Source organism: Pallidibacillus thermolactis (assembly GCF_025660415.1).
Classification (GTDB): domain Bacteria; phylum Bacillota; class Bacilli; order Bacillales; family Caldibacillaceae; genus Pallidibacillus; species Pallidibacillus thermolactis.
Window position 1 is genome coordinate 1 of the sequence record NZ_JAOUSE010000007.1, and the last position, 100,178, is coordinate 100,178.

The 100,178-nt window shown below is 33.2% G+C and carries 104 protein-coding genes, 1 other RNA gene and 1 pseudogene; 13 read left to right on the forward strand and 93 right to left on the reverse strand.

Features of this window, described 5'->3' with window-relative positions; translation table 11 throughout:
* Window positions 1–146: 146 nt before the first annotated feature.
* The 15 genes from OEV82_RS04010 to OEV82_RS04080 all read right to left on the reverse strand — a co-directional run bounded on the left by OEV82_RS04010 (window position 147) and on the right by OEV82_RS04080 (window position 13,798).
* Complete coding sequence (locus OEV82_RS04010) at window positions 147–731, reverse strand: YpmS family protein (protein ID WP_173658034.1); 585 nt, start codon at window positions 729–731, stop codon at window positions 147–149.
* A complete protein-coding gene (locus tag OEV82_RS04015) occupies window positions 718–1,566 on the reverse strand; it encodes a GDSL-type esterase/lipase family protein (RefSeq protein WP_263061115.1) in 849 nt (282 codons plus the stop codon). Before OEV82_RS04015 ends, OEV82_RS04010 begins: the two co-directional genes overlap by 14 nt.
* Before the next feature lie 90 nt (window positions 1,567–1,656).
* Entirely contained in the window at window positions 1,657–2,247 is a 591-nt protein-coding gene (locus OEV82_RS04020; RefSeq protein ID WP_173658036.1) for an SCO family protein, read from the reverse strand.
* A 150-nt stretch (window positions 2,248–2,397) separates the two neighbouring features.
* A complete protein-coding gene (locus OEV82_RS04025; protein ID WP_263061116.1) occupies window positions 2,398–3,237 on the reverse strand; it encodes a DegV family protein in 840 nt (279 codons plus the stop codon).
* A 22-nt stretch (window positions 3,238–3,259) separates the two neighbouring features.
* On the reverse strand, window positions 3,260–3,931 hold the full coding sequence (locus OEV82_RS04030) for an SOS response-associated peptidase (protein ID WP_173658038.1): 672 nt from the start codon (window positions 3,929–3,931) through the stop codon (window positions 3,260–3,262).
* A 27-nt stretch (window positions 3,932–3,958) separates the two neighbouring features.
* Window positions 3,959–4,450 (reverse strand): dihydrofolate reductase, encoded by a 492-nt coding sequence (locus OEV82_RS04035; RefSeq protein ID WP_173658039.1) that lies wholly within the window; start codon window positions 4,448–4,450, stop codon window positions 3,959–3,961.
* Window positions 4,447–5,241: a thymidylate synthase gene (locus tag OEV82_RS04040; protein WP_173658040.1), complete on the reverse strand. Its 795-nt coding sequence runs from the start codon at window positions 5,239–5,241 to the stop codon at window positions 4,447–4,449. The genes OEV82_RS04035 and OEV82_RS04040 overlap by 4 nt, the downstream gene beginning before the upstream one ends.
* Window positions 5,242–5,258: 17 nt before the next feature.
* Complete coding sequence (locus OEV82_RS04045) at window positions 5,259–5,957, reverse strand: anthrax toxin lethal factor-related metalloendopeptidase (protein ID WP_263061117.1); 699 nt, start codon at window positions 5,955–5,957, stop codon at window positions 5,259–5,261.
* 169 nt (window positions 5,958–6,126) lie between these two features.
* Window positions 6,127–6,738: a YpjP family protein gene (locus tag OEV82_RS04050; RefSeq protein ID WP_173658042.1), complete on the reverse strand. Its 612-nt coding sequence runs from the start codon at window positions 6,736–6,738 to the stop codon at window positions 6,127–6,129.
* A gap of 194 nt (window positions 6,739–6,932) precedes the next feature.
* Complete coding sequence (locus OEV82_RS04055) at window positions 6,933–7,367, reverse strand: BrxA/BrxB family bacilliredoxin (protein ID WP_173658043.1); 435 nt, start codon at window positions 7,365–7,367, stop codon at window positions 6,933–6,935.
* 111 nt (window positions 7,368–7,478) lie between these two features.
* Window positions 7,479–8,606, reverse strand: coding sequence for a conserved virulence factor C family protein (locus OEV82_RS04060; protein WP_263061118.1), 1,128 nt, complete (start codon window positions 8,604–8,606; stop codon window positions 7,479–7,481).
* 153 nt (window positions 8,607–8,759) lie between these two features.
* Window positions 8,760–10,652: an ABC-F family ATP-binding cassette domain-containing protein gene (locus tag OEV82_RS04065; protein WP_263061119.1), complete on the reverse strand. Its 1,893-nt coding sequence runs from the start codon at window positions 10,650–10,652 to the stop codon at window positions 8,760–8,762.
* Complete coding sequence (locus OEV82_RS04070; RefSeq protein WP_263061120.1) at window positions 10,649–11,290, reverse strand: HD domain-containing protein; 642 nt, start codon at window positions 11,288–11,290, stop codon at window positions 10,649–10,651. Before OEV82_RS04070 ends, OEV82_RS04065 begins: the two co-directional genes overlap by 4 nt.
* 23 nt (window positions 11,291–11,313) lie before the next feature.
* Entirely contained in the window at window positions 11,314–11,823 is a 510-nt protein-coding gene (locus OEV82_RS04075) for a hypothetical protein (protein WP_263061121.1), read from the reverse strand.
* 286 nt (window positions 11,824–12,109) lie between these two features.
* Window positions 12,110–13,798 (reverse strand): formate--tetrahydrofolate ligase, encoded by a 1,689-nt coding sequence (locus OEV82_RS04080; RefSeq protein WP_263061122.1) that lies wholly within the window; start codon window positions 13,796–13,798, stop codon window positions 12,110–12,112.
* Window positions 13,799–14,020: 222 nt separating this feature from the next.
* Here OEV82_RS04080 and OEV82_RS04085 point away from each other — a divergent pair, with 222 nt between their 5' ends.
* Entirely contained in the window at window positions 14,021–14,242 is a 222-nt protein-coding gene (locus OEV82_RS04085) for a DUF3892 domain-containing protein (protein ID WP_173662495.1), read from the forward strand.
* A 17-nt stretch (window positions 14,243–14,259) separates the two neighbouring features.
* On the opposite strand, the gene mntR is transcribed toward OEV82_RS04085, so the two are convergent.
* Entirely contained in the window at window positions 14,260–14,679 is a 420-nt protein-coding gene (gene mntR / locus OEV82_RS04090) for a transcriptional regulator MntR (RefSeq protein ID WP_173662496.1), read from the reverse strand.
* A 297-nt stretch (window positions 14,680–14,976) separates the two neighbouring features.
* Between mntR and cspD the strand changes: the two genes are divergently transcribed.
* Window positions 14,977–15,177, forward strand: coding sequence for a cold-shock protein CspD (cspD, locus tag OEV82_RS04095; protein WP_161920087.1), 201 nt, complete (start codon window positions 14,977–14,979; stop codon window positions 15,175–15,177).
* A gap of 64 nt (window positions 15,178–15,241) precedes the next feature.
* Here the strand turns inward: cspD and OEV82_RS04100 are convergent, their stop codons facing one another.
* Window positions 15,242–15,451, reverse strand: a complete 210-nt coding sequence (locus OEV82_RS04100; RefSeq protein ID WP_173662497.1) for a zinc-finger domain-containing protein — start codon at window positions 15,449–15,451, stop codon at window positions 15,242–15,244.
* A gap of 33 nt (window positions 15,452–15,484) precedes the next feature.
* On the reverse strand, window positions 15,485–16,156 hold the full coding sequence (locus OEV82_RS04105; protein ID WP_263061123.1) for a reverse transcriptase-like protein: 672 nt from the start codon (window positions 16,154–16,156) through the stop codon (window positions 15,485–15,487).
* 178 nt (window positions 16,157–16,334) lie between these two features.
* Between OEV82_RS04105 and OEV82_RS04110 the strand changes: the two genes are divergently transcribed.
* The 3 genes from OEV82_RS04110 to OEV82_RS04120 all read left to right on the forward strand — a co-directional run bounded on the left by OEV82_RS04110 (window position 16,335) and on the right by OEV82_RS04120 (window position 18,083).
* A complete protein-coding gene (locus OEV82_RS04110) occupies window positions 16,335–16,721 on the forward strand; it encodes a reverse transcriptase-like protein (protein WP_263061124.1) in 387 nt (128 codons plus the stop codon).
* 81 nt (window positions 16,722–16,802) lie between these two features.
* Window positions 16,803–16,934 carry a small, acid-soluble spore protein L gene (gene sspL, locus OEV82_RS04115; RefSeq protein WP_173658331.1) on the forward strand — a complete coding sequence of 44 codons (132 nt, stop codon included), beginning with the start codon at window positions 16,803–16,805 and terminating at the stop codon, window positions 16,932–16,934.
* A 312-nt stretch (window positions 16,935–17,246) separates the two neighbouring features.
* Window positions 17,247–18,083: a YitT family protein gene (locus OEV82_RS04120; RefSeq protein ID WP_173658330.1), complete on the forward strand. Its 837-nt coding sequence runs from the start codon at window positions 17,247–17,249 to the stop codon at window positions 18,081–18,083.
* 141 nt (window positions 18,084–18,224) lie between these two features.
* Here the strand turns inward: OEV82_RS04120 and OEV82_RS04125 are convergent, their stop codons facing one another.
* The 13 genes from OEV82_RS04125 to OEV82_RS04185 form a co-directional block, all read right to left on the reverse strand.
* Window positions 18,225–19,142, reverse strand: coding sequence for a 5'-3' exonuclease (locus tag OEV82_RS04125; RefSeq protein ID WP_407672737.1), 918 nt, complete (start codon window positions 19,140–19,142; stop codon window positions 18,225–18,227).
* A gap of 124 nt (window positions 19,143–19,266) precedes the next feature.
* The gene (locus tag OEV82_RS04130; protein ID WP_263061125.1) at window positions 19,267–22,911 is read right to left on the reverse strand and encodes a dynamin family protein; all 3,645 of its coding nucleotides are present in this window, start codon (window positions 22,909–22,911) and stop codon (window positions 19,267–19,269) included.
* A gap of 178 nt (window positions 22,912–23,089) precedes the next feature.
* A complete protein-coding gene (locus OEV82_RS04135) occupies window positions 23,090–23,287 on the reverse strand; it encodes a hypothetical protein (RefSeq protein WP_173658328.1) in 198 nt (65 codons plus the stop codon).
* A gap of 102 nt (window positions 23,288–23,389) precedes the next feature.
* Window positions 23,390–23,959 (reverse strand): xanthine phosphoribosyltransferase, encoded by a 570-nt coding sequence (locus OEV82_RS04140; RefSeq protein WP_263061126.1) that lies wholly within the window; start codon window positions 23,957–23,959, stop codon window positions 23,390–23,392.
* Window positions 23,960–24,125: 166 nt separating this feature from the next.
* Window positions 24,126–24,260 carry a hypothetical protein gene (locus OEV82_RS04145; RefSeq protein WP_263061127.1) on the reverse strand — a complete coding sequence of 45 codons (135 nt, stop codon included), beginning with the start codon at window positions 24,258–24,260 and terminating at the stop codon, window positions 24,126–24,128.
* 420 nt (window positions 24,261–24,680) lie between these two features.
* Window positions 24,681–26,198: a carboxypeptidase M32 gene (locus tag OEV82_RS04150; protein WP_263061129.1), complete on the reverse strand. Its 1,518-nt coding sequence runs from the start codon at window positions 26,196–26,198 to the stop codon at window positions 24,681–24,683.
* A gap of 357 nt (window positions 26,199–26,555) precedes the next feature.
* Window positions 26,556–26,738, reverse strand: coding sequence for a hypothetical protein (locus tag OEV82_RS04155; protein ID WP_173659527.1), 183 nt, complete (start codon window positions 26,736–26,738; stop codon window positions 26,556–26,558).
* Window positions 26,739–26,938: 200 nt separating this feature from the next.
* On the reverse strand, window positions 26,939–28,084 hold the full coding sequence (locus OEV82_RS04160; RefSeq protein ID WP_173659525.1) for a THUMP domain-containing class I SAM-dependent RNA methyltransferase: 1,146 nt from the start codon (window positions 28,082–28,084) through the stop codon (window positions 26,939–26,941).
* A 117-nt stretch (window positions 28,085–28,201) separates the two neighbouring features.
* An RNA gene (rnpB, locus tag OEV82_RS04165) (RNase P RNA component class B) lies at window positions 28,202–28,591 on the reverse strand.
* Window positions 28,592–28,668: 77 nt separating this feature from the next.
* Entirely contained in the window at window positions 28,669–28,962 is a 294-nt protein-coding gene (gene gpsB, locus OEV82_RS04170; protein ID WP_263061130.1) for a cell division regulator GpsB, read from the reverse strand.
* Between the two features lie 261 nt (window positions 28,963–29,223).
* Complete coding sequence (locus OEV82_RS16135; RefSeq protein WP_377701605.1) at window positions 29,224–29,613, reverse strand: CotD family spore coat protein; 390 nt, start codon at window positions 29,611–29,613, stop codon at window positions 29,224–29,226.
* A gap of 386 nt (window positions 29,614–29,999) precedes the next feature.
* The gene (locus tag OEV82_RS04180; RefSeq protein WP_317634298.1) at window positions 30,000–31,286 is read right to left on the reverse strand and encodes a ribonuclease H-like domain-containing protein; all 1,287 of its coding nucleotides are present in this window, start codon (window positions 31,284–31,286) and stop codon (window positions 30,000–30,002) included.
* A gap of 2 nt (window positions 31,287–31,288) precedes the next feature.
* Entirely contained in the window at window positions 31,289–33,562 is a 2,274-nt protein-coding gene (locus tag OEV82_RS04185) for a DEAD/DEAH box helicase (RefSeq protein WP_263061131.1), read from the reverse strand.
* Between the two features lie 251 nt (window positions 33,563–33,813).
* On the opposite strand from OEV82_RS04185, the gene OEV82_RS04190 reads away from it, so the two are divergent.
* A complete protein-coding gene (locus OEV82_RS04190; RefSeq protein WP_173659165.1) occupies window positions 33,814–34,275 on the forward strand; it encodes an Hsp20/alpha crystallin family protein in 462 nt (153 codons plus the stop codon).
* A 49-nt stretch (window positions 34,276–34,324) separates the two neighbouring features.
* Here the strand turns inward: OEV82_RS04190 and OEV82_RS04195 are convergent, their stop codons facing one another.
* The 4 genes from OEV82_RS04195 to OEV82_RS04210 form a co-directional block, all read right to left on the reverse strand.
* Window positions 34,325–34,807, reverse strand: a complete 483-nt coding sequence (locus OEV82_RS04195) for a YppG family protein (protein ID WP_173659163.1) — start codon at window positions 34,805–34,807, stop codon at window positions 34,325–34,327.
* Between the two features lie 59 nt (window positions 34,808–34,866).
* A complete protein-coding gene (locus tag OEV82_RS04200; RefSeq protein WP_173659161.1) occupies window positions 34,867–35,247 on the reverse strand; it encodes a YppE family protein in 381 nt (126 codons plus the stop codon).
* Window positions 35,248–35,308: 61 nt separating this feature from the next.
* Window positions 35,309–35,557, reverse strand: a complete 249-nt coding sequence (locus OEV82_RS04205) for a hypothetical protein (RefSeq protein ID WP_173659159.1) — start codon at window positions 35,555–35,557, stop codon at window positions 35,309–35,311.
* Window positions 35,558–35,881: 324 nt separating this feature from the next.
* A complete protein-coding gene (locus tag OEV82_RS04210; protein ID WP_263061132.1) occupies window positions 35,882–36,850 on the reverse strand; it encodes a DUF2515 domain-containing protein in 969 nt (322 codons plus the stop codon).
* Between the two features lie 50 nt (window positions 36,851–36,900).
* On the opposite strand from OEV82_RS04210, the gene recU reads away from it, so the two are divergent.
* Together recU and OEV82_RS04220 are read left to right on the forward strand one after the other, a co-directional pair.
* Complete coding sequence (gene recU, locus OEV82_RS04215) at window positions 36,901–37,494, forward strand: Holliday junction resolvase RecU (protein ID WP_263061133.1); 594 nt, start codon at window positions 36,901–36,903, stop codon at window positions 37,492–37,494.
* 136 nt (window positions 37,495–37,630) lie between these two features.
* Window positions 37,631–40,309 carry a transglycosylase domain-containing protein gene (locus tag OEV82_RS04220; protein ID WP_263061134.1) on the forward strand — a complete coding sequence of 893 codons (2,679 nt, stop codon included), beginning with the start codon at window positions 37,631–37,633 and terminating at the stop codon, window positions 40,307–40,309.
* Window positions 40,310–40,357: 48 nt separating this feature from the next.
* Here the strand turns inward: OEV82_RS04220 and OEV82_RS04225 are convergent, their stop codons facing one another.
* The 6 genes from OEV82_RS04225 to OEV82_RS04250 all read right to left on the reverse strand — a co-directional run bounded on the left by OEV82_RS04225 (window position 40,358) and on the right by OEV82_RS04250 (window position 45,527).
* A complete protein-coding gene (locus OEV82_RS04225) occupies window positions 40,358–40,849 on the reverse strand; it encodes a YpoC family protein (protein WP_173661095.1) in 492 nt (163 codons plus the stop codon).
* Complete coding sequence (gene nth, locus OEV82_RS04230) at window positions 40,824–41,492, reverse strand: endonuclease III (RefSeq protein ID WP_263061135.1); 669 nt, start codon at window positions 41,490–41,492, stop codon at window positions 40,824–40,826. Before nth ends, OEV82_RS04225 begins: the two co-directional genes overlap by 26 nt.
* A gap of 14 nt (window positions 41,493–41,506) precedes the next feature.
* Entirely contained in the window at window positions 41,507–42,211 is a 705-nt protein-coding gene (locus OEV82_RS04235; protein WP_173661099.1) for a DnaD domain-containing protein, read from the reverse strand.
* A gap of 181 nt (window positions 42,212–42,392) precedes the next feature.
* On the reverse strand, window positions 42,393–43,421 hold the full coding sequence (locus OEV82_RS04240; protein WP_407672738.1) for an ABC transporter permease: 1,029 nt from the start codon (window positions 43,419–43,421) through the stop codon (window positions 42,393–42,395).
* Window positions 43,402–44,361, reverse strand: coding sequence for an ABC transporter ATP-binding protein (locus OEV82_RS04245; protein WP_263061137.1), 960 nt, complete (start codon window positions 44,359–44,361; stop codon window positions 43,402–43,404). The genes OEV82_RS04240 and OEV82_RS04245 overlap by 20 nt, the downstream gene beginning before the upstream one ends.
* A 2-nt stretch (window positions 44,362–44,363) precedes the next feature.
* Window positions 44,364–45,527 (reverse strand): COG1470 family protein, encoded by a 1,164-nt coding sequence (locus tag OEV82_RS04250; RefSeq protein WP_263061138.1) that lies wholly within the window; start codon window positions 45,525–45,527, stop codon window positions 44,364–44,366.
* 183 nt (window positions 45,528–45,710) lie between these two features.
* On the opposite strand from OEV82_RS04250, the gene OEV82_RS04255 reads away from it, so the two are divergent.
* A complete protein-coding gene (locus tag OEV82_RS04255) occupies window positions 45,711–46,298 on the forward strand; it encodes an RNA polymerase sigma factor (RefSeq protein WP_263061139.1) in 588 nt (195 codons plus the stop codon).
* Window positions 46,288–47,004 (forward strand): hypothetical protein, encoded by a 717-nt coding sequence (locus OEV82_RS04260; protein ID WP_173661109.1) that lies wholly within the window; start codon window positions 46,288–46,290, stop codon window positions 47,002–47,004. The genes OEV82_RS04255 and OEV82_RS04260 overlap by 11 nt, the downstream gene beginning before the upstream one ends.
* 72 nt (window positions 47,005–47,076) lie before the next feature.
* On the opposite strand, the gene asnS is transcribed toward OEV82_RS04260, so the two are convergent.
* The 13 genes from asnS to OEV82_RS04325 all read right to left on the reverse strand — a co-directional run bounded on the left by asnS (window position 47,077) and on the right by OEV82_RS04325 (window position 61,168).
* A complete protein-coding gene (asnS, locus tag OEV82_RS04265) occupies window positions 47,077–48,369 on the reverse strand; it encodes an asparagine--tRNA ligase (protein ID WP_173662538.1) in 1,293 nt (430 codons plus the stop codon).
* 198 nt (window positions 48,370–48,567) lie between these two features.
* Window positions 48,568–49,755: a pyridoxal phosphate-dependent aminotransferase gene (locus OEV82_RS04270; RefSeq protein ID WP_263061140.1), complete on the reverse strand. Its 1,188-nt coding sequence runs from the start codon at window positions 49,753–49,755 to the stop codon at window positions 48,568–48,570.
* Between the two features lie 52 nt (window positions 49,756–49,807).
* Entirely contained in the window at window positions 49,808–50,302 is a 495-nt protein-coding gene (locus OEV82_RS04275; protein WP_173662536.1) for a cell wall elongation regulator TseB-like domain-containing protein, read from the reverse strand.
* A 212-nt stretch (window positions 50,303–50,514) separates the two neighbouring features.
* On the reverse strand, window positions 50,515–53,289 hold the full coding sequence (gene dinG / locus OEV82_RS04280; RefSeq protein WP_263061141.1) for an ATP-dependent DNA helicase DinG: 2,775 nt from the start codon (window positions 53,287–53,289) through the stop codon (window positions 50,515–50,517).
* A 228-nt stretch (window positions 53,290–53,517) separates the two neighbouring features.
* Entirely contained in the window at window positions 53,518–53,907 is a 390-nt protein-coding gene (gene panD, locus OEV82_RS04285) for an aspartate 1-decarboxylase (RefSeq protein WP_263061142.1), read from the reverse strand.
* Window positions 53,908–53,936: 29 nt separating this feature from the next.
* The gene (gene panC, locus OEV82_RS04290; RefSeq protein ID WP_263061170.1) at window positions 53,937–54,782 is read right to left on the reverse strand and encodes a pantoate--beta-alanine ligase; all 846 of its coding nucleotides are present in this window, start codon (window positions 54,780–54,782) and stop codon (window positions 53,937–53,939) included.
* Entirely contained in the window at window positions 54,782–55,624 is an 843-nt protein-coding gene (gene panB / locus OEV82_RS04295) for a 3-methyl-2-oxobutanoate hydroxymethyltransferase (RefSeq protein WP_263061143.1), read from the reverse strand. Before panB ends, panC begins: the two co-directional genes overlap by 1 nt.
* A gap of 385 nt (window positions 55,625–56,009) precedes the next feature.
* Window positions 56,010–56,990, reverse strand: coding sequence for a biotin--[acetyl-CoA-carboxylase] ligase (locus tag OEV82_RS04300; protein ID WP_263061144.1), 981 nt, complete (start codon window positions 56,988–56,990; stop codon window positions 56,010–56,012).
* On the reverse strand, window positions 56,987–58,168 hold the full coding sequence (locus OEV82_RS04305; RefSeq protein ID WP_263061171.1) for a CCA tRNA nucleotidyltransferase: 1,182 nt from the start codon (window positions 58,166–58,168) through the stop codon (window positions 56,987–56,989). Before OEV82_RS04305 ends, OEV82_RS04300 begins: the two co-directional genes overlap by 4 nt.
* A gap of 3 nt (window positions 58,169–58,171) precedes the next feature.
* A complete protein-coding gene (gene bshA, locus OEV82_RS04310) occupies window positions 58,172–59,308 on the reverse strand; it encodes an N-acetyl-alpha-D-glucosaminyl L-malate synthase BshA (protein WP_263061145.1) in 1,137 nt (378 codons plus the stop codon).
* Between the two features lie 265 nt (window positions 59,309–59,573).
* Window positions 59,574–59,978 carry a methylglyoxal synthase gene (mgsA, locus tag OEV82_RS04315; protein WP_173660147.1) on the reverse strand — a complete coding sequence of 135 codons (405 nt, stop codon included), beginning with the start codon at window positions 59,976–59,978 and terminating at the stop codon, window positions 59,574–59,576.
* 46 nt (window positions 59,979–60,024) lie between these two features.
* Window positions 60,025–60,831 carry a 4-hydroxy-tetrahydrodipicolinate reductase gene (gene dapB / locus OEV82_RS04320; protein ID WP_263061146.1) on the reverse strand — a complete coding sequence of 269 codons (807 nt, stop codon included), beginning with the start codon at window positions 60,829–60,831 and terminating at the stop codon, window positions 60,025–60,027.
* On the reverse strand, window positions 60,815–61,168 hold the full coding sequence (locus OEV82_RS04325) for a nucleotide pyrophosphohydrolase (RefSeq protein ID WP_173660143.1): 354 nt from the start codon (window positions 61,166–61,168) through the stop codon (window positions 60,815–60,817). Before OEV82_RS04325 ends, dapB begins: the two co-directional genes overlap by 17 nt.
* A 167-nt stretch (window positions 61,169–61,335) precedes the next feature.
* Between OEV82_RS04325 and OEV82_RS04330 the strand changes: the two genes are divergently transcribed.
* On the forward strand, window positions 61,336–62,193 hold the full coding sequence (locus tag OEV82_RS04330; RefSeq protein WP_263061147.1) for a YitT family protein: 858 nt from the start codon (window positions 61,336–61,338) through the stop codon (window positions 62,191–62,193).
* A 61-nt stretch (window positions 62,194–62,254) separates the two neighbouring features.
* Here OEV82_RS04330 and OEV82_RS04335 read toward each other — a convergent pair whose 3' ends face one another.
* From OEV82_RS04335 to nadB, 26 genes and pseudogenes are all read right to left on the reverse strand, one after another.
* Window positions 62,255–62,875, reverse strand: a complete 621-nt coding sequence (locus tag OEV82_RS04335) for a zinc metallopeptidase (RefSeq protein ID WP_263061172.1) — start codon at window positions 62,873–62,875, stop codon at window positions 62,255–62,257.
* 117 nt (window positions 62,876–62,992) lie between these two features.
* Window positions 62,993–63,781 carry a sporulation protein YpjB gene (locus OEV82_RS04340; RefSeq protein ID WP_173661323.1) on the reverse strand — a complete coding sequence of 263 codons (789 nt, stop codon included), beginning with the start codon at window positions 63,779–63,781 and terminating at the stop codon, window positions 62,993–62,995.
* A gap of 56 nt (window positions 63,782–63,837) precedes the next feature.
* The gene (gene lhaT / locus OEV82_RS04345; protein WP_173661327.1) at window positions 63,838–64,416 is read right to left on the reverse strand and encodes a lipoprotein heptaprenylglyceryl N-acetyltransferase LhaT; all 579 of its coding nucleotides are present in this window, start codon (window positions 64,414–64,416) and stop codon (window positions 63,838–63,840) included.
* 165 nt (window positions 64,417–64,581) lie between these two features.
* Window positions 64,582–65,349 carry a menaquinol-cytochrome c reductase cytochrome b/c subunit gene (locus OEV82_RS04350; protein ID WP_173661321.1) on the reverse strand — a complete coding sequence of 256 codons (768 nt, stop codon included), beginning with the start codon at window positions 65,347–65,349 and terminating at the stop codon, window positions 64,582–64,584.
* A 62-nt stretch (window positions 65,350–65,411) separates the two neighbouring features.
* Window positions 65,412–66,086 (reverse strand): menaquinol-cytochrome c reductase cytochrome b subunit, encoded by a 675-nt coding sequence (qcrB, locus tag OEV82_RS04355; protein ID WP_173661319.1) that lies wholly within the window; start codon window positions 66,084–66,086, stop codon window positions 65,412–65,414.
* A 2-nt stretch (window positions 66,087–66,088) separates the two neighbouring features.
* Window positions 66,089–66,604, reverse strand: coding sequence for a QcrA and Rieske domain-containing protein (locus tag OEV82_RS04360; RefSeq protein WP_173661317.1), 516 nt, complete (start codon window positions 66,602–66,604; stop codon window positions 66,089–66,091).
* Between the two features lie 134 nt (window positions 66,605–66,738).
* The gene (locus OEV82_RS04365) at window positions 66,739–67,221 is read right to left on the reverse strand and encodes a YpiF family protein (protein WP_173661315.1); all 483 of its coding nucleotides are present in this window, start codon (window positions 67,219–67,221) and stop codon (window positions 66,739–66,741) included.
* Between the two features lie 228 nt (window positions 67,222–67,449).
* Entirely contained in the window at window positions 67,450–67,998 is a 549-nt protein-coding gene (locus OEV82_RS04370) for a ReoY family proteolytic degradation factor (RefSeq protein ID WP_173661313.1), read from the reverse strand.
* 35 nt (window positions 67,999–68,033) lie between these two features.
* Window positions 68,034–69,302 (reverse strand): tetratricopeptide repeat protein, encoded by a 1,269-nt coding sequence (locus OEV82_RS04375; protein WP_173661311.1) that lies wholly within the window; start codon window positions 69,300–69,302, stop codon window positions 68,034–68,036.
* 60 nt (window positions 69,303–69,362) lie between these two features.
* Complete coding sequence (locus OEV82_RS04380; protein WP_173661309.1) at window positions 69,363–70,235, reverse strand: hypothetical protein; 873 nt, start codon at window positions 70,233–70,235, stop codon at window positions 69,363–69,365.
* Between the two features lie 98 nt (window positions 70,236–70,333).
* The gene (gene aroA, locus OEV82_RS04385) at window positions 70,334–71,620 is read right to left on the reverse strand and encodes a 3-phosphoshikimate 1-carboxyvinyltransferase (protein WP_263061148.1); all 1,287 of its coding nucleotides are present in this window, start codon (window positions 71,618–71,620) and stop codon (window positions 70,334–70,336) included.
* Window positions 71,617–72,720 carry a 3-dehydroquinate synthase gene (gene aroB / locus OEV82_RS04390; RefSeq protein ID WP_173661305.1) on the reverse strand — a complete coding sequence of 368 codons (1,104 nt, stop codon included), beginning with the start codon at window positions 72,718–72,720 and terminating at the stop codon, window positions 71,617–71,619. The genes aroA and aroB overlap by 4 nt, the downstream gene beginning before the upstream one ends.
* The gene (aroC, locus tag OEV82_RS04395) at window positions 72,720–73,892 is read right to left on the reverse strand and encodes a chorismate synthase (RefSeq protein ID WP_263061149.1); all 1,173 of its coding nucleotides are present in this window, start codon (window positions 73,890–73,892) and stop codon (window positions 72,720–72,722) included. The genes aroB and aroC overlap by 1 nt, the downstream gene beginning before the upstream one ends.
* Window positions 73,893–74,072: 180 nt before the next feature.
* A complete protein-coding gene (locus OEV82_RS04400) occupies window positions 74,073–74,849 on the reverse strand; it encodes a CheR family methyltransferase (protein WP_317634299.1) in 777 nt (258 codons plus the stop codon).
* 131 nt (window positions 74,850–74,980) lie between these two features.
* Window positions 74,981–75,427 (reverse strand): nucleoside-diphosphate kinase, encoded by a 447-nt coding sequence (gene ndk / locus OEV82_RS04405; protein ID WP_173661299.1) that lies wholly within the window; start codon window positions 75,425–75,427, stop codon window positions 74,981–74,983.
* Between the two features lie 84 nt (window positions 75,428–75,511).
* The gene (hepT, locus tag OEV82_RS04410; protein WP_173661297.1) at window positions 75,512–76,474 is read right to left on the reverse strand and encodes a heptaprenyl diphosphate synthase component II; all 963 of its coding nucleotides are present in this window, start codon (window positions 76,472–76,474) and stop codon (window positions 75,512–75,514) included.
* A 27-nt stretch (window positions 76,475–76,501) separates the two neighbouring features.
* Window positions 76,502–77,215: a demethylmenaquinone methyltransferase gene (locus OEV82_RS04415; RefSeq protein ID WP_263061150.1), complete on the reverse strand. Its 714-nt coding sequence runs from the start codon at window positions 77,213–77,215 to the stop codon at window positions 76,502–76,504.
* A gap of 77 nt (window positions 77,216–77,292) precedes the next feature.
* On the reverse strand, window positions 77,293–78,108 hold the full coding sequence (locus OEV82_RS04420) for a heptaprenyl diphosphate synthase component 1 (RefSeq protein ID WP_173661293.1): 816 nt from the start codon (window positions 78,106–78,108) through the stop codon (window positions 77,293–77,295).
* Window positions 78,109–78,161: 53 nt separating this feature from the next.
* Complete coding sequence (gene mtrB / locus OEV82_RS04425; protein WP_263061151.1) at window positions 78,162–78,392, reverse strand: trp RNA-binding attenuation protein MtrB; 231 nt, start codon at window positions 78,390–78,392, stop codon at window positions 78,162–78,164.
* 280 nt (window positions 78,393–78,672) lie between these two features.
* On the reverse strand, window positions 78,673–78,945 hold the full coding sequence (locus OEV82_RS04430; RefSeq protein ID WP_173661289.1) for an HU family DNA-binding protein: 273 nt from the start codon (window positions 78,943–78,945) through the stop codon (window positions 78,673–78,675).
* 334 nt (window positions 78,946–79,279) lie between these two features.
* The gene (spoIVA, locus tag OEV82_RS04435; RefSeq protein WP_173661287.1) at window positions 79,280–80,758 is read right to left on the reverse strand and encodes a stage IV sporulation protein A; all 1,479 of its coding nucleotides are present in this window, start codon (window positions 80,756–80,758) and stop codon (window positions 79,280–79,282) included.
* 194 nt (window positions 80,759–80,952) lie between these two features.
* Complete coding sequence (locus tag OEV82_RS04440) at window positions 80,953–81,666, reverse strand: hypothetical protein (protein ID WP_263061152.1); 714 nt, start codon at window positions 81,664–81,666, stop codon at window positions 80,953–80,955.
* 17 nt (window positions 81,667–81,683) lie between these two features.
* Window positions 81,684–81,887 (reverse strand): DUF2768 domain-containing protein, encoded by a 204-nt coding sequence (locus OEV82_RS04445; RefSeq protein ID WP_173661283.1) that lies wholly within the window; start codon window positions 81,885–81,887, stop codon window positions 81,684–81,686.
* A gap of 318 nt (window positions 81,888–82,205) precedes the next feature.
* Complete coding sequence (nadA, locus tag OEV82_RS04450; protein ID WP_263061153.1) at window positions 82,206–83,315, reverse strand: quinolinate synthase NadA; 1,110 nt, start codon at window positions 83,313–83,315, stop codon at window positions 82,206–82,208.
* Complete coding sequence (gene nadC / locus OEV82_RS04455) at window positions 83,312–84,157, reverse strand: carboxylating nicotinate-nucleotide diphosphorylase (protein ID WP_173661279.1); 846 nt, start codon at window positions 84,155–84,157, stop codon at window positions 83,312–83,314. Before nadC ends, nadA begins: the two co-directional genes overlap by 4 nt.
* Window positions 84,154–85,723, reverse strand: a pseudogene (gene nadB, locus OEV82_RS16075) (L-aspartate oxidase). Before nadB ends, nadC begins: the two are co-directional and overlap by 4 nt.
* Before the next feature lie 280 nt (window positions 85,724–86,003).
* Between nadB and OEV82_RS04470 the strand changes: the two are divergent.
* A complete protein-coding gene (locus OEV82_RS04470; protein ID WP_263061156.1) occupies window positions 86,004–87,164 on the forward strand; it encodes an IscS subfamily cysteine desulfurase in 1,161 nt (386 codons plus the stop codon).
* Between the two features lie 190 nt (window positions 87,165–87,354).
* Here OEV82_RS04470 and OEV82_RS16080 read toward each other — a convergent pair whose 3' ends face one another.
* The 13 genes from OEV82_RS16080 to sleB form a co-directional block, all read right to left on the reverse strand.
* Complete coding sequence (locus tag OEV82_RS16080) at window positions 87,355–88,497, reverse strand: peptidoglycan-binding protein (RefSeq protein WP_317634300.1); 1,143 nt, start codon at window positions 88,495–88,497, stop codon at window positions 87,355–87,357.
* Between the two features lie 351 nt (window positions 88,498–88,848).
* On the reverse strand, window positions 88,849–89,892 hold the full coding sequence (locus OEV82_RS04490) for an NAD(P)H-dependent glycerol-3-phosphate dehydrogenase (RefSeq protein ID WP_263061157.1): 1,044 nt from the start codon (window positions 89,890–89,892) through the stop codon (window positions 88,849–88,851).
* A 16-nt stretch (window positions 89,893–89,908) separates the two neighbouring features.
* Window positions 89,909–91,219 carry a ribosome biogenesis GTPase Der gene (gene der / locus OEV82_RS04495; protein WP_263061158.1) on the reverse strand — a complete coding sequence of 437 codons (1,311 nt, stop codon included), beginning with the start codon at window positions 91,217–91,219 and terminating at the stop codon, window positions 89,909–89,911.
* A gap of 159 nt (window positions 91,220–91,378) precedes the next feature.
* On the reverse strand, window positions 91,379–91,564 hold the full coding sequence (locus OEV82_RS04500; RefSeq protein WP_161919205.1) for a capping complex subunit for YIEGIA: 186 nt from the start codon (window positions 91,562–91,564) through the stop codon (window positions 91,379–91,381).
* Window positions 91,554–92,456, reverse strand: coding sequence for a YIEGIA family protein (locus OEV82_RS04505; protein ID WP_173661266.1), 903 nt, complete (start codon window positions 92,454–92,456; stop codon window positions 91,554–91,556). The genes OEV82_RS04500 and OEV82_RS04505 overlap by 11 nt, the downstream gene beginning before the upstream one ends.
* Window positions 92,453–93,061, reverse strand: coding sequence for a YphA family membrane protein (locus tag OEV82_RS04510; RefSeq protein ID WP_173661264.1), 609 nt, complete (start codon window positions 93,059–93,061; stop codon window positions 92,453–92,455). Before OEV82_RS04510 ends, OEV82_RS04505 begins: the two co-directional genes overlap by 4 nt.
* 141 nt (window positions 93,062–93,202) lie before the next feature.
* A complete protein-coding gene (rpsA, locus tag OEV82_RS04515) occupies window positions 93,203–94,357 on the reverse strand; it encodes a 30S ribosomal protein S1 (protein ID WP_263061159.1) in 1,155 nt (384 codons plus the stop codon).
* Between the two features lie 89 nt (window positions 94,358–94,446).
* Window positions 94,447–95,028 carry a lysophospholipid acyltransferase family protein gene (locus OEV82_RS04520; RefSeq protein ID WP_263061160.1) on the reverse strand — a complete coding sequence of 194 codons (582 nt, stop codon included), beginning with the start codon at window positions 95,026–95,028 and terminating at the stop codon, window positions 94,447–94,449.
* A 1-nt stretch (window position 95,029) separates the two neighbouring features.
* Window positions 95,030–95,707 (reverse strand): (d)CMP kinase, encoded by a 678-nt coding sequence (cmk, locus tag OEV82_RS04525; protein WP_263061161.1) that lies wholly within the window; start codon window positions 95,705–95,707, stop codon window positions 95,030–95,032.
* A 199-nt stretch (window positions 95,708–95,906) separates the two neighbouring features.
* The gene (locus OEV82_RS04530; RefSeq protein WP_263061162.1) at window positions 95,907–96,086 is read right to left on the reverse strand and encodes a YpfB family protein; all 180 of its coding nucleotides are present in this window, start codon (window positions 96,084–96,086) and stop codon (window positions 95,907–95,909) included.
* Window positions 96,087–96,134: 48 nt separating this feature from the next.
* Entirely contained in the window at window positions 96,135–96,803 is a 669-nt protein-coding gene (locus OEV82_RS04535; RefSeq protein WP_263061163.1) for a flagellar brake protein, read from the reverse strand.
* Window positions 96,804–96,884: 81 nt separating this feature from the next.
* Window positions 96,885–98,240 (reverse strand): germination protein YpeB, encoded by a 1,356-nt coding sequence (ypeB, locus tag OEV82_RS04540; RefSeq protein WP_263061164.1) that lies wholly within the window; start codon window positions 98,238–98,240, stop codon window positions 96,885–96,887.
* Window positions 98,241–98,251: 11 nt separating this feature from the next.
* Window positions 98,252–99,163, reverse strand: coding sequence for a spore cortex-lytic enzyme (sleB, locus tag OEV82_RS04545; RefSeq protein ID WP_263061165.1), 912 nt, complete (start codon window positions 99,161–99,163; stop codon window positions 98,252–98,254).
* A gap of 259 nt (window positions 99,164–99,422) precedes the next feature.
* On the opposite strand from sleB, the gene OEV82_RS04550 reads away from it, so the two are divergent.
* Window positions 99,423–100,034 carry a hypothetical protein gene (locus OEV82_RS04550; RefSeq protein WP_263061166.1) on the forward strand — a complete coding sequence of 204 codons (612 nt, stop codon included), beginning with the start codon at window positions 99,423–99,425 and terminating at the stop codon, window positions 100,032–100,034.
* Window positions 100,035–100,178: the final 144 nt, after the last annotated feature.

Consider the following 100,178-nt stretch of genomic DNA (forward strand, 5'->3'; position numbering starts at 1 on the left):
TGGACATGGAAAAGACCATGTCCAGCCTAAATAAGATAAGAATCTTAGAAAATGATGAGCAAAAAAAGACAAATCCCAACTCAAATGAAGCATTTGAGTTGGGGTTTGTCGACAGTCTGAAAGCCCAATAAAAAATATTGGGCTTTTTATTCATCCTCTGTTTCATTTATGAAAAGTTGAAATGAAATCGAATCTTTTTCTAAATCAAACTCATTAACTCGAATGCGAAAGTCATTTTCTAGTTTAATCTGCGTTAAATGAAGATATATCGCTTTTTCATTCGATTTAATCTCGACCCATTCTGGAAATTCATACGCCCGTGAAATTAAATTCATAATAATAGAAACAGGAAGATTTAAATTTCCGATGCTCATGTTTTCTTGTTTTAAACGTAGGTCACCGTTTTCAAGTGGTTCCGGATAAAAATGTAGTTCAAATTGGACATCTTCACCGAAGACATGTAAATTTCCATAAAGAATGAGATCATCTGTTAGATTAACATAATACTTAAATAATTGATCTCCGTATTTTTTCTTAATAAAATGATTGATAATTCCTGTTAACTCAGATTTATTTGTTTCTAAATGAATTGTCGGTCCTTCAACATTCAGCTCTTCTTTAGGTAAGTATGGCCTATCCTTGGCTGGCCAAAAAATATATATAATGACAAAAAGATTAAACATCAAAAGGAGAAAAAAAGCATATTTCCAAGTAAGTTTAATTTTTTTCATATTGTAAAGTTACCTTTCTTGCCGTAAGTATCGTATCAATATTTGCTAATATAACATCCATCGTCTCTTTACCTATTAAATCATAACCAGAATCATTCGGATGAAAATAATCTTCATAAAGGACATCTATACCATGTTTAGAAAAAGCATCTGCAATATTGACAAAATAAGCATTCTCATATTCTGATACAATCTCTCTTCCAGCTGTTGTCCATTGATCCATGATCATTTGCACTTCTGTAATTTGACCAAGCCATTCATTAAATGGATTATAAAATCCAATTAATAGTATGGAAATATTTTCATTATATCCTTTTATCGTTGTTATGATCTCTCGCAATCGTTGTTTAAACTGAACAAGTTCCCGTTCAAAAACAGGCAATTCAAGATTAATGATATGATCCGTAAATACCTTCATTAAATCATTTCCACCAATAGTGACTAACACAATATCCGTATTGGAAATTTGTGATTTAACTTCTGCCTGTTTAAGTAGTTTAATTAATTCATCTGAGCGGAGTCCGGTTTTCGCTAAGTTTGTTATCTCTATATTTCTTACCCCTTTTGCTTCCGTGAGATGACTCTTTATGTAATTTAAATATCCACCTTCTTTTTTTGTTGCACCAACTCCGACTGTTAACGAGTCACCAATGGCAGTAATTTTTAAATTCACAGGAATAAAATCTATCGGTGGCTCTACTTTTAAAAAAGAAATAAAAGCCCGCTCTTGATTTAATGTTAAGTTAGAATTGGTTAGAATAGAATTATTCTTTATAAATAATAATACAAAAATAAGGAATCCAATTGCAATCAAGATTGTGAATAACTTTTTCAATAGTCGCCACCTGCTCGCAAACACCGTCTTCATTCTTTCTCATATTTATGATATGTCCAACCAATTGACTTTTATGACAGCTTTTTCATTTCACTTATTATTTTTTAATAATATTATAATATCATTCAAAATTTCTTCATAGGGTACATCTATGGCATCGTATGATTTAACAATTGTTCCACTTTGGTCAATTAAAAACAGATCAGTACCATGGGAAACTTGATCCTGTCCTTCAATTTTTTGAATAAAAAATCTAAAGTTTTCCTTTGCAAATTGTTCAATATGTTCTTGAACATACCCAGTTAAAAAATACCAATTTTTTTGGTTTTCTGTAAATTTCGAAGCAAATTTTTGTAGTATCTCTGGTGTATCAACTTCAGGATCAACACTATAGGAGACGAGTGCTACATTGTCCAATCCTTCCTTGTCAATGAGCCTTTGCAATCGTGCCATATTAGCCGTAATTGGAGGACATACCGTATTGCAGTTTGTAAAAATAAAATTTGCAATCCATACTTTTCCTTGTAAATCTTTTTTACCAAATGGTTCCCCGAATTGATTCGTATATTCAAAGTCTTCAAGTGACCAATTGAGCTGATTTTGAATAACTTCTTGTCCACCACATGAAGATAATAGAATGACTAAACAAATTATAGAAACGATCTTATAAAAAACTTTCACTGAATCCCTCCTTCGTATTATACTTTTATTTTAACAAAATTATGAGATTAGTAGAATAAAAGTATCTCTTATTAATTTTTTGATTTTTATATAACCTCCATAATTAAAAAACTACCCTTTGGCAAAAGGATAGCTTTCTTACAGAATAAATTAATCTGTATAAAACATTAATGCAACGGCACCAGGTCCTGTATGGGTGCTAATGATAGGGGTAGTGTCGCTAATTTGAATGTCTAAATTTCCTACAAACTCATGAAGCTTCATCTTCATTATTTCCGCGGAATGTTTTCCATCAGCATGGACCAGATTAATTGCCTTTAATTTTTTACCTTTGATATCTTCTTTCACATATTTCATCAATTGTTTAATCGCCAGTGGAAAACTTCTTGATTTTTTCAAAGGTTGATAAGCTCCATTTTGAAGTGAAGCTATCGGTTTTATATTAAGTAATGAACCGATCATCGCCTTACCTTTACCAATCCTACCACCTTTAACGAGATTTTCTAATGTATCAACAATAATATAGAGTTTTGTCTGCAATCGTATATGTTCAATCCGGTCTATTATTTCTTCAATTGCATGTCCAACACTTGCCATTTTTGCTGCTTCAACCACTTGAAACGCTAAAGCTTTTGAAATGAATTTTGAATCAATAACTGTTATTCTGCCCTCGCATTGTTCTGCGGCAATATGAGCCGTTTGTACCGTACCGCTTAATGCTGAAGATAGGTGAATGGATAAAACTTCACTTCCATCTTGAACTAGTTCTCTATATTTTTTCACAAAATCACCAATCGGAGGTTGTGATGTCTTTGGTAATGTTTCTGAAAGTTTCATTTTTTTTATGAATTCTGATGGTGTAATATTAACGCGATCAGTATATGTTTTTCCTTCTAGTTCAATACGTAACGGTAGAACATGTATGTTATATTTTTCAATTTCTTCTTTCGTTAAATCGGCCGTTGAGTCAGTTACTATTTTTACTGTCATAAATGCACTTCCTTTTTATTTTTTAAGCCTCCTGAGGTAAAATTAAATCAGGGTAATTATTTTTTGGTGAATTAATAAGTTTAGATACTGGATATAGTTTTTGATTAATGGCTGGATAAGGAACCATTACCTCTTTGGCTTCATGAAAATCAAATTCTTCAACATTTAACCAAATTTCAACGGCATCCTTTGTATCTAAAATAACAGGCATACGATCATGGATATTTTTTACGACTTCGTTTGCAGAGGTGGTTAAAATCGTACACGTTACAAGGTCCTTTGAACGAGTTCGATTGCAATCCCAAAGTGCTGCAAAAGCAAACGGCTTTCCTGTTTTCGTTAAAATACGATAAGGTGTCTTCTTCCCAGCTTCCATTTTCCATTCATAAAAGCTATCAGCAAAAATGATGCAACGATTCTTATTCAATAGATGTTTAAAACTTGCTTTTTCTGTTAATGTTTCAGAACGCGCATTAATGAGTGGCTTCCATTTTTTCGTATCTTTTACCCAACAGGGAACAAGACCCCACTTAATATAACCGCATCTTCTAATCGAGTTCGACTGGACAGCTGCCAATACTTGCTGTGACGGAGCTATATTGTAACTCGGTTCATATTCATCTGGAAAAAATTCCAATTGAAAAGCATCGATTAACTGCTCTTTTTCAGCTGTTAACGTGAAACGACCGCACATATGACCACCTCCGCACTTATTTTGTAGTTACTTTATCTTGTCGTAAATAATGTATTCATAATCATAAGGATTTTTTTCATCTTTTATTCCTTTTTCCTTTGAACTGATCACATATTGAGTGAAATCAATTTCTGGAAAAAAGACGTCTCCTTCAAAACGTTTATATATTTTGGTTAAATATATTCTGTCAACATAGGGAAGAAATATTTTAAATAGATTTGCTCCACCAATAATAAAAATTTCTTCATCTTTTAGCCTTTTACAGTAATCAATTAATTCTTTTTCCGAATGAAAAACAGTACAACCTTTTAATTCTAGTTTCTTATTTTTCGTTAAAACTATATTTTCTCGACCTGGTAATGGTTTACCGATTGATTCAAAGGTTTTTCTTCCCATTACAATTGGATGACCCATTGTGATTTTTTTAAATCGTTTTAAATCGTCAGGTAAATACCAGGGAATTTGATTATTCTTTCCGATGACACCATTTTCATCGGTTGCTACTATAAATGAAATCATACACTTACTTCTCCTTTAATTGCTGGATGTGGATGATAATTTTCTAATGTAAAGTCTTCATATTTGAAATCAAAAATATTTTTTACTGAAGGATTAATTTTCATAGTCGGTAATTCTCGAGGTTCCCGTGTTAATTGTAATTTTACTTGTTCGATGTGATTTAAATAAATATGCACATCACCAAACGTATGAATAAATTCCCCTGGTTGTAGGTCACAAACTTGTGCAATCATCATTGTTAGTAATGCGTAAGATGCAATATTAAAAGGTACACCTAAAAACAGATCACCAGATCTTTGGTATAACTGACATGACAATTTTCCATCAACTACGTAAAACTGAAATAGTGTATGACATGGTGGCAATGCCATTTTATCTAAATCTCCGACATTCCATGCACTTAAAATTAATCTTCTAGAATTTGGATTCGTTTTTATTTGTTCAATTAAATCGGCTAGTTGATCATGTTTCCTACCATCAGCGTCCCTCCACGAACGCCATTGATGACCATAAACAGGGCCAAGGTCACCGTTTTCATCTGCCCATTCATCCCAAATTTTCACATTATGATCTTTTAAATATTTAATATTCGTATCTCCTTTTATAAACCAAAGAAGTTCATGAATGATACCTTTCAAAAATACTTTTTTTGTCGTTAGTAAAGGAAATCCATCTTGCAAATTAAAACGCATTTGATAGCCGAAAGTACTAATAGTTCCTGTACCAGTCCTGTCGTCTTTTTTTATACCATTTTTTAAAACATGTTCACAAAGCTGTAAATATTGTTTCATTCTTTCATCACCTACAATTATCGTAAATTTTTTATAAAATGATACGTTTTTGGCGCCTTTTCATATAAAATTTTTCTTGTGTGTTCATTTAAATAATAGTAAGCAAAACTTTCAGCAAAAAATTCTTCTGGGAATTTTAGAAAATAGGCGCGATTTTCAAATAAGGTCCTTGCCTCCAATCTCCAAATTGATAAAAAATAAGCATTTTCTCGAATCTTATTGAATATAAGCTTGTCAATAGAATGGGCTAGTTCATGTAATTCCAGATTAACAGATGAATGCCCTTTTCCATAATCACTAGCTCCAATTTTAACATGAACAATCCGATTTCCTCCAGACCCTGGTACATCATCCCATGTCGTACCTGTATTTCTATAACCTCTTGGAATCAGTCCTGTTAAATGATTTGTAGAAGGAAAATCGGTCAATTTTCCATTAAATAACACAACCACAATACGTTGGGCTGAGATTTTTTGAAGGAGTTCTTGAGGTAACTGATCAATTCTTTGAATCATTTGTTTTGCAGCAAGTTGATCAAAATCATCATTCGGTAACATAATGATAGAATCAAGCCATTCACTAGAATGTAAGTTTAAACTTTGATAGAAATCAGAATGTACTATATCCTTAAGATATGTATAATTAAATTTTGCTTCAGAACGCGGACAATATAAAATAAAAAGCAAAAAGGATATAAGGATTGGATATCGTCTCATTATAAGATTCACCTGTTGTAAAAAATTTTCAATCCTATTTATTTTGGAATCATTATATCATGTAATCTTTAAACCTATTATTTTTTCAATTTTTAAAATTTAAGAGGTTGTATAAAGGTTTAAATTTTTCGCCTTTTATACAGCCTCTTATTCTATTATGGATTTATTTTTAATGTGGCCAGTTTGGTGGAGTATTTTTATCCCAGAAAATATCCCCTAATTCGTGATGAGTTTGATAATGATCATGAAAAGTGTGGTAATGGAAGTTAAACCAATAACCTTCAAGTGGTCTTAAATCTCTTCTGACGTGGAAACGGATAATATCTTTACCAGTTTTTTCATTATAAATATGAAATATTTTTTCACTTTTACCAGTACCTGGTTTTTGAGAAATCGTTAGGTGTTGAATATCTTCATCATTAAATTGTTCTGTTACTTCCATAATCGCTTTTTCTATTTTTGGCAATATAATTGTTTCAAATTCATTTTCAATGACAGGTCCAATGCGATCGCCAAATTTTTGCCACGATTGTTGTTGACCAATTTCAATTGCCGTTTGTAAAAATTGCTGTTTCGGCGATTGTTTTTGATTTGTTTCATGATACGAAAGATCGAACTTTTCTTTTTGTACAGACTGTGACTGCTTTGATTCAAAAGCATCATTTTTGCTCGTTTTTTCTACAGGCTCATCATTGGCTTGTACCGCTTGAAAGGGTGAAAACATCCCAAAGGTCAGTACAGTAACAAGGGTAACAAATGTTTTTTTCAACCATTTTGTCATAACAAGACACTTCTTTCATCTTTTATATAAAATAATATTGATATAATTCTATTATACTTGTAAACGTTTAAAATCGAAAGGATTTTTAATTGTATCTTTATTTCAAATCATTTTTAAATATAAAAAAGCGCTCTTCTTCAAATTTGAATGGGAGCGCCTTTTTTCTATGTAATAATACCTTAAATATCATTTTATTAACAATGATCATTAAAACCAATTAATAGATCATCAACTATTTCTTCAACAGAACGTCCTTCAATTTGTTCACGAGGAATAAATTGAACAACTTCTTTTCCTTTTAACAATGCCATTGATGGTGAAGAAGGAGGAATATCTCCAAAGTATTCACGCATTTTCGCTGTTGCTTCTTTATCTTGGCCAGCAAATACTGTAACTAAATGATCTGGTTTTTTTGGTGTATTTGCTAATGCATAATTAACCGCTGGACGAGCAAGACCTCCAGCACAACCACAAACAGAATTAACCATAACTAGAGTCGTACCGTCTACATTTTCCATAAACTCTTCTACTTCTTCAGCTGTTTTTAATTCTTTAAATCCATTCTTTGTTAATTCTTCTCTCATTGGAATTACTAACTGACGCATATATTCTTCATAAGCCATTGACATAATATTGTGTACCTCCTTTAATCTTTACAAGAAACCCACAGGCTTTTTGTACTAGAATTTTGTGGTAAATTCATTGTACCCATATTTCTTCATAAATGCAAAAAAACTGTTCTAGTCATTCTTCTTACGAGCTTCCGTCATTTGTTTCCAAACAGAACCTTTCGCTTCTTCTCCACCCTCAATTCTTTCGATTGCCATTTTTATTTGTAAAGCAACTTCAAATTCTGAATCATTTTCAGCTTCTCTTAATGCTGGCAATGCTTTTTCGTCTCCTACTTCATATAAAAACATTGCTGCACGCCAGCGAACAATTTTACTTTTATCTTTTAATGCTCTGATCATTTCATCTTGAGCTTCAGGAAATCCTAAATCGCTCAAGCAATCGCCCGCCGTTCTCCGTACAGTTACATTTTTATCTTGAAGACCTTTATAAATATAAGGTAATACTCTTTTATCTTCTATCATTCCTAAATAGACAACAGCAAGCCTGCGAATAGAAGGTTTTTCATCATTTAATGCTTTTTCTAAAACAGGTAAGTCAGCTAATGTTGGTTCTTCCATTTGCTCTAGTATTTGGAATCGTTTCCGCCAGTCAGGATGATCTAAATCATCCAATATTACTTTACGAAAATGCTTTGCGTCTTTTTTTATATTAGGATTTTTTGCCTGTTCTACTAATTCGTCAAGCCTAGATTGCGGGTATGCTGCTTGTACTTCTTCCAATACAGTTTGACCGATTTCATCCATATCACCATAACGGATGCCCCAATCCATCCACTTTCGTTGTACGACGAAATTATCCCCAGGAAGTTGTGCTTCATTAAATGCTTCTACATAATTTTTTGGCAAACCAAAGCGCTTTTCATTTGTCCCATCCATTAACTTAACCTGTAATGGAATTCCTTTAAATACTTGGATTTGCACCTGTACTTCACCATAATGTTCATCAGGTTTCATTTTCTCTTCTGATTGCATATGTTGTTCTTCACCTAATGCATGACGAACTTCCGGTAAAATTTTTTCCCATTCAGTTTTACCATGACGTTCTACTGCCATAAAGTCAGCAACATGATATACACCCGTTACTCCTTCGATGGATAAAATTTTCTTAATTTGTTCAGGAGCATCATCCAAATTTTCTTTTCTGTAATTATTTCTTGTACCACTTGGTAATTTTTCATCTAATATAACCTTCATCGTATTCGGACTTGGTGTTGGTTCAATAGCTTTTATTTTCAATTTAATCCCACCTTTTTTGATTTTAAAAGAAAAAAACAAACGAAATGTTTAATTAGTAAGGGATACAAACGAACAAGTTTTAGTTTTAGTACCACTTTTATCTTATCGTTAATTTAGCCCTGTTGGCAAAACAACGATATCGACAATTTACTTTTATTCTGCAAATTCTGCTAAATATTCCCATCGCTCCATTAAATAATCAAGCTGTTCTTGCCACTTCTTTTCTTCTTCCATTAATTCCTGAAGTTTCGTAAAATCACTACCGCAAGTTTCCATTTCTGTTTTAATTGCTGCGATCATTTCTTCTACTTCGGATATTTTTGTTTCAATGTTTTCCCATTCTTTTTGTTCTTTATAGGTCAGTTTCTTTTTAACCTTTGGTTTTTTGCTCTGTTTTTGAACTTTTTGGTTTCCTTCTCCTTTTTTTACTTCAGCTTTAATCGATTTTTTCTTCACTTCAGCTAAATAATCCGAATATTCACCCAAAAATTTGTCAATCTTTCCTTCGCCTTGAAAAATTAACAATTGATCACAAACTTTATCTAAAAAGTAGCGGTCATGAGAGACTGTGATTACAACACCAGCAAATTCTTCTAAAAATTGTTCTAAAACGGTCAATGTCTCAGTATCTAAATCATTCGTTGGTTCATCAAGTAATAATACATTAGGTTCTTCCATGAGTAACCTTAATAGATATAACCTTCTCCGTTCACCACCAGATAATTTGCGAATTATAGTTCTATGAGTGTTCATAGGGAATAAAAAACGTTCTAACATTTGTGCTGCAGATTGTGTTTTTCCATCCTTCGTATGAATAAAGTCCCCTGCTTCACGAATGTATTCAATCATTCGTTTATTAATATCCATATCGACAGATTCTTGTGTATAGTAACCGATATTAACTGTTTGTCCTAAAAGAAGGTCACCTTTATCTAGATTTTCTTTTCCTGCAATTATGTTTAATAGAGTAGTTTTTCCACTTCCATTTTTACCAACAATTCCGATACGGTCCCCAGGTTTAACTAGTAAATGAAAGTCTTGCAATATCGTTTTATTATCATAAGATTTATAACCATTCCTAATCGTGATAACATCTTTTCCAAGTCTTGTACCTGAAAATGATAAATCAACTTGGTTGGTTTGTGTTTTTTGACTTACAACTTTATCTAATTCTTTAAAACGGTCGATTCTAGCTTTTTGTTTCGTTGAACGGGCTTGTGCACCTCTTTTTATCCATGCCAGTTCTCGCCGATATAAATTTTTAGCTTTTTCCCTTTGACGGGCGTTTTCCTCTTCACGTATTGACTTTGCTTCAAGATAGTCGGCATAATTACCTTTGTATGTATATAATTTACCTTCAAATAATTCAAAGATCCTGTTCGATACTGCATCTAAAAAGTACCGATCATGTGTGACAAACAATATAGATGTAGGATATTTTACTAGCTCTTCTTGTAACCATTCAATCATTGCGTAATCTAAATGGTTTGTCGGTTCATCAAGTAATAGTAAGTCCGCTTTGTTTAATAATACTTCTGCTAAAGCTATCCGCTTTTTTTGTCCACCAGAAAGCTGACGGATAGGTTGATTATAGTCTGAAATCCCCAATTTAGATAATATCGTTTTGGCTTGGGAGCTTATATCCCAGCCATTTACATCGTCCATCGCCTTTTGAAGACGAAAATACTGATCTAATAGTTTATCGTTTTCTGGATCAATATTTAATGCAGCAACAATTTTCTCATATTCTCGAACCGTATTATTAATTGGACTATCTGTGGATAAAATCTGATCCAATACAGATAAATCAGGGTTTAAGTCAGGCTCTTGAAGTAAAATAGAAATTTTATAATCATTCGGTTTTGTGAAACTACCATTATCCAAATCTTCGATTCCAGCAATCATTTTAAGTAGAGTTGATTTTCCGGTGCCATTTATACCGATTAAACCAATTCGTTCCTTTTCACCAATCGTAAAAGAAATATCATTAAGTAATTGTTTATCCCCGATTGTTTTGAATAGATGATCTGCAGTAAAATTTTTCATTGTTTACCATTCCACTCTTTCCAAAATCGTCTTAAAAACTCTTCCATAAATTGATGGCGCTCTTCAGCGATTTTTTTCCCAGTCTTCGTTTGCATTAAGTCTTTTAATTTTAATAATTTCTCATAAAAATGATTAATTGACGTTGTTTTTTCATGACGGTATTCTTCATAAGACATAGATGTTCGGATTTGTATTTCTGGATTATGTATTGGCTGACCTATTTTTCCACCATAGGCAAAAGTACGAGCAATCCCAATCGCCCCAATTGCATCTAACCGATCCGCATCTTGTACAATTTTAGCTTCAATACTGGTAAGAGGTTTGCCATGTCCCCCTTTATAAGATATCGAATCAATGGTTGTCAATATCTGTTCTACATAGTGATCGTCTAAATCTTGCCGTAAAAATTGATCCAATTCTTCTCTCTTCTTCGATGATTCATTCCATAACTTATCATCGTAATAGTCATGTAATAATGCAACCATTTCAATAGTAAAAGGATTTCCTGCATTTTCCCTTTGATGAATATGTAATGCTAAATTTCGAACACGGTTTAAATGGAACCAATCATGTCCAGTGCATTCCTCCTCAAACCTTACCCTTAACAAGTTTTCTGTTGACTTGATTATCTGTTTCATAACCGTCCTCTTTCAATTACTTTTTATAACATGGTTAGTAGATAATTTCCATTATTGATTGTCTCATTTACAATATCATGTAGTTCTTCCATATTATTTTCAGTTATCTCTTCATGTCTTTTTAATATGAATTGGTATGTCATTTTTTGGTCCTGATAAACGTTTGTAATTTGTTCAAGGTTATACATTTTTTCATAGTTTTTCTTTAAAAATTTACTTACTCGTTTTTCTAATACTTCATCGAGTTTCGTGTTGACATTAAAATGCACATTAATATTCGCTCCCGGTCTTTCATTCATCGGATACCATTCAGCAACTAGTTGTTGAAAATTTGCCTTAAGTTCAATTTTCATTATTAATAATTGATTTCGGTCATTTTTATTCATAAAAGATAGATTATATGTACGAGACATGTCTGCAAGATTGATGTAGTCATTTCTCTCGATAATGGTAATTTCCTCATTCAAATCATAATCATAAACAATTCCTTCAAAAACAACTTTTAAATTTTCATATGCCGTTGGATCAAACAATACAATCATCCTTTTTTATCATAATAATAAATTATAACAATTTATATGTATGAAGTCTTGTCAAAGGGAATGAAATATAAAGGTGAGAAAATAATTCTATTTTATGTCTCAGTGGCTTTTTCACAATATAGTGAAATGTACTATAATGAAAGTTCTCATTATTATATTCGTTTTCATCTAACAGCTAAAATATTTCTGTTTATATTGTCTGAACAAGAAAAGGCGTTTATAATAACGCCCCGTTTATAATAACGCCCTTCAATCTTTTATCAATATTCTTTTTTATTTAAAATAGTCCCTTAATTTGGCCATTTTCATTAACATCCATATTGAGTGCTGCTGGATATTTTGGTAATCCAGGCATTGTTAACATTTGTCCTGCATAGGCAACAACAAAACCAGCACCTACGGAAGGTTTTAACTCACGAATCGAAATCGTAAAACCTTCTGGTCTCCCTAATTTTGATGGATCATCAGAAAGTGAATATTGCGTTTTGGCAATACAAACAGGGAAGTTCCCCCACCCAGCCTCTTCGATTTCTTTTAATTGTTTTTTTGCATTTATAGATAATTCAACACAACTTGCACCATATACTTTTTTACAAATTTTTTCCAATTTAACTTCTATAGAGTCTGAAAGAGAGTATAGCGGTTGGTAACTAGTTCTTTCTTCCTCCGCTTCATGTATAACGGATAATAATTGATCAGCTAATTCAATACCTCCTTGTCCCCCTTTTTCCCATACCTTTGTTATGGCAAAAGGCATGTTTTCATATTCACAAAGCCGGATAAATTCTTCTATTTCTTCTTTAAAGTCACCAACAAAATGATTAAGTGAAATAACAAATGGTAATTGATATTGTTTAATTGTTTCTACATGTTTACGTAAATTAGCAAACCCCTTTCGCACTGCTTTCGGATTGTTTATATGTAAATCTTTCAATTCAACACCACCATGCATTTTCAATGCACGAATTGTTGCCACAATAGCAACAGCATTTGGAAGAATCCCACCTATTTGGCATTTGATATCAAGAAATTTTTCAGCCCCTAAATCTGCTCCGAAACCAGCCTCCGTTACTACATAATCTGCTAGTTTCAAAGCTGTTTTTGTAGCGATTATGCTGTTACATCCATGAGCAATATTTGCGAAGGGACCTCCATGTACAATCGCTGGTGTATGTTCTAATGTTTGAACTAAATTCGGTTTTATAGCATCTCTCAATAATACTGTTAAAGCACCTTCAACACCTAAATCTTTTACAGTAACTGGCTCATTATGGATGTTATAAGCGATGACAGTCCGAGAAATACGTTTCTTTAAGTCTGCCAAATCATCTGCTAAACAGAAGATCGCCATCATTTCTGAGGCTGCTGTAATTTCAAAATGTTCCTCACGAGGTATACCATTTGTTTTCCCACCTAATCCAATCACAACATGACGAAGAGCACGATCATTTATATCGATAGCTCGTTTCCAAAGAATTTTTCTAGTGTCAATTTTCAACCGATTTCCTTGTTGGATATGGTTATCGATAAGAGATGCTAGTGTATTATTAGCAGCAGATATTGCATGTAAATCACCAGTAAAATGCAAATTTATATCTTCCATTGGAACAACTTGGGCATATCCACCGCCACAAGCACCACCTTTTATCCCCATTACTGGACCTAATGACGGTTCTCTTAAGGCAATTACAACATTTTTCCCTAATTGTTTTAATGCATCACCAAGTCCTACAGTAACCGTGGATTTTCCTTCCCCAGCAGGTGTCGGGTTGATAGAGGTGACTAAAATAAGTTTACCATCTTTTTTTGTTTTCAATTCTTCAATGATTTCATAGGATAATTTTGCTTTATATTTACCAAAAACCTCTAACGCTTCCTCTTTTAAACCCATTGATTGAGCAATTTCTTGAATTGGTTTTAGTCGGGCCATTCTTGCGATTTCAATATCAGATAAAATCTTTGACATATGTTTCCCTCGCTTCTATTAGCTTTTCATATAGATTTCCCTATTTTATCACAAGGTCATTCAATCCATTTATTCATTATCTTTTTTATTCATTTGTGAAAAAAATTTATTTTTTTGGACAAAATAAATAATGATAAGATACATTTTGAACTATAACTTTACATTTTATCTTTTAAAAAGAATCGTTATGATAAGAATTAATTAATAAAGGTGGTCTTTTTCTTGGAAGAAATAGTTGCAGTTGATCGTGATCATTCAGGAAATATTATTAGTTTTAAGACCAATACGGGTCGAATTATTTCGTATCGTAAAGCGATTCAGGAAATCGAACAAGGAAAAATTTCAGGTGTTATGTTAAAAGAACAAACTTTTAGCGATCTTCCAATTGTCCAGAATATTAGTACAGATGATACATATTTCGAGAATTTCCCTCCTATCTATTAAAAAAGAGTGACATCAAGTCACTCTTCAACATTTTTTTGGACAGCTTTTAATTCATCTAACCGTTTTGGGTTTTCTTCAAAATATTGCACAAGGTCACCTATACGGTCAATAGCATCCCAGCTCAAATGATGCTCAATGCCTTCAACATCATTATAAATATTTTCATCTTCGACTCCAATCATTTTTAAAAATTGTTCCAATAATTCATGTCGATATACTAAACGTTTCCCAATTTTTTTTCCTTTTGAAGTTAGTACAAGTCCACGATATTTTTCATATATTAAATACTCACTTCTGTCTAATTTTTGTACCATTTTTGTAACAGATGAAGGATGAACAGATAATGCTTCTGCAATATCAGAAACCCTGGCATATCCTTTATTTTCAATTAATAAATAAATTTGTTCTATATAATCTTCCATACTTGGTGTTGGCATTTCTTTTCCTCCAAATCAAGTTACGTAAACTATATTTTACAATAGTTTACACGCTCAAACAAGATTCAAAATGTTTGCACACTTATCATACCAATAATTTAATTGAAAAAGCTACTAAACAACAAAATTATTCATTTTTTATGAATTTATGAAACAATAATAAAATTCCCTTGACTATGAGAACGCTTTATTGTATAGTAAATATAATCATAAAACTGGTTGCTTGTATGGTGTCCGGTTTTCTGATGCAATTTTTTAGGCACTTCATTGTGTCTTGAAAGTTTAGGAGGAAAGAAAATGCAAAATGGTAAAGTAAAATGGTTTAACAATGAAAAAGGTTATGGTTTTATTGAAGTTGAAGGTGGTAATGATGTATTTGTTCATTACACTGCCATTCAAGGTGAAGGTTACAAAACTTTAGAAGAAGGTCAAGAAGTTTCTTTTGAAATCGTTGAAGGAAACCGTGGGCCACAAGCAGCAAATGTTGTTAAATTGTAATTAAATTTAAATTAACTATATATGGTAAACAATTTCCAGGCTGGTTTATACCAGCCTTTTTGATTTACTTATTTGAACTTTTGTTTGTATGATTACCAGATAATCTTTCTCCTATTTTTTTTATTTCCAAACCAACCGTACATTCATGTATACAAAAGTTATGAGCATAACGTTTGCCCTTTTCTTTCCTAAAATGTCTGGCTAAGAAACATCCATCACAATAATTTTTTAATAATGTATCTAAGTCATCGAGTAGTTGTTTATCAATTTTCATCAAAAAACCCCTTTAACTAAAATAATAAACATTTCAATATTCAATATCTTTATCTAATACGTGTTTACTTTCAATTTTTACACCTTGTAACGCTTGACGCGCTAACTGATCCGCTTCTTTATTATCACCTCTTGGAATCGGTTGATAATTTGGAATTAAATTTAATTTTTGTACGTGCATTTCAATTTTATCTAACAAGCGATTTAAATTTTCCTCAAAACACGGCCATTCTCCTTTTAACTGCATGAGAAGACCTTGACTGTCCCCTTTTATTACAATCTTTTTCCTTTTCATATGTAAATCATATAATCGTTCCATTGCAAAGTTAAGGGCAATATATTCGGCTTCATTATTAGACTGTATTAAATCAATTTTTTCATTCCAACGATGACGTATAATTTCTTCACCTAGTCGATAATATAATACGACACCTATTCCAGCTTCATCTGTATCTTTATTATAGCTTCCATCAAAATAAATCGTGATCTCGTCTGGTTCATCCTCGATCTTGTTTAATAATTTTTTTAATTCCTTTTTTGTCCACCTTAATCCTGTTTCATCTTCAATTTCCATTGTTTTAATACGGCCCGTTTTATCTAAATCATCTATGATCAACAGGATCTCTTTTCCACTTATCCAATCTGAATGAAACGTTGTCTCTTGTTTATTTTTCGTTTGGTATTGCATCATAATTTTAAAATTCATGTATCATCCCATCTTTATTATTATATTAAATCGTATTCTGTCAATTTCCTTCTTCAACATTCATTAATTTTTTCGATAAATCATTACAGTTTTGTTCATTTACCCGTTATAATTAACTTTGTTATAAAATTAATACAGTTATCTTTTTCTTTAATATTAAACTTTATGGAGGTTTACCATGTTTGAAGTCTATATAGATGGTGCCAGCGCAGGAAATCCAGGTTGCAGTGGGGCAGGAATATTTATTAAAGGAAATAAAGTAGTGGAGGAATATTCCATTCCCTTAGGTTATATGAATAATCATCAAGCTGAATTTCATGCTCTAATCCATGCATTAGAAATTTGCCACTCAAAAAAATATTCGGTTGTTTCCATACGCACAGATTCAAAAATTGTTTGTGATTCCATTGAAAAGAAATTTGTAAAACGAGATGAATTCAAACCATTGTTGCAAAAAGTACTGACAATGATTGAAAGCTTTGATTTGTTTTTTATTAAATGGATTCCAGAAAAGAAAAACCGACATGCAGATCGACTTGCCCGTGCAGCCATCCATAAAAACTAACACTTCTTCTACAACCATTTTATCATTCCATCTAAATATTTTTTTCGACTTGGTAAATAATAAACATCGGAGGTGAAATCGTTGAGTAAAAGCCGAAATCGCGGAACAAAAGCACCAGGAGTAAATCCACAAGGATATGGCCAAGATGGGACAAATACAGAGAATCCAAAAAGTAAATTAGAAAACGCAGCAAAAAAATTGAATCGGAAATAAAACTCTTCATATTCTTATATGAATTAGAAATTTTTGTGGAGCTGTCCAAAAAGTCCAAGATAGTAGATTTTGAAGTATTGCGGTCAGGCGGATATAAAACCTGCTATAAATACACGTTTATGTTATGGAGGTTGTGGCCTTGCCATGTCCTTCCGCCAATGAACCGAAAAGATTTGCTAACTCGGTACTGACTTTCTGGACAGCTCTTTTTTATAGAAAAATATTATTTAAGTTTTTGTAAATATGTTTTATGATAGTGATTGTTAGTAGTCAATTATTTTGCAGAAATTAAAAAGAAAGGTTTAGAAAACGATGAAAAAATCATTAACAGAGTTACTTTATATTGTCGTTGGTTCATTTTTATTTGCATTATCTATTAATCTATTTGTATTACCTAGTAATTTAGGTGAAGGTGGAGTCACTGGAACGACGGTCATTCTCTATTATATTTTTCATTGGTCACCTGGTATAACAAGTTTTATTTTAAATGGTATTTTAATCCTCGTTGGGTATAAATTTTTAGATAAAACAACAACCTTATATACGATTGTTGCAACAATATTTATTTCCGTCTTTTTAGAACTTACGAAAAGTTGGACGGTAGATTCAAACGAATTAATATTAAATAGTTTAGCCGGCGGTGTACTAACAGGTGTTGGGATTGGTATTATTTTCCGCGCTGGGGGTACCAGTGCAGGATCAGCAATTTTAGCAAAATTAACAAATAAATATTTGAATTGGAATGTTAGTTACAGTTTGTTATTTTTCGATGCTATCGTTGTGTTTGCTTCCTGGTTTATCATTGGTACAGAAGGTTTAATTTTAACAATTTTGATGTTATATGTGGCAACAAAAGTAATGAATTTTATTATTGAAGGAATGAGTTCTAAAAGGGCGGTTACAGTCATTTCGAATAATTACAGTGAAATCGCGGAAAAGGTAAATAATGAAATGGATCGAGGCGTCACGGTTCTGACAGGATATGGCTATTATACAAAAAAGAAAAAAGATATTTTATTTATTATTATTAGCAAACAAGAAATTACGCAGCTTAGAAAAATTATTAAAGAAGTTGATTCAGGTGCCTTTATAACGGTACAAGATGTAAGAGATGTGTTTGGAGAAGGATTTGTCACCCTTTCAGACTAACATTTAAGACTGTTTTATGATTTTTACAATGGACGATATTTTTTAATAGTACACCTTGGCCTTGTTTTTAAGAATAAAATTCATGAAAAAGCTGAGTGTTATAAATCACTCAGCTTTATTTAGATCTATTTAACTTTCTATCTATGCAAAATCCTCAAACAGGTGCTCCTTATTCCATTCTTTAATCATATCAAGGATTCTTGCCATCCCTTTAATTTTAATGGCATTTATGTTTGCATATAATTGGTCATGAAAGAACCTTATTTCCGCGTCTTTTAATTTAAATGTTAATGGTACATCCAATTTAATTTCAGCCAGTTTCCTTGAAAGAATCAGTATATCACGATCGCTTTCAATCTTTTTTCGTTGGGCAGGCTTTAATTTGTCTATAGATGCAAGAAGATTTTCTACGGTTTTATATTGTAAAATTAATTTTTCGGCAGTTTTTGGTCCTATTCCTTTTACACCTGGGTAATGATCACTTGAATCTCCAGTTAACGCTTTTATATCAACAAATTGTTTAGGATGATAGCCTCTTTTTTCAATAAAACTATCCTTCGTCTCAACTTCATAATTTCCGTAGCCTTTTTTTAATAAAGCAACTGAAATATTGTTATCTAAAACTTGAAGAATATCACGGTCCCCCGTTAAAATAATAACCTCTAATTGATCCTTTACTTGATGGGCAATCGTACCTAAACAATCATCTGCTTCGAAACCCTGAACTCCAATATTTGGAATAGCAAAAGCCGTTGTTGCTTCTTTTGCTAAATCAAATTGTGGGATAAGTTCGTCTGGGGGGGCAGAACGATTCCCTTTATAATCTTCGTATAGTTCATTTCGGAATGTTTTACTCCCCATATCCCAACAAACCGCCAAATGAGTTGGGTTAAAATAATTCGCTGCCGTAAACAAATGCCGTAAAAAGCCATTTACACCATTTGTTGGTATGCCTTCATCGTTAAACATATACTGACCTGTTGCACTTGTTGCATAAAAAGCTCGAAACAATAGTGCCATTCCATCCACTAATAATAGTTTTTGCTCTGTTTTTGTCAAAATGTCACCTCAAATATTGCTTAATTCATTACATATTTGTTTGCCAATTCCATTTTATCTTAACATAAATATAAATTATAAGCAGTAGAAGATTTAATGGAAGTCTCTTACATTCAAACAAAATTTATAGTTCTTCTAACACAGTTAAGTTGCGTTTGATTAAATCAATATCAATTTTATTCTCTAGAACAGATATCCAACCGTTAAATTGTTCATTTAACTCTTCTTGAATTTTACTAATTAAATGTTCAACACTTTCAAATAACATAACTTCAATTCTAGATTGTAATGTTTTTTCTCCTTTTTCTAAATAAGCAGCAATTGGTTCCTTTAGTCGTTCTTGGATAGCCTCCGCCATTTGCTTTCGCTCATTTTTCTCAAAAAAAGCTTTCGTGTTTTTAAATATTCCTAATTCCTTTGCAAAATAGTCTGTTGACAAGTTTATTAATTCATTTTCAAAGTTGGGCGTTTCTAGTCTTCTATTATTCTCAAATAAGGTAAACGATAAATTTTCATTAACTTTTTTAATTTGAGATATAAGTGATTCATGTAAACTAGCTAATTGTTTGTGAACAAAATTTTCAATCCGTAAAGTTGTTGCCCGTAATTCCTGGGACAAATCGAAACCAATAGAGGTGAGTAGTTCTTTACAAGCATAATGTAGAGACTGTTTTGCTTCACTGTTCGCGCCCTTAATTGTTGCTGGGTTAAAGGATTCTTTAAAGAAATCATTAAATCGTAAACCATTCCGTTGATTAATATAATAAATGAGCTCTGCAAGTTCTTGGTTTATTTGTTCTTTTATGACATCAAGTGAAAGATCATTAAGGATCGACTGAATTTTACTTTTTTCTACTTGTAGCCGCTTTAATTTCTGTTCTTTTTCTTCAATATCAGAGCTTGCTGATTCAACGAGAACTCTTACTCTTTCCACCGCATGTTTCCATTCCATTTCTGCAGCACTTATCGCTATTTCTTTTAAATCACTGGTAATAAATTGATAGAAAGAATTCTCAAATTCAGGAAAATACGAATGAAGCTGTTCTTGCATTTGCTTCTCTTTTAATGCATTTAAACTTGAGACAGGATATAGGTTAGCATGTCGAATTCCGAATTGTAGCAATTGGTTTTCAATATAATTTAGAACATCTTTTAACTCATCCTCATCATTGGCTAAATCAACTGCATTAACGATAAAAAACATTTTATCTAAAGTAAATTGATCTTTCACACGACCTAATTGAATTAAAAATTCCCGATCTGCTTTTGAAAAAGCATGGTTATAGTAGGTTACAAAAATAATGGCGTCCGCATTTTTAATATATTCGAATGAAACATCCGTATGTCTGGCATTTATGGAGTCTGCCCCTGGCGTATCCACTAACGTTATTCCTTTTTCCGTTACACTGGAGTCGTAATAAAAATTGATCCATTCCACAAAACAAGACTTATCTTCTTCAGCAACAAATTCTTGAAATTCCTTTTTCGTAACAGTAATTTCTTGACCGAGCTGATTTTCGAAATTGTGATACCCTTTTTCAAAGGCTTTTAAAAATGATAAATGGGTTTTGTTTTGTTCTTTAACATCATCTTCTGAAATTTTCATGACGAATCGAAAGACTTCTTCAAGTGAGTCTGCCTGATGGTTAAAATATTGTAAGGCCACATTTAAGTCATCCAATAACATTTGTTCACTCTTTAGTTTAACAACCCCTGTTTCATGAGGATGCTCTTTACTTGCAGGTAAAATTCGATTAATGGACGCTGTTGTTGGATTAGGTGAAACGGGTAAAATTTTCTCCCCCATTAAAGCGTTGGCAAAAGAAGATTTACCGGCACTAAAGGCTCCAAACAGCGCTACAGTAAACTGTTGGTTTTCCAATCGTTTCACTCGTTTTTCTAACATTACTGCTAGTTTTTCCAATGTCGGAGTATTCGCGAAAATTGGGACACTGTTTTTTAATTTTTTTATAGTTTGACTGTAACGACTATGGTTATCTTGAAATTTTTGAATTCTATTTCTCCTTTTATCCTTGTTTGTTTGTTCGCTTTTCTCAACAGATCCTGTTTCATGAATATAAGCGTCAATGTCAAGGATTACTTCATTCGCATTTTCAATGATCTTTTCTACTTGTTGTCGAACCTCGTCAAAATTATTTAGCGGATTACTCATCAATTGTTGTAAATGATTCTTTACTTGGTGATACTCTTCCTTTATTTTTTTTAGACGGTTAATGGCATATATATATTCTTGCAATTGCCTTTTTTCCTTTTCTAGTTCTGTTAATTGAACCGTACATTCTTCAAGCAGATGAGATTTGATTATGTCAAAAAGCTCATCTATTGTTTTTCGTGTTAACGATTTAATTTGACTCGCTACATCATTTGTATAGTTTAAAACTGATTCACCAGTTACAAGTGCCCCTTGTTTTACTGATTTTGCAATCATGTCTTCAGATACATTAATTTCAATCGTCTGTATTTTATTTTCCAACGTGTGATCGAAAATTTTGTACTTTTTCATGAATTTTAATACACATGTTTTTACATGCCAAACAATTTGTGTATTCGTGTTTTCCTGTAAATCATTTTTAAATCTTAATAAAATATCTCGCCTTTTTTCCTCAGTTTTTTTCTTTGTAAATAGAAATCCAACTTTGAAATCCTTCTGCAACGATTCTAAATATTGTTTTGCTAGTTCGCGCGTTTCAGCTGGCATGAGATAAGCATTTTTTAATATATTTTCCAATTCCTCTTCTTTTTCTTTTTCAAAAATAGAGACGATATTTGTTCGTTCATTAATTTCTTTTGTTACTTTTTCAAATTCATTATATACCTGTTCACGTTGTTCCTCACTTAAATGTTGTACATTTCGGTTTAATTGGTCAACTTCCTCTTGCTGATCTTCTTCAATACTCTGTAGATGTTCTTCCATTAACAATTTCAACGATGCAGGAACATAATTTCTTTGTTTATTCGAAAAAATCTGAAACAATTGTTGCTTCAATCCGGTAAAATTGTTATAAGGATGGTCAAAATCTTTTAAACTTGTATAAAAAATACCCTTTGGTTTTATAGACCAAGCCGCAAATGCTTCTAAAACCGATTGTTGAAATTTTTTCATCGGAAGTTCTTGTTCTTGATGTTTATCAATCATATTGACAATTAAGTATACTTCTTTACCAAAGTTCTGCATTTCTTTCGTAAAAAGAAAATTTTCTTCTGCTTGAACGTGATTATAATCCATTACATAAAAGACGGCATCAGCTAAATACATTGCAGATTCTGTAGCTAGTTTATGAGCTTGGTCGGTAGAATCAATGCCGGGAGTATCCATTATGACAGCACCCTTTGGCAAAGAATCACTTGGAACTTCAATTTCAACCGATTTTATTAATTCTCCATCCTTAAATAACCCTTTAATTTTGTTTAAATCAAAGGGTGCAGGTTGGTACAATACCTTACCGTCTTGCATATAAAATTTTGCATAATAGCTTGACCCAAATCTAATTTTTACTAAATTCGCGCTCGTTGGTATTGGACTAGTCGGCAGGATATTTTCTCCAATTAAAGTATTAATCATCGTTGATTTCCCTGCGGAAAAGTGTCCACAAAAGGCAATATTAATCTCACCTGCCATTTCTTTTTTCAATAAATCTTTTACTTTTTCTGCCCGAACCTTGTCCCCATTTTGCTCATAATAAGTAAAGAAGTTATAAAGTTTTTGTAAGTTTTTTGTTTCTGTTAATTCAATCAGTTGTTGTTCCATGTTTATACCCCTTTATTTCAACAGTTATATGTTTTATTGTATATGATTTATAATTATTTTCCCATAGTTTACTATTGAAATAAAATATTATCATCAAATCATTTTAATATTCAATGAATTAAAAAAGATGCCCAAAATAGGGCATTCCTTTTTAAAAGACTATAATGCTAGTTTATACTTATTCTTCTTCATAAAGATTACGATCATATTTATGACATTGAACCTCAATGATAATTGGATTTAATCGATTACAACCGCACTCTTGGCAAATATGTTGTTCATGATGAATTGTAAAACAGTTTTCACAATAATAATACATCATTCCCTCACTCTCTTCTTCGAAATTTCTTAAGAGTGTAACGATATATACCGGCATTGTTTTATTACCGAGCAAAGTATTATCTGATTTTAATTTTATTTATTATATGTTTGAATAGAGAATGATGTGAATGCATAAATAATTTTTTCTGAAATCGTATCAATTAAAAATTACCTTTCCATCCTTCAACGATTTGATTCTCACTAAGGATTCCACACGAATACCTTGGGCACGAAGGTCGTTTCCACCTTGTTGAAAGCTTTTTTCAATAACGATTCCAATTCCAGCAAGACTAGCTTCAGCTTGGTTAACTATTTCTATTAGTCCCCGTGCAGCTTCACCATTCGCCAAAAAGTCATCAAGTACAAGAACATGGTCATCCTTATTTAACAACTGTTTTGAAACCGAAATTTCATTTGTCTGTTGTTTTGTATACGAATAAACTTTAGCAGAATAAAGATTTTCCGTTAATGTCAATGATTTTCTTTTTCTAGCAAAAATTACTGGTACATTTAATTCTAATCCTGTCATAACACTCGGGGCAATACCAGATGATTCTATCGTTAAAATTTTTGTAATGGGTTCATTATTAAATCTATTAGCAAATTCTTCGCCAACTTTTAACATTAATGGGACATCAATTTGGTGATTTAAGAAGTGATCCACTTTTAGTACGGTTTCTGATAAAATAGTTCCTTCTTGAATAATTTTGTCCTTCAGTAGTTGCATTTGTTGAACACCTCTTTTTCTTAAAATGGAATAAATGAATTGAAAAACCCAAAGGTAAGCAACCGTGTTGGCAACACTTATCTTCGGGTCTCCATTATGAAAAAATTATACGATCATATGTATTAGTATACAATTCATAGTTAATAAATTAAATACAAAATTATGATTACATTATATATGGAAACAAAGCAGTAACTATACCGATAATGCCCCCGATAATTGGAACAGAAATATAAAATAATCGTTTATTTCTTGCTCTTTTATAAGCCATTTCTTCTGGTGTTAAAAATTTATTAGACATATCAGCTCCCCCTACGACTATTTAAATGGACAATTTACCTTACATCAAACATATATAATTGTACCACTCGTCCATTTTTACAACATAAGACTTACTAACTATTTTTGAATAATAAACTTAAAAATAGTACGAAATCCCTCATTCTTCCCTAATTATTTTTTCTTTTAAACGATGTTCCATAAATTCAGTATTAACCAGCAAACTTTTCAATGTCTGATCAAAAATTAGAGTTTTTGCCATTCTATCAAAAGAATTAAAACTAGACTTATCGAATCGTATTTGCGAATGGATATTGAAAATAATATTTAATAATGAAAACAAAACAATAAGCAAAACACAAAACAAATCTATCTAAAAAATTACAAAAGGAATCTACTTGTACAAATAAAAAAAGACATATGTAGATTCCTTTTTATTTATTTAGAAATGATATATTTTACTATATTTTTCATTTAAATAGTCTATTAAATAACGAGCGTTTAAGTCTTCTCCTGTAGCTTCCTGTAAAATTTCTAACGGTTTTTTCATTTTACCATATTGATGAACTTTCTCAATAAACCATCTCTTTATTTGAATGAGATCACCATTAGCTACAATTTCATCAAAATTTGGAAGATCTTTTAATATTGCATGTTTAAATTGTGCTGCATAAATATAACCTAACGCATATGATGGGAAATAACCGAAACTTCCACTAGACCAATGTACATCTTGAAGAACACCTACACCATCATGATCCGGTTTGACTCCTAAATATTCTTTATATTTCTCGTTCCATATCATAGGCAAATCTTGAACTTCAATTTCATTGTTAAAGAGGCCCTTCTCTATTTCATAACGAATAATGATATGTAAAGGATACGTTACTTCATCAGCTTCAATACGGATTAAACTTGGCCGTACTTCATTAATAGCAAAATAAAAATCATTAAGTGATACATTATTTAATTGACCACTGGTATATTTTTTCAATAAATCATAGTTTCGCTTCCAAAATTGTTTATTTCTACCAATAAAAATTTCATTAAACAATGATTGTGATTCATGAATACCCATTGATGTACCTCTAGCTAAAGTTGTCCCTGCAAGGTCTTTACAAATATTTTGTTCATAAAGGGCATGACCACCTTCATGCATTACGCCAAAGATAGCAACACGAAAATCCCGTTCGTCGTATTTGTTTGTTATGCGTGTATCACCTTGGTTAATTGTTATTTGAAAAGGGTGGACCGTTTCGTCTAGACGTCCTGCATTAAAATCAAAACCCATCTGTTTTAATATTTCGATACTAAATGCTTCCTGTTTTGCCTTTGGAAAATAAAAATTAATAAAAGATGTGTCGACTTTGCTATTTGATTTCTCAATTTTTTGTAATAAGCCAACAATACCGTCACGAACTTCCCGAAAAACAGTATCTAATTTCTCAACCGTCATTCCTGGTTCGTACATATCAAGTAAAGTATTATATTTATTTCCATTATAACCCCAGTAACCTATAAAACGCTTTGTTGTCTCAACAAGTTCTTCTAAGTAGGGACGAAACATGTCAAAGTCTGCCTTTTCTTTCGCTTCTTCCCAAACAGATTCTGCCTTTGCTTGTAAAGTAACATAAGCTTGGTATTCATCTATCGGGATTTTTTTCATTCGTTCAAAACTTTTTTTACAATCCAGTGCAGTTTTTAAAGCAATCTCAGACATTTGATCCTTATTTTTTCCATCCAATAATTGATTCAAAAAAGATTCCATCTCTTCGGAAGTTTCCATTTTATAAACTTCAGATGACAATAACCCAATCACTTCAGAACGTCCTTCGACTCCTTTTTTCGGAGCTCCTGTTCGAAGATCCCAATACATTAATTTTAACGCTTCTTCATATGCTTTTATTTTTTTTACATATTTTAAAAAGTCAGTTTCTAATTGTTTTGTCATTGTGGCCATTAATATCCCCCTTTAAATTTGATAAACTTATTATAGCCTGAATTTGAATTGTCGTAAATTTTTACAATTATTAAAACTTATGTATATCCAATAAGTCCCAAGTCTTGCATTTTGATGGTGGACAAAGTGAAATGTTTCACAATTATAGCATCTAAGGGAAAAGACAATAAAAAAATAAGGAAGGAGCTGTCCATAAAGTCTGATTTTGTGGTCAATGATAGCTACATTAGCGAATACCAGTGGCACGGACCTAAACCACCTTACGTGGAAACATGTTTGCGGAGGTCTTTGTTTCCCGCAGTATCGTAGCCGACTTTCCTATCAAAAATCCTTTATGACTTTTGGACAGCCCCATTACTAATTATTAGATCTGAACAGTGGAGTGGATAAATTGAAATTTAATGCTTGGTGGACATTTTCCTCTGCTTCTTTTATAGATTGGATCGCCTCTTGTGCCAAATGATCTTGTTGTAGTTCTTCATATGCAGATTCCAATGCTTTAAAAATACGATCAAAATCTATATGATTATCTTTATACATATTCCACCCCTTTTCTTCTTTTTGATAATAAATATTATAATCATGAAAAAATAAAATATTCCTAAATTTTACAAGTTCGAATGAATACATTTTTTCACGATAAATTTTATAAAAGAAAAAGACCCATTACTTCCCAAAATATATTTGAAAAGTAATCTGGTCCTTAGTAAAATGAATGAATGATTAGTCCAATTATTTATCTAACTTATAACTTCTTTCGGTTTTCTCGGTCCCCAAAATTGATAATAGTCAGTTTTAATAAAACCATTAAATAATTTTCGTTTTTTTGTTGCTTTTTTACCGTATAATTTTTCAAAGTTTTCATGGGACGTAAGAATATAGATTGACCAGGTATCTAATTGATCATAAACTTGTCCCATTTCTCGATAAAGTTTTTCTACTTCTTCTTTTTCGCTAAGTCTTTCTCCATAAGGAGGATTACTAACGAGTACACCATATTTTAATTTAGTATGAAAGTCCGTTGCCCTCATTTGTTTGAATTGAATTAAATCAACTAGTCCGGCCTCCATTGCATTTGTCTTCGCAATCTCCACCATTTTGTGATCGATATCAGAGCCAAAAATGGTTAACTCTTGGTCATATTTAGCCAAGTCTTCCGCTTCATTTCGTGCCTCATCCCAAACAGACTTACTCATCCAATGCCACTGTTCAGATATAAAATCCCGATTAAACCCTGGAGCGATATTTTGCCCTATCAGCGCTGCTTCTATCGGAATCGTTCCAGAACCACAGAAAGGATCTACAAAAGGTTTATCAGGTGTCCAATTTGTTAATAGAATTAAAGCTGCTGCTAATGTTTCCTTTAACGGTGCTTCTCCTTGAGCAGTTCGATATCCTCGTTTATGTAAACCAGGTCCACTAGTATCAATGGTTAGTGTCACCTTATCCTTCAAAATTGATACTTCAATAGGAACCTTTGGTCCCTTTTCATCAAACCAGCTTACACTCTTATATTTTGACTTCAACCGTTCTACAATTGCTTTTTTTACAATGGCTTGACAATCTGGCACACTATGTAATGTAGACTTTACCGATTTGCCTGAAACAGGAAATTCGCTATGTTCATTTAAAAATTGTTCCCATGGTAATTTTTTTGTACCTTCAAAGAGTTCATCAAAGGTTCTTGCCTTAAATTCTCCGACAATAATTTTGATACGATCAGCCGTACGAAGCCATAAGTTACTCCTTGCTATTGCAAGACTATCACCATTATATATAATTTTCCCGTTGTCTACTTTACATTCATAACCTAAGTTTCGAACTTCTTTAGCAACAACAGACTCAATCCCCATTGCTGCAGTAGCTAAAAGTTTAAATTTTGACATCTCATCACCTCTACGTTTAACCATTATGTTTATTTTAAACAAAATAAGGCTGTCTCATAACGGAGAGTCCGTAATTTATGAGACAGCCTTCCTTATCGTTCGAATCCGTTAATAACGTTCTATAAGCCATGTTCTGTACCTTCGTACTACCAGCGACTCTCGTCTCGTACTCCGGTGGTAATCATCTATCTGCAAGAGAATCTCTTGCCTCCCCCTTAGGTTCATTTCCCCAGGGGAAGTTCCCCTACCATAATTTGGGTTTCTCGCTCGTGGGGTTTACCTCGTTCCACCCTTGTCATTTCTTCCAAGGCTACGTCACTGTGGCACTTTCAAGGTAATAGCACCATATCCAAACGGACTTAGGTACGTTCCCTGCCGTCAGTCCAGTCGTAACCAGACTGCCCTGGCTTATTGTTTCGCCAGGCACGATCACTACGGGCATCTCAGCACCGTGCGAGCATGGACTTTCCTCAGCACTGCAATGCAGTACCGCGATTACCCGAACGTTATTAACGGTGACACTATATTAGTATAATCTAAGCAAAAAAAACTTTCAATGGTTATTTATTCAATCAATGGTAACATTAATCTTGTAATTTACTTCCAAAAACATGTTTTTCTAAATTACTCAACCGCTTTAAAATATCAAAATTTGTTGCTCCTGTTGGTTGCACAGGTTGTTTGCGTGCTTCTTCTAATTGTTTCTTTAATTTTTGGTTTTCAAGTTGAAGTTCCTCTATGTATTTTGTAAAGATTTCATAATCTTTAATAATAATGTCTAAATATTGATCCACTTCTTCTTGATTGTAACCACGCATACTTGTTTTAAATTCCTTTTCAAGTATGTCTTTTGCTGTTAATTGAATATTGGATAACAAATTTATCACCCCGATCTAATTCATTACTTGTATTTTTCCAGAAATATAAAGTTTTGTCAATTTTACATACAAGGTCTACTTTCCTATGTAATAGGTCATCTGTTCAACATATCACAGATGCAATCCATATTATACAACAACTTTACGAAAAAGTAATACGAATTATACATATAATATATTATTTATTTTTCTTTTCAAAAATCTATAGTCCTGTACCTATTTATGATACAGGACCAAATTTTATTCCACTATTTTATAACTTTAGCAACCACAAAATGGTTTCATTGGACGTGGACAGCCACAATTGACATGTTGATGGCTTACTTCATTTACACAGGATTCCGTATGTGGACAATAATGTTCATGGATAAACTTGTGTTTATTTACTGTCGTTGTATGAGATGGATGAATATGAGGGACAATGGTAGTAAATTGGTTTGTATTAACAAAATGCTGAGTTGGCGATACAATTGGTGGTGTGACGTTTGCTGGAGCTATATTTACCGGTCCTGTTGTTACTGGACCTGGTCCCGGTCCGAATCCTGGGCCAAATCCTGGGGTCGGTCCCATACCTGGTCCAAAACCTGTTGTTTGCATCATCCCTGTTGGATCACCCATCGGTGGCATTTGATTGCATGAAAATGAAGGCATACATTTTCTCCCCTTTCAATGATTAATCAGCTTCTACACTAATAACCTATGATATATAGGGGATACATGTACTAATGAAATCACCTATTTTTCCAAGATTCCTAAAGTAATAAAAGCATTTCATCTTGAAAAATGATAAATACGAACATAACGGTTACGATTAAAGTAAAAAAAAGGAATAATAAGGCACGATGCAACTTACTCACTACTTTCAATGTATGATGATAGACACAAATAATTGTAACGATATTATATTAAGAACGCAATTACTTTTTTGATTTTTCCCTATTTTTGTCGAAACAAAATAAAATATAAGAATTTTTGTTGAAGTATGCGCTTGCCTAGGAAATAACAATTATGTTCATTTAAAAGCTTTACAAATGTCATTATTTTCTATAGGGATTAACACGTCTTTGTTTTAACAATTTTAGTTTTAAACGTTGTATTCGTTTTTGTAAGTCTTGTTCTAATTTTTCTGGTATTTTATTACTTATTTTTTGTATCGTTTTTAATTCATGAAGCCCAACTTTAGCCATATCTAGAGCCATATAGAAATCTTTTTGTTTATGTTCAAGATATTTTGCCATTTCAATTGTTGCGTTAACCTTAACAGTTCCTTTCCCTTTTTTTATAATCTCATCCCAAAGAGGTATTGCTTTTTCAATTTGTTTTTGTTTCTTGTATTGCAAAGCTAAATCAAATTTAGCTTGCCACGCCTCTTTACCTTCAAAATTTTCAAGCGCTTGTTCATAAATTTTTATTGCCTGACTTGTTTGTTTTAATGATGAGTACCATTTTCCAACTTGTATTTGTTCGATCTTTGACTGCTCTTGATCCAACTCTAATAACTGAAATGATAGATGGGTATATAAAGTAATTAATGAAAGTACATCTTCTTCATTATGTTCCATTATTTTCATAATACCGTCGACATTTTTTGTTTCCACAAAATCAAAATAGATCATTGGTGCAAGAAATCCTGGTACGTCATCTTCCCTCTTAATCCCTAATACTTCTTTTTCAACCATCGATAATTTGACGGACTCTAATTTTCCCTTCCAAAGCCTGCGCGCTGCATGTAATAAATCAAAATGACCAAATTGTGGTAGTTTTGGGACATGTTCACGAATAAGTGTGTGTCGTGTTTTCACTTGTGGCCAATCGAAAGCTTTTCCATTATATGTAACGAGAGTAGTATAATCGATAGATTTTAAAAAACTGTCATATAAAGGGATTTCACCCCCAGGCTCAGGTAATAGATGTTGTTTTACGATAATCTCATTATCTTTAACATAAGCATAACCGAGTAAAAAAATAGTATTCCCAACTCCGCCACCTAACCCAGTTGTTTCCGTATCAAAGAAAAATAAGTCTGTTGGTTGAAAACCCTTAGTTGATAATGGGTGATCGACGTCTGAGTTTTGCCAAGCTGAAACAGCGTTAAAAAAGTCAGAAAAGGAATATTTCCCTCTTTTTGTATGAATCGGATAACGTTTTTCACGTATTAAACAATACGCACCATCTAAAAAATAAGGAGTAGTATTAAAACTATTCCATTTTTCTAAATGGGGAATCTCTATATTTTGTGTTGCTTCCGTTTGAATTTTTGACTCTTCATAGGTTAGATATGACTCGTACATTTTTAGTTTTGCTTTTAATTTCAAAATTCTCACCCTTAAATACCTTCAATAAAATAATCTAATAAAAGGAGAGCATCAGATTTTCCAGTTTTTGTCAGTATATCGGTTCCGATACAAGATGGGCAACCAGACTCACATGGACAAGATTGGATCGTATTTTTCGTTTCTAATAAAATGTCATTAATTTTTGAATAAATTCCTTCACTTAAACCAACACCACCTGGATAGCGATCATATATAAAGATTGTCGGTTTGTCATTGTGACTTGCTTTCACTTGCGGAACGACAAATACATCCTTCGGATCACACATCACATACATCGGGACAATATTTTTTAATGCATGAGTTAAACCGATCAAGCCTTCTTCAATCCGTTTCTCATCCAATGCCATGAGCTGATTTTTCAAAGAAATCCAAGTTGCAGTAGTGTGTAACACTTGTTCAGGTAAATGTATTGGACCTGATCCAATATTTTCATGAGTTTCAAATTTAATTTTTTTAAAAATGGTCGCCATTGCTTGGACGGCAACATCTCCATTCTGAACAATAGTTTTTTCGAAAATTGCTTCTTTATCGACTTCCAATACTTTTAATTGAACGGCAAGATTCGCATCTGTATAATAATCAACCTTAACTTCTCTCACATAGGCTTTTTTCTCTTCCCAGTCTAAATTTTCTACCTGGTATTGTGTTCCTTGATGAAGATAAATTGCTTCATCATGGAGTAGTGTCATTGCACTAAATGTATCCATCTCACCAATCACTTTTACATTAGCAATATCAGTCTGATCAATAATAACAACATTTTCTTGTGATGCAGAACGAAGACTTATGTTATGAGCCGGAAAGGAATCACTCATCCAGTGGTATTTATTTTTACTATAAACAAGTACTTTTTGATCTAACAAGTAATCAAGAATATCTTCAACATCTATCCCGCCAAAGGTTTCCCCTTTTTTAAATGGCAATTCGTAAGCTGCACATTTAATATGATCAACAAGAATAATTAAATTGTTCGGATTGATTCGTGCAACTTCTGGAGATTGTTTAAAAAAGAATTCCGGATGGTTAATGATATATTGGTCAAGAGGGGTTGAACTTGCAACATACAAAATTAATGCTTCTCCATTTCTTCTTCCGGCTCGCCCAGCCTGCTGCCAAGCACTTGCGATTGTCCCAGGATAACCGGTCATAATACATACTTGTAGTTGACCTATATCTACACCTAATTCTAAAGCGTTCGTTGACACAACGCCATATATTTCACCATTACGCAATCCTTTTTCAATTTCTCTCCGCTCCGTTGGTAAATATCCGCCACGATATCCGCGGATGCCGGCCGCACCAATCTTATCTTTAATCAATGCTTGCAAATACGTTAAAATAATTTCCACCCGAACTCGACTTCTTGCAAAGATAATCGTTTGAATTTTATTTTTTAAAAATTCACTGGCAAGTTTGCGAACCTCTAATGTAGCACTTCTTCGTATATTTAATGATTTATTTACAATGGGTGGATTATAAAACACAAAATGTTTTGTTCCACTTGGGGCACCATTTTTGTCAATAAGTTTTGTATGTTCACCAGTTATCGATTCCGCCAACTCCTTTGGATTAGCAATTGTAGCTGATGTAGAAATAAATATAGGTTTACTACCATAGAACTGACAAATTCTCTTTAAACGTCGAATAACATTTGCAGTATGACTACCAAAAACTCCTCTGTAAATATGTAATTCATCGATAATGACAAATTTAAGATTTTCAAATAACGATACCCATTTTGTATGGTGAGGTAATATACCCGAATGCAACATGTCTGGATTTGTAATAACAATTGAACCTGCTTTTCTTACCTTTTGGCGAACATTTGCAGGTGTATCCCCATCATATGTATAACATTTCACATTGATTTCTGCTGTATCAATAAGTTCATTTATCTCACTTTTTTGGTCATAACTTAAGGCTTTTGTAGGAAACAGGTAAAGAGCCCTAGTCTCACTATTTTCTAGAATTGATTGTAAGACAGGTAAATTGTAACATAATGTCTTTCCACTGGCAGTCGGTGTGACCGCCGTAAAATTCATACCGTTCATAGCCAATTCAAAAGCTTCTCGTTGATGGCTATATAAAGAGGTAATACCTCTTTTTATTAATGCTTTTTTTAATTTAGGATGAAGATTGTCAGGAAAAGCAACAAAATTGGCTTCCTTTCCTTCAATTGTCTCCCAATGTGTTATATTTTCACTAATATTTTTATTTGATTTCATCCAACCTATCATTTCTTGTAAATTCCGTTTTCCAAGCATTTTTTCACCTTTAATTCTATACTTCGTTTTTTAAATTTATCATTATGAAAATCATGAGCTTTATAAAAAGCTTTGTTTATTCTTTAAAAATTCAACACAACTAAAATGAAAAACGTATTTGTCAAGGACTATTATAACGAATATTTGTTCTGCTCTCAAAATAAATACAAAGTGATTTATCACTTATTCACATACATTATTTTTGTTCATATATTATAGCAAAAAATATTGTGTAAAGAGGTGGATGTTATTTGGCAAATGAAAACTCTCGAAAATCAAATCTTCCAGAAGATCCTATAAAGGAATGGTTTAACTTTGCACCACTTTTCCAAGAACGTCCATTTAGAAATTTATTAGAAAGTATTGATGAATTATTCCAACACACATACTTTAAACCTCGATTTAAAGTAAAAGTTCAAGAAGAAGAGGATAAGTATATCGTCTATGCAGAGTTACCTGGTGTCCGTAAAAATCAAATTCATATTCATACAATGATCAATCGATTAACCATTACCGTAAAACAGACAGAAATGGAAACAATAGAAAATGACAAAACACAAACAACACATAATAAACAATCCTACACACAAGTCAGCCGCACGATACCATTTTATCAACCAGTTTTAGAAAAACAAACAAAAGCAACTTATCGTGATGGACTATTAACGGTAATCGTACCTAAAAGAAAAGGTAAGATGATTGAAATTGAATAAAAAATAACAGGGCATGCCTTTAATAATACTTTACAGGTATGCCCCATTATTATGATTTAAACATCAACTTCAAACCTTTGATAAACGCTTGTAATTGATTTAATGTTCCTATTAATTGGCCAGCGGTTGAAAACATTTTGTTTAAATCAACAGTTCCATCTTGTGTTTTAAAATATTTTAGTATTCCATTTGTCTCCATTTTTGATTTTTGATTATCAGGCATATTTATAGGCCATTCAGATAGATGCTGGTTTATTTCGTATGGAATTATCTGTTGAAAATCATATAAAGGGTCTATCGGATTTTCGAGCAAAGATTGGATAGGATATGAATGATTAGGTGGACGATGAAGTGTTTCTTGAAAACCCACATTAAACATTGGCGTTAAACTTTGCATCATGGTTTGGTTTGTAAACGAATTCATATATTCATGATTTATGGGCATCACTTGGAATGGGTATTGATGTTGCATATATGGTGGTATATGTCTAGGGATATAATGGTAGGACAATTTGTTCGGATTAACATACATACTGCAAGCCTCCCTACTTTTCCCCATTATAGTATGTGATATTATATTGAAATGTGAATTTAGTCGGCTTCTTTTTTGCTAATTTCCGTCAAAAGCTTTTCTAATGTGTAATTAATGGAATGGAAAGTATGTTTAAACCTACGATAACTCGTTTTTGCAAAAAAAGATTGAGCACAAATCTCTCTTATATTTTCGAAAGCTGATTCAACTTGTTGTACAACTAAGTTTTTCGGTTTGTATTTGTGAATCCAATTTTTTGCATATTCTACCCATTCGTCTGTAAATTCGTATACTTCGTCTACGAATGGCTGGATGACAGTATAGAAATCTTTTTGCTCACCGGTCGAACGGACATTTTCATAATTGGAATTTATTTGCTTTAGGTAATTTTTCAACTTTATGGTTTTGGTCTTCATTATTTTATGTTCTTTATGTTCCATCTCGTTGTCACCTCAAAACTATTATAACTTACTTTTAGGTGGACCTCTAATAAAAAACTACTTAAACTACTTTTCTTTTAAAATAATTATGTTCTTGTAATGACTTGTTTTCTACCATATATGTTTCAAAAAATTCTCCAAAATCATTTTCTAGTTTATTAATCATCATCTGATGTTCATCTACGATCTTATTTCGCTTTGCATAAACAGCTTGATCCAATTTCTTTTCTAGTAATTCGACTTCCCTTTGAAGATTACTTAATTGATTTAATACCTCTTGTATCTTCATAATAGTAGAATTACTTTTCACCATGATCCCCCCTGTCATCTCAATTAAATACTTAATTCTCTTTAAACAAAAATCTTCCTGCCCCCTGACAAAACTAGTTGAGATTCGCTAAAGAGAGTGGTTATTTGACATAGAATCCCCATGGTTTGTCGAAGAATGATAATGGTTATTTTGTTCATACTATGAAATGTTAGGAGGTGGAAATGTGGCTAAAAAGAAAAACAAAAATCGTGGTGCTGAAAAAGAAAATCGTGCCTATACAAAAGCTGGAGAAGGTAATCCAAAACTAGAAGGACCAAATCGACCATCGACTTAATCATGATGAGCAGGACCCCCTGCTCTTTCTTATTGATTTAACTGAATCCATTCCTGCAAGTTTTTTAATAGCGACATCTCAATTAATTTCTTTTTATACCAGTTCGTAATTTCAATATCATCTTTTATTTTTGGTGAATGAAACCAACTTCGTTTGACTTTTTTTTGTTGATCCCATGAAGGTCCAATTTCAGGAACATGTTCTATAATAGGATATGTAAACCGTAAATACGGAGTATCCCTTCTCATTTTTTCGCTAAAATATTTTTCATAATCATAACGAGATCCTGTATGAACGGTTTTTTTTATAAAATGTATAAATTCTTGGAGATAGCCCGAATCAAATAAGATCCATGATAATTGTTTGCCAAATTCAATTCGCACATGAACATTTTGAAACTTTTTCATCGATGCACCGTAAATTTTACCAGATAACGTTGGAAATAATATGACATTAAAATGAAGTTTTTCTTGAAGTCGATAAGGGAGTGAATTAAAAATTCTTTTATGATAAACTGTATTGGCTATAATCGGTTTTTGAATTAGATTTTGTTCATTAATAATTAAGGCGTAAAGTAGTCTCGTTTCATCCCGATCTTTCCAAAATGTTTGCCATTCATCTATCATAAATTCTGAAATACGAAAATATCGTAATAAATGAAACAAAGGCTTATTATATTTCGTAGAATAATGATAGATTAATAATTGTGGATAAGCATCGTTAAAAATGAGCCAATTCGCTCGTTCATACATGGAAAACAAGGTTCGGCGATATTCAACAGACATTAGTTTAACTAATCGATCACCTTCTAGGTCACACATATTCCAGCCAGCATTACGGGAAACTAGACTGGCAAGCAAGGACCATTTTATTTCTTTGTAATCAAAATAAAATATTTCATAGTGTTTTGTTCGTGATATATTATCTATGTTGCCTAAATTTGTTTTCCTTTTAACAATCTGTATAATATCATGTTCATTCTCGATTTTCGCAAACACGTGGATAGCACTCCTTCATTTACTGATCAGTATTAGCAAGAGGTGAAAAAATGGAAATTCGATATCCGAATGGTAAAATTTTTAAACCTTATAAAGCCGAAAAAAGACTGAAAAATTATGAATACGGAAATCGTGGTATGACATTAGAGGAAGATTTAAATGAATCTAATGAATATTATTTAGCCAATCAAATAGCCGTTATTCATAAAAAACCAACACCGATACAAATTGTAAACGTTGATTATCCACATCGTAGTAAAGCTGTTATAAAAGAAGCTTATTTTAAAACACCTTCCACAACGGATTATAATGGTGTATATAAAGGAAAATATATAGACTTTGAAGCAAAAGAAACAAAAAGCAAAACTTCAATTCCTTTACAAAACTTTCATGCTCATCAAATTAACCATATTAAACAAGTTTTAGCATGTGATGGAATTTCATTTGTTATTATTCGCTTTTCTACAACTGAAGAAATATTTTTACTAGAAGGTAAGTACTTATTAAAATTTTGGGAGCGTATGGAAAATGGAGGCAGAAAGTCGATTGCGAAGGATGAAATCAATCATTACGGACACCATATCCCAATTGGCTTTCAACCTCGAATTGATTATTTAAAAATTGTCGATCAAATATATTACTAAATTTTAAAATATTTTTATCTAATCGTTTTTTATTTTTTCCGTTTATAATAAAATTAGACATTATGAACAAATAATACTTTTAAATTCCATCATATAGTGACGCACTATTAAAGTTGGAATGAAAGGAAGATACGTTATGTCAGAGCAATATAAATCTAGGACAGAAAGAAGAGAAAAAGAAAAACAAAGAAAAAATCGGACAAAAAGTAGTGCTGCTGAGAAGAAATCATGGAAAACGATAGCAAAGCGTGTTTTCCTGACTCTACTTGTATTAGGATTTATTGGTCTCATTGCTGGTGTTAGTGTTGTTGCCTACTGGATCAGCGATGCACCAAAATTTGACCCTGCTGCTTTAAAAGATTCTGTTCCATCAACGATTTATGATATGAATAAAGAACCAATTGTCGAACTTGGTACAGAAAAACGAGATTTAGTTAGTTATGAAGAAATACCTGAACTTGTCCGTAATGCAATATTAGCCACTGAGGATGTTCGCTTTTTTAAACATAACGGTATTGATATTATACGTTTAGGTGGGGCAGTATTAAGTAATATTACTGAAGGATTTGGTTCTCAAGGGGCATCAACCTTAACCCAGCAAGTCGTGAAACTATCGTTTTTATCACAGGAAAAAACATTGAAGCGTAAAGTTCAAGAGGCTTGGTTAGCCATTCAGCTAGAACAACATTTTACAAAAGAAGAAATTTTTGAAATGTATGTCAATAAAGTCAACATGGGTAGAAATGTGTATGGGATTAAAAAGGCAAGTGAAGAATATTTCGGTAAATCGCTAGATGAACTAACATTACCTGAAGCTGCAGTTATCGCAGGACTTCCACAAAGACCAAATGCATATAACCCTTTAGTAAATCCAGATTTAGCTAATGGCCGAAAGAAAACAGTCTTGAAATTAATGCATCAACATGGCTTTATTACCGAAAAAGAAATGAATGATGCCCAAAATGTGGATGTTTCTGACCTTGTAGTTTCCAAAGAAGAAGATGAAAAGGAAAATACACCTTACGATACTTTTATTGATAAAGTAATCGATGAAGTAGGAGAACTTGGTTTTAATATATATACGGATGGTTTAGAAATATATACAACAATGGATAAAGGTGCACAAGAAAAGGTATATGACTTATTAAACAACGATGATTCTGTCGGATTTTCGAATGATGAAATTCAAGCAGGTGTCATCTTAACGGATACGAAAAATGGTGAAATTCGAGCTATAGGTGGCGGAAGAAAACAAACCGTCAAGCGTGGATTTAACTATGCTATCGATAATACAAGACATCCTGGATCAACGGCGAAGCCTATTTTTGGCTATGGACCAGCAATTGAACATTTAAAATGGTCTCCAGCACAAATTTTAAATGATGAACCGTACAAGTATTCAGGGACAGATACAACTATTCGCAACCATGATGGACAATATACGGGTAATCAAACGATGCGTTATCATTTACAATGGTCCAGGAACGTTCCAGCTGTAAAAGCATTTCAAGAGGCTGGAAAAGATAATGTTGAACAGTTCGCAAGAAATCTTGGCATTCCTTTAAACAAGGATGAATACGTTGGAGAATCATATGCGTTAGGTGGCATGGAAAATGGTATTGCGCCAATCCACTTAGCAGGAGCATATGCCGCCTTTGGTAATGACGGTATTTATAATGAACCACATGCAGTAAGAAAAGTTGTTCTTCCTGATGGAAGAGAAATTGATATGTCTCCTAAATCAAAAAGAGTGATGCAAGATTATACAGCATTCCTCATTACTGACATGTTAAAAGACGTTGTAACAAGTGGAACCGGTACAAGAGCCCAAGTACCTGGTGTGCCGATTGCAGGTAAAACCGGAACCTCTAACTATTCAGAGGAAGATAAACAAAGATGGGGTATTAAACAAGGTGGTGTGCCAGATTCATGGTTTGGTGGATATTCGACAAATTATACTGCTGCCATTTGGGTCGGTTATTCAGATCGTAGCAAAGCATTATATTCTCCAGAAACGCGTATCGCTATGACATTATTTAAAAAGTTAATGACCTATGTACATGATGGTATTGATACACCAGATTTTAAGCAACCAGATAGTGTTGTTAAAGTTGCCATAGAAAAAGGTTCTAATCCACCGAAAAAAGCAAGTCAATTTACACCAAGTAGTGAAATTTACTATGAATATTTTGTAAAAGGAACAGAACCGACAGAGGTATCAACAAAATACGATAAATTACCGGCTGTTACGAATTTAAGTGCGGATTACAATGAAAATGCACAAAAGGCAACATTAAATTGGAATTTCAATTCAAATATAAAAGGCGTATCATTCGAGGTTTATGTGTCGATCGATGGTTCAGCTGAAGAATTGATAAGTACAACGAAGAAAAATGGACTGAAAGTTGAAAATGTCGTTCCTGGTTTAAAATATACATTTACCGTTTATGCTGTAAAAGATGGGAATAAGAGTGATCCTGCTAGTGTTTCTCTAGATCTTTCTACTTTTGTTGAAGAACCTGATGAAGAGGAACAACCAGATGATAATTCGAATGATGAAATTGATCAAGAAAGTGGAAACGAAAAAAATGAGGATGATCATGACGCAAATGAATCGGACGAAGGAAACGAAAGAGATCAAAGTGACGAGCAAAGTGAGAATAAAAATAATCAAGGGAATGGAAATGGTCAAGACGGTGGAAATGAAAAACCACGTGGAAAAGAAAAAAACAATGCGAACACACCAGAAACCGAAAATAAGGATGATCATTATAATGTAGGCGATAATCCGAATGATGATGAATCTGGAGAATAGATCAATTAAATCTATCTAATATTAAAGAGTGAATCGAATAAACTCGATTCACTCTTTTTTTGCAACCATCACTTTATTGCGATAATATGCTTTATGTTGTTCAACAAATAACTCGGACAATTGTAAAAATGACGGATATAGGGAAGGTTTTTCCATAATGAAAGAAAGACGATCAACGATATTTATTGGTTTAATGGATAAATTCCCTAAATCTTTTTTTAAATTGTTTAGGGTTACAGGAGATCCATTTGACCAAAAAAGAAGTTTCATAAATAAACTTAGCGCTTTTACCATCTTTCTTTGTATCATATCCTTTTGTCTTTGTTTAAAATTATGACAAATGATCGAATTAAGATCATGCCATTGACTTATTAAATCTTTTACCGATTCGTCTGGGGTGTTCCACGGGTATAACCGATGTTTCATGTCACTTGATTTATAATAAACATTTTCATCAGGAAAAAAATCCTTTGGCTCCTCTGTATCTATGAAAAACAATGGATGATATAATGGATCACTCTTTTTCATTTGATAATTCAAGACCTTTCGTTCGTTTTTTTCCTTCTCTGCAAATCGATAGTAATGGACATTCTAAACAGTTTGGCCGTTGGGCCTTACAATGATATCTTCCAAAGAAAATAAGACGGTGATGTGTAATCCCCCATTCATCCTTCGGTACTTTTTTCATTAAAGTTTCTTCTACTTCCAAAACGGTGTCCTTCCATCGACATATACCTAATCTCTTACTCACTCTTTCCACATGAGTATCTACAGCAATAGCAGGTATACCGAAAGCTACAGATGCAACAACGTTTGCTGTTTTCCTACCAACTCCGGGAAGTTGCATAAGTAAGTCACGATCAGCCGGTACTTCACCATCATATTTTTCAATTAATATTTGACAAAGCTTTTGGATATTTTTTGATTTATTTCTCCATAGTCCGATGGATCGAATATCTTGTTGCAATTCTTCTAATGGAACACGTAGATAGTCTTCTGGTGTTTTATACTTTTCAAATAATGTTTTCGTGACTTTATTGACTAACACATCTGTACATTGTGCTGACAAAACAACAGCAATTAGTAATTCAAAAGGATTACGATGATTTAACTCACATTGGGCATTTGGGAACATCCGTGCTATTTCATCTAAACAGTAGCGAATTTCTTTTTTTGTAAGCATATCTCTTCTCCCTTTTAATTTTCTAACCAGTTATAAAATGGTATAGAATCGGTCCTTTTTCTCGGTTCATCTAAATTCCTTTTTTGTTGTTGGTGTATGCGAAACTTTCTACCATGTTCTTGTGCTTGCTCAACGGTTTTAATACCATTTTTCTTCCACTCAAATAAAATACGGTCAATATAGCGGAAATTTAACTTTCCTGACATAACAGCTTCTTTTAAGGCAGCCTTAATTAAACTAGGCTCATGATGATCGTTATCTAGCCACATGGTAATTGTTTCAATTTCTATCGGTGAAAGTGGACGAGCGAATTCTTGTTCAAACATCGTAAAGACATTTCCTTCATCTTCTTTTTTTTGCGCTTGAATTTCGCCCTTTTCATTTAAAATATGTTCGTCCAATAAACGGCTCCATAGAGGTTGAAGTGAATACTTCTCAAAGTATATGTCATCAGCTGTTTTGCCATTGATAATTTGTAAATACCCCCTTTGAACGAGGGAACCTATTAATTGAGCGCACTTCTCAGTCGAAATACACATTCTTTCTGCGATTTCAACGTGTGTTGGAAAATCATTTCCTTTTTTAATAAAAGTATAAATATGTAACAGGACCATACATTCAAGATCAGTTAACCCAATTTTTTTATAATAAGTGAATAAAAAAGAAGGAATTGGTACAACCCCTTCTTCTATCCATGAAAGAAACATTTTTTTGTCCATTTTCAGCACCTCAAATTAAGTATAGCATGAATCAGTTTCTCTGATAAGCCACACGTTCTTTAAATATTATTACGCATTTTTTTGATTATAGTATTAAATTGTGAAGGAATTTAATATTCCATAAAAAAAGACCCGAATGTCTTATATAAACAACCGGGTCCTATCATAATCGTCGTTTATACTAATGGGCACGAATTTCTTGTCTTATAAAGATGATATAAGCAAGAGCAAAACAAATTAATGTAGCTGCGATTAGACCTGTAATTTGGGGCCAGATCAATAGTAAACTTTGACTTAATGGTAACGGACTAGCTACGGCACCGACCGTTTGTTCCACAGTCAACGGCCCTAAACTACGCACTGTTGGGGAAAGTAATGTTGTAATTGATTCATTAAATAGATAATTTGGTGAAAGTCTTAGTAAGTTTAAGATAAATTCTGAACGATTCATTGCGTCCTCTACTGTTGTAAATGAATGTGGGGTTAAATAAGATTTTGATAAAAGATTGATAATCATTGAATAAAAAGTACTAAAAAATAACCATATAGCTATTGATGATAGAGCTGATGTTGCAGCTTGTTTGAAGATCGCAGAGAATAAAATGCCTAAATTCAGCCAAAAAGCGATATAGACGATGCAAATAAATAAAAAGAATAAGATTCGTAAAAACTCTTCAAACGTTGGTGGTATACCTAATATTAATATACCTAAAGCTGTAACTAATAATCCTAATGAAAGAAATAAAATTGTACATAACAAAAGGGAAGCAAAAAATTTTCCAGTTATGACAAAGTCTCGAGGAATTGGTTGTGCCATTATACGCGATAACGTCCCCTTATTTCTTTCCATATTTATCGCATCAAAGCCAAGGGCAATCCCTAGTAATGGACTTAAAAATGCAACAAATGTAATAAATGAAGGAAGTGTTCCATCGCTAACGGTAAATAATTGTAAAAACAAATACAGATCTTGACCGATTTGTTGCGATTCTTTACTTAATTGGTCAATCACATCTTGAATGGATGTGACCGCAGTATAAAGGGAGCCGATACATGTTAATAAAATAATGGCTAATAAAATCATAATGCGCCAGCTCCTAATATTGTCAGCAAACTCTTTTTGGACAATTGCCGAAAATACAGATCGATTATGGTTCTTCTTGTCCAACCTTTCGAAGCGCAAAATAGGTTTAAAGATGTTTAACCTCATCACTTTCACGCCCTTCAAAGTAACGGTGATAAATTTCATCTAAACCGAAATTTTTCTTTTGAATCTCATATAAACGTGATCCTAATTCTATAACCATATGACTAATTTGTGCTGATACATCTTCCTTACTATAGATGATCATAGTATCATCTTCAATTTCAATTTTGTTTACATATGGTAACTGTTTTACGGCTACTCGTAGCTTTTCAGAAATTGGATGACACTTAACATGAATCGTAAATGTATCTTGTAAAAATAATTTCCGGGCAAGTGTATCCATATTCCCCTCTGCTATCAGCTTACCAGAGACAAAAATACCAACACGATCACATATTTGCTGTACTTGATGTAAATGATGAGAAGATAACAAAACTGTAATCTGTTCTTCTCTATTCAGTTGTTTTATTAATTGTAAAATGTCACGTACTCCTTCAGGGTCAATTCCTAAGGTTGGCTCATCTAAAATGATCACTTCGGGATTTTTTATCAGCACATCTGCTAAACCTAATCGTTGTCTCATTCCTCGAGAATATTTGCCTGCTTTTTTATGAGCAACATCGATCAAGTTTACTTTTGTTAATAAATATCTTGCCCTTTTCTCTGCTTCATTTTTTTCCAATCCATTTAAACGAGCTGTATAAACTAGATTTTCTAACCCTGTCATATTTGAATAAAATCCCACATCATCTGGTAAATAACCAACCTTTTGTTTTACTTCTATCGGATTTCGGGTAGAGTCTATTCCACATACGTAAACTCTACCTGCAGTTGGCTCACTTAATCCCAATAACATAAGAATAGTTGTCGTCTTGCCAGCACCGTTTGGCCCAAGCAATCCAAAGATTTCCCCTTTTTTTATGGAAAGAGATAACTGCTCAACAACAATTTGATCATCATATTGCTTTGTTAAATTTTCTATTTTAATTATAGCTTCTGTCAACTTCATCTCCTCCCATATTTTCTAACAATGTAATATAATCCTGCGACTACAAGTGCAATGATCAATACTGCAACGATCCCCCAAAGTGTTGATGTTTCAACGGAAATGCGAAATGTGGCTTCTGATGATGTTTCCGCAGAAGACGCTGAAAATGTCACAACGTAATCACCAGCAATCGCTTCTTCTGAAGCCGTTACAGTCACCTTAATGGTTTCTGACTTTCCAGGTTCGAGTTGAGCAATGGTATTTTTATCAAATTCTGTTTCCCAATTTGGTGGTGTTTGAGCTGACAAGTTAATATCAACAAGTGATGCCGTGCCAGTATTTTTAACAACTAAATCAATAACTTTATCCTTTCCCGCAGTAATATCGGTACTTAGATTACCATCCGGTGTTGTAAGTTCCATAGCATAACTACCTGTAATTACAGCTTCTAATGTTAAATCAGCAGTTATCTCTCCTGCTTGTGCACGAATAGGTATTTCATAAGTACCCTCTTTTATGTTTTCTGGTGGAGTAACTTCAATGGTAATATCTTTTGATTCATTTGGCTCAACCGCAATTGATGAGATTGAATCTGCACCAGATTTGAACACAACTCCCCAACCTTCTCCGGCTTGTGAACTTAAAGCGTAATTTTTTTGACTAGCTGTCCGATTACGTATTGTTGCCGTATATGTAAATTGTGAGTCAGCATGACCTTGTAAATTTGCTTGTTCAGTTGAAAGATCAGATACTGTTGTACCCTCCTCGGTTATATGAACTAAAAACTGTAGTGATGAACTGCCACTTCTTTCTTTTGCGACTAATGTAAAACGATAATCGTCTTGTTTGACTTCTCCTGGGACTGTCACGGCTAGATTTATTGTTTCCTCACTATTTGCCTTTACTGATAATTGTTGAATCTCCCTACCATTAGCTGATAGTTGATAGTTCCAACCTTTAGGTAATCCATCTAACGAAAATGACATCGTTTTTATAGTCGATCCACTATTTATGACAGTAACGTTATAGTCAATGGTCTCTCCGGGTGAAGCTGATAATCCAGTATAAGGAGTGAATAATAATACATTTTCTACGGCCTGTGTCCCATGTGGATTAAGAGAAGTACACATTAAAAAACTCAATACTATAATTGTAAAAATTTTTTTAAATCTCTTTATCATTACTAATACCTCCCTTTTTTTGTTTCATAAAGAATACGTATTACAACTTTTTTTAGATTTGCTTATGTAGAAAGTTTTTATATTTTATAAATATGAAATTATAAATAAAGCTCGTAACTATCTCTCGTGTATCTCGTCATTAATGAATAGAGAAAGACAAATAGGTATAATGGAGGCTTGAAAATGGAAGAACAAGATAGTATTCAATTATTAAAAAATATTGCTTCTGGTTCTCGTACAGCCTTTCATACCTTTTATGAAAAATATATTTCCTTCGTATACCAAATTGCTTTTTCTATTCTTCACGACCAACCGGAAGCTGAAGATGTTTGTCACGATGTTTTTCTTGAAATTCTTCAAAAGGCAAATCAATACTCCCAAAAAAAAGGTAGTGTTGAAGCTTGGATAGCTGTAAAAACAAAAAGTAGATCAATTGACCGCCTAAGGAAAAATAAACTTTTATTAGTCAACCGACTTGAGCAGCTAATTGACAAGAAAGGCAGGGTTAAAGGTGCAGACTTACAGTTCCTCCGATTATTCGAGAAAAACTTAGTCCTTGATGCATTAAAATATTTACCTGTAGAACAACGGGAAGCCATTATTCGTTCTTATTTTCGAGGAGAAACTCATAGAGAAATTGCCAAAACGATGCAAAAACCTTTAGGTTCCGTGAAATCATTAATTCGTTATGGGTTAAATAATTTACGCAAACAAAAAACTTTAAAAGATTGGTTGGAACCGAAACGAGGTGAAAAGAAAAGTGAAATTTAAGCAACATATTTTAGAAGAAAAATTAATTGATTATTTACTGAACAATGTCATAGGAAAGGAATATGAATCGATACAAAAACATATACACCATTGTGATAAGTGTCGTGAGCGGTTATATTATTGGCAAAATCTACTGCTACATAACATAGATGAATCAAAAAATCCTTCTTATACATTAAGTTCGCGGATCTGGCATAGTTGGGAAAAAATGCAGAAAAAAGATAGTCAGACTAGGAATTTAAAATCACGATTTTTAGTTTTGAGTATGACAATTTTGATGCTTATTTTATTTTCAGTAAAATTATTTCGTACAGATCTCAACCAAATGAATATCTTAACGGAACAGAATAATGAAAGTTTAAAGGAAAATTATCAACAACAATATACAAAACAACTATCAATTGAACCAGTAAATCATAAGGATCAAATTAATGGACATGTGTGGGTAAATGAGATCACGAAAGAGATGCTGTTACACGTAAAGGGATTGGAACAATTAATTAATCGTGACTATCAATTATGGATTATTTATACAGATAATACAGTTGAAAATCACATTTTACCAATAAAAAATGGAGAAATAAAAATTTACTTTGATAATATAAATGTCAAAAATTTTAAAGCATTAAAGGCTAGTATAGAACCGAAAGGCGGAAGTTTCATCCAAACAGGTCCGGATACATTTTTTGTTAGTTTTGATGAATAATCGAGAAGATCAAATTTGTATGTTCTCTTACATAATTAAGGAGCTGCCTAGTGCAGCTCCCTTTTATTTCAATTATGGCCATAGTCTGTTTAATAGACGAGGGAATGGAATAGTTTCCCTTACATGTTCTGTGCCAGTAATCCATGCAACGGTCCGCTCTAATCCTAATCCAAAACCGGAATGAGGTACCGCACCATACTTACATAGATCTAAATACCAGCCATATGCATCTAATGATAAGTTGTGTTTTTCAAGTGCTGATTTCATTAACTCATAGTCATGTATCCGTTCTGATCCACCGATAATTTCACCATAACCTTCAGGAGCGATTAAATCTGCACATAAGACAACATCATCGCGCTCTGGATGTGGTTGCATATAGAACGGTTTAATATCTTTTGGATAATTGACGATAAATACTGGTTTATCAAATGAATTAGCGATTGCCGTTTCATGTGGTGCCCCAAAATCATCGCCCCACTTAATATCCTCAAAACCTTGTTCTTGTAAAAACTTAATCGCTTCATCGTATGTAATTCTAGGGAAAGGAGGTTTTACATTTTCTAATTTTGATATATCACGACCTAATGTTTTTAACTCTAATGCACAATTTTCCAATACTGATTGAACAATATAAGAAACATATTGTTCTTGAATTTCTAAACTTTCTTCATGAGAGGTAAATGCCATTTCCGGTTCAATCATCCAAAACTCAATTAAATGACGACGGGTTTTTGATTTTTCAGCACGGAATGTTGGTCCAAATGAAAACACTTTTCCGAATGCCATGGCTGCAGCTTCCATATATAATTGTCCACTTTGGGAAAGGAATGCATCTTCATCAAAATATTTTGTATGGAAAAGTTCTGTTGTACCTTCTGGTGCACTGCTTGTCAAAATTGGTGGGTCAATTTTAATAAAGCCTTGTTTATTGAAAAATTCATAAGTTGCACGAATAATTTCATTTCGGATTTTCATATTGGCATGTTGTTTTTTCGAACGTAGCCATAAGTGACGATGATCCATTAAAAATTCTGTACCATGTTCTTTTGGTGTTATTGGATAATCATGGGCTTCGTGAATTAATTCAATATTCGTCACACCTAATTCATATCCAAACGGTGAACGAGAATCTTCACGGACTATGCCAGTTACATAAAGTGAAGATTCTTGCGTAATGGACTTAGCTAATTTAAAGACTTCTTCAGACACTTCTGCTTTAACAACAACTCCTTGAATAAATCCTGAACCGTCTCGAAGTTGTAGAAAAGCAATTTTACCGCTAGAACGTTTATTAGCCAACCAAGCACCAATGGTTACTTCTTGTCCTACATAGTTTTTTACTTCCGCAATTGTTGTTTTCACAAAATTCCCTCCAAAACAATATCTGTAAATAGTCCTTTTTCATTATAACGTTCAATTAAGTGTCAAGCAATGTTTACCAACGGATCTTCCTTGTTTTTTTCAAACATCTCTTGATGTCACTAAATTGATTCGTATATAAGAAAAAGGTCGGCCCTTTTTAACACGTTACTTCTATGTTAAAAGGACAGACCTTTACATTTATTGCTCCATTTTTTCTTCTACAAATTTTTTTATTCGATTAGCTGCTTCTATTAACTCCGCTTCACTCGTTGCATAAGAAACGCGAATACAATCAGGCGCACCAAAACCCGTTCCAGGTACAACCGCAACATGAGCTTCTGTTAATAGAGCCGTTGCAAACTCATCTACTGTATGATATCCACATAAGGTTGCCGCTTCTTTCACATTAGGAAATAAATAAAATGCGCCCTTTGGTTTTATACATGTAATACCCGGAATATTAACGAGAGCTTCATGGAACTTTTCTAGACGTTTTTCAAAGTGAATTCGCATTTTTTCTACTACATCTTGTGGACCGTTTAAAGCTGCAATTGCTCCATATTGACTATGTGTAGTCGGATTTGACGTGCTATGACTAGCAATGGACGTCATTTGCTTAATTAATTCCTTGTTACCAACAGCATAACCTATTCTCCAGCCGGTCATGGAATACGCCTTAGATAGTCCATTGATGATAACTGTCTGTTGTTTTAATCTTTCTGATAGTTGAGCAATCGAAATATGTTTTTGACCATCATAAACTAATTTCTCATATATTTCATCAGAAACAATAAGAAGATTATGTTGTAAACAAATATTGCCAAGTTCAAGAAGTTCACTTTCTGAATAACACATACCCGTTGGATTGGATGGTGAATTAATAATGATTGCTTTCGTTTTCTTCGTAATAGCCGCTTTTAATTGACTGGCAGTCATTTTAAATTCAGTAGTTTCATTGGTTTCTATTATTACAGGGACTCCGCCCGCCAATTTGACTTGCTCTGTGTAACTTACCCAATAAGGAGCAGGAATGATCACTTCATCGCCATCATTTAATAGAGCTTGAAATAAAGTGTAAAGTGCATGCTTTGCTCCATTTGTAACAATTATTTCTGAGGAATCATATTTTAAACCTTGATCCTTTAATAACTTATCTATAATGGCTTGTTTTAATTCTTCTAATCCACCTGTTGCAGTATATTTTGTTTTTCCTTCAAGTAAAGCATGATAGGCTGCCTCAATAATATGATCTGGTGTGTTGAAATCAGGTTCCCCTGCTCCTAATCCAATTACGTCAACACCTTGAGCTTTTAATTCTTTAGCTTTTGCAGTAATAGCTAGAGTAGCTGATGGAGTTAAAGTTTTTGTTCTTTCCGCTAAATCCATAATTCAAAATCCTCCTCACCGGAATTCACCATTAACAATAAATTATATTAAATTATAAATTATAAACTCTATACCATTCACCTTTATAATAATCTAAATATAATATGCTGTGCCGATTTTTTTGGTCTTTATACGTAATTTCATAAGCTGGAGCATCTTCTACGATGGCCAACTTAATACTAATGATATTTTTAGGTCGTTTATCAGAAGAAAAATTATCCAACTTATGAATGAGAGTGGTTACCTCTTTTTCAGACAAACCTTCAGTCGCTTTTTTAACGATCATTTCTTTTTTTTCATCTACTGGAACCCAAATATGGATCTTTTCACCCTTTTTATTTTTTCCTTGAATCACATAATATTCGTCAAGATAATGGAACCAATCAACAGAATCTACTTCTGCTAGACTGGCTTCCTTTTTAGCCCTTTCAACAGCTACTTCTTCACCTTTTTTTATCGACGATGTTGCCGAATAGTAGACAATGATTAGTCCAATTACGATTAAAAATAGCGATGAAAATATACCAATGAGTATACGTTTCTTCATATTACACACCTTTTCTTATATAAAAAATTATACACAAGATTTAAAGTTTCCAAAGGAATTCCTTAGTCTGAAAAGCCAATTTTGGTTATCGGTATCCCGATAAATCATAATATGTCTAGTTTTGAAGTTACTAAAATTTCCCTATATTATATCAAAAATCAAAGAAAAGGATAAGATATTTTCGGCAATATAATAAAAAACTTTATAAATGTCTAATCAAGGTCTAATTCACCCTTATTTTTTTCTAATTGCTTACATAGTTTTTGTAGGCTTACTGTTTTGATTGATACACCAGGTAAGGATTCTAGAAAAGCATGACCATAATTTGTAGCATAGATTCTTTTATCAAAAATAATCACACTTCCTGCCTTTGACTTTAATTTAAAAAATTTGACTAAACTTAGTTTTAAGCGGAGGACAGCATCCGGTAACGATAATTCGTAAAATGGACTTTTCCCCATACTTTTAATTACTTTAAACTGCTTAGCAAATACTGGATCATTAGGAGATGTAAAAGGTAATCTTGCGATAATTAATGCATCTACTATACCTTCAATTAGTAGGCCTTCTATATGCGTTGCTGTGGTGAACAATATTGCTTTTTCAAAACGATTAAATTGTTTGGCAAGTCGATGAATACTACCACTGGTTACTCCTTGGGCAAGTAACACAAATTCCTCTAACGTTTCACTATCTTTTATTAAATTGTACGTATCCTTTAACATTTCATATGAACTAAAGGAAATCATTATTCTCCCTTGTAATGTTTGAGCTATTGCAATGATATGATTACTAATCACTTCTACATATTCTTCTTCTGATATATCGACTACGTTTGGAATATCATTTAACGCATACAAATGAACATCTGTTTCCGTATTCAGTTGCGTTTGAAATTGTTTTTGTACAAACGGAAACGATTCAAGACCTAATTGCTTGCTTATAAAGGTAAATGAATTTTTAATGGTTAAAGAATTCGAGATAAATAAAATTGCTTTTTTTGACATATAGAAATTCGCCAATTGTTTATGGATAGATAAAAATTGACTTTTTATGACCATACTTGTTTGCGCACTTTTTAAATCCGCTTCTCCAAAAATAATTCGTTGTTGATCCATTTGCATTATAAATTCATCATGCATATCTTTAAACATTGTTAGTTGGTTAAGAATATAGGCAAAATCTTCTACTAAAAGTTTTTCATTATCGTTAAAGTCTTTATATAAATCAATTAATGCTGATAAACGATCGAAAAGGCTATTATATAAATTTTTATACGCATCATAAACGCGTTCCCAACTATATAAAAGACTGTTATTTTCTCGAATATGGAATTGACAACTCATTTTACCCTGATTTGTGTTTTTCTTCAATTTTAATAAATAGTTATAACATAATAAGAAAAATTCATCGCTTTTAGCTGATAATTCCAAATAATATTGGTAAATCAATTCTGTTGAATGTTTGACAAAGATGCCTTTATCTCGTATTAACCTTTCTATTCTACCTAATATTTTTAATTGATCGGGATTCCCAAGTTGGTTTAAATAATACTTTACTGAAGAATAACTTAATCTTTTCCCAAAATATTTAATCGCATTTTTTTCAAAAAGATGTGCGTCATCAATAATACAATAGTTTATATTGATCATTTGTGAATTTGGATTCGTCAGATGAGACATTAAAAAATGATGATTCGTAATAATTACTTGTGCTTCTCGAGCATTGCTCAACGCTTTTTTATAGAAATCATGTTTAAGCCATGGATTATCCTTTTCTGCTTCTGTTAACGGAATTTCAGATAGCTTTTCCAAAAACTGTAGACCTGCACTAGACAAGTTAATCTCACTTACATCTCCTGTATTTGTTTCCGTAAGCCAAACGAGCATCTGCATTTTTGTAATAATTTCATCGTAATTTTGACTATCATCTTTCAATACTTTTTCGAACTTCCATAGATTTAAATATTGCTTTTTACCTTTCAATAACTGTATTTGAATTGGGACATGTAATATTTCTTTTAATTTCGGCATGATTGTTTCAGTAATCATTTGCTGATTGCTTACGGACGCTAATGAAATGATTACAGGTTCTTTCTTGATTATAGATATAAAAGAAGCTGCAATTAAATATGATAATTCTTTATTATAGTGTATATCCGGTTCAACTAATGCCAATTCCCCATCATTTAAACATTTTATAATATATTTTATTAAACTCATCTCTTCCGAAGATAGTGTATGATTTTTTACAAGGTCTTCAATTTTTAATATTTGATTGTTATTATTTATCGACGGTCTAGCTTTATCGAATACATGTTGTTTTTTAAAAACGATTCCTCTATATATGTCTAAATGATCTGGTAACGATTCCTTGTTCTCTATTTTTTTCTTGTATATTTCATCTAATATTTCATATAGATTTGTCCGTAATCCTTTTGAAAACTTACGTAATTGATTGATCGTCCTTTTCGGAAAGGTACCTGCTTTCTCGAGTAAATGTAAAAACCATTCAGCAGTAACATAAGCATCACTATCTGCCTGATGTGGCCTGTCATGGTCGAATCCTGCTACAGATGCAATATCACTCAGCTTTAAGCTTTCCATTGTAGGTTCAAATATTCTGGTCATTTCAACAGTATCCAAAACTGGACAATCTAGGAGTGGAAAATGGTTTAACTCTAATTCTTCTTGTAAAAATGTATAATCAAAATGAACGTTATGAGCAACAAAACATGCTCCTTCTAATAACTTGAGTATATCTTCTGCAACCTCATGAAATACCGGTGCTTTTGCAACCCGTTCATTATCAATTCCAGTTAATTCTGTAATAAATGGCGATATAGGTACTTCAGGGTTGATATACGTTGTATATGTATCAACAATTTTTCCTTTTTCAATTACAACTCCTGCAAACTGGATAATACGATCGCCTTTTTTTGGTGAATGCCCTGTTGTTTCAATATCAACAATGACGAATTTATTCAAATTAAACACCTCATAATTCTTAACAAAAAGAACAAATGAAATCTCAATCACTATAATTATGTGATATATCTTTATTACTTATCATATACTTATGTTTCCATAACTAAAAAAACTTTACCATAATTTTTCACATACGAAAAGAAACAAATAATAAACATAAAAAAGACATTTAGTCAATTGGAGATAGAGATTGACTAAATGTCGAAATAAGATTCCGTGTGTATTTCATTATGAATGAATAGTGCATGATTCAGGTTCAGATTCTATCATTTCAATAATTTTATTTTCTTCATTTAACACGGCTATTTTTGGTTTATGGCGTCTCACATTTTCTTCTGCTATCAGACAATAAGAAATGATAATTATAACATCTCCAGGCTGGACAAGCCGCGCCGCAGCACCGTTTAAACAAATCACACCACTTCCGCGTTTACCTGGAATAATATATGTTTCAAAGCGAGCACCATTATTATTATTTACGATTTGAACTTTTTCATTTGCCAGCATATTCACCGCATCTAACAGATCTTCATCGATTGTAATACTACCTACATAATTTAAATTCGCTTCTGTTACTCGGGCACGATGGAGTTTACCTTTCATCATTGTTCGGTACATTTTGATTCACCTTACCATAGCGTTCTAGTTTAAATTTTAATAATAATGTTGTCGATTAATCTTGCCTTTGAATATTTCACAGCAAGTGCAATGATGATTTTTCCTTCTAACCGGATTAATGGTTGTAATGAAGGAAAGGAATAAATTTCAACATATTCAATGAAACCCTTTATATGAGATTGTAAATATTCTTTTACAGTTGTAATCACAACATTTGGATTACGTTCACCTGCTTGAATTAACTTTTCCCCTTCAAGTAACGATTTGTAAAGGTAGGGAGCTTCCAACCTTTCGTCTGTTGTTAAATTGACATTCCGAGAACTTTTTGCCAGTCCATCATGTTCCCGAACAGTTGCCACAGGACAAAGTGTAATTGGTAAGTTGAAATCACGAATTAATCCATCTACAATCGCTACTTGTTGTGCATCTTTTAAACCAAAATATGCTCGGTTTGGACGAATAATGGAAAATAATTTTAATAAGATAGTTGCCACACCATCAAAATGACCTTTCCGATTTCTACCACATAATACATTTGTTCTTTTTTTTACTGTTAATTGAACGGTCATATCATCAGGGTACATTTCGTTAACCGTTGGATGGAAAATATAATCTGCTCCAGCTTCGTTTGCTAATTTTTTGTCCCTATCAAAGTCTCTTGGATACGTATCATAATCCTCATTAGGACCAAACTGTAATGGATTGACAAATATACTTATAATCACTTTTGAATTTTCTTCTCGAGCTTTTTTTATTAGGGATAAATGCCCTTCATGTAAATAACCCATCGTTGGTACAAATCCTATCGTTTCTCCAGATTGAATGAATTTATTACAAATGTTTTGCATGTCATTAACTGTATCTACCACATGAATCATGATTTTATGCCCCCATATAAACTAGCTAGGACATCATCCTTCATTGAATAGCTTGTTTTTTCATCTGGAAAAATGCCATTTTTCACTTCATGAATAAATGTTTGAATTCCATTAACGATGTTTATTTGGATATTTTCATATTGTTTAACAAATTTCGGAAGCCGATCTACACCATACCCTAGTAAATCATGATAGACTAACACTTGCCCGTCACAAGCAGGACCAGCTCCAATTCCAATAACCGGGATAGATAATTGTTCCGTGATTTCCTTTGCTAATTGACGTGGAACACATTCTAAAACGATTGCAAAAGCACCTGCTTCTTCACATTTTTTTGCATCATCCATTAACTTTTGTGCTGTTTCTACTGTTTTCCCTTGAACTTTATATCCACCTAGAACAGTAACAGATTGCGGTGTTAGACCAATATGGGCAACAACCGGTATTCCTGCAATTCTTAATGCTTTCATATGTTCTAAAATAATGGTTTCAGCACCTTCAAGTTTAACTGCATGAGCACCTCCTTCTTGCATAAGTCTGGCTGCATTTCTTATTGTTTCTTCTTTACTACTATGATAAGTAGCAAATGGGAGATCAGATACGATAAAGGTATCAATTGCTCCTCTTTTAACGGCCTTTGTATGATGGATCATATCTTCAAGTGTTACTTGAATCGTAGAATCGTAGCCTAACATAACCATTCCCAATGAATCCCCGACTAAGATCATATCGACTCCTGCTTGTTCTGCCAATTTTGCTGACGGAAAATCGTAGGCAGTAATCATCGTAATTTTTTCATTGTTTTGTTTCATTTGTAAAAAATCTGTAGTTTGTTTCATAAATCTACTCCTCTCTTTTCATAATTAAGAGGAAATGAAACACTAAACGCACATAAAAAAGGGGCTCCCCCATACAAATATTGAATCTAGCATTCTTTAGCTAAAAAACTATAAATGACTAGATTTGCAATCATATCGTATGGGGGCAGTCCCCTGCCCTTGAAATTCGTATGTTTCATCCCTCCGTCCCGGTCCAAAAAGGCTACAGGCAGATTCTTATTTTAATTTGTTAAAGTTGAACCGTTTGGATACCGCCCACTTCGGTGCAGCTCCAATTTAAATTATAACAAAATTCAAAATGGCTGAATAGCATTTTTCATCAAAATCTCAAAATGCTCTAAAAAAAGAGTTTCTCTTTTACTTTAGTAAAAAAGAAACTCTTTTTTTAGGCGAAATCAATATCTGCAGAAATGATTTCAACGATATCTCCATTATCTTGTTTTAATAACAATACTCCTTCATTATTAATACCGAGCGCTACGCCATCAAATGTCCCTTTAACCGTCCTTGCTGAAATACGTTTACCAATGGATACTGCATACGTTTCCCACAAGCTTTTGATTGGTGTAAACCCTTCTGATATATATAAATGAAGTAATTGTTCAATATAATAACAAAGACTTTGAATTAATGATGATCGATTCACCGTTTTCCCTAATTCAATTTTTAAAGAAGTTGCTTTCTTTATAATTTCAGCGGAAAAATCATTTTTGTCTTGATTCACATTTATGCCAATCCCAAGAATAACAGATTGAATGCGATCTTCCTCCGCTTGTAATTCTGTTAATATACCACACACTTTTCGTCCACTTATTAATATATCATTTGGCCACTTTATTTCTGGTGTAATGTGTGTCACTTTTTTAATAGCTTGAACAACAGCAACTGCGGAAAGTAAAGTTAATTGGGGAGCATGTTGAATTTGGATATCCGGTCGAAGAATAAAACTTGCCCAAATACCTGTTCCTTTTGGAGAGTACCATTTTCTAACCATTCTTCCTCTTCCCTCTGTTTGCTCATCAGCGACGATTAATGTTCCATGTTTTGCACCATTCATCGCATACTCTTTTGCAACCTTTTGGGTAGATGTAACTGACTCAAAAAAATAAACAGATCGACCGATTTCTTCCGTTTCTAGACCAAGGTATATTTCGTTTTCGGACAACTTATTTGACTGTTCCAGCAAACGGTATCCTTTCTTTCGTACAGCTTCTACATGAAACCCGTCCTTTTTTAAGTCTTCAATATGTTTCCATATCGCAGTACGGCTACAGCCAATGTTTTGAGCTAATTTTTCTCCAGAGATGAACTTTCCGTTTGCATTTTTAAACGCATCTAAAAGGGCTTGTCTTACATTTGATTTCACGAATTAAACCACTCCTTGATATGCTCCTTGTCATTCCTTACTTCACCACGAACAACAGCGACTTCAATTTTTTCTAGAGCATCACGAATCCATGGTCCACTATTTCTCTTAACCCATTTCATAAGGTCATTGCCATTCACAGCTAATTCATTACGATGTTTAATCGGTAAAGTATTGTATATTTGTTGAATCTTATCTATTCTAGGAGAAACTTCAATTTCATGCATCGCACAATAAATTCTCTCTGTAGAAAGGGCAGTATCTAATCCTGTATAATAAATTGCTTCTTTTGTCCACTCTTCTGTTTCTCTTTTCTTAAATGCTTGAATCATTTGATTAATTTTCCTTATCATTTTTACCGGCATTTTCCATTTTCTTAAAAAATTCTCCGTTGGCTCTTTCTCAATTGAAATTAGAAAAATAGCCCACACTTCTAATTCATTAAGATATTTATTTTCGATTATCCGAGCTGTTTCATTAATTTCTTTACTATACTCCGCAAAACCAGGTAAATATTGATATAGATTACTTTCAACTATGAGTTCTAATGCTTTGCTACGATTTTCACCCTTTAAAAGTTTCATAAATTCTATATATATACGTTCAATGGAAATATGTTGAAGTAAAGGAGCCAGACGTTTAATTGCTTTATATGTTTTTTTATCTAACGTAAAGGATAACTGACTGACAAAACGAACTCCCCTCATCATACGAAGGGCATCTTCATTAAAACGATCTTCAGCGTTTCCTACAGTACAAATTATTTTATCTTTTATATCCTCTTGTCCGTTATATGGATCGATTAATGCACCGTCTTTCGTCATTGCTATGGCATTCATTGTAAAATCACGACGTTTCAAATCCTCTTCAAGGGATCGGATAAACGTTACTTCTTTTGGTCTTCGAAAGTCAACATATTCATCTTCCGTTCGGAACGTCGTAATTTCATAATTTTCACCACAATAAACAACAATTACAGTACCATGTTCAATACCAACATCAAACGTTTTCGGAAATATTTGCTTTATTTCTTCGGGAAACGCACTTGTTGCAATATCCACATCTTCAATCGGTTTATTTAATAGATAATCACGAACAGATCCTCCAACAAAATACGCTTCAAATCCTGCTTGTTCAATTTTTTCAAGAATCGGAGCAGCTTTTTTAAATTTCTCCATCATTTATTTTTCATCCATTTCTAGTATTTGATAATAAATATCTTCATAATAACGAACAATTTGTTCGGAAGAAAATCTGTTAATTGCACGATTTATACTTTCATTTGAAAATTTTTCATAAAGCTGTTGATCTTGTAAAAGCTTTATCACAGATTTAGCAATTTGTTCAATATTTCCTAATTCGCATACATAGCCTGTCTTACCATGTTCAATCACTTCAGGTATACCACCAATATTCGTCCCTATAACAGGGGTACCACAAGCCATCGCTTCCAAAGCAACAAGTCCAAAACTTTCTTTTTCAGATAATAATAATAGAATGTCGCTAATTGAATATAATTCAACTAAATTATCTTGCTTACCTAAAAAAATTACGGATTCATTTAATTGTAACTGATCCACAATCTTTTCGATTTTAGCCATTTCCGGTCCATCTCCGACAAGTAATAATTTAGCCGGTATCTCATCTCTAATTTTTGCAAAAGTATAAATGACATCTTTAACCCGTTTAACAGGCCGAAAATTTGATACATGAATGATAACTTTTTCATTGTCATCAATACGAAAGTTTTCCTTCAAGTATTGACTTGTTTTATTCATATAAATTCGCTCATCAACAAAATTATAAACAACATGAATATATTTTCTCGATGTAATTAATTTCTGAGTTTCGCAGACAAGTGCTTTTGAAACGGCAGTTACCGCATCTGATTTTTCAATTCCGTATTGGATTGCACTTTTTAAAGATGGATCTTGACCTAATACGGTTATATCAGTTCCGTGTAAAGTTGTGACAATTTTAAAGTCATAATCTGCCATTTGTCGTGCTAATAAAGCACATATAGCATGAGGTATGGCATAATGCGCATGAACAATATGTAGTTTTTCCCGATGTACAACTTCTGCAATTTTACTTGCTAACTGAATATCATAAGGCGGATAATGAAAAACAGAGTATTGATTAATTTCAACTTGATGATAAAAAATATTGGGATAAAGCTTTTTTAATCGAAAGGGAATACTAGATGAAATAAAATGAATTTCATGTCCCCTTTCTGCTAATAATTTGCCTAACTCAGTAGCAATAACCCCAGAGCCGCCAACTGTGGGATAACATATAATTCCGATTTTTAGTTTCATTTCTATCCCCCAGTTTATCACTTATATATTTATATTAAGCATCAGGCAGACGAGCATGAAGTCACCAGTGGTAGCAACCTCTTCTTTTAAATCATAATCCTAAAAAAATGTATCTTTAAAACTATACACCACTGAAAAATAGAAATATATTTTTAACCGCCGCCTTAAGCTTTAAGCAAAATACAAACCACATACTAGCGATATCATTATAAAAGAAAATATGACTACAGTTAACTTCAATTTTTTATATAAAAATTTCAAAACATTACCGCATATCTTTAATGACTTTTCTCCAATCAACATCACCACGTTGGAGGCCACGAATTAATACCTCGGCAGTTCCCATATTAGTTGCGACAGGAACATTATACACGTCACATAATCGAATTAAAGCTGTAACATCTGGTTCATGAGGTTGGGCTGTTAATGGATCACGGAAAAAGAATACAATATCCATATCATTTTTAGCAATCATTGCTCCTATTTCTTGATCTCCACCTAACGGTCCCGATTGGAAACGTTCAATTGTAAGACCAGTTGCTTCTTGTATGCGTAATCCTGTCGTACCTGTTGCATACAATGTATGTTGTTCGAACACATCTTTATATGCTAATACGAATTGTACTAAGTCTGATTTCTTTTTATCATGGGCTATTAATGCGATGTTCATAGGTAAACACTCCTGTTGGATCAGTTTATAATTATCGTTTTTTTCATTAATCGAGAATATTTTCTAAACCATAAACAAAATAGTCTAAGTTCATAACGGTTTCTATAGATAATTTTACACCTGTCATAAATGATGCTCGATTGTATGAATCATGACGTATCGTTAATGTTTCTCCAAGTCCTCCTAACATCACGGTTTGATGTGCAATTAATCCTGGTAATCGAACACTATGAATACGCATGCCTGACATATCTGCTCCCCTTGACCCTTTCAACTTTTCAATCTCTTCAGGATGACCTTGTTTTTTAGGTATACGAACATTTTCAATCATTTGTGCCGTTTTTATTGCGGTTCCACTAGGGGCATCTAACTTTTGGTTATGGTGCATTTCAATAATTTCCACATCTTGGAAATATTTTGCAGCCATTTGTGAAAACTTCATCATTAAAACAGCTCCTATTGCAAAATTCGGTGCGATAATGCAACCAATTCTAGCTTCATCAGCTTTAATTTTTAATTCTTCTAATTCATTCTTGTTCAAACCAGTAGTTCCTACAACCGGACGAACTTTATATGCTAAAGCTGTTTTAATATGTTCAAACGCAGCTTGAGGAACAGAAAGTTCTACAAGACAGTCTGGTTTTGTCTCTTCTATGCATTGTTTTAAATCTGTATAAACGGTACAATCAATTTGATTAAACTCAACATCAACTTCATACAATTTTTTTCCTTCGTTTATTCGATCAACAACACCAACTAATTCGAAGTTGTCGTTGCTAGTTACCATTTTAACCGCTTCTTTTCCCATTCTTCCTCTTGGTCCAGAAATAATGACTTTAATTGGATTTGCCATTTTTTTCCTCCTCTATTTTTGTCCAACGATTTGCATCTCTTGTTCGAAATTTTTCCATCACTCGTTCATGAGCTTCTTCTAAATTAATATTTAACGCGTTTGCAAAGCAAATTAAGACGAATAATAAGTCTCCTAATTCTTCTTCTACTGTCTTTTCCTTTTCAGTCGATTTTTTTGGCTTTTCACCATAATAATGATTGACCTCTCGTGCAAGCTCACCTAATTCCTCCGTCAACCGTGCGAGCATCGCCAATGGACTAAAATATCCTTCTTTAAATTGTGATATGTATTCATCGACATCTTTTTGCAACTCTTCTATCGTTTTCAATTTAGCCACTCCAATCTAGTAAATAAAACAATAATATAATGTAACTGCAAAAGATGAAAATGTATAGGAATATCAAATCATGAAAGTATAAAAATAAGAGATCATTGTTCGATTCATGTCAATCATGTCAATTGTTGCCAGATTATATTGTATCATAATTAGAAAGGATTAGAAAAATGTCACAGAACATTAAAGTAAAAAATATTTTCGTTATTTTGATTGGTACTTCTATTTTCTCATTTGGACTTGTTCATTTCAATATGGAAAACAATCTTGCAGAAGGTGGATTTACAGGGATTACTTTATTACTTTACTTTCTGTTTAAGATTAATCCTTCAATCAGTAATTTAATATTAAACGTACCTATATTCTTTATTGGTTGGAAAGTACTAGGTAGAACCGCATTTATATATACGGTTATCGGCACCATTAGTCTATCTTTTTTTCTTGAAGTTTTTCAACGATATAAAATAGAAATACCATTAGGAAACGATATGCTGTTAATTTCAATTATCGCTGGGATTTTCATTGGGTTTGGACTTGGGATCGTCTTTCGTGCAGGTGGAACAACTGGAGGTTCAGATATTGTCGCTAGACTTGTGAATAAGTTTTTCGGTTTACCAATGGGAAAAACAATGTTTTTATTTGATGCTGCTGTTATTACTCTCTCACTTCTAACCTATTTAACACTTCAGCAAGGAATCTATACATTGATAGCTGTATTTATCGGGGCGAAAATCATTGACTTTATCCAGGAAGGTGCCTACTCAGGAAGAGGTGCAATTATTATTTCTAAGCATTACGAAAAGATTGCTAAACAAATTATGATTGAACTAGACCGTGGTATAACTACCTTAGATGGAGAAGGTTTTTTTACACAAGAAAAAAAGAAAGTTTTATATTGTGTAGTTGGAAAAAGACAAATAAATCAAGTAAAAAGAATTGCGTTAACCATTGATCCTTATGCTTTTGTTTCAATCACGCACGTGCATGAAGTGATTGGAGAAGGATTTACATTAGATAAAGAAAAGTAATCGTTGAAATTTTCTACCATTTAAAAAGCTGCCCAAAGGGCAGCTCATCTTTTTTTATTAATTAATCATCGTTCATTGCAACATACATTAAGATAAACCGTAGTAATTCTATCACTGCCACCGCTGCAGCAGCTACATAAGTCATAGCAGCAGCATTTAATACCTTTCGAGCACCACTTTCTTCTTCGTTTCGAATTAATCCTAACTCAACAACTTGGTTCATAGCACGACTCGATGCGTTAAATTCAACTGGTAAAGTCACAACTTGGAATAGTACAGCAAATGCCATAAAAATAATTCCTAGTAATAATAAATTGGTCATGGTAAAGAATATACCAGCGATAATCAATATCCACGAAATGTTAGATCCGAATGAAGCAAGTGGTACTAAAGCCGAGCGGAAACGAAGAAACGCATAGTCTTCTTGATCTTGTAATGCGTGACCACATTCATGGGCTGCAACTGCTATTGCTGCTAATGAATGACCGTGATAAATATCTGAAGATAAACGGACAACTTTTGAACGAGGATCATAATGGTCTGATAAAACTCCACGTATTTCTTCAATTTGTACATCATATAAACCATGTGCATCTAAAATTCTTCTTGCAACATCATAGCCAGTTGCACCTGTAGAACCTGGTACTTTCGAATATTTGCTATATGTTGATCGAACTTTCATACTAGCAAAGATTGGGATTAGTGTAATAATCACAAAGTAAATTAAAAATTCCACCCGTTTAGATCCTCCTATATATATTTTTTTCTAAGTTAATCATATATAAATTCAAAAAAGGTGTCAATTTTTTTGTTCCTTCTTATAACGATATTGTTTTTCTTTTTCTGCTTTATATTTACGCCAACCTACATAGGACAAAGTTAATACTATGATACCACCAGTTGAAATAATGACCCACCATAATGAAGGATCTGCTTCATCTTCATCTGAGCCTTCTTCAAACAGACTTTGCAAATCGGTTTGAATCGCTTCCATTGTTTCCATTCCTCGTTCACTCATGAATAGTCTTTCAGCATTTTGCTCTAAATATTCAATTTGAGCATCAACCTTTTGAACTTTTTTGATTGGAAGATCTAAAACAATACTTGGATAAATGAGATCATAAATACTTAAAAAATCTTTTAATTCACTTATAAATCGTTCGTTATTTTCGTCATGATAAGCATCTTTTACCGATTGAAAAGCTGTTAAAACTGGCTCTTCCATTTCACTCCACAGGGGCATATACTCTGTAAAAACAGCATCGACAATCAAGCGATACTTAGTTAAATTCCTCAGCACTAGCTGTTTATTAATTGAACTCTCTTCTAATGAACGAATCGTTTCATTATAGGAACTTTGTAGTGTTCTTATTTCATCTGCTGTAAATATAAAATTTGAATTGAGTATGTTGTTAATCGTTTGTACGACATTTTTCGTTTCTTCAAATCGGTTTGTCTTGGCATAATTTAAAGCTTCATCAGCTAGTTGATTAATGTAGTTTACGTTTATTTCTTGCGCCGATACGGAAAAATTTAAAATACTTATATTGGCAAATATGAATATGATTAGTGCAAGGATCTGTTTCATATGCTTGTCCCCCCTATCACTACTTAAATGTATGATAAAGCGGACAAGTATAGACCTTAATTTTTTGATTGATTCAGCTGTTTTCTAGGATTACGTATACCACAGTAATAAGCAATTCCTATACATGCAATACTTAACCAAAATGTAAAATAACCTATTTCTGGTAAGTAATTTCCTATTATAGTGTAGTGAGGATACATTAGAAATAAATAATCAATTACGTCATTATGCAAGGTCCAAACAGCGGCAATCACGATATGTATCCATTTGAATCGATAATATGGAGCATACATTATACCTTCAATTGCCATTGCCAAGTGAGAAATCATTAACATGTAACCAGTCCAGTGAAGTTCTCCTGTTACAAATAATGTTAATAGATTCATAACTACCGCCCATATACCATATTTTACAAGCGTTATTATCGCTAATGCTTCTATTAATGGCCAATTTTTCTTTAATAAAAATCCTACTAACACAAAACAAAAAAATAAGCTCGCAGTCGGACTGTCTGGAACGAATATTAAAAAAATCGCAGGTGTTTCCTCCAACTGGTATCCATACCAATAATAGCCATAAATAGTACCGAGTACATTAATAATTAATAAAAGTGCTATTGTTTCCTTTCTTGTCATCAAAAAATTTAATTTAATCAAATTATTCACCTTATTCACCTCGCTACTATTATAAACCTTCTAAAATATTTTCAAAATAAAATAATACATAGAAAATTAAAAAGGCTGTCCAAGGTACTACCCTCAAACAGCCAAAAATTAGATATGATTTATTTAGATTAGATTCTATTCTTCAATTGACTTAATATATTCCGCGATTTGTTGCAGCTCTTCATCTGTACCTGTAAAGATTCCCGAAGGCATCGAGCCTCTTCCATTCACCGCTATATCCATTATTTCTTCTTCCGATAGTTCAGTACCGACTAACTTCGGACCCGTTACCGATCCTTCTAAATTTTCCCCATGACATGATAAACAAGTATTTGCTTCTAAAATGGCATACGCTGGATCTTCTTTATCTAATTCAACTACATCACGAATCATTCCTTGTTCCTTAGATGCCTTCCAATCATGGTGTGCTGCAGCTTCCCATGTAAGATAAAAAATACCAGCAACAGCTAATAACATAAATCCTGTTGCAATGGGACGATCGATTGGGCGCCTTTTGGGACTGCGATCAAGGAATGGTGCTAATAAAAGAGCTGTAACCGCTAAACCAGGTATAATAAATGCCCCAATAATATTAAAAGGACCAGAAGCGAAAGAATATTTCAATAATTGATACAAGAATAAGAAATACCAATCTGGCAATGGGATATACGCCGTATCCGTTGGATCTGCGACTCTTTCTAGCGGAGGTGGTTCTACGACTACTAAACATAAAAATCCTACTAGAAATACAGCTCCAACCATCCATTCTTTTAATAAAAAGTCTGGATAAAATAATTCCGTTTTACCAGGATACTCTGAATAATCTTTAGGTATGTTGGGCTTACGATTATTTATCGGAACACGAGAGTCACCGACAAATTTTAATCCTTTACCTCTTTTCATGACACTCCCCCCAAAGTAAAGATAAAACCTATTATGTAGACGTATGAATATGAACGATTAAATCATAGCGGACCTGAGATACCTTGTTTACGAATCATAATGAAGTGTAATCCAATCAATAATAACAATGCTGCAGGAAGGAAAAAGACATGTATAGCAAAAAATCGTGTTAATGTTTCTGCACCAATAATATATTGGTCGCCTGCTATTAATGTTTTCAACATATCACCTATAAGTGGTGTAGATTGGGCAATATCTAAGGTAACCTTAGTAGCAAACAATGCCTTCATATCCCAAGGTAATAAGTAGCCTGTTAAACCTAAAGCTAACATAACCATAAAAATAAGAACACCAACTATCCAGTTCAATTCTCTCGGTTTTTTATAGGCTCCTTGGAAAAAGACTCGCAGTGTATGTAAAAACATCATCACAATAACAATACTTGCGCCCCAATGGTGCATACCTCTTACAATTTGCCCAAATGCGACTTCATTTTGTAAATAATAGACGGACTCCCAGGCATTGACAATATCAGGAACATAATACATTGTTAAAAACATACCTGATAATACTTGAATAATGACGACAAAAAAGGTTAAACCACCGAAACAATATACAAATGCACTGAAATGATGGGCAGGGTTTACATGTTCTGGAACTTCATGGTCCGCTACATCCCTCCAAAGAGGAGTTATATCAAGTCTTTCATCAATCCAATCATATACCTTATTTAACATGGTTACTCTCCCCCTACTTCGCTTGCTCGTCTACTTAAATAGAGGACCCCATCATTAATTTGATATTGATAGCGATCAAGTGGCCCCCTTGGCGGTGTTCCTGGTACATTAGTACCATCTTTTTCATATACCCCTTTGTGACATGGACAAAAGAACTGATTTGGGTGACTGTCACTTGAATTCCAACTTACAGTACAACCTAGATGTTTACAAATAGGAGATAATGCAACAATTTCACCATTTTCATCTTTGTAAACCCATGCTGTTTGGGTGACTGTCGATTCATACCAACCATCCTTTTGTTCAAAATTAAAATCGACCCGTTGCGGTTCAGATGTTATCTCATCTACTTTTACGTTTGTTGCAATAAAATCTCCACTTGCCTCTGCTTGTAGGACAGGATCGATGGCCATACGCAACATTGGCATTACTGTCACAGCTGCCATAAACCCTCCTACACCCATAATTGAATAGGATAAAAATTGACGTCTTGAGATATCTTGTTTTTCTTTACTCATTAGCAAATCCCCCCAATCTGCTAAAAATGAACATATTAAAATACGTTCGTTATTTCCAATATTAAATCATATAATTTGTATGGTCAATTAAAATTAATTCAAATATATTAATTTATTATAAAAGATACAATAATTTATTTTTTCTGTAAACTATTTTCCCTTTCTTTTTCTTGCCAGTAATGAATAATGATATTTATGACCTGTTCTGCCTGATTACTAATTACTTTCATTTTATTCGTTTCATTCATATGTTCTAATGGAATAGATGGCAGCCATATAACCTCGTATCGATTGGAAATAATTTTTTGCCAAATAGGATCACTTGAGATAAAAATTATATGTTTAAAGTATCCGCTTTCAATATGTTTTACCCAGTATTGATTTAAACCAATTAATTCTTCTTCCGTTGAACGAAAATATGTAAATGGTGGTAGTAAAAGAATTCTACCTTTAAATTGATTTTCAATAAATTGTGACACTAGTTCAATAAACTCACTAGCATTTGCTGCCTCTGTGCCATCCTCTTTAAAAGTAATTGGAATGAGTGGAATTAAAATCGTATCTACATAGTCTTTTTCTCGAAAGAATATAGAGGAGTCTTTCGCAATCCACCTCACGATTACACCACCTTTTAAAATAGAAGTTCGTAAATTTTTTAACAGAATTATTGAAAGGGAAAGAATTATTAGTAAATTCTAATTAAAGGATAGCACAATTGCTTAAAAAAATTTGAAAGAAATGTGAACATTTTTAGACATTTTATTGTCATAGCTAAATGTTTTTAGAATCGCTATTAAAAAAAGAAAAAAACTCGCAAAATTGCGAGTTCAATTCTTCAGACCTTACTAATCATTGTTTAAAATCTTGTTATATTGTTCTGATAGCTTTTGAAAAGCTTTTTTATCATTTTTATCTAAAGCATGATCTATTTCTTTACGTAGTCTTTCTAATTGAAACTCTTTAATGGAAGATTGCAAAAACAAATGAGCCATTTCCCTTTCTTTTTCAGATAATTGTATAATATCAGGCATATATGGATTATTTTCTAAAACTAAAGCATATTGGTGAGATTTATGAACAGATTTAAAGTTCAATTGAATGTATATATCTTGATCACGATTTAACCGTATATCATGGAAAGATTTTTCAGCGTCTGTCGTCATTATAGAATCTTTATAAAATCTGAATGGAACATCGTCAACACAAATAGTACTCATGACAATACCGCGCGGACAATATTCAGCATGTTCTACAAAGTGAACCTTTTCCATTAACTGATCATGACTCAGCAGATAGTTTAAAATCCATACACACTCCCGGCGTTTTAATTGGTAATGATTTAAAAACCAGCGAATAAATTCTTTTTTCTCATTGACTGAAACAGGAGCGACCATTTTTATCTCCCTCCTTTAGTTGAATCACATGAATTTTATTCAAGACTTGTTTCTTCCAGTCTTTCCAATAGTTCAATGTATTCAACATTTGTTGGGTCCATTTTTCTAAGTTGTTTAAATACTTCGATAGCAGCAATATGATTTCCTTCTTCTAAAAGGAAAAATCCATAATTCGAAAGGAATTCTTCATTCTCTTTTAAATAACTATATGCCTTTTGGTATGCATTTAATGCATCAGAAAATCGTTCTTCTTTGTCACAACTTAAAGCATAATCCCAAAGCAAATACGGATCCTCTTCACCTTCTAAAATCATTGGTTCAACGAGTTCAATGATGTCTGCATAACGCATTTGTTTCAAATATAATTTATTTAATGTTAACACTGCATCGAGATACGACGGATCTAGTTTTATCGCTTCTTTAAAATATTGTTCTGCTTCTTTTTCTTCTCCTCGTTTCAAACACACTTTGCCAGCAAATTGATAAAGCTCTTTTTGAAAAGGGTTTATCTCAATTCCTTTTTTTGCAATTTTTATAGCGTTTTCCAAATCCTCTATATGTTCATAGCTTCGAGCTAATGGTAAATATGCACTCTGATATTCTGGGTCAAGTTGTATTGTTTCTTTTAGTTTTTCAATTGCGCGTTCAAACATACCTGCTTGATATGCTGTTAACCCGTAGCCAAATAAGCAGTCAATATCAAGTCTGTCTTCTAAAACACGTTCATAATAGTGAATTGCTTTTTCAAATTCCCCAGCTGTCGAATAAATTTCTGCTAACCGTTGAAAAATATTAATATCATTTAATTCACTTACCTGTGGTAATATTTGTTCAAATTTGTAAATCGCTTCAGCGAATCGACCTATTGAAGCATAAAATTCCGCCAAGGCTAACTGTACAACTGGTTCATTTGGATCAATTTTTTCTGCTTCAAACAGTTTTTGTTCACTAACTTCAAAAAGTCCTTGTGAAACATATAAATCAGCTTGAAGAAGAAGTGACTGAATATAGAACGGATCATTTTTCTTGATCTTATTTAAAATATTCAACGCTTCATCTTCACGGTCTAATTGTATATAAATATCTGCTAAAGTGGTTAACAACTCTCCATCATCAACATTATGTTTTAATAAATTGTTGTATAGACTTGCTGCTTGATCTAAAAATCCTAACCCTCTTAATGCTTCAGCTAACAGAAATTGTTCTTCCTCCGTACCTGAATTTTTTATCGTTTCATAAATTTCTTTAGCACGGGTCAAATGACCGGTTTCCAAAGATTGAATACATTGTTCGACTTTATTCATTGACAATTACTCCTTCTAAACTGTAACTTCTACTATGAAAATTATAGGTTGAATAAAAAATTATTTAAAGAATGAAGGTTTCAAGATGGTAATTTCTTCACTATTTTCCGGAATGAATTTTGCTTCACTACCAACACGGATAATTTTTCCTTTATGGACGGTCACAACTAAAGATTGTTTCTCTTGGTCTTCCTTTCGTCCCGTATTTGACAAAAATAGATTATAACTTAATTCGCCACCTGCTTGCAAATAACCTTTTAGGGGATAAATTCCGATTTGTTTTAAAACATCTAAATCTAATGGTGAATCTTCATTTAGAGGGTATAATATATGTGGGATTCTTTCACGCTCGAGTATGAAATGCCAATGATATAGTAAATCCTCAATTTCTTCATCATTTCCAATTGGTATCGGAATTAAAGGGCTATTATATGGGAACATCGCTTCACGAATCCATCCCCATGGGATTTTGTACAATGATCGCTTATCTTCATATTCAATAAAAATTGCAGGGATTTTCAATTGTTTGCACTTTTGGATTAAGGGAACTGTCAATAGTTGGACGGGAATTTTTATTGCCACTGTATAATCAAGGGAGCTCTTTGAAAAGAATTCAACAATTTTGTTACGTTCTTGTTCTAATACACGAATATCTTGAATTGAAGCAACCGCAATCACGGTTGTACAACCATTCATGATATAACGGGAAGTAAAGTACTCTTTGATCTCTTTATCTGATGTGATATTTGGAATACTCATGTTTACAAACACATAAGTGGAAGTCATGACAAAGTTTGTTGCATTCATTTTCATGTATAAGTATTTTGGAAAATCTGGTTTGACAGATAAAATTTTATCATCTTTAACGAGTAATGACATCGTTTCCAATTTATCTCGCCTAACCATTTTGACATTTTCAATTATATACGTCATAATTTCACCTCCACTGGTCTTAAGACAAGCTATGAGTGAAAAAAGAAAAATATTCCAAGTTTTTGTTTATCATAGCGTCAGTGGAGGTAAAAATCTTCTCATTGTACAATTGACTTTAAATCTTGAAAGAAATTAGGATAAGAAATTTTTATACAGTCAGCATTTTCTAATATTAGGTCTTCTGAACAAATAAAGCTAGCTATGGCAAGCATCATTCCAATACGATGATCACCATGTGTTTTTACTTGACCACCTTTTAATTTTTGCTTCCCATGGATAATCATGCCATCATCGGTAGCTTCGATTGATGCCCCCAATTTTGATAGCTCTGTTACAACAGCTTCAATTCGATTTGTTTCCTTTACCTTTAATTCTGTAGCATCTCTAATAATTGTTGTTCCTTCTGCTTGTGTAGCAATCAAAGCAATGATTGGGATTTCATCAATCAAACGCGGAATGATAGCACCACTAATCTCAGTTGCTGTTAAGTCGCTATATTTGACATATATATTTCCAAATGGTTCACCATTCCTTCGTATCGTCTCAACCTCTACATTTCCTCCCATTGCTCTTACAACGTCTAGAATGCCAGTTCTCGTTTCATTTAATCCGACATTTTTAATGACAAGTTCTGCTCCTGGAACGATTAATCCTAGAGCGATAAAAAAGGCTGCAGAAGATATATCTCCAGGAACAAATACATTCGCACTATGTAATTTTTGACCACCTTTTACAATAATTTGGTTATCATCCATTGATAGGTATGCGCCATATTGTTGTAATAACTTTTCTGTATGATCTCGAGATTGAATTTTACCGGTTATTTTTGTTACGCCTTCAGCTAAAAGACCCGCCAAGATCAGTGCTGATTTGACTTGAGCACTGGCAACAGGAAGTTCATATTCAATGGCCGAAAGTTGTGTACCTTGTATTGAAATCGGTAGTTTATTGTTATTTTCTCTTCCCCAAGTTTGTGCACCCATTAACTTTAACGGATCTGTGACACGTGACATTGGTCGATTGTTTAACGAAACATCCCCATTTAACACAGAGTAGAACGGTAGCCCACTTAACAGACCTAATAAAAGTCTAGCAGTCGTACCAGAATTACCTGTGTACAGCACATCCTTCGGCTCTTTTAAACCGGTTATCCCTTTACCATGTACAATGATATCCCCATTGGAATCCTCGATTTTTACACCCATTTTACGAAAACAATTCATCGTTGCTAAACAATCATCACCGCGCAAAAAATTGGAAATAACTGTTGTTCCTTCAGCAATTGACCCAAACATAACTGCACGATGAGAAATCGATTTATCACCTGGTACTGTTAACTCTCCTTTAACCCGAACATCCGTATGATTTAATCGAATAGAATTCATATAAATGATCCTTCCTCTGCAATTTCATTTTTCCATTCTTTTAAAGTAGCTAAAATGGTATCGTCTGATATTTCTTTTAAAACTGGCTTCCCATACCCGTTCAGAAGCACAAATCGAATTTGACCGGATACAGTCTTTTTATCCCGTTTCATTGTATTTAATAATTTTGTAAAAGATAAATCTTGCGGTAAATAAGTTGTATATTCAAGTTTTTTAGCCCAATTGATGAAGTTTGAAATTTGCAGATCTTTCAAAAAGACTTTTTCGCTTAATTTAAGGGCAAAAATTAATCCAATGAATACTGCTTCTCCATGAGTAATCTTCCCATAACCGACATTAGCCTCAATAGCATGACCTAGAGTGTGTCCTAAATTTAAGTAAGCTCGAACACCCATTTCTTTTTCATCTTGTTCTACATAAATTTTTTTTGTTTCTAACCCTTGAATTAAAGGTTTAAAAAATTCTTCGCCATGTAAGTCCGATACAGTTTGAAATTGATTCATAAGTTCATTTAAAAAACTTTGTGGATGAATCATTGATTCTTTTATAATTTCAGCAAATCCAGAACGCTTTTCATTGTCTGGTAAAGTATTTAAAAATGGCAAGTGATAGATTACAGCAGCAGGATGATGGAATGCCCCAATTAAATTTTTCCCGGTCTGTAAATTAATTCCTGTCTTCCCACCAACAGAACTATCGTGGGCGAGTATTGTCGTTGGTACTTGGATAAACTCCACACCGCGCATATAGGTTGCTGCAGCAAAACCGGTTAAATCACCGATAGCGCCACCACCTAATGCGATGAAGATCGATTTTCGATCAAGACCTTTTGTTGCAGCAAAGTCAACAAGTTGTTGGTAAACGTCAAACGACTTCGCTTTCTCACCAATTGGTGTAGTAAATATATGATATGAGAATTTATCAGATAATACATCTAATACCGTGTTTAAATGTAAGGCTTTTACTGTTTCATCTGTAACAATACAAATGGTTGTGGGATTGATTGAATGTAAAATTTCATTAATTTTGCATAAACTATTATTTCCAACAAAAACAGGATAACGACTGCTTTCTGTTTGGACAGTAATTACCTTTTCCATTAAAATTCCCTCGCATATCGGCGATACTCATTAATTTGTTCCTTCATTTTTTCCATTTGGTCAGAATAAAATTGTTCTGTCAAAGCACAAGCAAGTTCCCATGCAACTACATGCTCACACACAACAGAAGCGGCAGGTACGGCACAAGCATCCGAGCGTTCTACACTTGCTTTAAATGGTTCTTTTGTTTCAATATCAACACTCATTAATGGTTTATAAAGTGTAGGAATTGGTTTCATAACACCTCTAACAACAATAGGCATACCAGTTGTCATTCCACCTTCGAACCCGCCTAACCGATTAGTTTTCCTATAGTAACCTTGTTCTTCACTCCAAATAATTTCATCATGTACTTCACTACCTGGTTGACGGGCAGCTTCAAAACCGATACCAAATTCAACTCCTTTAAAGGCATTAATACTAACAACTGCCCCGGCTATTCTTGCATCAAGTTTACGATCATAATGAACATGGCTACCAACACCAGGAGGCATTCCGTCTGCTATTACTTCCACAATTCCACCAATCGAATTCCCATTTTTCTTCGTTTCATCAATCAAATTCATCATTTTTTGGGCAGCATCTGGATCTAAACAACGCACAGGAGATTGATCTGCAATTTCTTTGATATGTTCAATTTCATGAATCCGTTGGGATTCAGCTTTAACACCGCCTATTTCAACAACATGGCTTGCTAATTGAACCCCTAATTCTTTTAATAAGATTTTAGCTACTGCGCCAACAGCCACCCTTGCTGCCGTTTCCCTTGCTGAAGAACGTTCTAAAACATTTCGCAAATCACGGTGACCATATTTTATACCACCATTTAAATCTGCATGTCCTGGACGTGGTCTTGTCACAACTCGTCTTAAATTCTTTTCCTCTTCCTCAGCAATGGGCTCAATGCCCATAATATCTGTCCAATGTTTCCAATCTTTATTTTCAACGAAAAAGCTTACAGGTGAACCAATTGTTTTTCCATGTCTAACTCCTGCTGTAATTTTCACCTGATCCTTCTCGATTTGCATTCTTCTTCCCCGACCATATCCTCCTTGCCGCAAACGCAATGATTCATTAATTTCCTCTGCTGTAAGTGATAATCCCGCTGGTAACCCTTCGATAATGACTGTAAGTCCTGGTCCATGGGATTCTCCTGCAGTTAAATAACGCATAACTTTCACCTCTATTAAATCTATTTTTTCTATTATAACACTTTCAAAAAAAATTCAATTAAAAAATTAAAAAAACTTGTTAAATAAATCATATTTTTCAAGAAAAATATTTTTTACAAAATGTTTTATACTTTATGTATCCATTTACTCTCTAAATAACGATTATTTCCTTATCCCTTGTCATTTACATTTTTGATAGAAAAAAGTATCCGCAGGTTCCAAATTGTATTTTCCAGGATTAAAAATTTGTTCTGTACTTCCAACAAAAAAGATTCCACCAGGTTTTAATGCATGACTAAACTTATAATAAAGGGTATCCTTCGCTGCTTCTGTAAAATAAATAAGAACATTGCGGCAAACTATTAAATCAAAATTCTGTTCAAACGGATCTGATAAAAGATTATGTTTCTTAAAGGTAACTGTTCTTTTTATTTCATCATTAATAATATAGTAATCAATATCTTTGCGAAAATATCTTTTTTTCATTTCTTCTGGGACTTCGTTTAAGGAACGCTCATGATAAACTCCAATTTTAGCCTTATGTAAAACATTTTCATCGATATCGGTTGCTAAAATCTTAATTTCTGACAAGGGAAGAAATTTACTTAAAATCATTGCAATTGTATAGGGCTCCTCCCCAGTTGAACAAGCTGCACTCCATATTTCCAAATTTCGCTTGTTTTTTAGCAAGGGTGGAAGAAATTTCTTTTCTAATACTTCCCATCTTTTTGCATTACGGTAAAATTCTGATACATTAATCGTCATGCGATCGAGGAACGCATAGAGAAGATCTTTATCTTTTTCAATTCCTCGATAAAAATCTAAAAACGATTTATAACCATGTTTTTCATATAAAGACGTTAATCTTCTTTTCATCTGTTGTTCTTTGTATAAAGACAAATCAATTCCAGTCTTCATTTTTATTTTTTCAATAAAATTCACATAATCCATCGTCATTATGATCACCTTTATTTTATTTTCTATGTTCACTACTTATCATACTTTTTTATATAAAAAAAAGAGGCTGTCCCAATGGTAAGGGTTTGCCTCTTTCGGGCCATACAGTTTGTATGTACTAAATAATGAATTTAATATATCCAATCATTCATTAGTTTTGTATAGTGAACCAGTTCTTCTTCTTTAAAAAATAATTTGATTTCTCGTTCAGCACTTTCTGGTGAATCAGATCCATGAATAACATTTTTGCCAACTGTTAAACCAAAATCACCGCGTATAGTTCCAGGTTGCGCATCTATCGGGTTTGTAGAGCCCATCATTTGACGAGCGGTTGCGATTACATTTTCACCTTCCCAAACCATAGCAAAAACGGGACCTGAAGTAATAAAGTCGACTAATTCACCAAAGAACGGTTTCTCCTTATGTTCACCATAATGTTGTTCAGCAAGACTTGTTGATACTTGCATTAGTTTGGCTCCAACTAGTTGAAAGCCTTTTTTCTCAAATCTAGATACGATTTCTCCAATAATATTTCTTTGTACCCCATCAGGTTTAACCATTAAAAATGTTCTCTCCATTAAGTCCACCCCATTTTCAAAGTAAAATATTCCAAAAAAATAATACCACCGGAACATAAACTTTGCAAATGTTTACATTAAAAATTAGAATTTTCTTTTTCCTATAAACTTCAACATTGTGTCCAGCATTTTTTTTGTTTCATTTTCTGGAAGGGTGTTTAATATAACATAAGCTTTATCTAAATACATATTACAAATTTTAATTGATTTTTGAATAGCATCAGTACTTTTGATCAACTCAATAATATTTTGAAGCTCTGATAGATCCATTGTTTCATGTACTTTTGTTATTTTCTTTTTTAAAGCTGGTTCTTTCATAGCAAAGAGCACTGGTAAGGTGATATTCCCTTGAAGTAAATCTTCACCTACCGGTTTACCCAATTTTTCAGCTGTAGAAGTAAAGTCTAAAATATCATCTGTTATTTGAAAGGCCATACCAGCATAATAACCGAATTGGTATAACTTTTTTTGTAAATCCTCTGGCACGTTAGCCGCTATTGCACCTAATCGGCAACTTGCCGCAATAAGCAATGCGGTTTTCCTTTTGATCCGCCGAAAATAATTTGTCATTGATTGATTAAAATTATATTTATCACGTATTTGTTCGATCTCACCTATACTTAATTCAACCATCGTGTGAGAAAGTACTTGATGAGCAATGATATCTTCTACAGAGGTAATAATTTCTAAAGCACGGGCTAGTATAAAATCTCCGGTATACATCGAGATTTTATTATCCCATTTTGCTTTTACAGTTGGACGTCCTCTTCTTGTATAAGCATCATCAATTACATCATCGTGGATTAAGGATGCCATATGTATAAGTTCTAAAGCTACTGCTACATCTTTTACGGTATCAATTGTATAATCACCGAATTTAGCAGATAATATAACGAGGATCGGGCGTATTCTTTTTCCTCCAGCTTGTAAATAATGTAAGGAAGATTCTTGTAAAATCGGAGAACCAGATTCTAACACTCTTTCTAATTCATTTTCGATTATTTTCAAATCTTTATTCAATATTGAATACACTCGTTTATAATTCATTTGTTCCACCTAGCTTGTCCATACCCATCAATTCTCCTCTTGCTTGTAACCAATATGTAATGCAGCTACACCACCAAAGTATCTTTTAAATGTAACATTTGAATACCCAGCTTCTTCAAACATCACCTTTAATTTCTCGGCATTTGGAAATTTAAATGTTGATTCTTGTAACCAAGAATACTCTTCGTAACTTTTTGCAAATAATTTTCCAAAAAACGGCATGATATAACGAAAGTAAAGTTGATAAATCTGTTTAAAACCAAACATGGTCGGTTGAGAGGTATCTAAACAGGCAACAATTCCTCCTGGTTTAACAACACGATACATTTCCTTCAATACTTTCATATAGTCAGGAACATTTCGTAAACCGAAACCGATCGTGACATAATCAAAAGAATTGTCTGGAAAAGGAAGTTCCATAGCATTTCCGTGTATTAGTTTGGCATTTTTAATTTTTTCTTTTGCTAATTTTTTTTTACCTACTTTTAACATATTTTTACTAAAATCTAGGCCGATTACTTCTCCTTTTTCCCCCACAGCTTTACTTAATTCAATCGTCCAGTCTCCCGTTCCACAACAAACATCGAGCGCTCTTTTCCCTTTTTGTACATTCATTATCTTCATCGTATCCTTACGCCAACGTATATGTTGCCGAAAACTAATAATGGAATTCATTTTATCATATTTATGATAAATATTTTCAAAAACTCGATGTACTTTTTCTTCTTTTGACTGTTCCATGAAGACATCTCCCCTTTGGGAATAATAAAAATTACGTAAACATCCACATTTTTAAAAATGAAAAAGCAAAATTCAATTTATAATCGAAGTTGAAGATTTTTTAAATAAGTATCATTTATTTTTGAAAATTGCTTTATCAACGCATCATTTTTTACGTATTTTTTTAATTGATCGTCTAATTCTTGTATATATTGATAAAGTCTGTTTTCCGCTAGAGCTCTTGGATCATCGTCGACATTGTTCATATTAATTAGACGATTTTCAATCATATAGTTGATATATTTCTCTTTATTTTTTAATATTTGATTCATATGTAACCAATTGGTAGCTATCATCTCAAAATCAGATAATTGATAGAAGGATGCTAATTTTTGATATAAGAGCGTCTCAATTTGTTGCATACTCAAAAAAAAGTCTTCTAAAGATGTTATTTCAACTTTATACACACGTATTTTTTGTTCGTTTATAATTTTAATTGCACTTGCTAGCTGTTTAATTAAAGGAATCTCAGGTAAAAAAGACAACGTTCGATAATATAGTCCACTATAATAGTCTCCAGCAAGGACAGTTAATTGTTGTTCCTTTTGCTCTGTCAAATTATATTTTTGACCTTCCAAATCATTTTTAACAAGATCATGGGAATCAAGGGCTACTTGTATATACATAACCGTTTTAGCAACCGATTCCATTTTTTTTGTTGGGAAATTTTTTGATTTTAAAACGGATAACAACAAATATAACTTATCCGAATCTAACTGTGGTACGTGAAAATATTTATTTAAATAAGAATGTGAAATACTTTGATAGATTTTTTCTTGCATTTCTTTAACAAACGATATTTCTAAGTGCACTTGATCACCTTCAAACCCCATAATCTGTATCTGTCGAATCATTCACATAAACACATTATATCATAATTTCATGAATACAAATGATATACAAACCATTATTGCTCTGAAAAGATTTCACCATACGGAGTTAATATTTGTGATCTCCCTCGAACTTTAATAGCCGACGTATGTTCTGTAAATTGTGCTATCATCACTTCACCTTTATCAAGTTTTTCTGAATGATGAAAGCGTGTATCAGATCCACGGGTAAGACCGATAACATTGACACCATCTTCCAACGCTTTGATTACAACAAAATCATTATTCGTCACACTCTTTTTCTCCATTGCTTATCTTCCTTTACTCTATAATTTTTGTACATGAGCATACGTCATTTATTAAAAAATTCATGATCTTTATATTTATTTTTGTAATTTTAAAAATAAGTGAATATCATGACATAATCTATTACATATTAGCACACCTATACCAATCGAGCAAAGAAGAAAGGTTATATCATTAAATGTCATTTACTATCAAAGACTATATCTAAATTATGTAAAATTTGAAAAAATGCAAAAAAGAGAGTCTTAGAAAGACCCTCTCTTTACATAACTTTTTATGTAATTATTTAACTGCTTCCTTAAGTGCTTTACCAGGTTTGAACGCAGGCACTTTGCTTGCTGGGATTTCAATTTCTTCCCCGGTTTGTGGATTACGACCTTTACGTGCAGCACGATCGCGAACTTCAAAGTTACCAAAACCAATTAATTGAACTTTTTCACCATTTTTTAAAGCATTTAAAATTGTATCAAAAACAGCATCAACTGCTTTGGAAGCATCTTTTTTCGTTAGTTCAGTAGCGTTAGCAACTGCTTCAACTAATTCTGTTTTGTTCATGCCATTCACCTCCTCCCAAAGAGTGATTATGCAAATGGTTTGCATTGTATTAGAATTAATAAATGTTCTTTTTTCCCTTAATTGGAAGGATTATCAAGAACAATTCTGTTAAAAGATTATCACAATCAAGTCAGCATAGCAAGAATAAATATTAGAAGTTAGCGGTTTTTTGATGTTTTTTTCTAAGATGTGCTATCGAAAATTTAAACTTAATTCTATATAATTACTATTTCCATTTTTTATACAATTTAAACATCAACTTAAAAAGATTTGTGATCATTTTGCGGTTTCCGAAAAACGATAAAAAAAGACCCCAATCTTTGGAGTCTAAAACTTATAATATAATTGCAATTAGTCCGCCTGATCCTTCATTTATAATTCTTTCAAGGGTTTCTTTTAACTTATATCTCGCATTTTCAGGCATCAGCGCTAATTTTGCTTGTATTCCTTCTCGGACAATGGAATTCAAGTTTCTTCCGAAAATGTCAGAATTCCAAATCGATAGAGGATCATCTTCAAAATCTTGCATCAAATAGCGTACAAGTTCCTCACTTTGTTTTTCTGTACCAATAATCGGTGCAAACTCACTTTCCACATCAACTTTTATCATGTGGATGGATGGTGCCACGGCTTTTAGGCGTACTCCGAATCTTGATCCTTGTCGAATAATTTCTGGCTCATCAAGACTCATATCTTCTATAGATGGTGCAGCAATACCGTATCCTGTTTGCTTCACCATTTTTAAGGCATCGGCAATTTGATCATATTCTTTTTTCGCAAATGCAAAATCTTGCATTAACTCAAGTAAGTGATCCTTACCGCGTATTTCAACACCTACAATTTCCTTCAATACTTGGTCATACAATTCATCCGGAGCATGCAAATCAATTTCTGCAATCCCTTGGCCCATATCAATACCAGCTAGACCAGCTCGTTCAATAAAATCAAATTCTGTAAAGTTTTGTACTACACGATCGACATCTCTTAATCGCTTAATATCTTTAACAGTTTCTTTTACTGCCTCTTGATAACTCGTTCTCAACCAATGGTCTTCTTTTAATACCATGACCCAACTCGGTAAGTTAACATTGACTTCTAAAACAGGGAATTCAAATAATGTTTCGCGTAACACATTATAAACATCTGATTCTCTCATGTTTTCAACACTCATTGCTATGACAGGGATATCATACTTTTCTTGAAGTTCACTTCTTAAATTTTCAGTATCCCGATGATATGGTCTTGTTGAGTTTACAATGATAATAAATGGCTTGCCAACTTCTTTTAATTCCTCGATAACACGTTCTTCGGCTTCAATATAATCTTCCCTAGGAATTTCTCCAATTGTTCCATCTGTAGTAATAACAACACCAATTGTGGAATGCTCCTGAATCACTTTTCTTGTTCCAATTTCAGCTGCTTCATGAAAAGGTATGGGTTCCTCGTACCAAGGGGTGTTTATCATTCTTGGGCCATTTTCATCTTCATATCCTTTTGCTCCTGGAACAGTATACCCAACACAATCGACGAGACGTACATTCACATCTAATCCTTCATCAACATGAACGGTTACTGCCTGATTCGGCACAAATTTTGGTTCTGTTGTCATGATTTGCTTTCCTGCAGCACTTTGTGGTAATTCATCTTGTGCTCGAGATCGTTCTGCTTCATGTTCGATATTTGGTAATACTACTAATTCCATGAATCTTTTTATGAATGTCGATTTACCAGTTCTCACTGCCCCTACAACACCGACATATATATCTCCGCCTGTTCGTTCTGCGATGTCTTTAAAAATATCGAATTTCTCCAAAAAATCCCCTCCCGTTCATCAATAACTGGGATAATTTATCCGTTTTTACTATATTGGACAATACATATTTATGATGTTGTCCATATAACTTATGACTACAAATTATGTTTTTTTACCTCCTTATTCAATTTTCAGTTAAAACGAAAAAACCCCTCTCCTACAATATATTTGTAAGAAACGGGGTTATGACATAATCATGAATTTTTACCTATAAAAATTGGTGCTCCAAACTCATCCAAAGTATAGGGCATAGAATAAGCAGGTACAAAAATTGAATCTTCCACTAAAATTGAACGAAGGTCATATTCATCTGATAATTCCTCAATCTCTTTTTCTTTTAATTTGTTGTATATGTCAATACTGTAATCAACAAAGACTTCTCCGTCACTAGTGATGACAAATGGGAGATTTTGACCAGAAAATGGACTTCTAATTACTGGCTCTTCATCATAACCAATTTTTTTAAAATCTAAACTGAACACATTTCCATGAATAACTTCATTAAAAGGTGGATATTTAAGGGTAGATAATCGTATATTTATCTCTCTTATTTTATCAGCAATCTGCATATCAAAAACTTTCACTGTTGGATTTGACTCAGGGTTAATGATAACGTATTGAAATATTCCGCCAGCCTCATAGGCATTTGCTGGAATTTCTGTCAAATATTGTGGAACAAGTTTGTTGAAATCAATTAAATATTTTATATATATGTCAGTCATCGATTCTTTCGTTTTTATTGGTAATAGACCTTCATGTTCTGACTTATAAGCATTTACTGCCTCTTGAACTTGTTTTATGTAGCTGTCTTCCGGAATTTTTTGTACCATTCGTTCTTTAGGATATAGGCAACCTGATAAAAATAATATAATAAAAATAGGCAAACTGACCTTTAATGTTTGTTTCAATGCACATCTCCTCTTTCTTAATCAGGTGTTGGCCCCGAAAAAACAATTAATATCATAATGATCCCTGCATAGATCATTAAGCCGTAAGCAACAAACGCTGTTATTACACGAAATAGTTTCTTTTTAAATTTATATCGACTCAAATATATAAATACCGCGGATAAAAACATCATACCCATAGCTAAAAACGAAACCCACATTTTCATCATCGCAGGAGACATGAAAACCACCCCTTGTTTATTTCATTTTGCAATCCTTTCTTATTTTAACATAATTCTATAAAGTTGTAATCTTTAAAAATATTGTTACACTATTAACTTGGATACTAAAATGATGAATTCATTCTATTTACATAAATTTTGGCATTAATGAGAAAAACTAAATCCTTACTGTTGTCAATAAAAATGTAATAACCACGATTTTGTACCTTCTGAGGTTTCAAATTACATAAAAATACTTCTCTCGGATAGTTTATCGAGAGAAGTACTTCTTTTAAAAAACACTTTACATGTTAGATATGAAACCTTCCTTTTTACCACTTATGACAATTGCAACATGCGATCCAAAGCTAAAGTTGATCCTTCTGCTATTTCCTTTCCAACCGTAATTTGATTTACAAGTTCACCTCTATCAATCATCTCTATTGCCCAAGTTAAATGAGGTAAATCAATTCGGTTCATCGTTAAACATGCACACATAAACGGATTTAATGAAAAAATTTTTTTATCGGTATACTTAGCTGCAAGACGGTTAACTAGATTCATTTCTGTTCCAACTGCCCACTTCGTTCCAGGCTCCGCATTTTTAATCGTCTCAATTATATATGCTGTTGAACCAGCATAATCTGCTAACTCAACCACTTCCCGGGCACACTCTGGGTGGACAATGATATTTACATCAGGGTGTTTTTTCCGTATATTTTTTACATTTTCCACCGTAAATAACGCATGTACAGAGCAATGACCTTTCCATAAAATAATTTTTACATTATCAAAATTGCCCTCGTATTCAAAACGTTCCATTATTGGATTCCACACCGCCATTTGTTCAAGGGGAATTCCAAGATCAAAAGCGGTATTACGACCTAAATGTTGATCCGGTAAAAATAATACCCGGTCCTTTTGGGTCAGTGCCCATTCTAACATTTTACGCGCATTCGAAGACGTTACAGTTGCTCCCCCTTGACGACCAACAAAATCTTTTATTGCTGCTGTCGAATTAATATAAGTTAATGGTATAATCGTATCTCCAAACTGCTTTTGCATGACTTCCCAACCAAGTAGGGTTTGATGGATATCAGCCATATCCGCTAATGAACAACCTGCCCGCATATCCGGTAAAACTACCTTTTGTTCATCAGTTGTTAATATATCCGCAGTCTCTGCCATAAAATGTACTCCACAAAAAGCAATAAATTCAGCTTCCTTGTTCCGGGCAGCCATTTGTGCAAGTTGCAACGAATCTCCTGTTGCATCCGCAAATTGAATAACTTCATCTTTTTGATAGTGGTGACCAAGGATAAATAATTTTTTCCCCATTTTATCTTTAATCTTTCTTACCCGCGTTTCCAATTCTTCAACGGACATCTGTTTGTATTTTTCAGGTAACATATTTGTTGGTTTATTTTGTACAATTTCTAAAATTCTCATGATTCCACCCCCTTATCTACTTGTAAACAAATATCCAACGCTTTAACTGAATGTGTTAAAAATCCTAAAGAAATGTAATCAACACCTGTATGTGCATACATGGCAATATTATCTAAAGTAATTCCCCCTGAAGCTTCTGTAATAATATGATTAGGTACAAGTTTAGTAAATTCTCGTACCTCCTCAGGAGTTCGGTTGTCAAACATAATGACATCGGCACCAGCTTCAATTGCTTCAAGAACTTCTTCTTGGGTTTCCGTTTCAACTTCTACTTTGACCATATGTCCACATCTTTCACGGACCGCATGAACGGCTTTCGTAATCGAACCACAATAAGCAATATGGTTATCTTTGATCATGATGCCATCATATAAACCAAAGCGATGATTTTTTCCGCCGCCACATGTTACAGCATATTTATCTAGCATTTTAAGTCCAGGTACAGTTTTTCTCGTATCACAAATATATATGGTTGGATCATTTAACGCTTCAACACATTTTTTTGTTAACGTAGCAATACCACTCATTCTTTGTAAAAGATTTAAAATTAAGCGCTCACCAGTTAATATATACCGAACAGGTCCTAACACTTCGGCAATAGCCTCTCCTTTTTTTGCTCGCTCCCCATCCTTGAATTTCGTATGGACTTCAATTGTAGGATCAAGGAGTTGATAGGCCGTCCTCATAATGTCCAACCCAGCAATCACACCATTTTCTTTTGCTATAAATACTCCTCGCACCTGCTCATTGATCGGAAAAATTGCGTCACTCGTTATATCTCTCTCACCGATATCTTCTATAAAAAAGGCTTCCAACATCTTTTTTAATTTTATCTTGTTCATATCTCTACACCTCTTGCACGTATTGAATCTTTTTGTATTTGTCTTGTGATTTCCCGGCGAATTTTTTTCGCTGGAGTTTTTGGATAATCTGTTCGGTAATGACTACCAATACTTTCCTTTCGTTCCAACGCCGAAGTAACTATGAGCCATGCAACAGTAAGCATATTAACAATTTCAATTTCTTCCCATCTTCGGTCATAAACAGTTATATTAAAAAAGTCAAAGCTCTCAAGCCAATTTCTTACTCTCTTCAAACTAATTTCATTACGTTCTATCCCAGCATAAGCTATCATTTTTTCTTTAATCTCTTGTTTTGTTGGTAGGATAATAGATTCAGAGTTTGTTTTCAAAAGAACACTGCAATTTTTTGGTAGCTTGATATCTGATGTTAAAATTGCCTCAGCCGTTTTATGACCAAAAACAATGGCTTCTAAAAGCGAATTACTTGCTAATCGATTAGCACCATGAACACCTGTACAAGCAGCTTCTCCTACTGCAAATAACCCTTTAATCGTCGTTTGGCCCATCTCGTCTGTTTTAATACCACCCATCATGAAATGGGCACCGGGAATAACAGGAAGTAAATGTTTGTCAGGATCTATACCATTCAATCGACAAATCCGGTTAATAGTAGGAAATCGATTTGCAAAATTTTTCACTTGGGTTATCAAAATTTTTCACTTGGGTTATATTTAAAAAAACGTCATATCCTTTGTGTAATTGTTGATAAATGGCCCTTGCTACAATATCCCGTGGAGCTAAATCTTTGAGTTCATGAACATGCTCCATGAAACGTTCTCCTCGTGAATTTTGTAAGAATCCCCCTTCCCCACGTACAGCTTCTGAAACTAACCCTAGTATCTCCCCATTTTTATATAAAATTGTCGGATGAAATTGCATGAATTCCATGTCAGCAAGAACCGCACCTGCTCGGTAAGCCATCGCAATTCCATCACCGGTAATCGTTTCAACATTAGATGTGAATTTATAAATTTGTCCGGCTCCTCCGGTTGCAATTATTGTGAATGGCGCAAAATATTGACGAATTTCACCATGAACAGCCTTTGTGACTATTCCGATGCACTGGTCATTTTGAACAATGAGGTCAATTACCATTTCATTTTCCACAATCGTAAGCTTGTCCTGCACGTTACGAAACATAAAATCCATTAAATTTTTCCCGGTGGCATCGCCACCAGAATGTAATATACGTCGTTTCATAAGACCACCTTCTCGACCAAGTCTAAGTCGGCCTGATTGATCTTGGTCAAATTCCATCCCGTCATTTATTAATTGTGTCAAGTATCGGATTGCATTTTTTGTTAACAATTCAGTATGGTGAACATCATTGTGAAAAACACCTGCAGTAAGTGTATCTAGGAAATGTTCTTCCCACGTATCTTCTTTTTCCATTGCAGCGGCTACTCCACCTTGCGCTTTGTACGAATTACTGGTTAATTTATTCGATTTTGTATATAAAATCACATTCTTGTTCTTATATAAACAATTGGCAATTGTGAGAGCCGCAATTCCACTACCAATAACGATTACCTCATACTTATTCATCATTACCCTCCTCTATTTCATGGGACAGGTCCAGTGTACGAATTTTGAAGGTAGTACGAAGCACTTCACTGCAAACATTCAAAACAGCGATACAACCTTAAAAGTTTAATAAGATAGACAGTAGGTGATATTATGAATCTATCTTTTTTCCATTTTGTAAACCATCGACTTATACAAATCGAGGATTTTATAAAATGTATTAACACATGTCTTGACACATATCATGACATATATTTAAGATAGAATCAAGAATTTTATTTAAATTAAGGGGATTGGATCAATGATATATCTTGATTATGCTGCAACAACGCCTATGTCTGATGAAGCACTGGAAGTATTCCAACAAGCGGCAAAAAAATTTTATGGGAATTCGAGTAGTTTACATGATATTGGTTCAAATGCTAACATTCTGTTAGAAACATGTCGATGTAAGCTTGCTAGCCTTTTAAATGTAGACAAAAATGGGATTTATTTTACAAGCGGAGGATCCGAATCAAATATTCTTGCCCTTCAATCCATAATTGACAGTCATCGAAAAAATGGTAACCACTTAATTACATCCGTTTGTGAACATCCTTCTGTCTATTATTTTTTTAAAAAGTTGGAAAAGCAAGGATTTGAAGTTACGTATCTACCAATTAATGAATATGGCGTGATCGATTTAAATTGCCTAAAGCAATCGATTAAAAGTACAACAATTTTAGCCTCAATTCAATATGCCAATTCAGAAATCGGGACGATTCAACCGATTGATGCAATTAGTGAGATTTTACACAATCATAACGTTATTTTTCATTGCGATGCCGTACAAGCATTTGGTAAAATTTCAATCGATATAAATAAACAAAAGATCGATGCTTTATCTATTTCTAGTCATAAAGTATATGGACCAAAAGGTGTCGGTGCTGTATATATAAATCCGAATTTAAGTTGGAATGCACAAATACCTGGTACAACCCATGAAAAAGGTTTTCGACCAGGAACAATCAACGTACCTGGAATAGCCTCTTTCACAGCAGCAGCAACAAATACTTGTGAAATGATGATTGAAGAAAGAAAAAGATTGGCAGAAATACGAAACGAAATCATTCGATTATTAAAAACCAACGTACCGATGGAAATAGTTGTAGAAGGAGATCCAACCAATCATTTACCGAATATTTTAGGTTTGCGTATTACAGGTATGGAAGGTCAACTTGTTATGCTTGAAGCAAACAGGCATGGTCTTGCAATTTCTACCGGCAGTGCTTGTTCAATTACAAACCAAAAGCCATCGAGAACCATCAAATCATTAGGAAGAACAGAGGCTGAATGTTATGAATTCATTCGTATTTCTTTTGGTAGGTATACAACAAACCAACATATACAACCAATCATTAATATTCTCAAAAAAATAACTTCTGAACATAAATCAAAACTAAGATACAGTGTGTCAAATTAGAGATTTAAGCCCCTTTGTCCAGATTTATTATTTATTACGTTCATTCTAAAAGCTAATACTATACATAAAAAAATAACTTCTCTCAGATCCGTAAACTGAGAGAAGTATCATCCACTTTTGACATCCCTTACTAAACAATTGTTCTACTGGGAATGGAAGGTTAGTTTCCTTCTTTTCTTCAACAAGTATATTATGCAAACAATTTTTCAAATGTTTTTTTACCTACGATTCCATCCTGCACTAAACCATGATTACGTTGAAAAGTCAAAACGGTATCTGCTGTTTTTTGACCAAATATCCCATCTAAATATTTAGGGTTATAGCCTTTACAAAAAAGCATCCCTTGTATAAGCTTTGTAATATTTCCTCTTGCACCAATTCGTACATTAATACATGCAGCTCTCGTTTTTGGCCCCCATATTCCATCGACTTTTAAGCCAGCCTTATATTGTTTATTTAATTCAGTTTGCAACCCTATTATCGCGGCTCTTTTTGTTTTCGCACCGAAAATTCCGTCAACAATTAAGTCCGTTTTATACGTTTGATTTAACCATAGTTGGAATTGGCCAATTTGATTTAAGTCTTTTGCAACATTCTGTTTCGTTGGTTTGGATTCTTTTACCGGAGAGATATCGCTAGCTCCTACTTGCAAAACTTGTCCAATATAAATCAAATCAGAAGATAGATTATTTAATTCTTTTAATTCAGCTACACTCATTCCATACTTCTGAGAAATCGCCCATAACGTGTCACCTTTCTTAACAGTGTATGTTTCATTTGATTTTACTGGTGGTTTGGTTACTGAAATTTTTGCTCCTAAAATGGCTGCAATTAAATCGTGTGCATATTGGCGATAATAAACTTTCAAGTAATCCATTTCTTTTTTATTCGTGATGAAAGCCATTTCGATTAATCGATAACCAATTCCTCGGCGTGCAAATACATTGCAATTATAAAGATTATCACGATAAGTAAATCCGTTTTGTCCTCGAACACCGACATGTTTTTTTACTACATCACGTAAACGTAAATCCATTTCATCTGGTTTAAAATTCTTATGAATTATGATATGACCATCTTCTGCTGATGGACCTGCTGCATCTAAATGCAATTCTACAATTTGATCATAACCCGTAATGGTATCTGCTAATCTATAAGCATAAAAATTTTTTTCCGTAAAAAAATCAATTGAATCAGGTGCGCGTTCCTTCATTGCTGGTATGATATAATCTCGAATAAAATCTGCTTCTGTAAATCCATTTCCGGTCGCACCCGGGTCATATTTACCATTCGGTTTTTTTCCATGACCTGCAATTACTAGTGTTTTACCCAATATTATCCACCTCCTTTATTTTAATGTATTCAGTAGACTAATGGAAGGAACGGCATTTATCACTTCTTAAGTTTTAAAACATACAATTTACTCGCCCACTAAAAATGACATTCACTGCAAATTTATTGAGTAACTTTTTATATATAATGTTTTTTAAGCTTTTAATAAATAAAAAAAGACCGAAAAAAGTGGAGGCGTTCACTTCTTTTCGGTCAATTTGACAATCTACCCATTCCCGTCAGTTTAATTTCATAATATATTATGCAAGGCATAAATGAACTGTATAATCGAAGGCCTATTTCATACAAATAAACAATATTTAATATTCATTTATTAATATTTGTTTAAAGTTCATTCATTATTTTGAACGATAATATTCGTTAAATCTTCCATTTCATGTGTTTTTCTCCGGCTCATAAGTTCATCCACAGCTTCCTTCGGTTTTAAATTTTCAAATAAGACTTTATATAGAATGGAAGAAATCGGCATCGTTACATTATATTTTTCCGCTAGCTGTACTGCAGCTTTTGTTGTACGTACCCCTTCAACTACTTGTCCCATTTCCTCTAATATTTGATTTAAGGATTTACCTTTTCCTAAAGCGTTACCTGTACGCCAATTACGAGAATGTACACTCGTACATGTTACAATTAGATCACCAATTCCTGTTAAGCCAAGGAAAGTTAATGGATTGGCTCCCATTTTTGTTCCAAGACGACTAATTTCAGCTAATCCCCTTGTAATTAGAGCTGCCTTCGCATTATCTCCATAACCTAGGCCGTCTGAAATTCCTGCAGCTAATGCAATAATATTTTTTAAAGCACCGCCAATTTCAACTCCAACGATATCTTCGTTTGTATAAACTCGGAAATTGGCATTCATAAATAGATCTTGAATATATTCTGCAGCCCGGATGTTCTTAGATGAAACTGCAACAGTCGTCGGTTGACGCCTTGACACTTCTTCTGCATGGGATGGTCCAGATAACACGACCAAATCTTCCATTAGATGCTCCGGCATTTCTTCCGTAATCATTTCCGATACTCTTTTTAATGTATCTGGTTCTATTCCTTTACAGACATGAACAACGATAACAGGATTTTTAATTATACGGGCAATTTTTCGTACCACTTCTCGAACAGCCTTGGTTGGTACTGCTATTACAATAGTTTTAACATTACGTAAAGCCGAAGACATTTCGGCGTAGGCATGGATCTTTCCTTCAAGTTGAATACCTGGTAAATATCTTTCATTTGTTCTGTAAGTATTAATCTCATTTACTTGATCCTCATTATATGACCATAAACGTACCTCATGACCATTATCTGCAAGTACAATCCCTAAAGCAGTTCCCCAACTTCCCGCTCCTAATATAGTCACCTTCTCATTTAACATAATCACACTTCCTTTATTATTTTCTTGCTCGAGGAATAATTTTTATCGGTGTTCCAACAAAACCAAATGCCTCACGAATCCGATTTTCTAAAAAGCGTTCATATGAAAAATGTAGCAATTCAGGATCATTTACAAATAATACAAATGTTGGGGGTTTAACCGCAACTTGCGTTATGTAATAAATTTTTAACCTCTTACCTTTATCAGTAGGGGTTGGATTCATTGCCACAGCATCCATAATTACATCATTTAACACATTTGTTTGAACTCGTAACGCATGGTTTTCACTAACGGTTTGAATCATTGGCAATAAAGTATGGAGCCGTTTTTTTGTTTTTGCCGAGACAAAAACAATCGGTGCATAATCCAAAAATAAAAATTGATTTCTAATTTTTCTTTCAAATTCCTGTAATGTCTTTTCATCTTTTTCAATCGCATCCCATTTATTAACAACAATAATAACGCCTTTTCCAGCTTCATGGGCATAGCCAGCAATTTTCTTATCTTGTTCAATAATTCCTTCTTCAGCATTTAAAACGACAAGAACAACATCAGACCGTTCAATTGCTCGTAATGCCCTTAGTACGGAATATTTTTCAGTACTTTCATATACTTTTCCTTTTTTTCGAATGCCTGCTGTATCTATAATAACATATTTCTGTCCATCATATGTATAAGGACTGTCAACAGCATCTCTTGTTGTTCCTGCTATATTACTAACTATAACACGGTCTTCTCCTAATATTGCATTAACAAGAGATGATTTACCTACATTTGGTCTTCCAATTAATGAAAATTGGATCACATCATCCTCATATTCATTTATTTCTTTTTTAGGAAATTGTTTAACCACTTCATCTAACATATCACCTAGACCAATTCCGTGCGAACCAGAGATTGGAAATGGTTCCCCAAATCCAAGAGCATAAAAGTCATATATTTGATCACGCATATCAGGATTGTCTACTTTGTTCACTGCAAGTACAACCGGTTTTTTGGAACGATATAAAATTTTTGCCACTTCTTCGTCAGCACTTGTAACACCATCTCTGCCACTTGTAATCATGATTATAACATCAGCTTCATCAATAGCGATTTGTGCTTGTGCGCGAATTTGTTCTAAAAACGGCTCGTCTCCAATATCGATTCCACCTGTATCAATAATATTAAATTCAGTATTTAACCATTCACCTTTACCATAGATCCTGTCCCTTGTCACACCAGGAACATCCTCTTCGATTGAAATTCGTTCACCGACAATTCTATTAAATATCGTTGATTTTCCTACATTTGGTCTTCCGACAATTGCAACCACAGGTAGAGCCATATGTATACACCTCATTTTCATTAGATTAAACAATAAACTGTCAAATCCATATACATAAAAAGAAATAGCTGCCTATAAAGGTAGAGTTCCCTAGACAGCCTTCTTTAACGATCTATCAGCACAATTATATATTTTACCAAATAAATGTACTAATGCCAATTAATGTTTTACTATAATCATAATTTCTTCCGTTAATTTATGAGCTATTCCATCTAATATGGCTTCCAAGTTTGCACCAATTCTATACATCTCAGTCTCATTATCACAATGGAAAACTGCTACACCAGAAGGAGCTTTTTTTGGATTTGTGGTCAATACAGCGAGAATCACCTTCTCAAGCGTCATTGCGATTGCCTCCTTCTTGCTTTTTTCTCTCGGTTGGCATACGAATAGCATTTTCTAATGTTGGTGTGTTGCCAATTACTTTAATCGCTTTATCAATATCTCGAATTTGTGGTAAAACAAATATACCGACACGTCCATCTTCTAAGTCTCGTTTCGCTAAAGGTGTTAAGGCAGGCGTACCAGAGTCTTTATAAATTCCAAGAGCTGTTGAAATATCATGTAAAATTGCCTGTCTCTGCCCTAAATTTGCAAGTGTTGTATTGGCATTAAAGTTTTTCGGTGTTAAAATGAACCCCATTCCATATTTCATTATTTCTTCTTGTCTTTCTGGAAGTCCAATATTCATAATGTAAATATTATCAACATACAAACCTTCACCTTCAAAATGTGGTTTAACATATTCAATTTCACAAATATCGCTCAATTTACCTCCATCCATCAACAGCCGAGACAAATATATACAGGCAATTACAATAATTATTGAAATCCAAAAATCAAATAATATAAATGACAAAGTTGTGGCCATCGATGTAAATATAACTAAGTAATTACGACTTTCGAAAGCGACAGCGATGCCTTCGATGTACGTATTACCACGGGATACGAGCTCAAACTGATCAAGTTGTTCCAACGTGTTCCTTTCCATATTACGAACCTCACGAAATTGGGAAGCAGCCACCGTTAAAAAGGTAGTTGCTGTAATATTACCTTCAATCAATGATGGAATTGCAATCGAACCAAGAACGGAGGCAATAAACCCTAAAGCTATATGGATAATCTTCCCATGTAAGTATGTTGGATATTGTCGATAATCAGTTCGTAACATTAATAAACGTGCTAAAACACCACTAGCAATACCGAATAAAACTGGATATAAGTATATGCTGCTCATTTTTGTACAGTTTCTCCTTTTTTCGGTTGTCCTTGTTTTTGACTATAATATGATTGTAAAAATTCCATTCCAGACCATATGGAAATAATAAAACATGTCAATGCACAACTATCCAGTACAGTTAGGGAACCTAACGTATACTCGATATAGAGTTTATTTAAAGTGAGATAACTTATTCCATCCGATAGACACATGCCAATAGTTGTTCCAAAAATTCGTTCTCTATATTTGTTAAATAAAACAATACTTAAAAAGGCAATCGTAATACTGTTCATATAAGGTTGTTCAATAATAAACCACACTGGATCATATAATGAAACAAATAAACTGGTTGATGATGCAATGGCTAATATTAATATTCGAATGGTTACATATAGCAATTCTAACAAAGAAAAATGTATAAAAGCCGTTAAACTCAAGACGAACAAAATAATGGATGCGATCGAAAAATTCATTTCAAAAATTGTTATTTGATAAACTGATGTAATGATAATAACTAACAACCAAAAAGCAATGCGAAAACGATATGGATTTGTTCGATTCAATAAAAATGTTACGAATATCCAACCAGCCCATGTAAGCCAATAAAATAGAAACCCAGACATATACTCTCCCTCCTATCGTTTCCATTATGAACAAAAATATGTAATTTCAAACAAAATCTCGTTCGACTAAACTAATAAAAAATGACTTGACATAAAATTGCCAAGTCATTAAAGCGATTCAGAATGAACTTTTATATGAGATTATAAATTCAATTTCTTTAATTGATCTCCAATCATATCTCCAAGTTGGAAACCACGGTTTTCTTCTGGTAATTCAACAGGTACCTCTTCAGCTTTTTCTTCTAATTCTTTCATGGAAAGCGATAATCGTTGTTCTTCTTCATCAATCGATAAAACTTTTACTTTCACTTTTTGACCAACTTCCAGAACTTCGTGTGGTGTACCAATATGTTTGTTAGAAATTTGTGAAATATGGACTAAACCTTCGACTCCTGGTAAAACTTCAACAAAAGCACCAAAAGAGACTAGACGCTTTACGGTACCTTCTACAACAGAGTCAATTGCTAACTTTTCACTTAAATTATCCCACGGACCTGGTAATGTTTCCTTAATGGAAAGTGATACTCGTTCCCTTTCAGGGTCGACAGAAAGAATTTTTACTTTTACTTCATCTCCTACATTCACAACTTCTGATGGATGTGCGACATGTTCAAAAGATAACTGAGAAATATGGACAAGTCCATCGACACCGCCAATATCAACAAAAACACCAAAATCTGTTATGCGTTGAACAGTTCCGCTAATAATTTCACCAGCTTTTAATTGGCTCAATCTTTCTTTTTTCTTTTGTTCTTTTTGTTCTAATTTTACATCTTTATGGGATAATATAAGGCGATTTTTCTCTTTATCTAATTCTACAATTTTAAATGGTAACGTTTTTCCTTTAAATTCATTTAAATCTTCGACGAAGCGGTCGTCTGCAAGCGAAGCTGGTACAAAACCTCTTACACCAACATTAACCACTAAACCACCTTTTACGGAGTCAACAATTTCTGCTACAATATATTCATTATTTTTATATTTTTTAGCTAAATCTTCCCATGCTTTTTCTGCATCTGCACGGCGTTTAGATAGGATAATTGCATCATCTTCAACCTTAATGACCATTAATTGTAACTGTTGACCAACAGTTACTGCATCTTCAGCTTTCTCTATATGAAGCGGGGATAATTCACTAATCGGAATGATTCCGTCCATTTTACTATTTGGAATTTGAACTATTACTTGTTTTTCTTCAACTTTAGTAACGGTTCCTGTTACAAATTCGCCAACAGTAAAATTTTGAACTACTACATCATTTAATTCTTGTTTCGTATTTTCATTCACTTCTGTCATTTGTGTATTCCTCCTTAAAATAAAAAACAGTAAAATTACTTTTATGAAAAGAGAATGAAATTCCCTTCTATAACAAAATAAAATTTGAATTATTTATATTGTATCAAAATTTCTCTTATATGAGTCATAATAAGCTCAGTTGCCTCTTCTATGGATGCATTTTTATCCTTTAATTTATTGAAGTTAACAGGATTACCATAAATAATTTTTACTTTTCGAAAAAGTTTATATGGTCCTATTATAGCACAAGGTATAACAGTGGCATCAGAACGTAAAGCAAAAAAACCAACACCTGATAGTCCTTTACCTAGTTCACCCGTTCTACTTCTTGTTCCTTCGGGAAAAATCCCTAATACTTTTCCTTCTCTTAACGTTTTTAAGCCGATTCGTATTGCTTCACGATCAGCCTTTCCTCTTTTAATTGGGAAAGCATTTGCTTTACGAACAATTTTCCCTAAAATCGGAACTTTAAATAATTCTTCTTTTGCCATAAAAACAACAGGTCGTTTCATGGTGATACCTACTAAAGGTGGATCAAGATTGTGTATATGATTCGCACATAGTAGAACTGCACCTTCTTTTGGAATATTTTCCAATCCTTTAGTTTCAATGCGATAAAGGCAGGACATGATTAGCTTTACTATTCCTCTTGCCACTGTATAAAAATTCATGTTAGCCAATCCTTTCATGCACAATAGCTAAAATTTTGTCTGCTACTTCCTTTACACTTAAAGAAGTTGTGTCAATTTCTATAGCATCATCTGCTTTTTTCAGAGGAGCAATTTTCCGTTCTGTATCAAGTTTATCTCTTTCAGCAATCTCTTTTTTTATTTGTTCTAAATCAGATTCGATTCCTTTTTCGATATTTTCACGATGGCGACGTATAGCCCGTTCGTCAACTGAAGCTAATAAGAAAATTTTTACTTCAGCTCCGGGCATAACATGTGTACCAATATCCCTTCCGTCCATAACGACGCCACCATTTTTACCGAGCTCCTGTTGTCTGCGCACCATTTCATTACGGACTGATTCATGTTTTGAGACGATTGAAACGTTTCTTGTTACATCTGGTTTGCGGATATCTTCTGTTACATCAATCCCATCAACCAAAACCTTTTGTTTATTCGCTTCATTAACTAATGTGATATCTGTTTTCTTCAATAATTCAAATAACTTATCTGGATTTTCTAACTCTACTCCTTCGCGTAACGCTTTCCATGTTAAAGAGCGATACATTGCACCTGTATCGACATAAATGTAAGAAAGCTTTTGAGCAATAATTTTTGCAACTGTACTCTTACCTGCAGCGGCTGGACCATCAATTGCAATTGAAATCTTTTTATTAACCATCACTAATTTACCTCTTTCAATTTTCAATTGTATATCAGGATTAATCCTAAATTTTATATTATCATAGTTATAACCTATAAGAAAAGAATCACAAATATAAGGAATGACCTTTTTAAGACATCATCTTACTTTTTAGATTTATTAAAAAAAGAGAGTTCCCTAAAAGTGGGTGATCTCTCTTAATATAAAATACGATCAATTAAGGGATATTAAATGTCTCAACGATTTTCGTAAAATTGTCCCCTCCGACACCTTCATATAGGATTAGCTCCCGCCATTCCGGGAACAAGTTATAGTGATGAAGGAGTATTTGACTAAGCAATAAGAAAAATCCTTGAATAATGATTAACTTTATGATTATTTGCTCTACTCGTTTCATAATTCCACACCAAATTTATTTTTTATAATTAGTATAGATTTTGTATAATTATAATATACTAAATTCCTGTTTCTTTTTTTTCATCATAACTTGTGCCTCATAGCAAAATCTTATGATCATCTGTTCTTCCTGTTCTGTTTTATTCACAAATTCCAATGATACTAGATGTTTTGCTTGATTTAATTCTTGAATCCTAATTACTTTACATTTTATTTTTAAGTAATGATAAGTCCCATTTGTTCGTGGTAAAACAAGCCAACACAGTATTTCTTGTCCTAATTTTAAATGAATTTGCTTATTTACGATGATTGACATTCCTCCTGCACTAATATTAGAAGTAACAGTCGTAAAAGGAGGAAATTCACTGTTTATTGCATGAACAGCTATATCTATAGCCCAATTAATACGTAAAAATTGACGTCGTTGGATTTTTACGATATCGCTTTCTCTTGGTTTAATAATCTTTAATAATGGAATCGTGTCTTTTTTCTTTCCAGTTATCAATGAAATAAATTCATAGGCTTGTTCATCTTCATCTACGAAAGACACTTTTACTTGTTTACCATTAGACAAATACAATATTTTATTTGTTTCCATATGAACAGGATACGCGATGAATAAAATTTCCTGACTAACATCCATAATTTTACTTTTATATTTTTGCCATATATGTTCCTTAAAAACTTCAATAATTACTTCTTGACCAATATTAAACATTATAATCCCTACCCATTGACAGAATAAAATATCAAAAAGTTAATTCTATTATGACATGAAAAAAATAAAAGGAAAAGCCTATTAGGCCCTTCCTTCAATCACATTATCATAAATCGGTTCTGGATTATAAAGTTTCTCAACAAATTCTTCATTACCATCTAAAGCATTGATAAAGATACGATAAGTATCATGATCTAAGGTACCAATAAATTCATAACAAAGTACCTCTTCATTTAAATCGTTTTCAATAAGTGACATGCGGTGGTCCATGATTTCTACATTCTTATTAATGTTTGATTTCGCCTCATCTACTGTTAATTTAGGCTTAGGAATGGTCCGATCTTTCTGTTTTCCTAAATATTCTTCAGCAGAAAAGCCAATAACCGAACCATTATCTAAAGCGACTTTTAAACGAATCGATTCTGGGTAAATTAACACATCATCTTTAATTGTAACAAATGTAAAAAGACCCGTATTATCATATTGCAGACTCTCATAAAGCTTTAAATTTTTAAAGCCACGTTTTTTTAAAAATTGTTCCGCTTTAAAACTTGCCTCATTTAAGCTAATTTTTGCCTTACCAATTGGTCGATTATTGATCCCCCAAATTGGATGACCGCCCTTTTTTGTAATATCTAAATTAATATCTTTATTTTTTCCTTTAATTGATACGCTATAGAATCCAAATTCTGCTCCTTCACCATTGTCAACTACATTAATTTTTGCATTTTTATCAGCATCCGTATATTTTCTTGCAATTTCTTTCGCTTCATCTTTCGTAATCATTTTCCCCGGTAACGTACTATAATTATGATCTTTTTCTTCCATACTGTTAACCATTGGTCCTAAATTGGATTCCGAATAGCCTTCAACTTTCTTTTCAACGGTTTTAAATCCATCAATAATCGTATTATCCGCTGGCTCTTTACCTGATGCTAAAGCCATTTCAACATCCATCCATTTTAAATTGTCCGTTAATACCGTGTTTTGGACTTTCCTTAATTCATCTTGAATTTCTGCTGATTGCTTATAAAGTTCCTTTAATGTATTATATTCTTCTTGTGTCAGTGGATCTTTATCTAGATCCCGTACAGCTGTTTTATAAGTAAACTCGCCAATTTTTGATAAAAACTCTTCTGTCTTATTAAAAGTCATTAAAGTAAGTGGCAATTCGCCAACAGTATTATTTGTTTCGGATGCGAGTCTCCAAACTTCTGCTAATGTGGGTGATAAAGATTTTTTTGAATTCATTGCTAAAGTTGTTCCAATTTTATCGTGTAGTAAATCTATATTATATGTCAATTCATGGAAAGCCCGTTGATAATTATTTTCAGCATTGATTAATAATGCATTTTTTTCTTTATGTTCTTGATAACCCCAGACACCTGTTCCTATAATTCCGACTGTAAGTACCCCTATTAAAATATTACGTATCATAATATCACCCCTTATTTACAGAAGATATGCTTTCCGATTTTTTTTATTTGCGGTCTGCTCCAAATCCATGCATTTGTAGCAGTATCAGGATTAAAGTAATAAATGGCTTCCCCTGTCGGGTCCCATCCGTTAATTGCATCTAGTACAGCTTTTTTTGCTTGTTCATTTGGAGTCAAATAAATTTGGCCGTCTGCAACAGCTGTAAAAGCACCAGGTTCGAAAATTACGCCGGCAACTGTATTTGGAAAGGCGGAGTTTTCAAGTCGGTTTAAAATGACAGCTGCAACTGCTACTTGACCGATATAAGGCTCTCCTCTTGCTTCGCCATATACTGCATTTGCCATTAAATTTATATCATTTTGTGAAAAACCATTTGGTACATGGGTGGCTGTTACTTTTTGTGGTACTGTCTGTCCTTGTTCAGTATTACCTCGATTAGTTTGTTGCTGTTGTTGTTGCTGCTGTTGTTGCTGACTAGAACCAGCTTGTCCTTTACCTTGCTTTTTAGAAGGTTGTCCTTTGTTAGGTTTTGACTGTTTACTTAAATCCGTTCCACCATAATGAGTAAACTTATTACCTTTATTAATGTTTTCTTTCACATACTGTTCATTATATTTACTTGCCTTGACTAATTTTTCTTTTGTTTTAGGTCCAGCTAATCCATCAATTTTTAATCCGAATTCATACTGAAAATTCCGTAAAGCCCAATACGTTCGCCAACCAAATACACCATCGATATTCCCATTATAAAAACCTAAATATTGAAGTCGCGATTGCAATTCGATTACATCATCTCCGACTGCACCGTGTTGAATCACTTGATTAGAAAAAGCGTTAGTTTCACGAATATGAATACCTGAAGAAAGTAAAATGGTACAGAAAAATAGGATTCCAATTACTTTCAGCCATTTTGAGTTCAACATGTTTATCCCTCCATAGGATTTCATTTACGTTACAGCTAGTTTTTGTAGCAATTGGATTTTTATTCAACAAGAACTTTTTAAATACAATTTTAAAAAAAATACTTTATTTGCATTGCTGTGTTTAAAAGCGAAATTATAATTTCGTCTTTATTGGTTAAAATACTACTTGACAAAAACAAAAAATTGTTTTATATAGAAATTAGAAAAAGGTCAAATATAGTCAAAGTCAAAAGTTATTGATAAAAAGGAGGAATGCGTTGTGTTTCCATTTTTTAATAAAGATTTTTTTAAACCTATGATTGATGGTCAGAAAGAGTTGGAAATGAAAGCACCAAATGGTGCAATTTATAAGTTTTCAACAAACACACTAGATGAAAAAACGTTTGAAGAATTTAGAAGAAAATTGGAAGAGGCTACAAAAAATAAAGACCAACAAAAATTTGATGAAATTTGGAATCAAATGACCTCACAAAACCAATTAAAACCAAGTATCGAACAAGAATTTCGTAAATTACATGAAGAAATGCAAAAGTTTTTCCAAGAAACAAGTTCTTTATTTGGAAATCGTCCAACATTATTCAACAACTTTATTGAGCCTCAATTGCTTACCGAAAGTTCCATAGATAAACAAATTGAAGAATATAAACAAAAAATAGAAGAACTAGAACATAAAAAAAGAAATATTAGTAAGGAACAAGAAAAAGCTCAACTTAAAGCCGAAATATCAAAATACAAACAACTTCTAGACGAAAAATTAGACCAGTTTGGTAAAAATCTAGATAATGAAGAAATAAAGAAGAAACTATCAGATGAAATGACAGAAATTAACAAGAAGATTAAAGATATGGAGAATAAATTAAAAAATCTTTAAATAAAAAAGGGCTATAAAGCCCTTTCAGACTGTCGACAAACCCCAACTCAAATGCTTCATTTGAGTTGGGATTTGTCTTTTTTTGCTCATCATTTTCTAAGATTCTTATCTTATTTAGGCTGGACATGGTCTTTTCCATGTCCA

Bases quoted from the DNA above. Each gene is read 5' to 3' on its own strand.
- OEV82_RS04040 (WP_173658040.1), bottom strand. From the start codon at position 5,241: ATGAAACAATATTTACAGCTTTGTGAACATGTTTTAAAAAATGGTATA.
- aroB (WP_173661305.1), bottom strand. From the start codon at position 72,720: ATGGAAAAGGTAATTACTGTCCAAACAGAAAGCAGTCGTTATCCTGTT.
- OEV82_RS04065 (WP_263061119.1), bottom strand. From the start codon at position 10,652: ATGAAAAATTTTACTGCAGATCATCTATTCAAAACAATCGGGGATAAA.
- rpsA (WP_263061159.1), bottom strand. From the start codon at position 94,357: ATGACAGAAGTGAATGAAAATACGAAACAAGAATTAAATGATGTAGTA.
- mntR (WP_173662496.1), bottom strand. From the start codon at position 14,679: ATGCCAACACCAAGTATGGAAGATTATATAGAACAAATTTATTTATTA.
- hepT (WP_173661297.1), bottom strand. From the start codon at position 76,474: ATGAATTATAAACGAGTGTATTCAATATTGAATAAAGATTTGAAAATA.
- OEV82_RS04035 (WP_173658039.1), bottom strand. From the start codon at position 4,450: ATGATTTCATTTATAGTAGCAACCGATGAAAATGGTGTCATCGGAAAG.
- ypeB (WP_263061164.1), bottom strand. From the start codon at position 98,240: ATGATACGTAATATTTTAATAGGGGTACTTACAGTCGGAATTATAGGA.
- OEV82_RS04135 (WP_173658328.1), bottom strand. From the start codon at position 23,287: ATGCCGGTATATATCGTTACACTCTTAAGAAATTTCGAAGAAGAGAGT.
- OEV82_RS04270 (WP_263061140.1), bottom strand. From the start codon at position 49,755: ATGGATTTAGCGGAAAGAACAAAAACTTTAACTCCATCAGCTACTCTA.
- OEV82_RS04120 (WP_173658330.1), top strand. From the start codon at position 17,247: ATGAAAAAATCATTAACAGAGTTACTTTATATTGTCGTTGGTTCATTT.
- OEV82_RS04490 (WP_263061157.1), bottom strand. From the start codon at position 89,892: ATGTTAAATGAGAAGGTGACTATATTAGGAGCGGGAAGTTGGGGAACT.
- OEV82_RS04100 (WP_173662497.1), bottom strand. From the start codon at position 15,451: ATGAAAATTGATAAACAACTACTCGATGACTTAGATACATTATTAAAA.
- recU (WP_263061133.1), top strand. From the start codon at position 36,901: ATGGAAATTCGATATCCGAATGGTAAAATTTTTAAACCTTATAAAGCC.
- OEV82_RS04145 (WP_263061127.1), bottom strand. From the start codon at position 24,260: ATGTCTAATAAATTTTTAACACCAGAAGAAATGGCTTATAAAAGAGCA.
- dapB (WP_263061146.1), bottom strand. From the start codon at position 60,831: ATGGCAAATCCAATTAAAGTCATTATTTCTGGACCAAGAGGAAGAATG.
- sleB (WP_263061165.1), bottom strand. From the start codon at position 99,163: ATGTTGAACTCAAAATGGCTGAAAGTAATTGGAATCCTATTTTTCTGT.
- OEV82_RS04430 (WP_173661289.1), bottom strand. From the start codon at position 78,945: ATGAACAAAACAGAATTAGTTGAAGCAGTTGCTAACGCTACTGAACTA.
- OEV82_RS04305 (WP_263061171.1), bottom strand. From the start codon at position 58,168: ATGGAGAAATTTAAAAAAGCTGCTCCGATTCTTGAAAAAATTGAACAA.
- OEV82_RS04130 (WP_263061125.1), bottom strand. From the start codon at position 22,911: ATGGAACAACAACTGATTGAATTAACAGAAACAAAAAACTTACAAAAA.
- OEV82_RS04330 (WP_263061147.1), top strand. From the start codon at position 61,336: ATGTCACAGAACATTAAAGTAAAAAATATTTTCGTTATTTTGATTGGT.
- OEV82_RS04520 (WP_263061160.1), bottom strand. From the start codon at position 95,028: ATGAATTTTTATACAGTGGCAAGAGGAATAGTAAAGCTAATCATGTCC.
- OEV82_RS04445 (WP_173661283.1), bottom strand. From the start codon at position 81,887: ATGTCTCCTGCGATGATGAAAATGTGGGTTTCGTTTTTAGCTATGGGT.
- OEV82_RS16135 (WP_377701605.1), bottom strand. From the start codon at position 29,613: ATGCCTTCATTTTCATGCAATCAAATGCCACCGATGGGTGATCCAACA.
- aroC (WP_263061149.1), bottom strand. From the start codon at position 73,892: ATGCGTTATTTAACTGCAGGAGAATCCCATGGACCAGGACTTACAGTC.
- OEV82_RS04160 (WP_173659525.1), bottom strand. From the start codon at position 28,084: ATGTCAAAATTTAAACTTTTAGCTACTGCAGCAATGGGGATTGAGTCT.
- OEV82_RS04505 (WP_173661266.1), bottom strand. From the start codon at position 92,456: ATGAGCAGCATATACTTATATCCAGTTTTATTCGGTATTGCTAGTGGT.
- OEV82_RS04050 (WP_173658042.1), bottom strand. From the start codon at position 6,738: ATGACAAAATGGTTGAAAAAAACATTTGTTACCCTTGTTACTGTACTG.
- cspD (WP_161920087.1), top strand. From the start codon at position 14,977: ATGCAAAATGGTAAAGTAAAATGGTTTAACAATGAAAAAGGTTATGGT.
- OEV82_RS04045 (WP_263061117.1), bottom strand. From the start codon at position 5,957: ATGAGACGATATCCAATCCTTATATCCTTTTTGCTTTTTATTTTATAT.
- OEV82_RS04420 (WP_173661293.1), bottom strand. From the start codon at position 78,108: ATGATTCGACAGATACAGATTATGGGGTTTGAAGGTGATCAAGTGCAC.
- OEV82_RS04255 (WP_263061139.1), top strand. From the start codon at position 45,711: ATGGAAGAACAAGATAGTATTCAATTATTAAAAAATATTGCTTCTGGT.
- OEV82_RS04340 (WP_173661323.1), bottom strand. From the start codon at position 63,781: ATGAAACAGATCCTTGCACTAATCATATTCATATTTGCCAATATAAGT.
- OEV82_RS04110 (WP_263061124.1), top strand. From the start codon at position 16,335: ATGTTTGAAGTCTATATAGATGGTGCCAGCGCAGGAAATCCAGGTTGC.
- OEV82_RS04400 (WP_317634299.1), bottom strand. From the start codon at position 74,849: ATGACGATGGATTATGTGAATTTTATTGAAAAAATAAAAATGAAGACT.
- OEV82_RS04235 (WP_173661099.1), bottom strand. From the start codon at position 42,211: ATGGACAAAAAAATGTTTCTTTCATGGATAGAAGAAGGGGTTGTACCA.
- nadC (WP_173661279.1), bottom strand. From the start codon at position 84,157: ATGAACAAGATAAAATTAAAAAAGATGTTGGAAGCCTTTTTTATAGAA.
- OEV82_RS04535 (WP_263061163.1), bottom strand. From the start codon at position 96,803: ATGTTTAATATTGGTCAAGAAGTAATTATTGAAGTTTTTAAGGAACAT.
- OEV82_RS04250 (WP_263061138.1), bottom strand. From the start codon at position 45,527: ATGATAAAGAGATTTAAAAAAATTTTTACAATTATAGTATTGAGTTTT.
- panB (WP_263061143.1), bottom strand. From the start codon at position 55,624: ATGAAACAAACTACAGATTTTTTACAAATGAAACAAAACAATGAAAAA.
- OEV82_RS04415 (WP_263061150.1), bottom strand. From the start codon at position 77,215: ATGGAACAGTCAAAAGAAGAAAAAGTACATCGAGTTTTTGAAAATATT.
- aroA (WP_263061148.1), bottom strand. From the start codon at position 71,620: ATGAATTCTATTCGATTAAATCATACGGATGTTCGGGTTAAAGGAGAG.
- OEV82_RS04240 (WP_407672738.1), bottom strand. From the start codon at position 43,421: ATGAGGTTAAACATCTTTAAACCTATTTTGCGCTTCGAAAGGTTGGAC.
- OEV82_RS04510 (WP_173661264.1), bottom strand. From the start codon at position 93,061: ATGTCTGGGTTTCTATTTTATTGGCTTACATGGGCTGGTTGGATATTC.
- OEV82_RS04335 (WP_263061172.1), bottom strand. From the start codon at position 62,875: ATGAAAGTTCGATCAACATATAGCAAATATTCGAAAGTACCAGGTTCT.
- nth (WP_263061135.1), bottom strand. From the start codon at position 41,492: ATGCTTACAAAAAAAGAAATTCGCTACTGTTTAGATGAAATAGCACGG.
- OEV82_RS04200 (WP_173659161.1), bottom strand. From the start codon at position 35,247: ATGGAACATAAAGAACATAAAATAATGAAGACCAAAACCATAAAGTTG.
- OEV82_RS04185 (WP_263061131.1), bottom strand. From the start codon at position 33,562: ATGCTTGGAAAACGGAATTTACAAGAAATGATAGGTTGGATGAAATCA.
- cmk (WP_263061161.1), bottom strand. From the start codon at position 95,707: ATGGTTAATAAAAAGATTTCAATTGCAATTGATGGTCCAGCCGCTGCA.
- bshA (WP_263061145.1), bottom strand. From the start codon at position 59,308: ATGAAACTAAAAATCGGAATTATATGTTATCCCACAGTTGGCGGCTCT.
- OEV82_RS04470 (WP_263061156.1), top strand. From the start codon at position 86,004: ATGATATATCTTGATTATGCTGCAACAACGCCTATGTCTGATGAAGCA.
- OEV82_RS04375 (WP_173661311.1), bottom strand. From the start codon at position 69,302: ATGAATAAAGTCGAACAATGTATTCAATCTTTGGAAACCGGTCATTTG.
- OEV82_RS04380 (WP_173661309.1), bottom strand. From the start codon at position 70,235: ATGACGTATATAATTGAAAATGTCAAAATGGTTAGGCGAGATAAATTG.
- mgsA (WP_173660147.1), bottom strand. From the start codon at position 59,978: ATGAACATCGCATTAATAGCCCATGATAAAAAGAAATCAGACTTAGTA.
- OEV82_RS04370 (WP_173661313.1), bottom strand. From the start codon at position 67,998: ATGGTCGCTCCTGTTTCAGTCAATGAGAAAAAAGAATTTATTCGCTGG.
- OEV82_RS04025 (WP_263061116.1), bottom strand. From the start codon at position 3,237: ATGACAGTAAAAATAGTAACTGACTCAACGGCCGATTTAACGAAAGAA.
- OEV82_RS04140 (WP_263061126.1), bottom strand. From the start codon at position 23,959: ATGCAACTACTGAAGGACAAAATTATTCAAGAAGGAACTATTTTATCA.
- OEV82_RS04105 (WP_263061123.1), bottom strand. From the start codon at position 16,156: ATGAATTTTAAAATTATGATGCAATACCAAACGAAAAATAAACAAGAG.
- nadA (WP_263061153.1), bottom strand. From the start codon at position 83,315: ATGAGAATTTTAGAAATTGTACAAAATAAACCAACAAATATGTTACCT.
- qcrB (WP_173661319.1), bottom strand. From the start codon at position 66,086: ATGTTAAATAAGGTATATGATTGGATTGATGAAAGACTTGATATAACT.
- der (WP_263061158.1), bottom strand. From the start codon at position 91,219: ATGGCTCTACCTGTGGTTGCAATTGTCGGAAGACCAAATGTAGGAAAA.
- OEV82_RS04150 (WP_263061129.1), bottom strand. From the start codon at position 26,198: ATGGCCACAATGACAAAACAATTAGAAACTGACTTTTTAAAATATGTA.
- OEV82_RS04530 (WP_263061162.1), bottom strand. From the start codon at position 96,086: ATGAAACGAGTAGAGCAAATAATCATAAAGTTAATCATTATTCAAGGA.
- OEV82_RS04275 (WP_173662536.1), bottom strand. From the start codon at position 50,302: ATGAAGAAACGTATACTCATTGGTATATTTTCATCGCTATTTTTAATC.
- OEV82_RS04220 (WP_263061134.1), top strand. From the start codon at position 37,631: ATGTCAGAGCAATATAAATCTAGGACAGAAAGAAGAGAAAAAGAAAAA.
- OEV82_RS04080 (WP_263061122.1), bottom strand. From the start codon at position 13,798: ATGTCAAAGATTTTATCTGATATTGAAATCGCAAGAATGGCCCGACTA.
- OEV82_RS04360 (WP_173661317.1), bottom strand. From the start codon at position 66,604: ATGAGTAAAGAAAAACAAGATATCTCAAGACGTCAATTTTTATCCTAT.
- OEV82_RS04155 (WP_173659527.1), bottom strand. From the start codon at position 26,738: ATGTATAAAGATAATCATATAGATTTTGATCGTATTTTTAAAGCATTG.
- ndk (WP_173661299.1), bottom strand. From the start codon at position 75,427: ATGGAGAGAACATTTTTAATGGTTAAACCTGATGGGGTACAAAGAAAT.
- OEV82_RS04010 (WP_173658034.1), bottom strand. From the start codon at position 731: ATGAAAAAAATTAAACTTACTTGGAAATATGCTTTTTTTCTCCTTTTG.
- OEV82_RS04055 (WP_173658043.1), bottom strand. From the start codon at position 7,367: ATGTCAATGGCTTATGAAGAATATATGCGTCAGTTAGTAATTCCAATG.
- OEV82_RS04070 (WP_263061120.1), bottom strand. From the start codon at position 11,290: ATGAAACAGATAATCAAGTCAACAGAAAACTTGTTAAGGGTAAGGTTT.
- OEV82_RS04350 (WP_173661321.1), bottom strand. From the start codon at position 65,349: ATGAAAAGAGGTAAAGGATTAAAATTTGTCGGTGACTCTCGTGTTCCG.
- mtrB (WP_263061151.1), bottom strand. From the start codon at position 78,392: ATGGAGAAAAAGAGTGTGACGAATAATGATTTTGTTGTAATCAAAGCG.
- OEV82_RS04030 (WP_173658038.1), bottom strand. From the start codon at position 3,931: ATGTGCGGTCGTTTCACGTTAACAGCTGAAAAAGAGCAGTTAATCGAT.
- OEV82_RS04500 (WP_161919205.1), bottom strand. From the start codon at position 91,564: ATGACGCTTGAGAAGGTGATTCTCGCTGTATTGACCACAAATCCAAAA.
- OEV82_RS04195 (WP_173659163.1), bottom strand. From the start codon at position 34,807: ATGTATGTTAATCCGAACAAATTGTCCTACCATTATATCCCTAGACAT.
- panD (WP_263061142.1), bottom strand. From the start codon at position 53,907: ATGTACCGAACAATGATGAAAGGTAAACTCCATCGTGCCCGAGTAACA.
- lhaT (WP_173661327.1), bottom strand. From the start codon at position 64,416: ATGACAAGAAAGGAAACAATAGCACTTTTATTAATTATTAATGTACTC.